General features: G+C 71.6%; 118 protein-coding genes and 1 tRNA gene (2 of these 119 only partly in view). 81 read left to right on the top strand and 38 right to left on the bottom strand.

Annotated elements, in window-relative coordinates:
* From thrC to ACN9M0_RS25275, 5 genes are all read right to left on the bottom strand, one after another.
* Positions 1–664, bottom strand: the 5' portion of a protein-coding gene (thrC, locus tag ACN9M0_RS25295) for a threonine synthase (protein WP_366036117.1). 407 nt of this gene lie to the left of the window's left edge; the window shows 664 of its 1,071 coding nt (coding positions 1–664); the start codon lies at positions 662–664; the stop codon falls past the left edge of the window.
* 6 nt (positions 665–670) lie between these two features.
* The gene (locus tag ACN9M0_RS25290; RefSeq protein ID WP_030688876.1) at positions 671–1,963 is read right to left on the bottom strand and encodes a homoserine dehydrogenase; all 1,293 of its coding nucleotides are present in this window, start codon (positions 1,961–1,963) and stop codon (positions 671–673) included.
* 126 nt (positions 1,964–2,089) lie between these two features.
* The gene (gene lysA, locus ACN9M0_RS25285; protein ID WP_399696071.1) at positions 2,090–3,481 is read right to left on the bottom strand and encodes a diaminopimelate decarboxylase; all 1,392 of its coding nucleotides are present in this window, start codon (positions 3,479–3,481) and stop codon (positions 2,090–2,092) included.
* 11 nt (positions 3,482–3,492) lie between these two features.
* Positions 3,493–4,455, bottom strand: a complete 963-nt coding sequence (nrtL, locus tag ACN9M0_RS25280; RefSeq protein WP_399696072.1) for an ArgS-related anticodon-binding protein NrtL — start codon at positions 4,453–4,455, stop codon at positions 3,493–3,495.
* A 103-nt stretch (positions 4,456–4,558) separates the two neighbouring features.
* A complete protein-coding gene (locus ACN9M0_RS25275; protein ID WP_426405324.1) occupies positions 4,559–5,149 on the bottom strand; it encodes a response regulator in 591 nt (196 codons plus the stop codon).
* Positions 5,150–5,354: 205 nt separating this feature from the next.
* On the opposite strand from ACN9M0_RS25275, the gene ACN9M0_RS25270 reads away from it, so the two are divergent.
* Positions 5,355–5,426: transfer RNA gene (locus ACN9M0_RS25270), tRNA-Arg, on the top strand.
* A gap of 896 nt (positions 5,427–6,322) precedes the next feature.
* Here the strand turns inward: ACN9M0_RS25270 and ACN9M0_RS25265 are convergent.
* Both ACN9M0_RS25265 and ACN9M0_RS25260 read right to left on the bottom strand, forming a co-directional pair.
* Complete coding sequence (locus ACN9M0_RS25265) at positions 6,323–7,933, bottom strand: M4 family metallopeptidase (protein ID WP_426404271.1); 1,611 nt, start codon at positions 7,931–7,933, stop codon at positions 6,323–6,325.
* Between the two features lie 173 nt (positions 7,934–8,106).
* Complete coding sequence (locus ACN9M0_RS25260; protein ID WP_426404270.1) at positions 8,107–8,580, bottom strand: luciferase family protein; 474 nt, start codon at positions 8,578–8,580, stop codon at positions 8,107–8,109.
* Between the two features lie 254 nt (positions 8,581–8,834).
* Here ACN9M0_RS25260 and ACN9M0_RS25255 point away from each other — a divergent pair, with 254 nt between their 5' ends.
* Entirely contained in the window at positions 8,835–9,245 is a 411-nt protein-coding gene (locus ACN9M0_RS25255) for a winged helix-turn-helix transcriptional regulator (RefSeq protein ID WP_399696076.1), read from the top strand.
* 18 nt (positions 9,246–9,263) lie between these two features.
* Here ACN9M0_RS25255 and ACN9M0_RS25250 read toward each other — a convergent pair whose 3' ends face one another.
* The gene (locus ACN9M0_RS25250) at positions 9,264–10,244 is read right to left on the bottom strand and encodes a Ku protein (protein ID WP_366036123.1); all 981 of its coding nucleotides are present in this window, start codon (positions 10,242–10,244) and stop codon (positions 9,264–9,266) included.
* Between the two features lie 50 nt (positions 10,245–10,294).
* Here ACN9M0_RS25250 and ligD point away from each other — a divergent pair, with 50 nt between their 5' ends.
* The 7 genes from ligD (at position 10,295) to ACN9M0_RS25215 (ending at position 19,990) form a co-directional block, all read left to right on the top strand.
* Entirely contained in the window at positions 10,295–11,191 is an 897-nt protein-coding gene (gene ligD / locus ACN9M0_RS25245) for a non-homologous end-joining DNA ligase (protein ID WP_366036124.1), read from the top strand.
* 107 nt (positions 11,192–11,298) lie between these two features.
* Positions 11,299–12,228 carry a DNA ligase gene (locus tag ACN9M0_RS25240; protein WP_426404269.1) on the top strand — a complete coding sequence of 310 codons (930 nt, stop codon included), beginning with the start codon at positions 11,299–11,301 and terminating at the stop codon, positions 12,226–12,228.
* A 189-nt stretch (positions 12,229–12,417) separates the two neighbouring features.
* Positions 12,418–14,676 carry a PBS lyase gene (locus ACN9M0_RS25235; RefSeq protein WP_366036126.1) on the top strand — a complete coding sequence of 753 codons (2,259 nt, stop codon included), beginning with the start codon at positions 12,418–12,420 and terminating at the stop codon, positions 14,674–14,676.
* A 324-nt stretch (positions 14,677–15,000) separates the two neighbouring features.
* The gene (locus tag ACN9M0_RS25230) at positions 15,001–15,780 is read left to right on the top strand and encodes a hypothetical protein (RefSeq protein WP_426404268.1); all 780 of its coding nucleotides are present in this window, start codon (positions 15,001–15,003) and stop codon (positions 15,778–15,780) included.
* On the top strand, positions 15,777–17,051 hold the full coding sequence (locus ACN9M0_RS25225) for a HAMP domain-containing sensor histidine kinase (RefSeq protein ID WP_366036128.1): 1,275 nt from the start codon (positions 15,777–15,779) through the stop codon (positions 17,049–17,051). The genes ACN9M0_RS25230 and ACN9M0_RS25225 overlap by 4 nt, the downstream gene beginning before the upstream one ends.
* 55 nt (positions 17,052–17,106) lie before the next feature.
* Positions 17,107–18,471, top strand: a complete 1,365-nt coding sequence (locus ACN9M0_RS25220) for an FtsW/RodA/SpoVE family cell cycle protein (protein ID WP_366036129.1) — start codon at positions 17,107–17,109, stop codon at positions 18,469–18,471.
* Positions 18,472–18,511: 40 nt separating this feature from the next.
* The gene (locus ACN9M0_RS25215; RefSeq protein ID WP_366036130.1) at positions 18,512–19,990 is read left to right on the top strand and encodes a penicillin-binding transpeptidase domain-containing protein; all 1,479 of its coding nucleotides are present in this window, start codon (positions 18,512–18,514) and stop codon (positions 19,988–19,990) included.
* A gap of 44 nt (positions 19,991–20,034) precedes the next feature.
* Here the strand turns inward: ACN9M0_RS25215 and ACN9M0_RS25210 are convergent, their stop codons facing one another.
* Both ACN9M0_RS25210 and ACN9M0_RS25205 read right to left on the bottom strand, forming a co-directional pair.
* Positions 20,035–20,850 carry a hypothetical protein gene (locus ACN9M0_RS25210; RefSeq protein ID WP_426404267.1) on the bottom strand — a complete coding sequence of 272 codons (816 nt, stop codon included), beginning with the start codon at positions 20,848–20,850 and terminating at the stop codon, positions 20,035–20,037.
* A 49-nt stretch (positions 20,851–20,899) separates the two neighbouring features.
* A complete protein-coding gene (locus ACN9M0_RS25205) occupies positions 20,900–22,027 on the bottom strand; it encodes a ferritin-like domain-containing protein (RefSeq protein WP_399696082.1) in 1,128 nt (375 codons plus the stop codon).
* A gap of 606 nt (positions 22,028–22,633) precedes the next feature.
* Between ACN9M0_RS25205 and ACN9M0_RS25200 the strand changes: the two genes are divergently transcribed.
* The 4 genes from ACN9M0_RS25200 to ACN9M0_RS25185 all read left to right on the top strand — a co-directional run bounded on the left by ACN9M0_RS25200 (position 22,634) and on the right by ACN9M0_RS25185 (position 26,602).
* Complete coding sequence (locus ACN9M0_RS25200) at positions 22,634–23,356, top strand: TetR/AcrR family transcriptional regulator (RefSeq protein ID WP_366039997.1); 723 nt, start codon at positions 22,634–22,636, stop codon at positions 23,354–23,356.
* A 27-nt stretch (positions 23,357–23,383) separates the two neighbouring features.
* The gene (locus ACN9M0_RS25195) at positions 23,384–23,665 is read left to right on the top strand and encodes a hypothetical protein (protein WP_366039998.1); all 282 of its coding nucleotides are present in this window, start codon (positions 23,384–23,386) and stop codon (positions 23,663–23,665) included.
* Between the two features lie 74 nt (positions 23,666–23,739).
* On the top strand, positions 23,740–25,203 hold the full coding sequence (locus ACN9M0_RS25190; protein ID WP_426404266.1) for an NlpC/P60 family protein: 1,464 nt from the start codon (positions 23,740–23,742) through the stop codon (positions 25,201–25,203).
* Positions 25,204–25,306: 103 nt separating this feature from the next.
* A complete protein-coding gene (locus ACN9M0_RS25185; RefSeq protein ID WP_399696084.1) occupies positions 25,307–26,602 on the top strand; it encodes an MFS transporter in 1,296 nt (431 codons plus the stop codon).
* Here the strand turns inward: ACN9M0_RS25185 and ACN9M0_RS25180 are convergent.
* The 5 genes from ACN9M0_RS25180 to ACN9M0_RS25160 are packed head-to-tail and all read right to left on the bottom strand — an operon-like array spanning position 26,575 to position 32,335.
* Positions 26,575–27,810: a styrene monooxygenase/indole monooxygenase family protein gene (locus ACN9M0_RS25180; RefSeq protein WP_399696085.1), complete on the bottom strand. Its 1,236-nt coding sequence runs from the start codon at positions 27,808–27,810 to the stop codon at positions 26,575–26,577. The genes ACN9M0_RS25185 and ACN9M0_RS25180 overlap by 28 nt on opposite strands.
* Before the next feature lie 38 nt (positions 27,811–27,848).
* Positions 27,849–28,565 (bottom strand): GTP-binding protein, encoded by a 717-nt coding sequence (locus ACN9M0_RS25175; RefSeq protein ID WP_426404265.1) that lies wholly within the window; start codon positions 28,563–28,565, stop codon positions 27,849–27,851.
* The gene (locus ACN9M0_RS25170; RefSeq protein ID WP_366040052.1) at positions 28,546–28,959 is read right to left on the bottom strand and encodes a DUF742 domain-containing protein; all 414 of its coding nucleotides are present in this window, start codon (positions 28,957–28,959) and stop codon (positions 28,546–28,548) included. Before ACN9M0_RS25170 ends, ACN9M0_RS25175 begins: the two co-directional genes overlap by 20 nt.
* 5 nt (positions 28,960–28,964) lie before the next feature.
* Positions 28,965–29,456, bottom strand: coding sequence for a roadblock/LC7 domain-containing protein (locus ACN9M0_RS25165; RefSeq protein WP_366040002.1), 492 nt, complete (start codon positions 29,454–29,456; stop codon positions 28,965–28,967).
* Positions 29,453–32,335 carry a nitrate- and nitrite sensing domain-containing protein gene (locus ACN9M0_RS25160; RefSeq protein WP_426404264.1) on the bottom strand — a complete coding sequence of 961 codons (2,883 nt, stop codon included), beginning with the start codon at positions 32,333–32,335 and terminating at the stop codon, positions 29,453–29,455. Before ACN9M0_RS25160 ends, ACN9M0_RS25165 begins: the two co-directional genes overlap by 4 nt.
* A 371-nt stretch (positions 32,336–32,706) precedes the next feature.
* Between ACN9M0_RS25160 and ACN9M0_RS25155 the strand changes: the two genes are divergently transcribed.
* A complete protein-coding gene (locus tag ACN9M0_RS25155; protein WP_366040004.1) occupies positions 32,707–33,498 on the top strand; it encodes a hypothetical protein in 792 nt (263 codons plus the stop codon).
* 26 nt (positions 33,499–33,524) lie between these two features.
* On the opposite strand, the gene ACN9M0_RS25150 is transcribed toward ACN9M0_RS25155, so the two are convergent.
* Positions 33,525–34,007, bottom strand: a complete 483-nt coding sequence (locus ACN9M0_RS25150) for a MarR family winged helix-turn-helix transcriptional regulator (RefSeq protein ID WP_366040005.1) — start codon at positions 34,005–34,007, stop codon at positions 33,525–33,527.
* Positions 34,008–34,242: 235 nt separating this feature from the next.
* On the opposite strand from ACN9M0_RS25150, the gene ACN9M0_RS25145 reads away from it, so the two are divergent.
* Positions 34,243–35,082, top strand: coding sequence for a lysozyme (locus tag ACN9M0_RS25145; RefSeq protein WP_366040006.1), 840 nt, complete (start codon positions 34,243–34,245; stop codon positions 35,080–35,082).
* A 191-nt stretch (positions 35,083–35,273) separates the two neighbouring features.
* Complete coding sequence (locus tag ACN9M0_RS25140) at positions 35,274–36,188, top strand: lytic polysaccharide monooxygenase auxiliary activity family 9 protein (protein WP_399696089.1); 915 nt, start codon at positions 35,274–35,276, stop codon at positions 36,186–36,188.
* A gap of 76 nt (positions 36,189–36,264) precedes the next feature.
* Here the strand turns inward: ACN9M0_RS25140 and ACN9M0_RS25135 are convergent, their stop codons facing one another.
* Positions 36,265–36,858, bottom strand: coding sequence for a DUF4240 domain-containing protein (locus ACN9M0_RS25135; protein ID WP_366040008.1), 594 nt, complete (start codon positions 36,856–36,858; stop codon positions 36,265–36,267).
* A 99-nt stretch (positions 36,859–36,957) separates the two neighbouring features.
* A complete protein-coding gene (gene lon / locus ACN9M0_RS25130) occupies positions 36,958–39,369 on the bottom strand; it encodes an endopeptidase La (RefSeq protein ID WP_426404263.1) in 2,412 nt (803 codons plus the stop codon).
* A 131-nt stretch (positions 39,370–39,500) separates the two neighbouring features.
* Between lon and ACN9M0_RS25125 the strand changes: the two genes are divergently transcribed.
* From ACN9M0_RS25125 to ACN9M0_RS25100, 6 genes are all read left to right on the top strand, one after another.
* Complete coding sequence (locus tag ACN9M0_RS25125) at positions 39,501–40,148, top strand: GNAT family N-acetyltransferase (RefSeq protein WP_366040010.1); 648 nt, start codon at positions 39,501–39,503, stop codon at positions 40,146–40,148.
* 59 nt (positions 40,149–40,207) lie between these two features.
* Positions 40,208–40,741: a hypothetical protein gene (locus ACN9M0_RS25120; RefSeq protein WP_399696091.1), complete on the top strand. Its 534-nt coding sequence runs from the start codon at positions 40,208–40,210 to the stop codon at positions 40,739–40,741.
* A gap of 129 nt (positions 40,742–40,870) precedes the next feature.
* Positions 40,871–41,542, top strand: a complete 672-nt coding sequence (locus ACN9M0_RS25115) for a spermidine synthase (RefSeq protein WP_366040012.1) — start codon at positions 40,871–40,873, stop codon at positions 41,540–41,542.
* 71 nt (positions 41,543–41,613) lie between these two features.
* On the top strand, positions 41,614–42,351 hold the full coding sequence (locus ACN9M0_RS25110) for a response regulator transcription factor (RefSeq protein WP_366040013.1): 738 nt from the start codon (positions 41,614–41,616) through the stop codon (positions 42,349–42,351).
* Positions 42,348–43,460, top strand: a complete 1,113-nt coding sequence (locus tag ACN9M0_RS25105; protein ID WP_399696092.1) for a HAMP domain-containing sensor histidine kinase — start codon at positions 42,348–42,350, stop codon at positions 43,458–43,460. The genes ACN9M0_RS25110 and ACN9M0_RS25105 overlap by 4 nt, the downstream gene beginning before the upstream one ends.
* Positions 43,461–43,750: 290 nt before the next feature.
* A complete protein-coding gene (locus ACN9M0_RS25100) occupies positions 43,751–47,557 on the top strand; it encodes a multifunctional oxoglutarate decarboxylase/oxoglutarate dehydrogenase thiamine pyrophosphate-binding subunit/dihydrolipoyllysine-residue succinyltransferase subunit (protein WP_399696093.1) in 3,807 nt (1,268 codons plus the stop codon).
* Positions 47,558–47,635: 78 nt separating this feature from the next.
* Here ACN9M0_RS25100 and fxsT read toward each other — a convergent pair whose 3' ends face one another.
* The 7 genes from fxsT to ACN9M0_RS25065 form a co-directional block, all read right to left on the bottom strand.
* Positions 47,636–50,656 carry an FxSxx-COOH system tetratricopeptide repeat protein gene (fxsT, locus tag ACN9M0_RS25095; protein ID WP_399696094.1) on the bottom strand — a complete coding sequence of 1,007 codons (3,021 nt, stop codon included), beginning with the start codon at positions 50,654–50,656 and terminating at the stop codon, positions 47,636–47,638.
* 58 nt (positions 50,657–50,714) lie between these two features.
* Positions 50,715–52,013: an HEXXH motif domain-containing protein gene (locus ACN9M0_RS25090; protein WP_366040017.1), complete on the bottom strand. Its 1,299-nt coding sequence runs from the start codon at positions 52,011–52,013 to the stop codon at positions 50,715–50,717.
* Positions 52,014–52,289: 276 nt separating this feature from the next.
* Positions 52,290–52,439, bottom strand: a complete 150-nt coding sequence (locus ACN9M0_RS25085) for a hypothetical protein (protein WP_366040018.1) — start codon at positions 52,437–52,439, stop codon at positions 52,290–52,292.
* Between the two features lie 162 nt (positions 52,440–52,601).
* Positions 52,602–55,712: an SAV_2336 N-terminal domain-related protein gene (locus ACN9M0_RS25080; RefSeq protein ID WP_426404262.1), complete on the bottom strand. Its 3,111-nt coding sequence runs from the start codon at positions 55,710–55,712 to the stop codon at positions 52,602–52,604.
* A gap of 16 nt (positions 55,713–55,728) precedes the next feature.
* Positions 55,729–56,745, bottom strand: a complete 1,017-nt coding sequence (locus ACN9M0_RS25075; protein WP_366040020.1) for an AAA family ATPase — start codon at positions 56,743–56,745, stop codon at positions 55,729–55,731.
* A gap of 121 nt (positions 56,746–56,866) precedes the next feature.
* Positions 56,867–58,912 (bottom strand): trypsin-like peptidase domain-containing protein, encoded by a 2,046-nt coding sequence (locus ACN9M0_RS25070; protein WP_399696095.1) that lies wholly within the window; start codon positions 58,910–58,912, stop codon positions 56,867–56,869.
* Positions 58,909–59,430 carry a CU044_2847 family protein gene (locus ACN9M0_RS25065; RefSeq protein ID WP_399696096.1) on the bottom strand — a complete coding sequence of 174 codons (522 nt, stop codon included), beginning with the start codon at positions 59,428–59,430 and terminating at the stop codon, positions 58,909–58,911. Before ACN9M0_RS25065 ends, ACN9M0_RS25070 begins: the two co-directional genes overlap by 4 nt.
* 100 nt (positions 59,431–59,530) lie before the next feature.
* On the opposite strand from ACN9M0_RS25065, the gene ACN9M0_RS25060 reads away from it, so the two are divergent.
* Positions 59,531–59,716: a DUF6104 family protein gene (locus ACN9M0_RS25060; protein WP_024761804.1), complete on the top strand. Its 186-nt coding sequence runs from the start codon at positions 59,531–59,533 to the stop codon at positions 59,714–59,716.
* 21 nt (positions 59,717–59,737) lie between these two features.
* On the opposite strand, the gene ACN9M0_RS25055 is transcribed toward ACN9M0_RS25060, so the two are convergent.
* Positions 59,738–60,553, bottom strand: a complete 816-nt coding sequence (locus ACN9M0_RS25055; RefSeq protein WP_366040023.1) for a hypothetical protein — start codon at positions 60,551–60,553, stop codon at positions 59,738–59,740.
* A gap of 150 nt (positions 60,554–60,703) precedes the next feature.
* Between ACN9M0_RS25055 and ACN9M0_RS25050 the strand changes: the two genes are divergently transcribed.
* Both ACN9M0_RS25050 and ACN9M0_RS25045 read left to right on the top strand, forming a co-directional pair.
* Positions 60,704–61,579, top strand: coding sequence for a DUF4097 family beta strand repeat-containing protein (locus ACN9M0_RS25050; protein ID WP_366040024.1), 876 nt, complete (start codon positions 60,704–60,706; stop codon positions 61,577–61,579).
* A gap of 1 nt (position 61,580) precedes the next feature.
* Entirely contained in the window at positions 61,581–62,480 is a 900-nt protein-coding gene (locus ACN9M0_RS25045; protein ID WP_366040025.1) for a PadR family transcriptional regulator, read from the top strand.
* 127 nt (positions 62,481–62,607) lie between these two features.
* Here ACN9M0_RS25045 and ACN9M0_RS25040 read toward each other — a convergent pair whose 3' ends face one another.
* From ACN9M0_RS25040 to ACN9M0_RS25030, 3 genes are all read right to left on the bottom strand, one after another.
* A complete protein-coding gene (locus ACN9M0_RS25040) occupies positions 62,608–63,975 on the bottom strand; it encodes a cellulase family glycosylhydrolase (RefSeq protein WP_426404261.1) in 1,368 nt (455 codons plus the stop codon).
* Between the two features lie 90 nt (positions 63,976–64,065).
* On the bottom strand, positions 64,066–65,031 hold the full coding sequence (locus ACN9M0_RS25035) for a zinc-binding dehydrogenase (RefSeq protein ID WP_399696099.1): 966 nt from the start codon (positions 65,029–65,031) through the stop codon (positions 64,066–64,068).
* A 329-nt stretch (positions 65,032–65,360) separates the two neighbouring features.
* Positions 65,361–66,572, bottom strand: coding sequence for an NAD(P)-dependent malic enzyme (locus ACN9M0_RS25030; RefSeq protein WP_366040028.1), 1,212 nt, complete (start codon positions 66,570–66,572; stop codon positions 65,361–65,363).
* 536 nt (positions 66,573–67,108) lie between these two features.
* Between ACN9M0_RS25030 and ACN9M0_RS25025 the strand changes: the two genes are divergently transcribed.
* Genes ACN9M0_RS25025 through ACN9M0_RS25015 form a run of 3 tightly spaced genes read left to right on the top strand, consistent with a single transcriptional unit; the run spans position 67,109 to position 69,817 of the window.
* The gene (locus tag ACN9M0_RS25025) at positions 67,109–68,071 is read left to right on the top strand and encodes an ABC transporter substrate-binding protein (protein ID WP_366040029.1); all 963 of its coding nucleotides are present in this window, start codon (positions 67,109–67,111) and stop codon (positions 68,069–68,071) included.
* Positions 68,072–68,102: 31 nt separating this feature from the next.
* Positions 68,103–69,053, top strand: coding sequence for an amino acid ABC transporter permease (locus ACN9M0_RS25020; RefSeq protein ID WP_366040030.1), 951 nt, complete (start codon positions 68,103–68,105; stop codon positions 69,051–69,053).
* Positions 69,050–69,817: an amino acid ABC transporter ATP-binding protein gene (locus tag ACN9M0_RS25015; RefSeq protein WP_366040031.1), complete on the top strand. Its 768-nt coding sequence runs from the start codon at positions 69,050–69,052 to the stop codon at positions 69,815–69,817. Before ACN9M0_RS25020 ends, ACN9M0_RS25015 begins: the two co-directional genes overlap by 4 nt.
* A gap of 95 nt (positions 69,818–69,912) precedes the next feature.
* On the opposite strand, the gene ACN9M0_RS25010 is transcribed toward ACN9M0_RS25015, so the two are convergent.
* Complete coding sequence (locus ACN9M0_RS25010) at positions 69,913–70,662, bottom strand: class I SAM-dependent methyltransferase (RefSeq protein WP_366040032.1); 750 nt, start codon at positions 70,660–70,662, stop codon at positions 69,913–69,915.
* 94 nt (positions 70,663–70,756) lie between these two features.
* Here ACN9M0_RS25010 and ACN9M0_RS25005 point away from each other — a divergent pair, with 94 nt between their 5' ends.
* Complete coding sequence (locus ACN9M0_RS25005) at positions 70,757–71,386, top strand: CGNR zinc finger domain-containing protein (protein WP_366040033.1); 630 nt, start codon at positions 70,757–70,759, stop codon at positions 71,384–71,386.
* On the opposite strand, the gene sodX is transcribed toward ACN9M0_RS25005, so the two are convergent.
* A complete protein-coding gene (gene sodX / locus ACN9M0_RS25000) occupies positions 71,290–71,724 on the bottom strand; it encodes a nickel-type superoxide dismutase maturation protease (protein WP_366040034.1) in 435 nt (144 codons plus the stop codon). The genes ACN9M0_RS25005 and sodX overlap by 97 nt on opposite strands.
* Before the next feature lie 162 nt (positions 71,725–71,886).
* On the opposite strand from sodX, the gene sodN reads away from it, so the two are divergent.
* Complete coding sequence (gene sodN, locus ACN9M0_RS24995) at positions 71,887–72,282, top strand: superoxide dismutase, Ni (protein WP_041131199.1); 396 nt, start codon at positions 71,887–71,889, stop codon at positions 72,280–72,282.
* Positions 72,283–72,416: 134 nt separating this feature from the next.
* Here sodN and ACN9M0_RS24990 read toward each other — a convergent pair whose 3' ends face one another.
* From ACN9M0_RS24990 to ACN9M0_RS24980, 3 genes are all read right to left on the bottom strand, one after another.
* Entirely contained in the window at positions 72,417–73,781 is a 1,365-nt protein-coding gene (locus ACN9M0_RS24990; protein ID WP_426404260.1) for a LysM peptidoglycan-binding domain-containing protein, read from the bottom strand.
* Positions 73,782–73,852: 71 nt separating this feature from the next.
* Positions 73,853–74,053 carry a hypothetical protein gene (locus tag ACN9M0_RS24985; protein WP_426404259.1) on the bottom strand — a complete coding sequence of 67 codons (201 nt, stop codon included), beginning with the start codon at positions 74,051–74,053 and terminating at the stop codon, positions 73,853–73,855.
* Between the two features lie 132 nt (positions 74,054–74,185).
* On the bottom strand, positions 74,186–74,629 hold the full coding sequence (locus ACN9M0_RS24980; protein WP_426404258.1) for a hypothetical protein: 444 nt from the start codon (positions 74,627–74,629) through the stop codon (positions 74,186–74,188).
* Between the two features lie 174 nt (positions 74,630–74,803).
* Between ACN9M0_RS24980 and ACN9M0_RS24975 the strand changes: the two genes are divergently transcribed.
* The 20 genes from ACN9M0_RS24975 (at position 74,804) to ACN9M0_RS24880 (ending at position 85,541) form a co-directional block, all read left to right on the top strand.
* On the top strand, positions 74,804–75,055 hold the full coding sequence (locus ACN9M0_RS24975) for a helix-turn-helix domain-containing protein (RefSeq protein WP_426404257.1): 252 nt from the start codon (positions 74,804–74,806) through the stop codon (positions 75,053–75,055).
* Between the two features lie 4 nt (positions 75,056–75,059).
* Positions 75,060–75,287 (top strand): hypothetical protein, encoded by a 228-nt coding sequence (locus tag ACN9M0_RS24970; RefSeq protein WP_426404256.1) that lies wholly within the window; start codon positions 75,060–75,062, stop codon positions 75,285–75,287.
* Between the two features lie 84 nt (positions 75,288–75,371).
* Positions 75,372–75,728 carry a hypothetical protein gene (locus ACN9M0_RS24965; RefSeq protein WP_426404255.1) on the top strand — a complete coding sequence of 119 codons (357 nt, stop codon included), beginning with the start codon at positions 75,372–75,374 and terminating at the stop codon, positions 75,726–75,728.
* A complete protein-coding gene (locus tag ACN9M0_RS24960; protein ID WP_426404254.1) occupies positions 75,725–76,546 on the top strand; it encodes a hypothetical protein in 822 nt (273 codons plus the stop codon). Before ACN9M0_RS24965 ends, ACN9M0_RS24960 begins: the two co-directional genes overlap by 4 nt.
* A 74-nt stretch (positions 76,547–76,620) precedes the next feature.
* A complete protein-coding gene (locus tag ACN9M0_RS24955) occupies positions 76,621–76,797 on the top strand; it encodes a hypothetical protein (RefSeq protein WP_426404253.1) in 177 nt (58 codons plus the stop codon).
* A complete protein-coding gene (locus tag ACN9M0_RS24950) occupies positions 76,794–77,657 on the top strand; it encodes a PD-(D/E)XK nuclease-like domain-containing protein (RefSeq protein WP_426404252.1) in 864 nt (287 codons plus the stop codon). The genes ACN9M0_RS24955 and ACN9M0_RS24950 overlap by 4 nt, the downstream gene beginning before the upstream one ends.
* Positions 77,654–78,406, top strand: a complete 753-nt coding sequence (locus ACN9M0_RS24945; protein ID WP_426404251.1) for a hypothetical protein — start codon at positions 77,654–77,656, stop codon at positions 78,404–78,406. The genes ACN9M0_RS24950 and ACN9M0_RS24945 overlap by 4 nt, the downstream gene beginning before the upstream one ends.
* Positions 78,406–78,801: a hypothetical protein gene (locus ACN9M0_RS24940; protein ID WP_426404250.1), complete on the top strand. Its 396-nt coding sequence runs from the start codon at positions 78,406–78,408 to the stop codon at positions 78,799–78,801. Before ACN9M0_RS24945 ends, ACN9M0_RS24940 begins: the two co-directional genes overlap by 1 nt.
* Positions 78,798–79,067: a hypothetical protein gene (locus ACN9M0_RS24935; RefSeq protein ID WP_426404249.1), complete on the top strand. Its 270-nt coding sequence runs from the start codon at positions 78,798–78,800 to the stop codon at positions 79,065–79,067. Before ACN9M0_RS24940 ends, ACN9M0_RS24935 begins: the two co-directional genes overlap by 4 nt.
* Positions 79,064–79,948, top strand: a complete 885-nt coding sequence (locus ACN9M0_RS24930) for a hypothetical protein (RefSeq protein WP_426404248.1) — start codon at positions 79,064–79,066, stop codon at positions 79,946–79,948. Before ACN9M0_RS24935 ends, ACN9M0_RS24930 begins: the two co-directional genes overlap by 4 nt.
* The gene (locus ACN9M0_RS24925) at positions 79,945–80,190 is read left to right on the top strand and encodes a WhiB family transcriptional regulator (protein ID WP_426404247.1); all 246 of its coding nucleotides are present in this window, start codon (positions 79,945–79,947) and stop codon (positions 80,188–80,190) included. Before ACN9M0_RS24930 ends, ACN9M0_RS24925 begins: the two co-directional genes overlap by 4 nt.
* A gap of 71 nt (positions 80,191–80,261) precedes the next feature.
* Positions 80,262–81,128: a hypothetical protein gene (locus tag ACN9M0_RS24920; RefSeq protein ID WP_426404246.1), complete on the top strand. Its 867-nt coding sequence runs from the start codon at positions 80,262–80,264 to the stop codon at positions 81,126–81,128.
* A complete protein-coding gene (locus ACN9M0_RS24915; protein WP_426404245.1) occupies positions 81,125–81,772 on the top strand; it encodes a hypothetical protein in 648 nt (215 codons plus the stop codon). Before ACN9M0_RS24920 ends, ACN9M0_RS24915 begins: the two co-directional genes overlap by 4 nt.
* A complete protein-coding gene (locus tag ACN9M0_RS24910; protein ID WP_426404244.1) occupies positions 81,769–81,993 on the top strand; it encodes a hypothetical protein in 225 nt (74 codons plus the stop codon). The genes ACN9M0_RS24915 and ACN9M0_RS24910 overlap by 4 nt, the downstream gene beginning before the upstream one ends.
* Positions 81,993–82,943, top strand: a complete 951-nt coding sequence (locus ACN9M0_RS24905) for a DNA cytosine methyltransferase (RefSeq protein ID WP_426404243.1) — start codon at positions 81,993–81,995, stop codon at positions 82,941–82,943. Before ACN9M0_RS24910 ends, ACN9M0_RS24905 begins: the two co-directional genes overlap by 1 nt.
* Before the next feature lie 76 nt (positions 82,944–83,019).
* Complete coding sequence (locus ACN9M0_RS24900) at positions 83,020–83,295, top strand: hypothetical protein (RefSeq protein ID WP_426404242.1); 276 nt, start codon at positions 83,020–83,022, stop codon at positions 83,293–83,295.
* Between the two features lie 59 nt (positions 83,296–83,354).
* A complete protein-coding gene (locus ACN9M0_RS24895; RefSeq protein ID WP_426404241.1) occupies positions 83,355–84,062 on the top strand; it encodes a hypothetical protein in 708 nt (235 codons plus the stop codon).
* The gene (locus ACN9M0_RS24890) at positions 84,059–84,301 is read left to right on the top strand and encodes a hypothetical protein (RefSeq protein ID WP_426404240.1); all 243 of its coding nucleotides are present in this window, start codon (positions 84,059–84,061) and stop codon (positions 84,299–84,301) included. The genes ACN9M0_RS24895 and ACN9M0_RS24890 overlap by 4 nt, the downstream gene beginning before the upstream one ends.
* A 103-nt stretch (positions 84,302–84,404) precedes the next feature.
* A complete protein-coding gene (locus ACN9M0_RS24885) occupies positions 84,405–84,785 on the top strand; it encodes a hypothetical protein (protein ID WP_426404239.1) in 381 nt (126 codons plus the stop codon).
* Positions 84,786–84,842: 57 nt separating this feature from the next.
* Positions 84,843–85,541: a hypothetical protein gene (locus ACN9M0_RS24880; RefSeq protein WP_426404238.1), complete on the top strand. Its 699-nt coding sequence runs from the start codon at positions 84,843–84,845 to the stop codon at positions 85,539–85,541.
* 77 nt (positions 85,542–85,618) lie between these two features.
* Here ACN9M0_RS24880 and ACN9M0_RS24875 read toward each other — a convergent pair whose 3' ends face one another.
* Positions 85,619–85,882 carry a hypothetical protein gene (locus tag ACN9M0_RS24875; RefSeq protein ID WP_426404237.1) on the bottom strand — a complete coding sequence of 88 codons (264 nt, stop codon included), beginning with the start codon at positions 85,880–85,882 and terminating at the stop codon, positions 85,619–85,621.
* A gap of 224 nt (positions 85,883–86,106) precedes the next feature.
* Between ACN9M0_RS24875 and ACN9M0_RS24870 the strand changes: the two genes are divergently transcribed.
* From ACN9M0_RS24870 to ACN9M0_RS24720, 31 genes are all read left to right on the top strand, one after another.
* Positions 86,107–86,424: a hypothetical protein gene (locus tag ACN9M0_RS24870; RefSeq protein WP_426404236.1), complete on the top strand. Its 318-nt coding sequence runs from the start codon at positions 86,107–86,109 to the stop codon at positions 86,422–86,424.
* Positions 86,424–86,579 carry a hypothetical protein gene (locus ACN9M0_RS24865; protein ID WP_426404235.1) on the top strand — a complete coding sequence of 52 codons (156 nt, stop codon included), beginning with the start codon at positions 86,424–86,426 and terminating at the stop codon, positions 86,577–86,579. Before ACN9M0_RS24870 ends, ACN9M0_RS24865 begins: the two co-directional genes overlap by 1 nt.
* Positions 86,579–87,430, top strand: a complete 852-nt coding sequence (locus tag ACN9M0_RS24860; RefSeq protein ID WP_426404234.1) for a protein transporter Sec31 — start codon at positions 86,579–86,581, stop codon at positions 87,428–87,430. The genes ACN9M0_RS24865 and ACN9M0_RS24860 overlap by 1 nt, the downstream gene beginning before the upstream one ends.
* Positions 87,427–87,891, top strand: a complete 465-nt coding sequence (locus ACN9M0_RS24855) for a hypothetical protein (protein ID WP_426404233.1) — start codon at positions 87,427–87,429, stop codon at positions 87,889–87,891. Before ACN9M0_RS24860 ends, ACN9M0_RS24855 begins: the two co-directional genes overlap by 4 nt.
* Positions 87,888–88,334, top strand: a complete 447-nt coding sequence (locus ACN9M0_RS24850) for a hypothetical protein (protein WP_426404232.1) — start codon at positions 87,888–87,890, stop codon at positions 88,332–88,334. Before ACN9M0_RS24855 ends, ACN9M0_RS24850 begins: the two co-directional genes overlap by 4 nt.
* A gap of 1 nt (position 88,335) precedes the next feature.
* A complete protein-coding gene (locus ACN9M0_RS24845; RefSeq protein WP_426404231.1) occupies positions 88,336–88,956 on the top strand; it encodes a hypothetical protein in 621 nt (206 codons plus the stop codon).
* A 481-nt stretch (positions 88,957–89,437) separates the two neighbouring features.
* Complete coding sequence (locus ACN9M0_RS24840) at positions 89,438–89,731, top strand: hypothetical protein (protein ID WP_426404230.1); 294 nt, start codon at positions 89,438–89,440, stop codon at positions 89,729–89,731.
* A gap of 14 nt (positions 89,732–89,745) precedes the next feature.
* Entirely contained in the window at positions 89,746–90,021 is a 276-nt protein-coding gene (locus ACN9M0_RS24835) for an HNH endonuclease signature motif containing protein (RefSeq protein ID WP_426404229.1), read from the top strand.
* 105 nt (positions 90,022–90,126) lie between these two features.
* Positions 90,127–90,564: an AAA family ATPase gene (locus ACN9M0_RS24830; RefSeq protein ID WP_426404228.1), complete on the top strand. Its 438-nt coding sequence runs from the start codon at positions 90,127–90,129 to the stop codon at positions 90,562–90,564.
* A 290-nt stretch (positions 90,565–90,854) separates the two neighbouring features.
* Entirely contained in the window at positions 90,855–91,088 is a 234-nt protein-coding gene (locus ACN9M0_RS24825; protein WP_426404227.1) for a hypothetical protein, read from the top strand.
* The gene (locus ACN9M0_RS24820) at positions 91,030–92,559 is read left to right on the top strand and encodes a terminase (RefSeq protein WP_426404226.1); all 1,530 of its coding nucleotides are present in this window, start codon (positions 91,030–91,032) and stop codon (positions 92,557–92,559) included. Before ACN9M0_RS24825 ends, ACN9M0_RS24820 begins: the two co-directional genes overlap by 59 nt.
* Before the next feature lie 13 nt (positions 92,560–92,572).
* On the top strand, positions 92,573–93,880 hold the full coding sequence (locus ACN9M0_RS24815; RefSeq protein WP_426404225.1) for a phage portal protein: 1,308 nt from the start codon (positions 92,573–92,575) through the stop codon (positions 93,878–93,880).
* Positions 93,877–94,557, top strand: coding sequence for an HK97 family phage prohead protease (locus tag ACN9M0_RS24810; RefSeq protein WP_426404224.1), 681 nt, complete (start codon positions 93,877–93,879; stop codon positions 94,555–94,557). The genes ACN9M0_RS24815 and ACN9M0_RS24810 overlap by 4 nt, the downstream gene beginning before the upstream one ends.
* Positions 94,558–94,645: 88 nt before the next feature.
* Positions 94,646–95,884: a phage major capsid protein gene (locus ACN9M0_RS24805; RefSeq protein WP_426404223.1), complete on the top strand. Its 1,239-nt coding sequence runs from the start codon at positions 94,646–94,648 to the stop codon at positions 95,882–95,884.
* Between the two features lie 64 nt (positions 95,885–95,948).
* Positions 95,949–96,185, top strand: a complete 237-nt coding sequence (locus ACN9M0_RS24800) for a hypothetical protein (protein ID WP_426404222.1) — start codon at positions 95,949–95,951, stop codon at positions 96,183–96,185.
* Between the two features lie 6 nt (positions 96,186–96,191).
* Positions 96,192–96,743, top strand: coding sequence for a hypothetical protein (locus ACN9M0_RS24795; RefSeq protein ID WP_426404221.1), 552 nt, complete (start codon positions 96,192–96,194; stop codon positions 96,741–96,743).
* Positions 96,743–97,210: a hypothetical protein gene (locus ACN9M0_RS24790; RefSeq protein ID WP_426404220.1), complete on the top strand. Its 468-nt coding sequence runs from the start codon at positions 96,743–96,745 to the stop codon at positions 97,208–97,210. Before ACN9M0_RS24795 ends, ACN9M0_RS24790 begins: the two co-directional genes overlap by 1 nt.
* A gap of 26 nt (positions 97,211–97,236) precedes the next feature.
* The gene (locus tag ACN9M0_RS24785) at positions 97,237–97,428 is read left to right on the top strand and encodes a hypothetical protein (protein ID WP_426404219.1); all 192 of its coding nucleotides are present in this window, start codon (positions 97,237–97,239) and stop codon (positions 97,426–97,428) included.
* A gap of 2 nt (positions 97,429–97,430) precedes the next feature.
* Positions 97,431–98,417 (top strand): phage tail tube protein, encoded by a 987-nt coding sequence (locus ACN9M0_RS24780; protein WP_426404218.1) that lies wholly within the window; start codon positions 97,431–97,433, stop codon positions 98,415–98,417.
* Between the two features lie 12 nt (positions 98,418–98,429).
* Positions 98,430–98,954: a hypothetical protein gene (locus ACN9M0_RS24775; RefSeq protein WP_426404217.1), complete on the top strand. Its 525-nt coding sequence runs from the start codon at positions 98,430–98,432 to the stop codon at positions 98,952–98,954.
* A gap of 9 nt (positions 98,955–98,963) precedes the next feature.
* Complete coding sequence (locus tag ACN9M0_RS24770) at positions 98,964–99,494, top strand: hypothetical protein (protein ID WP_426404216.1); 531 nt, start codon at positions 98,964–98,966, stop codon at positions 99,492–99,494.
* Positions 99,495–99,576: 82 nt separating this feature from the next.
* The gene (locus ACN9M0_RS24765) at positions 99,577–103,320 is read left to right on the top strand and encodes a hypothetical protein (protein ID WP_426404215.1); all 3,744 of its coding nucleotides are present in this window, start codon (positions 99,577–99,579) and stop codon (positions 103,318–103,320) included.
* Positions 103,317–105,662 (top strand): hypothetical protein, encoded by a 2,346-nt coding sequence (locus tag ACN9M0_RS24760; protein WP_426404214.1) that lies wholly within the window; start codon positions 103,317–103,319, stop codon positions 105,660–105,662. The genes ACN9M0_RS24765 and ACN9M0_RS24760 overlap by 4 nt, the downstream gene beginning before the upstream one ends.
* Before the next feature lie 10 nt (positions 105,663–105,672).
* Positions 105,673–106,068, top strand: a complete 396-nt coding sequence (locus ACN9M0_RS24755; RefSeq protein ID WP_426404213.1) for a hypothetical protein — start codon at positions 105,673–105,675, stop codon at positions 106,066–106,068.
* 3 nt (positions 106,069–106,071) lie between these two features.
* A complete protein-coding gene (locus tag ACN9M0_RS24750; protein WP_426404212.1) occupies positions 106,072–106,572 on the top strand; it encodes a hypothetical protein in 501 nt (166 codons plus the stop codon).
* Positions 106,573–106,635: 63 nt separating this feature from the next.
* Positions 106,636–107,418, top strand: a complete 783-nt coding sequence (locus ACN9M0_RS24745; protein ID WP_426404211.1) for a peptidoglycan recognition protein family protein — start codon at positions 106,636–106,638, stop codon at positions 107,416–107,418.
* Between the two features lie 12 nt (positions 107,419–107,430).
* On the top strand, positions 107,431–107,658 hold the full coding sequence (locus ACN9M0_RS24740; protein ID WP_426404210.1) for a holin: 228 nt from the start codon (positions 107,431–107,433) through the stop codon (positions 107,656–107,658).
* Positions 107,659–107,672: 14 nt separating this feature from the next.
* Positions 107,673–107,969 carry a hypothetical protein gene (locus ACN9M0_RS24735; RefSeq protein ID WP_426404209.1) on the top strand — a complete coding sequence of 99 codons (297 nt, stop codon included), beginning with the start codon at positions 107,673–107,675 and terminating at the stop codon, positions 107,967–107,969.
* A gap of 769 nt (positions 107,970–108,738) precedes the next feature.
* Complete coding sequence (locus ACN9M0_RS24730; protein ID WP_426404208.1) at positions 108,739–109,953, top strand: helix-turn-helix domain-containing protein; 1,215 nt, start codon at positions 108,739–108,741, stop codon at positions 109,951–109,953.
* A 315-nt stretch (positions 109,954–110,268) separates the two neighbouring features.
* The gene (locus ACN9M0_RS24725) at positions 110,269–110,430 is read left to right on the top strand and encodes a hypothetical protein (RefSeq protein ID WP_426404207.1); all 162 of its coding nucleotides are present in this window, start codon (positions 110,269–110,271) and stop codon (positions 110,428–110,430) included.
* Complete coding sequence (locus tag ACN9M0_RS24720) at positions 110,427–110,606, top strand: hypothetical protein (RefSeq protein ID WP_426404206.1); 180 nt, start codon at positions 110,427–110,429, stop codon at positions 110,604–110,606. Before ACN9M0_RS24725 ends, ACN9M0_RS24720 begins: the two co-directional genes overlap by 4 nt.
* 88 nt (positions 110,607–110,694) lie before the next feature.
* Here ACN9M0_RS24720 and ACN9M0_RS24715 read toward each other — a convergent pair whose 3' ends face one another.
* The 3 genes from ACN9M0_RS24715 to ACN9M0_RS24705 all read right to left on the bottom strand — a co-directional run.
* Positions 110,695–110,955 (bottom strand): helix-turn-helix domain-containing protein, encoded by a 261-nt coding sequence (locus ACN9M0_RS24715; RefSeq protein ID WP_426405323.1) that lies wholly within the window; start codon positions 110,953–110,955, stop codon positions 110,695–110,697.
* A 581-nt stretch (positions 110,956–111,536) separates the two neighbouring features.
* Positions 111,537–111,776, bottom strand: coding sequence for a DUF7660 family protein (locus ACN9M0_RS24710; RefSeq protein WP_426404205.1), 240 nt, complete (start codon positions 111,774–111,776; stop codon positions 111,537–111,539).
* Between the two features lie 111 nt (positions 111,777–111,887).
* A protein-coding gene (locus tag ACN9M0_RS24705; RefSeq protein ID WP_426404204.1) for a hypothetical protein crosses the window boundary here: on the bottom strand, positions 111,888–111,961 show its end. It continues 379 nt past the right edge of the window; the window shows 74 of its 453 coding nt (coding positions 380–453); its start codon lies off the right edge, out of view — the gene reads right to left on this strand; it ends in the stop codon at positions 111,888–111,890.

The raw sequence follows: 111,961 nt of genomic DNA, 5'->3' as shown, positions 1-111,961 counted from the left end.
AGCCCCACATGCGCGGGCGGTGGGTGGCGAGACCGTCGGCGGCGTACTCGCGGTACCCCTTCCAGTACGCCGTGATGTTGCCGGCGTTGCCCACGGGCAGGACGTGGATGTCGGGGGCGTCGCCCAGCATGTCCACGATCTCGAACGCGGCGGTCTTCTGGCCCTCGATGCGGACCGGGTTGACCGAATTGACCAGCGCCACCGGGTAGTTCTCGGAGAGGCTGCGGGCCAGGGTCAGGCAGTCGTCGAAGTTTCCGTCGACCTGGAGGATCTTCGCGCCGTGCACGAGCGCCTGGCCCATCTTGCCGAGCGCGATCTTGCCCTGCGGCACGAGGACGGCCGAGACCATGCCGGCGCGGACCGCGTAGGCCGCCGCCGAGGCGGAGGTGTTGCCGGTGGACGCGCAGATGACGGCCTGCGCGCCCTCCTCCTTGGCCCTGGTGATGGCCATGGTCATGCCCCGGTCCTTGAAGGAGCCGGTGGGGTTGGCGCCCTCGACCTTGAGGTGCACCTCGCAGCCCGTGCGCTCGGAGAGGACCTGAGCGGGGACGAGCGGCGTGCCGCCCTCACGAAGCGTGACGACCGGCGTCGTGTCCGTGACCGGAAGGCGGTCCCGGTACTCCTCGATGATGCCGCGCCACTGGTGGGTGCCCTTGTGGGTCATGGGTCCTTACTCCCCTTCAACACGCATGATGCTGGCGACACCGCGCACGGTGTCGAGCTTGCGCAGCGCCTCGACGGTCCCGGAGAGGGCGGCGTCGGGCGCGCGGTGGGTGACGACGACGAGGGAGGCCTCGCCGTCCTTGCCCTGCTGGCGCACCGTATCGATGGATACGCCGTGCTCGGCGAAGACCGTCGCGACCTGGGCGAGGACGCCCGGCTTGTCGGCCACGTCGAGACTGATGTGGTACCGCGTCACGACCTCGCCCATGGAGCTCACGGGCAGCTGGGTGTACGCGGACTCGCCGGGGCCCGTCGCCTCGTTGAGACGGTTGCGGCAGACGGCGACGACGTCGCCGAGCACGGCGGAGGCGGTCGGCGAGCCGCCCGCCCCGGGGCCGTAGAACATGAGCTGCCCGGCGGCCTCCGCCTCGACGAAGACCGCGTTGTACGCCTCGCGGACGGAGGCGAGCGGGTGGCTGAGCGGGATCATCGCGGGGTGCACGCGCGCGGTGACGGACCCGCCGTCGGCGGCCCGCTCGCAGATCGCGAGCAGCTTGATGGTGCAGCCCATCTGCTTGGCGGAGGCGAAGTCCGCGGCGGTGACCTCGGTCATGCCCTCGCGGTAGACGTCGTCGAGGCGCACGCGCGTGTGGAAGGCGATCCCGGCGAGGATGGCGGCCTTGGCGGCGGCGTCGAAGCCCTCGACGTCGGCGGTGGGGTCGGCCTCGGCGTATCCCAGCGCGGTGGCCTCGTCGAGCGCCTCGGAGTATCCGGCACCCGACGTGTCCATCTTGTCGAGGATGAAGTTCGTCGTGCCGTTGACGATGCCCATGACGCGGTTGATCTTGTCGCCGGCGAGCGACTCGCGCAGCGGCCGGACGAGCGGGATGGCACCCGCGACGGCGGCCTCGTAGTAGAGGTCCTGCCCGTGCTGCTCGGCGGCGGCGTAGAGGCTGGCGCCGTCCTGGGCCAGCAGCGCCTTGTTCGCCGAGACGACGGAGGCACCGTGCTCGAAGGCGGTGGTGATGAGGGTGCGGGCCGGCTCGATGCCGCCGATGACCTCGACGACGACGTCGATGTCCCCGCGTTTGACGAGGGCGGTCGCGTCGGTGGTGATCAGCTCGGCGGGGACTCCCCCGCGCACCTTGTCGGGCCGGCGGACGGCCACGCCGGCGAGCTCGACCGGCGCGCCGATGCGCGCGGCGAGGTCGTCGGCGTGCGTCGTCATGATGCGCGCCACCTCTGAGCCGACCACTCCACAGCCCAGCAGCGCCACCTTCAGCGGACGCGTACGCATCATCCGACCTCGTTTCTCGTACTACTTCGTCGTCGTATTTCTACGGTGGGACCAGTCTCACTCACCGGACGGGGGTTTCAGCCCCCGGTCCGGATCCTGAGACATCTATTTCATCACTCGACTATTTCATCAGCCGACGTCGAGACGCAGGAGATCTTCCTCCGTCTCGCGCCGGACGATCACACGCGCCTCGCCGTCGCGGACGGCGACGACCGGCGGCCGGAGCGCGTGGTTGTAGTTGCTGGCCATGGAGCGGCAGTACGCGCCGGTGGCCGGGACGGCGATGAGGTCGCCGGGTGCCAGGTCCGAGGGCAGGAAGGCGTCCCGTACGACGATGTCGCCGCTCTCGCAGTGCTTGCCGACGACACGGGACAGCATCGGCTCGGCGTCGCTGGTCCGCGAGACGAGGCTGACGCTGTACTCGGCGTCGTACAGGGCGGTGCGGATGTTGTCCGACATGCCGCCGTCGACGCTCACGTACGTCCGCAGCCCTTCGAGGGGCTTGACGGTGCCGACGCGGTAGAGGGTGAAGGCGGTGGGCCCGACGATGGCGCGCCCGGGCTCGACGGAGATCCGCGGCGTCCGCAGCCCGGCCGCCTCGCACTCCCGCGTGACGATCTCGCTCAGCGCCTTGGCGATCTCGTGCGGCTCGCGGGGATCGTCCTCGGACGTGTACGCGATACCCAGCCCACCCCCGAGGTCGATCTCGGGCAGCTCGACGCCGTGCTCGTCGCGCACCTCGGCGAGGAGCTGGACGACGCGCCGCGCGGACACCTCGAACCCGGCCATGTCGAAGATCTGCGAGCCGATGTGCGAGTGGATGCCGATGAGCTCGAGCCCGTCGAGCTTGAGCGCCCGCCGCACGGCCTCGGCGGCCTGCCCGCCGGCGAGGGCGATGCCGAACTTCTGGTCCTCGTGGGCGGTGGCGATGAACTCGTGGGTGTGGGCCTCGACGCCGACGGTCACCCGGATCTGTACGCGCTGCCGCTTGCCGAGGGAATGCGCGACGTGCGCGACCCGCACGATCTCCTGGAAGGAGTCGAGCACGATCCGCCCGACCCCGGCCTCGACGGCCCGGCGGATCTCGTCCTCGCTCTTGTTGTTCCCGTGGAAGGCGATCCGCTCGGCGGGCATCCCGGCGGAGAGAGCGGTGCTCAGCTCACCCCCGGAGCACACGTCGAGATTGAGCCCCTCCTCCTTGAGCCACCGCACGATGGCGCGGGAGAGGAAGGCCTTCCCGGCGTAGAAGACGTCGGCGTCCTTGCCGAAGGCCTCGGCCCAGGCGCGGCAGCGGGCGCGGAAGTCGGTCTCGTCGAGGAAGTAGGCGGGCGTGCCGAACTCCTCGGCGAGGGCGTCGACCGCGATCCCGCCGACGGTGGCGACCCCGCGCTCGTCCCTCGTGACGGTCCGGGCCCAGACCTTGGGGTCGAGGCGGTTGAGGTCGGCGGGCGGCGCCGAGTAGTGCCCCTCGGGGAGGACATCGGCGTGACGGGGCCCGGCGGGGTGGGCGGAACGACTCATGGCTGGCTCTTTCAGATCCGATCGGGTGCGCTGATGCCGAGCACGGAGAGGCCACCGGCGAGCACCGTCCCGGCGGCTTCGGCGAGCGCGAGCCGGGAACGGTGGGCGGCCGAGGGTTTCTCGTCGCCGAGCGGCAGAACGCTGTGCTGGAACGCGAGCAGCGCGTCGGCGGTGGCTTCCAGGTGCCGGGCGACCCGGTCGGGGGCGCGGTGGCGGGCGGCGGTGAGGAGGACGACGGGGTGGTCGCCGAGGACGCCGAGAAGCTCGGGTGCGGGGATGTCGGTCTCGTACGCGGGGGTGAAACCGAGCTGCAGCCCGTTGGCGAGCAGCCGGCGCACGCGCGCGTGGGCGTACCGGACACGGAAGAGGGAGTTGCGCTCGTGCTGGACGAGGAGGGGCGGCCCGTCGAGGGGCCGGTCGCCCGGCGCGGCCCGCAGCAGGGCCCACCGGGCGGCGTCGACGCCGAGGGTCCCGGGCTCGTACGCCCCACCCCGCACATGGATCCGCTCGTCCCCGCCGAGGGCGGCATCGGCCCCCTGGGAACGGAGCAGCCGCACGACGACGTCGGTCACGATCGAGGCCCGCGACTCCGTCACGTCGGCGAACCGCACGGCGGTCCCGGCGAGGGCGGTGCCGTGCCCGTACGCGGTTCCGGCCTCCCGGATCGCCCGCACGAGGTCACTGCCGGCATCGGCACGGAGGGTGAAGTTCAGGAACCCGGGCCCGGTGATGTCGACGGCGAGGATCCCGGGGGCTCCCTGGAGCCGCTCCTTGAGAACCCCGGCGACATCCATCGCACTGCGCCCGGCGGCCCGGGCGAGCCCGAGGGCGACGCTGCTGGCGTACTCCCCGGTACCACCGGGCCGGGCCCGCTCGACCTTGACGCGCGGGGGGACGTCGACCCGCAGCGCACCGTCGTCGACCGCACGGCGCACGGCGTGCTGCACGGTGAGGGAGAGGTCCGCGGGGGTCACGGGACAAGCCTAGGGGAGGAGGGGGGTCGAAACGCGAACCGGTTTCGCCATGCGGGCACCGACGCCGCCGAGGCCCGGACTCGCGGACCTCAGATCACCCGCGTCACCCGCGCGAACTCCCGGCCGACCGACTGCCGTGCCGACTGTCACGCTCCTGGAGCCCACGGCTGCCCTGCCGGTTGTCGCGCTCCTGCATCCCACGGATGTCCTGCCGACCGTCGTGCCGGCTGTCGTGCTCTTGAAGCCCGCGGACGTCCTGCCGGTTGTCATGGCGGCTGTCGTGCCGACTGTCGTGTTCCTGGAGTCCGTCGACTGCGGCCGGTTCCTCTCCCCCGTCGGGCCCGGCCCCCTCGGGCCGCTCCCGCCGCTCGCGGTGCATCAACTGGCGCACCACGCGCACGAGCTCGGAGGGCTCGAAGGGCTTGGCGAGGAAGGCATCGACACCGGAGGTGACCCCGCCGGCCTCGTGCTCGCCGCAGGCACTGATGATCGCGACCGGGAGATGACTGGTCCGGGGGTCGGCCCGCAACCGCTCGGCGGTCTTGATCCCGTCCAAGCGGGGCATGACGACGTCCAGGGTGACGACATCAGGACAGACCTGATGTACGACATCCAGACACTCGGCACCATCGGCCGCGGTCACGACCTCGAACCCCTCGAGTTCGAGATTGACCCTGATCAACTGGCGGATCACCTTGTTGTCATCGACAACGAGCACCCGACCGGACACGCCTGACACACGAACGAGAGTAGGCGGCCCCGAACGGCTGCGTCCGGGTTTTACCCACTTCTGACCCGTGCGGGGGGCGCGGCCCCCGGTGACGCCCCGGAAATACCTGTTCACAGGCACGCCCGCAGAGCTGGTAGGGTTCTACCCGTCGCCGCCGAACGCGGCGGACGCCCCCGTAGCTCAGGGGATAGAGCAACGGCCTCCGGAGCCGTGTGCGCAGGTTCGAATCCTGCCGGGGGCACTTCGCAGGAAGTGCCACACAGACCCCGTGATCAGCGGAAACGCTGAGAACGGGGTCTTGTTGTATGCGCAGACGTGTGCCGGGGTGAGCGGCCGTATGACAGGGGCCGCGGCCTATTCGCGGCCTGGGCCGTGAGGCATCGACGAAGGTCCGGTACGTGCGTCCGGCCGGCGAACGAGGGGCTGCCGGATGACTGCTGGAGCCCAGGAGACCGCGGCGGAGCCTGCTCGGCCGGTGCTGGTGGGCCGCGACTGGGCCTGGACACCTCCGTTCTAGACATCGCCCGTGCGGCATCGCAGCGGCTGAACGCCAACGGCCCCCGGACAGGTCCAGGGGCCATGGATCAGGGGTGTCAGGCGACGCTTACTCGTACTCGCGCAGCAGGTTCTCGATACGCCGGTTCGCCACCTCCTGGCGGCCGTCGAGGACGATGGCCGTCAGGAGCGGCCAGCTCCCGGCCCCTGCCAGTCCCGGTAGACGGGGGTGTGGGGGCTGCGCGGCCGGCGCTGGCAGGGCGTCTCCTGGCCATCGACGAAGCCCGACCGTCGGTTGGGTCCCGGACGAGTCTCCGGGCCGCCCCCAGACAGGCCAGGGATGCAACCATTCCCTTCAGAGCTGGAACCCCCGGAAGCCGGCCGCGCGACGTAAACCATAGGGGCGGGCACTGACATCGGCCCTGTCATGAAGTGGCCGTTGAACGGCGCGGGTTCGACTGCGTGACAACGCCGACGAACATCGGCGGACGCCTGCAGGCCATCGGGGCAGGTGACAGCCACACCAGCCCTCACATCTGCTCGTCGCACGCCGATGCCGTCCACACCGCTTGGGGCAGCGTGGACGGCATCGGGTCGCTCAGGTTCGCGGGAAGGGACTCCCTCCCGCCTCCCCGGAGGGTGTTACTTCACGTTGATCGCGGTCCAGGCGGAGGCGACAGCGTTGTACTGGGTGCTGCCCGAGCCGTAGAGGTCCGCGGCGGCCGAGAGGGTGGCCGTGCGGGCGCCCGAGTAGCCGGTGGAGGAGGTCATGTAGGTGGAGAGGGCCTTGTACCAGATCTTGTACGCGGCCTGGCGGCCGATGCCCGTGACCGTGGAGCCGTCGTAGGTCGGCGAGTTGTAGGTGACGCCGTTGATCGTCTTCGAGCCGCTGCCCTCGGACAGCAGGTAGAAGAAGTGGTTGGCCGGGCCCGAGGAGTAGTGGACGTTCAGGCGGCCGACCGACTTCGACCAGTAGTCGGCGGACTTGCCGTCCTTGCTGGGCTTGTCCATGTAACGGAGCGGCGTGCCGTTGCCGTTGATGTCGATCTTCTCGCCGATGAGGTAGTCACCCGCGTCGGAGGAGTTGTTGGCGAACCACTCGACCGAGGTGCCGAGGATGTCGGAGGTCGCCTCGTTCAGGCCGCCGGACTCGCCGCTGTAGCGGAGGTTCGCGGTGGAGGAGGTCAGGCCGTGGGACATCTCGTGGCCGGCCACGTCCAGGGACGTGAGCGGGTGGGTGTTGTTGATGCCGTCGCCGTACGTCATGCAGAAGCACGAGTCGTCCCAGAACGCGTTCACGTACGCGCTGCCGTAGTGGACGCGGGAGTAGGCGGCGACGCCGTCGCCGCGGATGCCCAGGCGGCCCAGCTCGTTCTTGTAGAAGTCCCAGGTGACGGCCGCACCGTAGTGCGCGTCCGCCGCCGCGGTCTCACGGTTGGAGGCGAGGCCGTTGCCCCACGTGTCCGTGGAGTTGGTGAAGAGCGTGCCCTGGCCGGACGTGCCGCCGTTCAGGTCGTACGTCTTGTGGCCGCCGCGCGTGGCGTCGGTCAGGGTGTACGAGCCCGAGGTGCCGAGGGTGACCTGGCCGGCGTACATGGTGTTGCCCACGCCGGTCTCGATCGTCTCGATCGAGGACAGCTCCTTGCCGGTGGTGGCGTCGGTGACGACCAGGCGGCGGCTCGGCGTGCCGTCCTTCTGGACGCCGGTGACGGTCGTCTCCCAGGCGAGGACCGGCTTGCCGGAGGCCGCCCAGATCACCTTGCGGGCGTTGGCGACGGCCTCGTCCGCGTTGGCGGCGGAGGCGAGGGCCGCCTTGCCGGCGGCGGCGCGCTCGACGGCGGGCGTCGTGCTGGCCACGGATATGCGGGCCTGGGTCGCCTTGGTGGTGGAGCGGGCGCCCGACTTCTTCTGGTGGACGACCAGGTCGCCGCCGAGGACCGGGAGGCCCTCGTAGGTGCGCTCGTAGCGCGTGTGGACGGTGCCGTCCGCGTCCTTGACGACGTCGCGGACGACCAGCTTCTCCTGGGCGGACAGGCCGATGGCCTGGGCGGTGGCGGCGGCCTCGCCCTGCGCCTCGTGGATGGCGGTGGCGCGCTGGGTGCCGGTCAGCTGGACGGCCGTGGCACCGGCCTCGCGCTGGGCGTCGGCGTTGGCGGATCCGGTCTGGACTCCGACGACGACCATGGCGGCCGAGGCGAGCAGCGCGGCAGCGCGGGCGGTGGTACGGCGGGACGAAGACTGCTGGCGGGTCACGCGGGCTCCTTCGCTGAAAAGCGTGGGGATCGTGGGGGTGGGTGGTGCGGCTGTGAGCGTGCCAGCGAAGATCCCGGTTTGACAGGTATGCAACAAGGATTTGACCATCTGTTGTCCGAAGGGCGGCCAATCACGTCCGCTATGCGGTGAGTTGGCCAATCTTCAACCTCTGTTCATTTATCGGACACCAGCGCCTGGGCGTGCGAGGAGCGCAGCACCGCCGTCGCCACCTCCAGCTCCCCCTTGTCGCGCGGCGCGTAGAACATCACGATCGTGTCGGGGAACTCCGGGCGGCGGGTGATCGGGTGCTGCTCCACCCAGCCCAGGTCGACGAGGGTCTGCAGCACCCCGGGCTCCACCGTGAGATGCAGGAAACCGGAGCGGTGGATATGGCCGAACTCGTCCACCGACGGGTGGAGAAAGGCCGTGAAGAGACGGTTCCGGTCGGGGATTCCCGGCAGGCGCAGCGCCAGCGACCCCGGCTCGGACACCAGACTCCGGCCGGTGACCACACCGGGCAGCAGCCGCGCGCGGGCGACCAGCTCCTCCCGTATCGCGGACGGCGAGAAGTCCTCCAGCTGGTCGTGCGGGATCTCCGCACCGGTGGTGCGGGGGCGGGGTCCCTTGCGCGGGGGCAGATCGGTCACGTCGAGCCCCCCGGGGTGTGTGGGAGGGCTTCGTGCGCGACGGCTTCGCGTCGGAGGGCGTCTCGTGGGAGGGCTTCGCGCCGGAGGGCGTCTCGTGGGACGGCTTCGCGTCGCAGGACGTCTCGCCCGTAGGCGTCTTGTCGGCGGGCATGGTTCTCCTCTGGCAGCGGCAGGCGGGTGGGCCAAGAGGTGGTTACCAGGAGTGCCCTGGGTACTTCTTGTGCCCCGCCCGCAGTCTGCGCGATGCTGCCCGCGTGACAGAAGAACGCACTTCAACAGGACCTGCGCACACCGGTGTTACCGACCAGGTCTGCGAACTGCGCGAGGTGCTCGACCGGGTGGGCGACAAGTGGAGCGTCCTAGTCATGGCGCTCCTCGGCGACGGTTCGCGCCGCTACTCCGCGCTCCGCCGTTCGATCGAGGGCATCTCCCCGCGCATGCTGACCATCACCCTGCGCAGCCTGGAGCGCGACGGCCTCGTCCTGCGCACCGTGACCCCCAGCTCCCCGCCCCGCGTCGACTACGCGCTCACGCCGGTCGGCCGCACCCTGTCCACGGAGGTCGGCGGGCTCATCCGGTGGGCGGAGGAGCACCGTACGTACATCAGCAGCTCCCGGCGCGCCTACGACGGTGCGGGGGGCGACGGCGCGGGGGACGGCGACTGACCGCGCCGCCGTGGCGCTTCAGGCCGTGCGCTTGCGCGGCGTGGTCTTCTTCGCCGTCGTCTTCTTCGCGCCGGACTTCTTCGCCGCGGTGCTCTTCGTGGCAGCGGTCTTCTTCGCAGCCGTCGTCTTCTTCGGGGTCGTCGTCTTCTTCGCCGCGGCCGTCTTCTTCGCCGGGGCCTTCCTCGGCTTGAGTTCGGTCACCACCGCGTCCTCGCCGCGCGCCTCCCGCGCCGCCCGGACGCTGTTCTCCAGGGCTGCCATCAGGTCGATGACCCGGCCACCGCCCGCCTCCTCCCCCGGCTCCGGGGGTGCGACGCCCTCGCCGCCCGCCGCCTTCGCCGCGATCATCTCCTCGACCGCCGTGCGGTAGTCGTCGTGCAGCGTGCTGATGTCGACCTCGCCGAGGGTGGCCATCAGGGCGTCCGCCAGGTCCAGTTCGGCGTCGCGGACCGTCACCGGGGTCTCGGGGGCGACGCCTTCGGGAGCGCGGATCTCGTCCGGCCAGAGCAGGCCGTGCATCGCGATCACGTCGTCCACGACCCGGAGCATGCCGAGGCGCTCCCGCCCCCGCAGGGCGTACTTGGCGAGCGCCACCCTGTCGCTGCGCTTGAGGGCCTCGCGGAGCAGGGTGTACGGCTTGGCCGCGGGCACGCCGTTCGCCGAGAGGTAGTACGCGGCGTCCATCTGGAGCGGGTCAATCTCGCCGGCCGGCACGAAGGCGACGATCTCGATCGTCTTCGCGGTCGGGAGCGGCAGCGCCGCCAGATCCTCGTCGGTGATCGGGATCATGGTCCCGTCGGCGTCCTCGTACGCCTTGCCGATCTCCGCCTGGGGGACCTCCTCCCCGTCGAGCTCGCACACCTTCTTGTAGCGGACCCGGCCGCCGTCCTCGGTGTGGATCTGACGGAAGGAGACGGACCGGCTCTCCGTAGCGTTCACCAGCTTGATCGGGATGCTGACCAGCCCGAAGGATATGGCGCCGTTCCAGATGGATCGCACGTTCCCTGCCTTTCGAGCCGGTATGTCCTGAAACGTGGGATTCTCATCGTATGACGCCCATCACAGAGGTGGAGGGACGGCGCCTGGCGCTCAGCAACCTGGACAAGGTGCTCCACCCGGTCACCGGCACCACCAAGGGCGAGCTGCTCCACTACTACGCGACCGTCGGGGCCGTGATCCTGCCCCATCTGCGCGACCGCCCGGTGTCGTTCCTGCGCTACCCGGACGGTCCCGACGGGCAGCTCTTCTTCACCAAGAATCCCCCGCCCGGCACACCCTCCTGGGTGAGGACCACCCCCGTACCCCGCTCCGAGGACCCCCGCGCCCGGCAGGTGGTGATCGAGGACCTGGCCTCGCTCATGTGGGCCGCGAACCTCGTCGTGGAGTTCCACACGCCCCAGTGGCGGGCCTCCTCCCCCGCCGTCGCCGACCGGCTCGTCTTCGACCTCGACCCCGGGCCGCCCGCCGGCGTCGCCGCCTGCTGCCGGGTCGCCCTCCACCTGCGCGAGCGGCTCGCGGCGGACGGCCTGCAGGCCTTCGCCAAGACCTCCGGTTCCAAGGGCCTCCACCTGCTCGTCCCGGTGGAGCCGACGCCGTCCGCGCAGGTCTCGGCGTACGCGAAGCAGCTCGCCGTCGAGGCGGAGGCGGAGCTGCCGGACCTCGTCACGCACCGGATGACCAAGGCCCTGCGGTCCGGGAAGGTCTTCGTCGACCACAGCCAGAACGCCGCCGCCAAGACCACCGCCACCCCCTACACCCTGCGGGCGCGCGCCCTGCCCACCGTCTCGGCGCCCGTCACCTGGGAGGAGGTGGAGGGCTGCGCCGCCCCCGCCGGCGATCCCGAGGAGCTCGTCCTTCTCATGGGCGACATCGCGCCACGTCTGGAGCAGTACGGGGACCTCCTGGCCCCGCTCTTCGCCCCCGAACGGGCGGGAGCCGTGCCGTGAACCGGGCCGTCAACCGGGCCCCGGGTGGAGCCGGGGATGGCAGGGGCGGAGGTGCCGGGGGCGCGGACCCCGGGGCCGCGGACTCCGGGGCCGTGGACTCCGGGGCCATGGACTCCGGGACCCCGGCCTCCCGTTCCGCCGCCGCCGGCGGCCGGGTCGCGCTCCCGCCGCCCGTCGACGTCATGCGACCCCGGGCCGCCGACGAGATCCCCGCACAGGCGGAGCCGCCCCGGGAACTCCAGTACTCCCTCAAGCTGGACGGGTTCCGCGCCCTGGCCTTCGTTCTCGACCGCGGCAAGGTCGTCCTCCAGTCCCGCTCCCGCCGAGACCTCGCCCCCGAGTTCCCCGACATCGCCGCGCACCTGCGCGACCAGCTGCCGCCGGGCATCGTCCTCGACGGCGAGCTGTGCGCCTACCGGGACGGCCGGCTCAGCTTCACGGACCTGCTCCGTTCGCACGCCGACCGGGTACGGGCCGGGGTGCCCGTCTCGTACGTCGCCTTCGACCTGCTCGCCGTCCCGGGGCGCGACGTGCGGGCGCTGCCCCTCCGCGACCGGTGGGAGCTGCTCGGGGCGGCCCTGCGGGAGGCCGAGCCGCCGCTCCAGCGGGTCCTGGCCACGTCGGACGAGGGAACCGCGCGGGGCTGGTTCCGGGACCTGCGGGCCGCGGGCGTCGAGGGGGTCGTCGCGAAGCGGCTGGACTCGCCCTACCGGGCGGGCTCCACCTGGGCCTGGCGCAAGATCCGGCACGCCGACACGAGCGACGCCCTCCTCCTCGGTCTCGTCGGCCCGCCGGAGCGGCCCCGGGCGCTGGTCGTACGGCTCCCCGACGGCCGCACCCTGACCACCTCGCCCCGGCTCACCCCGGCGCAGTCGCGCCAGGTCGGCGACCTGGCGGCCGACCGGGCGGGCCCTCTCGCCGAGGATCCGGAGCACGGGCCGGTGCGCTGGGTGGAGCCGCCCCTCCCCGTCGAGCTTCGGCAGGTCGCGGGGCGGCACGAGACCGCGGCGTTCGTCCGCGTCCGTTCGGAGGGGTGAGTACGCCTGGAGCCGGCGTGGCGCCGGCTCGGATACCGATAGCAACTGCCCTGCTCCGCACCGTACATGGCGCAAAGAGGCCGCAACACGCGCTCCGGGCGCGGCAGGTGTCGTCGGTTCGGCCTTGTTGTCCCTCCTGTGGTGCACACTTGCTGCCTGGCACAGCGCTCACGGGGAAGGCGGCCGGCAATGCTGACGGGGATCGAGGAGGTCGACTGGGCCTCGTTGGGGCATGCGTACGGCCCCGCGGACGACGTGCCGGAGCTGCTCCGCGGACTCGCCTCCGCCGACCCCGCGGAGCGGGAGACCGCCCTCGACGGCATGTACGGCGCGGTGCACCACCAGGGCGACGTCTACGACTCGACCCTCGCCTGCATCCCCTTCCTCCTCGAACTCGTCGCCGACCCCGCCGTCCAGGACCGGGGCTGCATCGTCGAACTGCTCACCAGCATCGGCGGGATCGAGCTCGACGACGACGATGAGGAACTGGACGAACTCGGCTCCGACGACGAGGAGTTCATCCCCGCCGCCAACTACGCGATGGCCGCCGCCGCCATCGCCGCCGGGGCCGACGTCTTCCTCGGGCTCGTCTCGGACCCCGACCCCGAGGTGCGGCTCGCCGCGCCGTGCGCGCTCGCCTCGCTGCACCCCGAGCCCGCCCGGGTGCTGACCCTGCTGCGGGAGCGGCTCACCGTCGAGCGGGACACCGAGGTGCGGCTCGCCCTGGTGGCCGCCGTCGGGCGGATCGCCCTGCGGCACGCCTCGCTGCGCACCGAGACCGTCGACTGGCTCGACTGGCTCGCCCGCGCCGCCCACGACCCCGGGCTGCGGCTCGCGGCCCTCGCGCAGCGGGCCCGCTGCGCGCCCGGTGACATCCCGGACGACGTGGTGCCGTGGGTGACGGGGCTCCTGGAGGAGATCAGGACGGCGGCGAACCGGCCGGCCGCCCCCGGCACGGCGCGGGCCGCGACACCCACCCTCATCGGGCAGGTCCGCGAGCTCCTGGAGGAGCACGCGGCCGGCCGTCCCGCCCCGTGGACCGAGGAGCTGCTGCGGACCCTGCACGCCGCGCTCGACGACCGGGTCGACGACCGGATCGCGCTGATCCTCGCGCAGCTGCGCAGCCCGGACTGGGGGCAGCGTGCGGACGCGATCTGGTTGTGCGGCAGTTTGATACGGGTCTGGCGCGGGCGGTACGAGGAGGTCGTCCGGCTCGTCGGCGCGCAGCTCCAGGACCCCGAGCCCCGGCTCCGGGAGGCGGCCACGTCGTTCCTGGAGCGGCTCTTCGAGCTGGGCGCCCCCGCCGCCGACGCCCTGGCCGCCCGCCTCGCGGCGGGGCCGGGCCCCGCGGCCTCGGGCACCGGCCCGGGCCCCGCCTCGGGCGCCACGTCGGGCCCCTTCTCAGGCGCCAGCCCTGACACCACCTCGGGCGCCACTCCCGACACGACGTCGGGCCCCACCTCGGGCCCCACCTCAGGCTCCACCTCGGGCCCCACCCCAGGCCCCGCCTCAAGCGCCGGGCCGGCCTTCGTCGGGCGGTCCGGGCGGGACGGGGCGCTGCTCGCGCTGGCCCGCGCCGGGGACACCCGCGCGGTCCCGCTGCTCGCCCGCGCCCTGGAGGAGCCCGAGGTGCGGCGCGAGCTGCTGTACGCCATGGACGGGCTCGGGCCCTCGGCGGCGATGCTCGCCCCGCTGCTCCGGCGCCGGCTCGCCGAGGTCGAGCTCGACGAGCGGCTGTACGACCGGGCGGCGCCGCTGCTGTACGCCCTGGCGGCCGTGCGGGGCGGCCAGGCCCTGCCGGAGGTGCTGCGGGTCCTGCGCGGGGGGCCCGCGAACCGGCGCGACTGGGTGCGGGAGGCCGCCCTGCGGACCCTGGCGGCCTTCGGGCCCGCCGCCCGGCCGGCCGTACCGGACATCCGAAGACTCCTGGCCGCCGAGTCCGCCGCGGTCGCCACGACGGCGGCGCGGGCCCTGTGGGCCGCCGAGGGGGACCGGGGGGACGTGCTGCCGGCCCTGGAGCGGTGGCTGCGGCCGGGCACGGCGGCCGCGGACTGGTGCGCCGCCGCGCAGGCACTCGGCGAGATCGGCCCGGCGGCGGCCGCGGCGGCCCCGGCCCTCCGGCCCGGTCTGGCCTCGCGGGACCTGTGGGTGCGGGTCCGCAGCGCCGCGGCGCTGTGGCGGGTGTCCGGCGAGGCGTCGGCGTCCCTTCCGGTGCTGCTCGCGGCCTGGGAGGAGAACCGGCACGCGCGCGTGGACGTCGCGGAGTGCCTGGCGGAGATGGGTCCGGCGGCCTCGGAGGCGCAGCTGGTCGTCCTCACCGAGCTGACCCGGAGGCGCCGCCACAACGCCCGCGAGGGCGCCTCCGGCAGCCATGACCTTCACCTCGACGAGAAGCTGCTGACCCTGTGCCGGGCGGCGCTGGCCCGGATGGAGCGGGGGGCGTTCTAGGTTCGACGGGGCGTTCCAGGTTCGCGAGCGAGGGGCGTTCCAGGTTCGCGATCCAGTGGTCTTCCCGCGGTCCTGGCGGAACGGCGACAGGGTCCTTCTTGCGGTCCCGGCGGAACGGCGACAAGGGCCTTCCCGCAGTCCCGGCGGAACGGCGACAAGGGCCTTCCCGTCGTCCCGACGGATCGGCGACAGGGGCCTTCCCGTCGTCCCGCCGGGCGGCGACCATCCGACGATGAGACAAAAAGGACTTCACTCCGCATAAGGTCTACAGGGGCGGGCCCGATCCCCACCCACCCACCGACCGACCGAGGAGCGAGGAGCAGCGTGAGACCGCGCGGAGTGCAGAGCGCCGCCGCCGGCGTCCTGTGCGCCCTCGGCCTCGCCCTCGCGCTCACCGGCTGCGACGGCAGCGAGGGCGGGCTCAAGAGCGCCGGGGCGACACCCACCGCCGTGGGACCCGTCCGGCTCTGGCCCGACCTGCCGCCCGCCACGAATCCGCCGCTCGACTACGGCGAGTCCGACACCCAGCGCGTCCCCGGCGTCGAGGTCGCCGACAACGACGTCCACTCCGTCGACGCGGTGGCGGTCGTCCGCGCCGAGGTGCGCGCGCACCCCGATACGTACACCGGCGCGGACGGGCTGTACGAGCAGACCGCCCGGGCGATCGAGGCCTGCGACACGGCGCCCGCGGCCTGTCCGATCCTGCGGCCCTACTACCGCGACCTCACCGGCAACGGCCGGGACGAGCTGATCGTCGGCATCCGGATGCCGGACCAGCAGGTCGGGGTGCGGGTCTACCTCGCCGAGAACGGCGGTCTGACCCGGATCATGTCCACCGTCGACCAGGTCATCAGCGTGGAGCTGGCGGGCCGGGACCTGATCCTGCGGGTCGGTTCGGCCGGCATCCCCGGGTACGAGTACCGGACCGCATGGACCTGGGACGAGCAGCAGGGCAGCATGCTGCCCACCCGGGACGAGATCGTCCGGGTGAAGCCCTCCGGCTCCGGGCCCTCGACGGTGCCCGCGCCCCGCCTGGTGAGCCCCACGCCGGCCCCCGGCCAGACCCCCGCGCCCGTGCCCCTCCCCCCGGAGGCGACGCCGTGAGGGCGCCCCGGCTGCCCGCCTGGACCGCGACCCTCACCTGGAAGGCCGCGGTCTTCATCGCGGTGATGTGCTGCGCCCTCGCCGCGCTGCTCGGCGTCCTCGTCCACGTCTCGGTGACCGGCCAGACCGTGAGCGACTCCCGGGAGAAGGCCCTGACGCGGCTCACCGAGGTCAGCGGGCTCTACGAGGCGGGCGAGCCGCTCCCCCGGTTCGCGGGCGTGGATCCGCCCGGGCTGCCGGCCTCGCTGCGGGCGCTCGCCGCGCACGGGGAGCGGGGCACGATGGTCGCGGAGTACGAGGGCCGGCCGACGATGTGGGCGGCGGGCCCGGCGGACGGCCGCGCCCTCGCCGTACGCCTCGACTACACCCAGAGCGCCGAGACGATCGACGCGCTGGACCGCTCGATCCTCGGCTCCTCCGTCCTGGCGATCGGGGCGACGCTGCTCGTCGGCGCCTTCGCCGTCACCCGGGTCACCCGCCGGCTGCACCTCACCGCGCAGGTGGCCCGCCGGATCAGCGCCGGCGACCTCGACGCGCGCGTGGACGATCCCCGGACGAAGGACCCCTCGCGCCCGCAGGACGAGGTGGCCACGGTCTCCGGGGCGCTCGACACGATGGCCTCCTCGCTCCAGCGCAAGCTGCAGAGCGAGCAGCGGTTCACCGCCGACGTGGCGCACGAGCTGCGGACCCCGCTGACCGGTCTCTCGGCCGCGGCCGAGCTGCTGCCGGAGGGGCGGCCCTCGGAGCTCGTACGGGACCGGGTGCGGGCGATGCGCGGGCTCACCGAGGACCTCCTGGAGATCTCTCGGCTCGACGCCCGAACCGAGACCGTGGACCTGGCGGTGCACGAGCTCGGGCCGCTCGCCGAGCGGGTGGTGCGCGCCTCGGGGACGGACACGGAGGTGCGGATCGTCCGGGACGCCACGGTGGAGACGGACCGGCGGCGCGTGGAGCGGGTGCTCGGCAATCTGGTGGCCAACGCGCACAAGCACGGGGCGCCGCCGGTGGTGGTGACGGTGGACGGCCCGGTGGTGTCCGTGCGGGACCACGGGCCGGGGTATCCCGGGTACCTCCTGGAGTCGGGGCCGCAGCGGTTCCGTACCGAGAGCGGGGGCAAGGGGCACGGCCTCGGGCTGACCATCGCGGTGGGGCAGGCGGAGGTGGTCGGCGCCGAGCTGGTCTTCGCGGTCGCCCCGGACGGGGGCGCCGAGGCCCGGCTGCGGCTGCCGGAGTACGTGCGCTTCGCCGAGCCCGCGCCGGATGTGGAGTGACGGCACACCGTCACACAAAAGGGACATAGGGCATACCGCTTGCTACGTTGCGGCCATGACCGCACCCCCGCCCGGCATCCGCGTCCCGAAGCGGCGCGGCGTGGAGCTGTCGCTCCTGATCGGCGCGGTCCTGATCTCCGTCCTGGGCTACGCCGAGGTGGGCCTCGCCCGCAGCGGCGCCGTGCCGCCCGACGCCGCCCGTTACGGGGCCGGGCTCGGGCTGCTCGCGCTCGTCGCCCACCTCGCGGTCCGCTTCCGCGCCCCGTACGCCGACCCCCTGCTGCTGCCGATCGCGGTGCTGCTCAACGGCCTCGGCCTGGTGCTGATCTACCGCCTCGACCTGGAGACGCCGAAGGACCAGGCGGCGACGACGCAGCTGGTCTGGTCGACGCTCGGGGTGGCGCTGTTCATCGTGGTCGTGCTGCTGCTGCGCGACCATCGCACCCTCCAGGGGTACGCGTACGTGTCGGTGGCCGCCGCGCTCGCGCTGATGATCCTGCCGATCTTCTTCCCCGCGGTGAACGGCGCCAAGATCTGGATCAGGCTCGGCGGGCTCTCCTTCCAGCCGGGCGAGTTCGCCAAGATCCTGCTCGCGGTCTTCTTCGCCGCGTACCTCGCCGCCAACCGCAACGCGCTCGCGTACACCGGCCGCCGGATCTGGAGGTTCCAGTTCCCGACGGGCCGGGTCCTCGGGCCGATCGTGGCGATCTGGCTGCTGAGCGTCGGCGTCCTCGTCCTGGAGCGGGACCTGGGCACCTCGCTGCTCTTCTTCGGCCTCTTCGTGATCATGCTGTACGTGGCGACCGGCCGGATCGGCTGGATCGCGGTCGGTCTCGTGCTGGCCTCCGCAGGCGCCTTCCTCGTCGGCTCGCTCGAACCCCACGTCCACAGCAGGGTGCAGGACTGGCTCGACCCCTTCGCCTCCATCCGGGCGGGCGACGGACCGGGGCAGCTGGCCCAGTCGCTGTTCGCCTTCGCCGCCGGAGGGATGCTCGGCACCGGGCTCGGTCTCGGCCATTCCGTCCTCATCGGCTTCGCCACCAAGTCCGACTTCATCCTGGCGACGGCCGGCGAGGAGCTGGGGCTCGTCGGTCTCACCGCGCTCTTCCTGCTGTACGCGCTGCTCGTCGCCCGCGGCTACCGCGCCGGCCTCTCGCTGCGGGACCCCTTCGGGCGGCTGCTCGCGATCGGCCTCGCCTCGATCGTGGCGCTCCAGGTCTTCGTGATCGCGGGCGGGGTGATGGGGCTGATCCCGCTGACCGGCATGGCGATGCCGTTCCTCGCCCAGGGAGGTTCGTCCGTGGTGACCAACTGGGTGATCGTCGCGCTCCTCATCCGGGTCAGCGACTCGGCCCGCGCGCCCCAGCCGGACGCCACCGACACCGGGGAACTCACCAAGATCGGGGAGGGCGCGCGATGACAAGCCCGAGGGTCGACCTGAGGTCCGAGGGAGGCGTCCGGTGATCCGGTACATCCGGCGGGCCGCCGCCCTCTGCCTCGTCCTCCTGGTGGCGCTGCTCGTCAACGCCGCCCGCGTGATGGTCTTCGAGGCCGAGTCCCTCGACGACAACCCCGCCAACCGGCGGATCGCGATCGACCGGTACGCGCGACCGCGCGGCGAGATCGTCGTCGACGGGAAGCCGGTGACCGGCTCCCGCGACAGCGGACAGCAGCTGCGCTGGGAACGCACCTACAAACAGGGACCGTTGTACGCGCCGCTGACCGGCTACGCCTCCCAGACGTACGGCACGACGCTCGTCGAGAACGCCGAGGACGACATCCTCGCCGGCACCGACCCGATGCTGGCGCCGCTGCCCCTCTGGAACGACCTCACCCGCGGCCGGCAGCCCGGCGGCGACGTGGTGACGACGATCCGCGCCCCGATGCAGGAGGCGGCCTACCGTGGGCTCGACGGGAAGCGGGGCGCGGTCGTGGCGGTCGAGCCGTCCAGCGGCCGGATCCTGGCGCTCGTCAGCTCACCGTCGTACGACCCGGGGGTCCTCTCCGGGACGGGGCAGGGCGTCAAGGACGCGTGGCGGCGGCTGAACACCTCGCCGAACCAGCCGATGCTGAACCGCGCGCTGCGGCAGACGTACCCGCCGGGCTCCACCTTCAAGATCGTGACGGCGGCGGCCGCCCTGGACGCGGGGGTGGTGCGGGACGTGGACGCGCCGACGGACACCCCGGACCCGTTCGTGCTGCCCGGTACCCGGCAGGTGCTGCCGAACGAGGCGACGGGCTGCGGCGACGCGTCCCTCGCGTCCGCGATCCAGTGGTCCTGCAACACGGTGATGGCCGGACTCGGCGTGAAGGTGGGGCTGACGGGGATGGTCGACGCGGCGGAACGGTTCGGCTTCAACGACACGGGGCTCCGGGTGCCGTCCTGGGTGGCGAAGTCCAACTTCGACCGGCAGATGAGCCCGGACCAGCTGGCGCTGTCGTCGATCGGGCAGTTCGACACGACGGCGACCCCGCTCCAGATGGCGCTGGTGGCGGCCGCCGTCGCCAACAACGGGGAGATCGCCCACCCGTACCTCGTCGACCGCACCACCACCTCCGGCGGCACGACCGTGGACCGCACGGGCCGCAGCAGCTACCGGCGGGCGATGAACCCCGCGACGGCGATGCAGCTCCAGCGGCTGATGGTGAAGGCCGTGGAGGAGGGGACGGGGACGAACGCGGCGATCCCCGGGGCCCGGGTCGGCGGCAAGACGGGCACCGCCCAGCACGGCTTCGGCAACACGGGCACCCCGTACGCCTGGTTCATCGCCTGGGCCCAGGCGGACGACGCGGCACAGCCGGCGGTGGCGGTGGCGGTCGTCGTCGAGGACGCGGAGGCGTCCCGTACGGACATCAGCGGGGGCGGCAGCGCGGCGCCGATCGCGAAGGCCGTGATGGAGGAGGCGCTGCGACTGGAGGCGGAGGCGCGGAATCCGTAGCGCGGTTGTCCGGTCTCCCCCGCCCCCGTCGCCCTCGTCGGACGTCAGCCGATCGGTTTGCGGATCTCCGCGCGGATCTTGACCGTGGTCTCGGCGAGTGCGGCCAGGTCGATGTCCTTCGGGTCGGTGGTGGCCGTGTCGGGGGTGACGAGGGCCACGGCGGCCGCGGTGTTGTCGTCGCCCCAGGCGCACATGGGGAGCGTGGTCGTGCCGAAGGTGTCCTTCGACGTGGTGACCTGGCAGCTGACGGTCACGCCGTACCCGGCGGGGGTGAACTCCCTGGGCCGGACGACGAGCGTGGAGCCCTTCTCCGTGGCCGCGCCCCTGAGGATGGACGTACGGGTGGACTCGCCGTTCTTGATGCGTCCGTGCATCCCCGAGACGACGAGCGTGGACTCGTCCTTGCCGCTGTACTGCCCGACCGCCGCCTTGGCGTCCTTCACGGTGAAATCGGGGGCGTCCTCGATCTCCTTGCCCTGGGTGTCGGAGAGGTCGGAGACCAGCGTGTACCGGCCGGCGAGGAGCGCCTTGGGGACGACCAGCTTGTGGGTCGCCTCGGGGAAGGGGCCGGTGACGCCTATGCCGTCGAGCCCGGCCTTGGCCGCGTAGCCGAGACCACCGACCAGGACCAGGGATCCGAGGACGATGGCGACGATCGCTCCGGCCGACAGCTTCTTCTTGGGCGGCGGCCCCATGGGCGGGTGCCCCCAGGCCCCGGCGCCCGGCCCCGCGTACTGCGGCGGAACACCCTGCGGAAGGTGTCCCTGCGGACCCCCGAACGGGCCGGGCTGCTGAGGGGGCGGTACGGGCCCGCCGTACGGCTGGTGGGGCGGTGGAGTCGGCGATGGCGGCATGGTCATGACCGGCACGCTACGTCACCCGAAGGACACCCCCCTCCCACTCCTCCTCCTACTCCTCCTGGTCCCCCGGCTTCTCGGCGGCCCCCGCCGCGATCGCATCCGCCACCTCCGTGACCCGCTCCGCCTCCTCCGTCGCGAACCGTTCGCGGTCCAACGCCTCCGCGATCTCCTCGTCCTGGGTCATCAGCAGGTCGAGGTTGGAGTCGCCGAGGTCGAAGACGCCCATGTCCAGGTAGGCCTTCTGGAGGCGCTCGCCCCAGAGGCCGATGTCCTTGACGCAGGGGACGATCCGGCTGAAGAGGAGCTTGCGGAACAGGTGCAGGAACTCGCTCTGCTCGCTGAGCTCCTCCGCCTCCTTCTTCGGGATGCCGAAGTTCTCCAGGACCTCGACCCCGCGCAGCCGGTCGCGCATGAGGTAGCAGCCCTCGATGACGAACTCCTCGCGCTCGCGGAGCTCGGCGTCCGAGAGCTGCTTGTAGTAGTCGCGCAGCGCCATCCGGCCGAAGGCGACGTGCCGGGCCTCGTCCTGCATCACGTACGCGAGGATCTGCTTCGGCAGCGGCTTGTCGGTGGTGTCGCGGATCATGCCGAAGGCGGCGAGCGCGAGGCCTTCGATGAGGACCTGCATGCCGAGGTAGGGCATGTCCCAGCGGGAGTCGCGCAGGGTGTCGTCGAGCAGGCCCTTGAGGTTGTCGTTGATCGGGTAGAGCATCCCGATCTTCTCGTGGAGGAAACGGCCGTAGATCTCGGCGTGCCGGGCCTCGTCCATGGTCTGGGTGGCCGAGTAGAACTTGGCGTCCAGGTCGGGGACGGACTCGACGATCCGGGCCGCGCAGATCATGGCGCCCTGCTCACCGTGCAGGAACTGGCTGAACTGCCAGGAGGCGTAGTGCCGGCGCAGGTCGCCCTTGTCCTTCTCGGTCATCTTCGCCCAGTGGCGGGTGCCGTGGAGGGTGAGGACCTCGTCGGGGGTGCCGAGCGGGTCGTACGGGTCGACCTCGATGCCCCAGTCGATGCGGGTGGCGCCGTCCCACTGCTTGTCCTTGCCCTTCTGGTAGAGGGCGAGGAGGCGCTCGCGTCCGTCGTCGTAGTCCCAGGAGAAGCGGGCGGCACCGGTGGCGGGCACGTGCCAGCCGGGCTCGACGGGGGCGTTCACGTAGAGGTCGTGCGTCGACACTGACGACTCCTTCCGTCCGTTTCCAGCAGGCTCACATGGTGGTAGACGGATCGTCAACAAGTCGCGCACGGGGGATTGCAGGGGGGATCTGATGGGGGTCAGGCGGGGGCCCTTGCCCCGCACCGGATGCGGGAGGCAGGCCGCACGGGCGACCCCCGTGCCCGTGCCCGCGTCGCGCGGTCGCCGTCTCGCGCCGTGGGCGCAGGCCCACGTCTGGCCCGCCGCGCGGGCACGCGCCCGCACCCTTCGCCACCTCCGCGTGGGCACACGCCTGCACCCTTCGCCACCGCCCGTGTGGGCAATCGTCCGCTGGGGCGGGACGGGTGGGCACACGGGACGGCGCCCTTGCGGGCGCCTTCACCCCCTGTACCTGCCCGCACCACACGTGCGCCGCGCAAAGGGGTGCGGGTCAGGGCGCGGGAGCCTCTGGCGCCGACAAGGGCGCCGTTCCGTTGTGCCCACCCGTTCCGCCCCTCGCGGAACGCCTGCCCACAACGGGGGCGCGGCGCGGTGACCGCCCGCACCAGGGGTGCCTGGCCTGGTCGTGGCGGGGTCCGGGCGGGCGGGCGGTGTCCGGGGTGGGGCCGCGCGGTTACGCTGCCGTGCATGACGAGCCCCGCCACCCCCGCCTACCGCAGGCTCAGCGTCGAGCAGCGGCGCGGGCAGCTCCTCGCCTCCGCCCTGGAGCTCTTCGCCCACCAGGCGCCCGAGGACGTGTCGCTCGACGACGTCGCCGAGGCGGCCGGCGTCTCGCGGCCCCTCGTCTACCGCTACTTCCCCGGCGGCAAGCAGCAGCTGTACGAGGCCGCCCTGCGTTCCTCCGCCGACGCCCTCAACCGCTGCTTCAGCGAGCCGCCGGCCGGGCCGCCCACGGAGCGGCTCGGGCGCGTGCTCGACCGCTACCTGGCCTTCGTCGACGAGCACGACGCCGGGTTCAGCGCCCTGCTGCGCGGCGGCAGCGTCGCCGAGACCTCCGGGACCTCCGCGATCGTCGACGAGGTGCGGCGGGCCGCCGCCGAGCAGATCCTCGTCCATCTCGGGGCGGAGCGACCGGGCCCCCGGCTCTCCATGCTCGTCCGGACGTGGATCGCCGCCGTCGAGGCCGCCTCGCTCATCTGGCTCGACGAGGAGAAGCAGCCGCCCGCCCGGGAGCTGCGGGAGTGGCTCGTCGACCACCTCGTCGCGCTGCTCGCGGCGACCACGGCGAGCGACGAGGAGACGGCGGGGGTCGTGAAGCGGCTCCTCGCCCAGGAGACCGCCGAGGGGCCGGTGGCGGCGCTGGCCCGCCGGGTGATCCCGGTGGTGGGCGAGGCGGCCCACCTGCTGTGAGGCCGTGAACCGGGAGAGACTGTGGGGGTGAAGAGCGAGAACACCCCCTTCCGCGGCGGCCCCCTCGACGGCCGGGTCCTGCCGATCCTGCTCGGCCCGACCGGCCACCCGCCGAAGTGGTACGAGGTCCCGGTCCCTGCGCACGACGGCCGCCCGCCGACCCTGTACGCCTACCGGCGCGAACCTTCCGGCTACACGAAGCGCCTCGGGCTCCAGCGCGGCTGGGTCTACGTGTACGCCCCCGAGGGGCGGGAGCGGCGCGAGCTGAAGTGGCCGTGGTCGAAGCCGTCACCGAGGCCGAACGGGTGACGTGACGGCGTGCGCCCCGATTCATACGGTAATCGGATGAAGTGAGCCGTCATCATCCCCGTGGAGGTGGTGACGTGTCACGAAGGCTGCTGCGCACGGTCTGTACGGGGGCGCTCGCCGCGGCGACGGCGCTCACGGGGGTGCTCCCGGCGGCGGGAGCCGCCCCGGACCCGCCCGTGGACCCTCCGGCGGAGGCCCCGATCGCCTGGCCGGACCCGACGGCGGAACCCGTCGGACCGGTCGATCCGGAGGCGAAGCAGGCAGGGGACCAGGCGGGACCGGTCTCCCCGACGGCGGACCCGGCGGCCGACCCGGCCGGACCAGTCCCTCCGACGGCGGACCCGGCGGGGAACCATGCCGGACCGGTCCCCCCGGCGGCGGACCCGGCCGGACCAGTCACCCCGGACTCCCCTGCCGCCGCCACGGACACCGGTACGAGCACGGACCCCAGCGCAGGCCCCCGTACGGATCCCGTCGACGACGACGCCGCCGCCCTCCCTCCCCCCGGCGGGGACTCCGTCAGCGGGCTGCTCACCCGGTTGCGGACGCTCTACCAGCAGGCCGAGGAGGCGACCGAGCGGTACAACGCCGCCGAGGAGGCGCTGAAGCTCCAGGCCGCCGACACCAAGAAGGTGACCGCCCGGCTCACCGCCGCCCGGACCGCCCTGGCGCAGGGCCGTGCCGCGGCCGGCCGGATCGCCCGGGACCAGTACCAGGGCAGGTCCGCATTCTCCTCCTTCCCCTCGTACCTGCCGCTGCTCTTCGCCGCGGACCCCCAGTCGGCCCTGGACGAGGGGCATCTGATGGCCCGCGCGGCCCGCGACCGGGCCCGCGCCGTCTCCCGCCTGACCGGGGCCGAACGGCAGGCCGGCAGCCTCGCGAGCGCCTCCCGCAAGGCCCTGGACCGCCAGCAGGGGCTCGCCGCCGCGCAGCGCACCCGGCGTGACGAGGTGCGGGCCAAGCTGCTCGCGGTCGAGAAGCTGCTCGCCGCCCTGTCGCCGGACCAGCTGGCCCGGCTGACCGCGCTCGAACGCGTCCAGACCGCCGGCGCGCAGCGCGAGCTGCTCGACTCCGGCGTCCTGGACGGCCTCCGCACGCCGTCCCGGGCGGGCGCGGAGGCCCTGCGCTTCGCGGTGGGCCAGATCGGCAAGCCGTACGAGTGGGGGGCGGAGGGCCCGGAGGCGTACGACTGCTCGGGGCTGACCCAGCAGGCGTGGGCGGCGGCGGGCCGGGAGGTGCCGAGGACCAGTCAGGAGCAGTGGGCGACCCTGCCCCGGGTGTCGCTGGCCGAGCTCCGCCCGGGCGATCTGGTGGTCTACTTCCCGGGCGCGACCCATGTGGCCCTCTACCTCGGCGAGGGTCTGGTGGTGCAGGCCCCGCGTCCGGGCGGGAAGGTGAAGGTCTCGCCGCTCGCGGCGAACCCGGTGCTCGGGGCCGTACGGCCCGATCCGGAGGGAACGGCCCTGGCGGCGTACACCCCTCCCCCACTCCCGGCGGGCGCCCGGGACGGCGGGGACGAGGGCTACGACCGGGGGTGAACTCCCTTTCCCGGCCCACCCCTTGCTCTCGCGCGTAATAAGCGCGAAGCTGACGGGGTCCTTACCGACGGCCGACTGTCAGGCCCGGACACGGAGCCCCGTCATGCCCAGACTTCTGCCGGACACCCGCCCCCAGCGCGCGCTCGCCGCCTCGAACTTCGTCAACGCCGTCGGCAGCGGGCTCTTCCTGACCGCCGGAGTCCTGTACTTCACCCAGGCCGTGCGCCTCCCCGCCGCCACCGTGGGACTCGGACTCGGCATCGCCGGGTTCCTCTCGCTGGCCGTGGGCATCGCCGTCGGTCATCTCGCGGACCTGCGCGGGGCGCGCGGGGTCTACGTGGCCACCCTGGCGGTGCAGGCGCTCGCCACGGCCGCCTTCGTGCTCGCCGACAGCTTCTGGCCGTTCGTCCTCGCCGTCTCCGCGGCCACCGGCGCGAAGGCGGCCGGTCTCGCCGCCCGGGCGCCGCTCGTCCGGCATCACGGAGGGGAGCGGCCGCAGGAGTTCCGCGCCTATCTGCGGGCCGTGACCAACGTCGGCATCTCCCTCGGCGCGCTCCTCGCGGGGTGGGCGGTCCAGGTCGGCACCCTCGGCGCCTACCAGGTCCTCGTCGCCGGGAACGCCTGCGCGTTCGCCGCCTCCGCCGCCGTCCTGTTCCTGCTGCCGCCCGTCGCCCCCGCGCCCGTCGCCCGCGGCCCCCGGTGGATCGCGCTGCGGGACCGGCCGTATCTGGCGCTCACCGCGCTCGACGGCGTCATGGCCATCCAGTTCAAGGTGCTCACCGTCGCGATCCCGCTCTGGCTCGTGGGGTCCACCACCGCCCCGCACTGGCTCGTCTCCGGCACCATGCTCGCCAACACCGTCCTCGTCGTCGGCCTCCAGGTGCGGGCGAGCCGCGGCATCGACTCGCCGCGGGCCGGCGGCCGCGCCTACCGGCGGGCCGGGGCGGCCTTCCTGGTGTCCTGCGCCCTCGTCTCGCTCTCCGCGGGGACGCCCGTCGCGGTGGCGGTCGTCCTGCTCCTGACCGCGGTGGTCGTCCACACGCTCGGCGAACTGTGGCACGCGGCGGGCGGCTTCGAGGTGTCGTACGCGCTGGCGCCGCCACACGCCACCGGCCAGTACCTGGGCGTCTTCGGGCTGGGCGCCGGCCTCTCCGAGGCCCTCGGCCCCGGCCTCCTCATCGCACTGTGCGTGGGCTGGGGCCGTCCGGGCTGGTACGTGGTGGGCGCGCTCTTCGCCCTGACCGGTCTGCTGACCCCGCTCGCCGTCCGCCGCGCGGAGGAGGGCCGTCAGTCGCTGAAGAGCGCGAAGGTCCCGAACGCCCGGACCAGGACGGCCGACCCCGGCGCGCGGGTGCCGGCCGTCGACCCCGGTCAGCCGGCCGCGACCTCGGCCAGGTAGGCGTTCGTCTTCTCCGGGTCGAAGAAGAAGTTCTCGAAGTCGGCCGGGTCGTTGAAGCCGTTGGCGAAGCGGTCGGCCACGGGCTGGAGCTGGCCGGCGGCGCCGAGCAGGTTCAGGACGTGCTCCGGCGGGGGCGCCAGCATCGCGTTCGTCCACTTGGTGACGTGCTGGGCCGTCTTCCAGTAGCGGTCGAAGGCGCCCTGCATCCACTCCTCGTCGAAGGGCTTGTCGCCCTGCTCGACGATGGCGGCGAGGTACGCGGCGGCGCACTTGGACGCCGAGTTGGAGCCCTGGCCGGTGATCGGGTCGTTCGCGACGACGACGTCGGCGACGCCGAGGGCCAGGCCTCCGCCGGGGAGCCGGCCGATGGGGTTGCGGACGGTCGGCGCGTACCGGCCGGCGAGGGTGCCGCCCGCGTCGGTCAGCTCGACCTTCGTGGCCCGCGCGTACTCCCAGGGCGTGAACTTCTCCATGAGCTCCAGCGTCAGCGCCAGGTGCTCGGAGGGGTCCTTGACGCCCTGGAAGACGTCGAGCGGGCCGCCGGGGACGCCCTCCCAGAAGAGGATGTCGGCGCGGCCGCCGGTGGTGAGGGTCGGCATGACGAACAGCTCGCCGACGCCCGGGACGACGTTGCAGCGGACCGCGTCGAAGTCCGGGTGCTCGGGGCGCGGGCCGAGGCCGTGGACGTACGCGACGGCGAGGGCCCGCTGCGGTGCGTCGTACGGCGAACGGGACGCGTCCCGGCCGAACATGGAGACCAGCTCGCCCTTTCCGGCCGCGACGAGCACCAGGTCGTAGTTGCGGGAGAAGTAGTCCAGGTCGCCGACGGCCGCGCCGTGTATCACCAACTGGCCGCCGCGCTGGGCGAAGGTGTCCATCCAGCCGGCCATCTTCACGCGCTGGTCCACGGACTGGGCGTAGCCGCCGAGCCTGCCGACCCAGTCGATCAGGCGGGCGGAGTCGGGGCCGGCGACGGAGACGCCGAGGCCCTCGATCCGGGGGGCCTGGGACTCCCAGAAGTTGAGCCCGAGGTCCCGCTCGTGCTGGAGGGCGGTGTCGAACATGCACTGGGTGGACATGACCCGGCCGGTACGGATCTCGTCCGCGGTCCGGTTCGACATGAGGGTGACCTCGTACCCCTGCGACTGGAGTCCGAGGGCGAGCTGCAGGCCGGACTGGCCGGCGCCGACTATGAGTATCTTCCGCATGGGCGGGGCTCCTGGCGTGACGGGGCGAACTGGTCGAACTATTCGGGGGTGGCTTCGAGGGCGTGCGCGACCATCGCGAGCAGGCTCTCGACGACGCTGTACCGCTTGCGCGCGTCCATGATCACCACGGGCACGTGGGCGGGCACGGTCAGGGCCTCGCGGACGTCGTCCGCCTCGAACAGCTCCGTGCCCTCGAAGTGGTTGACGGCCACGATGTACGGCAGCCCGCAGCTCTCGAAGTAGTCGAGCGCCGGGAAGCAGTCGGTCAGCCGGCGGGTGTCGGCGAGCACGATCGCCCCGATCGCCCCGCGCACCAGGTCGTCCCACATGAACCAGAAGCGCTGCTGTCCCGGCGTACCGAAGACGTACAGCACCAGGTCGTTGTCGAGCGTGATCCGGCCGAAGTCCATCGCCACCGTGGTGGTGAGCTTGTCCGGGGTGGCGGTGAGGTCGTCGGTGTCCTCGCTCGCCCGGGTCATCAGCGCCTCGGTCTGGAGCGGGGTGATCTCCGAGACGGCGCGGACGAAGGTCGTCTTGCCGACGCCGAAGCCGCCCGCGACGACGATCTTCGTCGCGATCGGGGCGCGGGAGTGGTCGAGCTGCCAGTCCTGGGCGCCGTCCTCGGTGTCGGCCTCGGTGGCCTCTCCGGGTTCCGGTTCGCGCGGTTCGGTGCCCTGCTGGGCGGGAATGCCGACGGCCACCGGTGTGTCGGAGACGGCGGAGACGGCGGTGGCGTCAGAGACGACGGAGTCCACTCAGCACCCTTTCGAGGAGCGCGCGGTCGGGCTGGCCGGTGCCGTGACCGGTCCCGTACACACGGATCTTTCCCTGGTCGGCCAGGTCGCTGAGCAGCACCCGGACGACCCCCAACGGCATCTTCAGAAGCGCCGAGATCTCCGCGACCGTCCGCATCCGGCGGCAGATCTCGACGATGGCCCGCATCTCGGGCATCAGCCCGCGGGCGGCGGGCCCGCCGTCCGTCAGGACCTTGCGGACGGCGGGCGCTTCGAGCGCCGCCACGAAGGTCTCGACGAGCAGGATGTGACCGAAGCGGGTTCGGCCGCCGGTCAGCGAGTACGGGCGCACGCGCGCGGGGCGCCGTCCTTCTCCCCGTACCGGCAGCTTGAAGGCGTGATGAGCCGAGGACATCGCGGTCACTGGGTGCTCTCCATCGATCTGCGCAGTTCGCTGCGGACTTCGGGGGTGAGTACGTGACCGGCGCGGCCCACGAAGAGCGCCATGTGGTACGCCACGACGCTCATGTCGCAGTCGGGCTCGGCGTGCACGCCGAGCAGCGAGCCGTCGCTGATCGACATGACGAAGACGCTGCCCTCCTCCATCGCCACCATCGTCTGCTTGACCCCGCCGCCGTCCATCAGGCGGGCGGCGCCGATGGTGAGGCTGCCGATGCCGGAGACGATCGTGGCCAGGTCGGCGCTGGAGCCGCGCGGCCCGTCGGGTCGGCCGGCGTCGGCGGCGACCGTCGTGGCCGGCTGTGTGGCCGGGTCCGACGAGAGCAGCATCAGGCCGTCGGAGGAGACGACGGCCACCGAGCGGACACCCGGGACCTCCTCCACCAGATTCCCCAGCAGCCATTGCAGGTTGCGGGCTTCCGTGCTCAGTCCGAACGTTCCCGTCGCGGTCAACTGCGTGCCTCCTCGACTGTGTCCCCCGTCATCTCCTCTGTACGTGCAGTCCTCGTGGCTTCTATGCGCGCCGTGTCCAGCTCCGCCTCCACGTCCCGGCGCCCGGCCTTGGCGCCCTGGTGGAAGCCGCCGAGCCGGCGGCGCAGGGCCTCCGCGTCCACGCCGCCCTGGCGGGGCGTGGCGGCGGCGGGCTGGCGGACCACCTGCGGGGTCCGCTTGGGCAGGCCCTTGTCGGTGACCCGCTCCCACTGCGCGGGGCGCGGGCCGGGAACCTCGGCGGCGGCGGCCGCCTCGACAGGGGCCGCGTCCTCGCCGTCGGCGGCGCGCTCGTGGGTGTCCGGCTCCGGCGGCGGGTCGGGCAGCCGGACCTGGAGCGTGGTCTCGGAGACGGACTCCCCGAGGGGGGCGGGCTCGTCCTGGACTTCCGGCCGGGACGCGTACGCCTCCGGCTCGGGGGCGTACGGCGCCTCCGGCTCCTGCGCGGACTCCGGGGCGTACGAGGTTTCCGGCTCGGGGACGTACGGCGCCTCCGGCTCCGGGGCGTACGAAGGTTCCGGCGTGGGGGCGTACGGCGCCTCCGGCTCCCGCGCCTGCTCCGTCTCCGCCGCCAGGAACGCGGCCTCCGCCGCCTCCACGAGCGGGTCGCGGGTCCTGGACGGCAGGGTGTTGGAGTTGGCCTCCGCGACCGAGCCGGGCAGCTGGATGGCCGGCGCCGTGCCCGCGACGCGTACGGGCTCCGTCACGGCCGTCGGCGGGGTGGTGGGCAGCAGGGGCAGCGGCAGCACCACGACGGCCGCCGTGCCGCCCGGCTTCTGCTCGCGCAGCTCGACGCGCACCCCGTGGCGGGCGGCGAGCAGGGCGATGACCCGCATGCCGAGCCCCTCGCCCTCGAAGGCCTCCGGGTCGGCCTCGGCGAGGCGCGCGTTGAGCTCGGCGGACCGGGTGGCGGTCATGCCGATGCCCGCGTCCTGCACGGAGAGCATCACCTCGCCGCTCTCCAGGAGCCAGCCGGAGAGCTGGACCTCGGCGTCGGGCGGCGAGAAGGAGGTGGCGTTCTCCAGGAGTTCCGCGACCAGGTGGCTCAGGTCGTCCGCGGCGAAGCCGGCGACCTGGGCGTGCGGCGGCAGGGCCTGGATGGTGACCCGCTCGTACCGCTCGATCTCGCTGACGGCGGCGCGCAGCACGTCGACGAGCGGGACGGGCCCGGCGTGGCCGTGGACGTGCTCGTGGCCGGCGAGGACGAGGAGGTTCTCGCTGTGGCGGCGCATGACGGTCGCCATGTGGTCGAGCTTGAAGAGGGTCGCGAGGCGGTCCGGGTCCTGCTCGCGCTCCTCCAGCTTCTCGATGACGCCGAGCTGCCGCTCGACGAGCCCGAGGCTGCGCAGCGAGAGGTTGACGAAGGTGTGGTGGACCGAGTTCCTCAGCCGTTCGAGGTCGGCGGTGAGGAGGGCGACCCGGCCCTGGAGCTCGGCGCGCTGGGCGGCGAGTTCTGCACCGACGGCGTCCTTGGCGTCGGCCAGCTCGGCGCGCTCGTCGGTGAGGCGCTCGGTGTGCGCGGCGAGGCCGGAGAGCTTGCCGTGCAGGGCGTTGAGGGAGCGGACGACCTGTGCGAACTCGTCGTTGCGGCCGGTGAAGCGGACCGCTTCCTCGGTGTGCGGCTCGGGGGCGGCGGCGAGCCGGGCGGCGCCGATGCGGAGCACGGCGAGCGGCCGGGTGAGGGTGCGGGCGACGTAGGTGGAGATGCCGATCGCGACGAGGAGGCAGCCGCCGAGGAAGGCGATGCGCAGTTCGAGGGCGGTGACGTCGTCGTCGCGGAGCGCGCCGAGGCGTTCGACCCGCTCGGTGGCGAGGGCGGACTCGACGCCGCGCATCTGCTCGATACGGGCGGAGAGGGCGGACTCCAGGCCGGCCGGGTCCGTGCCGCGCTCGGCCTCGGTCAGCTTGGGCTGGTCGGTGAGGGCGGCGAGCGCGAGCTCGGCGCTCTTGACGTCGGGGCCGGTGACGGTGGCCGCGAGGGAGTCGCGGGCGGTGGCTCCGGCGGCCTGGTCGAAGTCGCCGAGGGCGGCGAGTTCACGGACGCGGGCCTGCTGGGCGGCGGCGGTGACGCTGTCGCGGGCCCGTTCGGCCTCGGCGGCGCCCTCGGGCACGTCGGCGACGTAGGTGCCGGTCTGGGGGTCGTAGTGGACGTCCCCGCTGGGTTCGGGCTGCGGCACGGAGAGCGCGGCGAGGAGCAGGCCGCGGGTGGCGGAGGCCTGGTCGACGGCGCGGCCGAGGGCGGCGGGGGCGCGGGTGGCCTCCGTCAGGGCGGCGTCGGAGGCGCGGGCCGGGGTCTTGTCGGCGAGTTCGTCGGCGAGGGCCTGAAGCTTGGCGATGACGTCCGAGTACGCCTTGTGGGCCTCCAGGGCCGTGCCCTTGCCGGTGAGGGCGGTGCGGCGGACGGAGGGGACCCCGGCGAGTTCGCGGCGGAGTTCGGTGGGGGCGGCGGGCCGGATCTCGTCGATCTGGCGATCGACCCGGGTGGACCGCGCGTCGGTGATCTGCCGCTTGTGCTTGGCGTCGCCGGTCTGGCTGTCGCGTCCCGCGGCGATGTACGCGACGACCTCGTCGCGCTCGTCGGCGAGGGAGTGGGCGAGGGTGACGGCCTGCCGGTCGAGTTCGGCGAGGGTGACCAGGCGCTGGGACTCGGTGAGCTCGGCGGAGGCGGCGAGGATCGCGGGGGCTCCGGCGGCGAGGACGGTGACGCCGACGAGGGCGACGCCGGCGACCAGCCGGTTGCGGACGCGCTTGGGCCGGCCGGCGGGGGCCTGCGGCTCACCGGGGGTCTGGCTCTGCGTGCCGTTCTTGCTCCGAGGCCGCTTCTTCTGCACCGGTGCTCGCATTCTTGATTCGTCCGCCGATGAAGCAGAGGTGACGATCGGTCACATGGAGCGCCCCCACCCCTGGTACGGCTTCCGACCATTCCAGCGCTTACGGCAGGGGGACGGGCATCGGCCGCTCCGCCACCCGAACGAGTGAACAACACTCAGTAGTTGGCTAACAACTTCCGGAGACGGGCGCCGAGGGCCCGTACGGGGCGCCGGTTGGATCTTCCGGGCGGGCTTTGGCAGGATGCCCGCCCGCAGCTCCCCGGAGGTGGCCCTTCCGCCTCTCGCGCCGCATCCGCCGGGTTGGTACAGGCCTTTTCCGGTCATTTGCAGGTCCCGTGAAGGAGTTCGCCGGGGAATACGCGGGGGCGGGCACACTGGATGGCATGCGCAGCGAAGTCGCCTCTCTTCCCGGCAGCCCCGAACGCCCCGACGAGGACTGGGTGGCCGCCGCTCTGCCCGCGTCGGGGAGCGGGGGGACGGTCGTTCTGCTCGACGGCGTCACACCCCCCGCCGGTGATGACGGTTGTGTGCACACGGTCCCGTGGTTCACTGCGCGACTGGGCGGGGCTTTGACCGAACTGTCCGGTTCCCGCCGGGACATGCCCCTGTCCGAGATCCTGTCGTCGGCAATCCGGCGCACCGCGGACGCCCACCGTGACACCTGTGACCTTTCTCACGTGCGAACGCCTCAGGCGACCGTGGTGCTCGCCCGCTGGGACGAGGAGTCGGTCGAGCACCTCGTCCTCTCCGACTCCGTCCTCCTCCTGGAGGGCCCGGACGGGACGGTGCGGGCCGTGCTCGACGACCGGCTGGACCGGGTGCCGGACGAGGTGCTGCGCTCCCTGGAGGCGACGGACCGGCTGCGGAACCGGGAGGGCGGCTTCTTCACCGCGGCGGCGGACCCGGCGGTCGCGGAGCGGGCGGTGACGGGGACGAGCCCGCGTGCGGAGGTGCGGGCCCTGGCGGCGCTCACGGACGGGGCGAGCCGCTGGGTGGAGCTGTTCGGCGCGGGCGACTGGACGGACTGCTTCGGCGTGCTGCGCGAGGAGGGCCCGGCCGGCCTGCTCCGCCGCGTGCGGGCCCTCGAGACGGCGGACGCGCACGCGGGCGGTTTGCGCCGCTGGAAGCTCCACGACGACGCGACGGCGGTCTACGCCGAGCTGCGGGACCGCTGAGCGGCGCGCCTCGCGCAAGACAGGCCCTAGCCCTCCGAGCGGACGTTGAAGTGGTTCAGGAGGCGGGCGAGTTCGGCGACCTCGGCGCGGTCCCAGTCGGCGAGTTTGCGGACGTAGCGTTCGCGCCGGGCGTCGCGGACGCTGCGGAAGCGGTCGCGGCCCTCCTCGGTGAGGCGGACGAGCGAGGCGCGGCCGTCGGCGGGGTCGGGGTCGCGGGCGACGAGCCCGAGGTCCTCCAGGGCGCGGAGCTGGCGGCTCATGGTGGCCTTGCCGACGCCGAAGTATCCGGCGAGCTCGGTGGCTCGCTGGGGTCCGGCGTCGTCGAGGCGTACGAAGAGGCCGTAGGCGGCGGGCTCCAGTTCGGGGTGGACCTCGCGCGCCATCTCCCCTGACTGGGCTCGGGCGCGGCGCAGGAAGACCGCCAGTTCCCGTTCGAGGGCGAGGAATTCCTGGTCCACACCACCTCCGGCGGTGACCCGGCCTTCATTTCCCGTACTGCTTCCGTGCACGTCAGCACCTCCCGCGCGCTTTCCGATCGCTGAAAGTTTCTTCCGGCGGCGTCCATCGCCGCAGCTCCTTCAGTATTTCGCAGGCGTAGACCAACGGCGGCAACCAGGCCCCCTTCCGCCGGGCGGGTCTACGTGCGTAGCGTCTTCCCCGGCAGCCCTGAATGACATGTCCATTCCAGGCCTTGTCATGCCGTCTGCCGCCACCGCTCCCCACCGAGCCTTTCGGAGGCACGCAATGCGTGTGCACAGATCCGGAACGACCCTCGCCGGCGCCGCCCTCGCGACCCTGGCCCTCCTCCTCCCCCTCGGCCTCTCCGGCACCGCCACCGCCGCCGAGGACGCCGGCGCCCTGAAGGCGACCCCCGCGCGCGGCTCCGCCTACATGGGCATGGGCGTGATCGCGCACGACGGCCAGGGCGCCAGGCCCGGAGGCGTCTCGACCCTGGCCGTCCAGACGGAAGGCGTCGACGTCTCCAGCCACAACGGCAACGTGGCCTGGTCCACGCTGTGGAACAGCGGGGTCAAGTGGGCCTACGTCAAGGCGACGGAAGGCACGTACTACAAGAACACGTACTTCACCCAGCAGTACACCGGCTCCTACAACGTCGGCATGATCCGCGGCACGTACCACTTCGCCACCCCGGACACGACGACCGGAGCGGCCCAGGCCGACTACTTCGTCAACAACGGCGGCGGCTGGTCGAGGGACGGCAAGACCCTGCCGGGCGTGCTCGACATCGAGTGGAACCCGTACGGCGCGACCTGCTACGGCAAGACGGCGTCCGGGATGGTCGCGTGGATCCAGGACTTCGTGAACCGGTACCGCTACCGGACGGGCCGCGACCCGGTGATCTACACGGCCACGAGCTGGTGGAAGCAGTGCACCGGCAACTCCGCGGCCTTCGCCTCCACCAACCCCCTGTGGATCGCGCGGTACGCCACCGAGGTCGGCGAACTCCCGGCCGGCTGGTCGTACTACACGATCTGGCAGTACACCTCCTCCGGCCCGACGGTCGGCGACCACAACCACTTCAACGGGGACTACTCGCGAGTGCAGGCACTCGCGAACGGCTGACCCCGCCGCGTTCCACGGCGGCCCTCCGGGTGTGCGGCGGCACCCCGGCGGGCCGCTTTTTCGTTCCCGCCCCTTGCCCATTGGTATGGACCAATGCGACGCTCTACGCCGGTCGCCCGGCATCCAACTCCCGTGCGTCCGCAGCGCGTTGCTCACCCCGTACTCCCCCACGCACGAGAGAGAGCCCCCGCATGCCGTCCTCCCGCCGTACCGCCACCGGCGTCGCAGCCCTGTCCGCCGCCGCGGCCCTGGTCACCCTCACCCCCGCCACCGCGAGCGCCCACGGGGCCGTCTTCAACCCCGTGAGCCGGATCGCTGCCTGCTACGCCGAAGGCCCCGAGACGCCCAAGTCGCAGGTGTGCAAGGACCTCGTCGCCGACTCCGGCACCCAGCCGCTCTACGACTGGAACGAGGTCAACATCGCCAACGCCGCCGGGCAGCACCAGGCCCTCATCCCGGACGGCAAGCTCTGCTCGGCGAACCGCGAGAAGTACCGGGCCCTGGACTGGGCGCGCACCGACTGGCCGGCGACGGCCGTGGCCGCCGGCTCCTTCGACTTCAAGTTCCGGGTGACGGCCCCGCACTCGGGCACGATGACCGTCTACATCACCAAGGCCGGCTTCGACCCGACCCAGCCCCTGAAGTGGTCGGACCTGGACCCGACCCCCGTCGCCGTCCACGACACCGCCCGCACCGCGACCGACGGCTACTACAACTTCACGGGCACCTTCCCGGCCCGCACCGGCCGCCACATCGTCTACAAGGTGTGGCAGCGCAACGACAGCCCCGAGGCCTTCTACAGCTGCTCGGACGTCACCTTCGGCGGCACGGCGACCGCGACGGCGACGGCGACGGCGACGGCGACGGGGACCGGGACGCAGGCCCAGGCGCCGAGCGAGGCGAAGATCGCGGCGGGCGCCGAGCTGTCCACCGTGAGCCACGCGGGCCACGGCGGCGACGAGCAGCCCCCGGCCCTCTCCGCCGAGACCGCCGAGGCCCCTTCCTCGCCGCTGCCGACGGCCCTCGCGGGCGCGGGCGCCCTCGCCGTCTTCGCGGCGGGCAGCCTGCTCCTGGGCCGCCGCCGCCGCAACTCGTCCGCCTCCTAGGAAGCTCCCAGGAAGCCCTCAGGAACCTCCCGGAAGCCCCTGGGAGGCCCCGGGGAGGTTCCTGGGAAGGGGCCCTCTAGGGGCCGGACGTCCCGAGCGGGAAGAGGGCGGTGAGCCGGGGCAGTGCCAACCCCTCCGGCCGAGACCCCCGCGGCTCCTCGTCCTCTTCCCACTCCCCCGCCGCCTCCGCGGCGTCCTCCGCCTCCTCGACGGCGTCGAGGAACTCCTCGCCGTCGTCGTCCTCCTGGCCCGTCAGCTCGTCGTACGCGTCCTGCGCGACGTAGTCGAGCTCCTCCCATTCGGGCCACTCGTCGTCGTGCCACTCGTCGTGGTGCCGGCCCACGAGCGCGCGCAGCCCGGGCACGTCGGCGAGGGCGTCCGGGTCGGCCACGACCGACTCGTACACCTTCCGCCCCTGGCCGACCAGCCAGAGCGTGAAGTAGTGGAAGCCGTCGTCCGTGCAGTCGCCGCCCTCGATCCGGTTCGCCGCCGTCCACACCGCGCGGGTGTCGGCTCTCTCGCACGCCCGCTCGAGACGCACCTGGAACTCCACACTCTCGGCCGCCGGGCGCCGCACCAGCTCCGCCCGCAGCCACTCGAGGCGCTCGTCCCGGTCACCGGGCCGGCGGCTCAACTCGTCGATGAGAGCCCAGAAGGCGTCGTCGTTCATGCGTACGAGCATGCCAGCCCGGACCGACATCCGAGAACCGAGATCCGGGTACGCCGGAGCGGGGTGCCCCGAGGGGACACCCCGCTCCGGCGTGGGAGGTTACGCGGCCACGTCCACCGGCACCACCGCCGGGGCGAGGGCGATCTCCAGGACCTGGCGGACGTCCGTCACCGGGTGGACCTCCAGCTTCTCCAGGATCTCGGCCGGGACGTCGTCCAGGTCGGCCTCGTTCCGCTTGGGGATCACGACCGTCGTGATGCCCGCCCGGTGCGCGGCGAGCAGCTTCTGCTTCACGCCGCCGATCGGCAGCACCCGCCCGGTGAGGGAGACCTCGCCGGTCATGGCCACGTCCGTACGGACCAGCCGGCCGCTCAGCAGGGAGGCGAGGGCGGTCGTCATCGTGACGCCCGCGCTCGGCCCGTCCTTCGGGACCGCGCCGGCCGGGAAGTGGATGTGCACGCCCCGGTCCTTGAGGCCGGTGACGGGCAGCTCCAGCTCCGCGCCGTGCGAGCGGAGGAAGGAGAGCGCGATCTGCGCGGACTCCTTCATCACGTCACCCAGCTGGCCGGTGAGGGTCAGTCCGGCGGCGCCCGTCTCCGGGTCGGCGAGGGAGGCCTCCACGAAGAGGACGTCGCCGCCCGCTCCGGTCACCGCGAGCCCGGTGGCCACGCCCGGCACGGCCGTCCGCCGCTCCGCCGGATCCTGGGCCGACTCCGGCACGTGGTGCGGCCGCCCGATGAGCTCCCGCAGGCCGTCGGACCCGATGCTGAACGGCAGCTCGCGGTCTCCCAGTTCGTGCTGGGCCGCGACCTTCCGGAGCAGCCGGGCGATCGACCGCTCCAGGGTGCGGACGCCGGCCTCGCGGGTGTACTCGCCGGCCAGCTTCCGCAGCGCGGACTCCTCCAGGACGACCTCGCCCGGCTCCAGACCGGCCCGCTCCAGCTGGCGCGGGAGCAGGTGGTCGCGGGCGATGACGACCTTCTCGTCCTCCGTGTAGCCGTCGAGGCGCACCAGCTCCATGCGGTCGAGGAGCGCCTCGGGGATGGCTTCGAGGACGTTGGCCGTGGCGAGGAAGACGACGTCGGAGAGGTCGAGTTCGACCTCCAGGTAGTGGTCGCGGAAGGTGTGGTTCTGCGCGGGGTCGAGGACTTCGAGGAGCGCCGCCGCGGGGTCGCCGCGGAAGTCGGAGCCCACCTTGTCGATCTCGTCGAGCAGGACCACCGGGTTCATGGACCCGGCCTCCTTGACGGCGCGGACGATCCGGCCGGGCAGGGCGCCGACGTACGTGCGCCGGTGGCCGCGGATCTCCGCCTCGTCGCGCACGCCGCCGAGGGCGACCCGGACGAACTTCCGGCCCATGGCGTGGGCCACCGATTCCGCGATCGACGTCTTGCCGACGCCGGGCGGGCCGACGAGGGCGAGGACGGCTCCGCCGCGGCGGCCGCCGACGACGCCGAGGCCGCGCTCGGAGCGGCGCTTGCGCACCGCGAGGTACTCGGTGATGCGTTCCTTCACGTCGTCGAGGCCGGCGTGCTCGGCGTCGAGGACGGCGCGGGCGCCCCGGATGTCGTACCGGTCCTCGGTCCGCTCGTTCCAGGGCAGTTCGAGGACGGTGTCCAGCCAGGTGCGGATCCAGGAGCCCTCGGGGGACTGGTCGCTGGACCGCTCCAGCTTCTCGACCTCCTTGAGGGCGGCCTCCCGGACCTTCTCGGGCAGGTCGGCGGCCTCCACGCGGGCGCGGTAGTCGTCGGACTCGTCGCCCTCGGTCTCGCCGTTGAGGTCGCGGAGTTCCTTGCGGACGGCTTCGAGCTGGCGGCGGAGCAGGAACTCGCGCTGCTGCTTGTCGACGCCCTCCTGGACGTCCTTGGCGATGGTCTCGGCGACGTCCTGCTCGGCGAGGTGCTCGCGGAGCTGGGCGGTGGCGAGCTTGAGGCGGGCGACCGGGTCGGCGGTCTCCAGGAGTTCGACCTTCTGGTCGACGCTGAGGAAGGGCGAGTATCCGGAGTTGTCGGCGAGGGCGCCGACGCCGTCGATCTGCTGGACGCGGTCGACGACCTGCCAGGCGCCGCGCTTCTTGAGCCAGCTGGTGGCCAGCGCCTTGTACTCCTTGACCAGTTCGGTCACGGAGCCGGGCAGCGGGTCGGGCAGGGCCTCCTCGACGGTGCTGCCCTCGACCCACAGGGCGGCGCCGGGGCCGGTGGTGCCGGCGCCGATGCGGACGCGGCCGAGGCCGCGGATGAGCGCGCCGGGGTCGCCGTCGGACAGGCGCCCGACCTGCTCGACGATGCCCAGGACGCCGGTGCCGGCGTAGGTTCCGTCGACCCGCGGCACGAGGAGCACGCGGGGCTTGCCCGCTGCGGTGCGGGCGGCGGCCTGGGCGGCCTCGACGGCGGCCCGTACGTCGTTGTCGGACAGGTCGAGCGGCACCACCATTCCGGGCAGCACGACCTCGTCGTCGAGCGGCAGCACAGGCAGAGTGAGCGGCACAGACGCCATGGACTCAGAAGCCATGATCTCCCCTTCGGCAGTCAAGTTGAGCTGTACGGACTCAATGCTTGTGAGCGGTGGAATGTTCCCAGGCGCTCGTTCGCTCTGAGCGATCACCCTCGCGCGCCCCCACGACCGACCGATGTAATACCTCCATGGATATTGCAGCCATTACATCAGCCTGGGTGGCGGGCTGGACCGTCTCCCGGGGCACCCCCGCCGCCGTCGCCGAGCCCTGGGGCCACCGGATCGAGGTCGGCCTGCCCCGGCACGTCGTACGGCACGTCCTGCCCGCCCCCGACGCGGACTCCGTCGGCGCGCTCTGCGCCCGGCTGACCGCCCCGTACAGCTGGCTCAAGGTGATGGCGGGCCCGGAGGAGGTGGCGCCCTGGATCACCGAGGGGTGGACGGTCCCCGACGACCCGGGCTTCATGATGGTCAAGCCGCTGGACCCGGGCGCCCGCCCCGCGCCGCCCGAGGGCTACGCCCGGACCACCGAGGTCGAGGACGGCGTCATCCGGGTCCGGATACTCGCCCCCGACGGCACCCTCGCCGCGCGCGGCCAGATCGCCCCGACCGGCTCCACCGCCGTCGCCGACCAGATCGAGACCGACCCCGCGCACCGGCGCCGGGGCCTCGGCGCCAACGTCATGCGCACCCTGGAGGCCGCCGCCGCCCAGGCGGGCGCGGAGACCGGCGTGCTGGCCGCGACCACGGACGGCCTCGCCCTGTACGACTCGCTGGACTGGCGCTACCGGGGACCGGTCACCGGAATCGTCCGCACGGGACCCGAGGGTCACTGAACGGGGGAAACCCGGCCGTCCGGCTGCGCGCGGGCCCCCGGACGGGGCATGCTCGACCCATGGTGCGAGGCGTACGGGTGACGAGGACGTGGTGCGGGACCCTACTGCTCGCGGGGGCCCTGGTCGCCGGGGTGAGCGGCTGCGGCCCGGGCGTGCCGTCCGCGCCCGGCGGGCCGCGGTCGAGCACGAGCGCGCCGGCCGTACCGAGCCCCACGACGGACCCCGGCACCCCGGCGGCGGACCCCCAGCCGGGCGAGGTCCTCGTCGAGGTGGTCGTCAACGGCGGGCTCGCCGGAGTCCGCAACCAGCTCGTCGTCCACTACGACGGCAGCTGGACCAGCCGCTCCGGCACCAAGCCGCCCCGGACCGGCAAGCAGACCCCCGCCGAGGCCGCGGAACTGCGGGCCGCCCTGGAGGACCCCGCCTTCGCCCTGGTCCCGGAGCGCCCCACGGGCAGCCCGGTCCCGGACGGATTCCAGTACTACGTGACGTACCGCCACCGCCTGGTCGTCGCGGGCGACGGCGAGCGCCCGCCCGCCCTCCAGCGCGTCTTCGCCGCCCTCCCGGAAGGCGGTCCGCCGACCGCCCCGTGAGCGGGACCGCTGCCGTCCGCTCCCCTGAAGCCCCGTGTCCGTGAGGCTCGTTAAGTGTTTGTCCCGGCCGTCCCGGCCCCGTAAGGATGGCCGGGACGGACCGTACGCACACGAGACAACGGAGTGTTCATGAACAGCCCCGTCACCCTCGACCGCCGCGAAGGACCGTACGGCGAAGTGGTGCTCCGCCGCCGTGCCGAGCACTACGAGATCATCGCCAACGGCACCTTCCTGATGGACACCTCCGACGGGCGCTCCGAGCGGCTGCTGATCGACGCGGCCCTGGCCGCCCTCCCCGAGGAGTCCCGTCCCGGCGCCGCCGTCCTCGTCGGCGGCCTCGGTGTCGGTTTCTCCCTCGCCCACGCCGCCGCCGACCCCCGCTGGGGCCGGATCACGGTCGCCGAGCGCGAGGAGGCGATCATCGACTGGCACCGGAAGGGGCCGCTCGCGGCGATCTCCGGGGCCGCGCTCGCCGATCCGAGGACCGTGATCCTGCACACGGACCTCGTGGACTACCTCCGCACCACCACCGACACCTACGACGCCCTCTGTCTCGACATCGACAACGGCCCCGACTGGACGGTCACCGAGGACAACGAATCCCTTTACTCGGCCGAGGGATTGGCGTCCTGCGCGGCCCGCCTGAACCCGGGCGGAATCCTCGCCGTGTGGTCCGCGCGGCCGTCCGCCGATTTCGAAGGGTCCTTGCGGAATGCCGGATTCAGCGGGGTACGGACGGAAGAGATCCCCGTTGCCCGGGGCGTCCCCGACGTGGTCCACCTCGCCGCCCGTCCCAGGTAGCTCCTGGATAGCCTGGACGCCGCCGGTACCTCTAGGCTGCTGAGCCGACATCGGCGACGCGAGGCGGGGCAATGGAGCAGACACACACCACTCACCACGGTGCGGCGGCCACTCCGGGGGCCCAGCGGCGCGTCCTGGTGGTCGAGGACGACGCCACGATCGTGGAGGCGATCTCCGCGCGGCTGCGCGCCGAGGGCTTCCTCGTCCAGACCGCGACGGACGGTCCGGCGGCCGTCGACGCCGCCGAGGCCTGGCAGCCCGACCTGATGGTCCTGGACGTGATGCTGCCCGGTTTCGACGGCCTGGAGGTGTGCCGCAGGGTCCAGGCCCAGCGTCCCGTCCCGGTCCTCATGCTGACCGCCCGCGACGACGAGACCGACATGCTGGTCGGCCTCGGCGTCGGCGCGGACGACTACATGACCAAGCCGTTCTCGATGCGCGAGCTGGCCGCCCGGGTGCACGTGCTGCTGCGCCGGGTCGAGCGGGCCGCGCTCGCGGCCGTCACCCCGCGCAGCGGGATCCTGCGCCTGGGCGAGCTGGAGATCGACCACGCGCAGCGCCGGGTCCGGGTCCGCGCGGAGGACGTGCACCTGACCCCCACCGAGTTCGACCTGCTGGTCTGCCTGGCGAGCACCCCCCGCGCGGTCCTCTCCCGCGAGCAGCTGCTCGCCGAGGTGTGGGACTGGGCGGACGCCTCGGGCACCCGCACCGTGGACAGCCACATCAAGGCGCTGCGCCGGAAGATCGGGGCCGAGCGGATCCGTACGGTCCACGGCGTCGGCTACGCGCTGGAGACCCCGGCGTCGTGAACCGGCCGGGGCCAGGGAGGCCGCACGTGGGACCGGGGCCGCACCGGCCCCGCCGGATCGTGATCTCGATCAAGACCAAGCTGGGCGCCCTGGTCGTCGGGGCGGTCCTGCTGACCTCCTGCCTGGCCCTGGTCGCGATCCGCACGTCCACCGAGTTCCGGTACATCACGATCTTCGCGATGATCGCGACCCTGCTGATCACGCAGTTCGTGGCGCAGTCCCTGACGGCTCCGCTGGACGAGATGAACACGGTGGCCGGGTCGATCTCGCGCGGGGACTTCAGCCGCCGGGTGCGGGGCGCGGACCGGCGGGACGAGCTGGGCGACCTCGCCTCGACGATCAACCGCATGGCGGACGACCTGGAGGCCGTCGACCGGCACCGCAAGGAGCTGGTGGCCAATGTCTCGCACGAGCTGCGCACGCCGATCGCCGCGCTCCGGGCCGTCCTGGAGAACGTGGTGGACGGGGTGTCCGAGGCCGATCCGGAGACCATGCGCTCCGCGCTGAAGCAGACGGAGCGGCTCGGCCGGCTCGTCGAGACGCTGTTGGACCTGTCACGTCTTGACAACGGTGTCGTCGCGCTCAGGGCGAGCCGTTTCGAGGTCTGGCCGTATCTGTCGGGGGTGCTCCGGGAGGCGAATCTCGCCGCGTCCCAGCGCGGCCTCTCGTCCACCTCGGGGCTGCACCGCCGTACGGACGTGCATCTGCATCTGGACGTGTCGCCGCCCGAGCTGGTCGCGCACGCGGACGCGGAGCGGCTGCACCAGGTGATGGCGAACCTGATCGACAACGCGGTGAAGCACTCCCCGCCGCACGGCCGGGTCACGGTCCGGGCCCGGCGCGGCCCGTATCCGGACTCGCTGGAGCTGGAGGTCGAGGACGAGGGTCCCGGCATCCCGGAGTCGGAGCGGCACAAGGTCTTCGAGCGGTTCAACCGGGGCTCGGCCCCGGACCGGCAGGGCCCGGGCAGCGACGGCGGCACGGGCCTGGGTCTTGCGATCGCCCGGTGGGCGGTGGATCTGCACGGCGGCGGGATCGGAGTGGCCGAATCGTCACGTGGCTGCCGCATCAGAGTCACTCTTCCGGGCAGCCTTCCGCCGAGAGATTGACGTAGGGTTCGAACCGGAAGCGCACGTTCTGCGTGTACGTGATCAGGACCTGCGTGCACGTGAGCGGGGCGCGGTCAGGGATGCGGCCGAAGCGGGCCGTGCCCGCACTTTTCCGTACCCTCACACCTGCGGAACCACGGTTGTTTCCCGCCATTCACGGCGTCGAAACACCGCGTCAAGTGTGACTTGCGCGACGTTGGAGTGCCTGGCCTGCACCTCTCGGCCGGACAGGCGTAGCCTTTATTTCCGCTGTCCATCACCTTGTGAAGCGGAAGAGGGCGGTTGCCGCCGTGTCGTCTCAGTCCCCCAGTACCCCGAGCTCCCCGACCGACCAGGACGGGCAGGGCAAGAACCCTGCAACCGCCTTCGGTGCCAATGAGTGGCTCGTCGACGAGATCTACCAGCAGTACCTCCAGGACCCGAATTCGGTCGATCGTGCCTGGTGGGACTTCTTCGCCGACTACAAGCCCGGCGCGTCGGAGACCCCGGCCGCCGCGGCCCCCACCACCACACCGAGCGCTCAGGGCGTGCCCGCCTCGACGCAGGCGGGCCCCGCACAGGCCGCGCCTGCCGCTCCGGCGGCCGTTCCGGCCCCCGCGCCCGCCCCGGTCGCGGCCCCGGCCCCCGTGAAGCCGGCCGCGGCCCCCGCGCCGGTCGCCGCGAAGCCCGCCGCCGCCGCTCCGGCGCCGGTCAAGGCCGCCCCGGCCGCTCCGGCCGCCGCGGCCCCCGCCGGCCCCGAGCTGATCACGCTGCGCGGCCCCGCCGCCGCGGTCGCGAAGAACATGAACGCCTCCCTGGAGGTGCCGACGGCCACGTCCGTCCGCGCCGTCCCGGTGAAGCTGCTCTTCGACAACCGGATCGTGATCAACAACCACCTGAAGCGCGCCCGGGGCGGGAAGATCTCCTTCACGCACCTCATCGGCTACGCGATGGTGCAGGCGATCAAGGCCATGCCGTCGATGAACTACTCCTTCGCGGAGAAGGACGGCAAGCCGACCCTGGTCAAGCCGGAGCACGTGAACTTCGGCCTCGCGATCGACCTGGTCAAGCCCAACGGCGACCGCCAGCTCGTCGTCGCGGGCATCAAGAAGGCCGAGACGCTCAACTTCTTCGAGTTCTGGCAGGCCTACGAGGACATCGTCAAGCGCGCCCGCGTGGGCAAGCTGTCGATGGACGACTTCACCGGCGTCACGGTCTCCCTGACCAACCCCGGCGGCCTCGGCACCGTCCACTCCGTGCCGCGTCTGATGCCCGGACAGTCGGTCATCATGGGCGTCGGCTCGATGGACTACCCGGCCGAGTTCCAGGGCACCTCCCAGGACACCCTGAACAAGCTGGGCATCTCCAAGGTCATGACCCTGACCTCGACGTACGACCACCGCGTCATCCAGGGCGCCGCCTCCGGCGAGTTCCTGCGGATCGTGGCGAACTTCCTCCTCGGCGAGGAGGGCTTCTACGACGAGATCTTCAAGGCCCTGCGCATCCCCTACGAGCCGGTCCGCTGGCTCAAGGACATCGACGCCTCGCACGACGACGACGTCACCAAGGCCGCGCGCGTCTTCGAGCTCATCCACTCCTACCGGGTCCGCGGCCACGTCATGGCCGACACCGACCCGCTGGAGTACAAGCAGCGCAAGCACCCCGACCTGGACATCACCGAGCACGGCCTCACCCTGTGGGACCTGGAGCGGGAGTTCGCGGTCGGCGGCTTCGCCGGCAAGTCGATGATGAAGCTCCGCGACATCCTCGGCGTTCTCCGCGACTCGTACTGCCGCACCACCGGCGTCGAGTTCATGCACATCCAGGACCCGAAGCAGCGCAAGTGGATCCAGGACCGCGTCGAGCGCCCGCACTCCCGCGTGGAGCGCGAGGAGCAGCTGCGGATCCTGCGCCGGCTGAACGCGGCGGAGGCCTTCGAGACCTTCCTGCAGACGAAGTACGTCGGCCAGAAGCGCTTCTCCCTGGAGGGCGGCGAGTCCGTCATCCCGCTGCTCGACGCGGTCATCGACTCGGCCGCCGAGTCGCGCCTCGACGAGGTCGTCATCGGCATGGCCCACCGCGGCCGGCTGAACGTCCTGGCGAACATCGTCGGCAAGTCGTACGCGCAGATCTTCCGCGAGTTCGAGGGCAACCTCGACCCGAAGTCGATGCACGGCTCCGGCGACGTGAAGTACCACCTGGGCGCCGAGGGCACCTTCACCGGCCTCGACGGCGAGCAGATCAAGGTCTCCCTCGCCGCGAACCCCTCGCACCTGGAGGCGGTCGACCCGGTCCTGGAAGGCATCGTCCGCGCCAAGCAGGACGTCATCAACAAGGGCGGCACGGACTTCACCGTCCTGCCCGTCGCCCTGCACGGTGACGCGGCCTTCGCCGGCCAGGGTGTCGTCGCCGAGACGCTGAACATGTCGCAGCTGCGGGGCTACCGCACCGGCGGCACGGTCCACATCGTCATCAACAACCAGGTCGGCTTCACCGCCGCCCCGGAGTCCTCGCGTTCCTCGATGTACGCGACCGACGTGGCCCGCATGATCGAGGCGCCGATCTTCCACGTGAACGGCGACGACCCGGAGGCCGTGGTCCGCGTCGCGCGGCTCGCCTTCGAGTTCCGCCAGACGTTCAACAAGGACGTCGTGATCGACCTCATCTGCTACCGCCGCCGCGGTCACAACGAGGGCGACAACCCGCAGTTCACCAACCCGCAGATGTACAACCTGATCGACAAGAAGCGTTCGGTGCGCAAGCTGTACACCGAGTCGCTCATCGGTCGCGGCGACATCACCCTCGAAGAGGCGGAGCAGGCGCTCCAGGACTTCCAGGGCCAGCTGGAGAAGGTGTTCGCGGAGGTCCGCGAGGCCACCGCCGCCCCGGCGACGACGACCGTCCCGGACGCCAAGGCCACCTTCCCGGTCGGCGTCACCACCGCGGTCTCCCAGGAGGTCGTGAAGCGGATCGCCGAGTCGCAGGTCAGCGTCCCGGAGCGGATCACGGTCCACCCGCGTCTGCTGCCGCAGATGCAGCGCCGTGCCGCCTCCATCGACGACGGCACCATCGACTGGGGCTTCGGCGAGACCCTCGCCATCGGCTCCCTGCTGATGGAGGGCACCCCGGTCCGGCTGTCCGGCCAGGACTCCCGCCGCGGCACCTTCGGCCAGCGTCACGCGGTCCTGGTCGACCAGGAGACCGGCGAGGACTACACCCCGCTGCTCTACCTGACCGACGAGCAGGCCCACTACAACGTCTACGACTCGCTGCTCAGCGAGTACGCGGCGATGGGCTTCGAGTACGGGTACTCGCTGGAGCGCCCGGACGCCCTGGTCATCTGGGAGGCCCAGTTCGGTGACTTCGTCAACGGCGCGCAGACCGTCGTCGACGAGTTCATCTCCTCGGCCGAGCAGAAGTGGGGCCAGACCTCCGGCGTCACGCTGCTCCTGCCGCACGGCTACGAGGGCCAGGGCCCGGACCACTCGTCCGCGCGCCCGGAGCGCTTCCTCCAGATGTGCGCCCAGGACAACATGACGGTCGCCATGCCGACGCTGCCGTCGAACTACTTCCACCTGCTGCGCTGGCAGGTCCACAACCCGCACCACAAGCCGCTCATCGTCTTCACCCCGAAGTCGATGCTGCGTCTGAAGGCCGCGGCGTCCAAGGTGGAGGAGTTCACCACCGGCGGCTTCCGCCCGGTGATCGGCGACGCGACGGCGAACCCCGCCGACGTCCGCAAGGTCGTCTTCTGCGCCGGCAAGGTCTACTACGACCTGGAGGCCGAGCGTCAGAAGCGCGGTGACACGGAGACCGCGATCATCCGTCTGGAGCGCCTGTACCCGCTGCCGGGTGCCGAGCTGCAGGCCGAGATCGCCAAGTACCCGAACGCCGCGAAGTACATCTGGGCGCAGGAGGAGCCGGCGAACCAGGGTGCCTGGCCGTTCATCGCGCTCAACCTGATCGACCACCTGGACCTGGCGGTCGGCGCGGACATCCCGGCGGGCGAGCGCCTGCGCCGGATCTCGCGTCCGCACTCCTCCTCCCCGGCGGTCGGCTCGGCCAAGCGCCACCAGGCGGAGCAGCAGCAGCTGGTCAACGAGGTCTTCGACGCCTGATCCGCTGTCCCGTACGCGTACGGAAGGAGGCCCGGCACCCCACTCGGGGTGCCGGGCCTCCGGCGTTCTCCCGGTCGGTCAGAGGTTGGCCTCGAAGTCCCAGTACGGGCGGTTCCGCTGGCGTGCCGACAGGGTGTGCGGGTGCTGGGCGCCGAGGGTCCGGGTGAGGGTGAGGAGGGCGTCCTCCTCCAGCTTCCCGGCCTCCTCGACCTCGCGCAGGCCGCGCAGGTCGGTGGCGAGCGAGACCTGGCAGGAGAGGGTCAGGGGGTGCTCGGGGCCCATGACGTGCCGGGCCCGGCGCAGGGTGTCCCGGCTGAGTTCGGCGGCGTCGGACACGCGCCCGTTGAAGTTGCGGGCGGCGGTGGCGTTGAGGGCGCAGCCGAGGACCCAGGGGTGGTCGGGGCCGAGGGCGGCGGTGAGTCCGGCGAGCGCCGCCTCCAGCATGGTCATGGCCTCGGTGCGTTCGCCGGCCGCCTGCATGACGAGGGCGGTGTTGGCGAGGACGCCGGTGGACACGGGGTGGGCGGGGCCGAGCAGGGAGCGGTAGCCGGCCTCGGCCTCGTTGATGAGTTCGCGGGCTCGGTCGAGGTCGCCGTGCTCGCGCAGGTAGTTGGCGTAGTTGGTGACGGCCGAGAGCGTGACGTAGTGGCCGCGTCCCTGGGCCTGTTCGAGGTGGTCGAGGACCCCGGCCATGACGGCGCCGATGTCCTCCTTGAAGCCGCCTTCGCGGCGTCGGCAGAGGGCGAGCTGGCTGCGCGCGTAGAGGGTCTGGAGGTGCTGGGCGCCGAGGATCTTCACGTGGAGGCGGACGTTGGCCTCCTGGCGGCCGAGGGCCTCGCGGTAGCGGCCGAGCAGCCGGAGGTCCTGGGCGACGGCGTTGTTGGAGTTGAGGGTGGAGGGGTGGTGGGGGCGCAGGATGTTCTCGCAGCGGGCGAGGGTGTCGGCGTCCTGCTCGTACGCCTCCTGGTAGCGGCCGAGCATCCGCAGGACGACGCCGACGTTGTGGCGGGCGGCGAGGGTGAGCTGCTGGGTCTCGCCGAGGAGGCTCTGCGCCTCGGCGAGGACCTCGCGCTGGAGCCGTTCGGATTCCTTGTACTGGCCGAGGAAGCGCAGGTCGCGGGCGATGCAGATCTTGGACTGGAGGTCGCCGAGCTCGTCGGGGTGATCGGCCGCGGCGAGCAGGGTGCGGCGGGCGAGGTCGAGTTCGTACGCCTCGCGGAAGCCGCCGCTGCGGCGCAGGATGTCGCCTTCCAGGGTGGTGAGTTCCTGCATGGGCGCGGAGAGGGGGTCCATGAAGCCGGTCCAGCTGCCGCGGATGCGTTCGGCGAGGCGGGTGCCCGCCTTGTACTCGCCGCTGCGGTCGCAGTAGCGCAGGCAGTTGAGGACGGCGGTCTGGATGCGCGGGTCGGTGCTGCGGAGCGCCCCGGAGGGCTCCAGGTGGGGCAGGAGCTCGGAGTAGCGGGGCCAGTTCCTGCTGTCGGTCGGGTTCCCGGGGTCGGCCTCGGCGAGGAGGGTGCGGACGGCCTTGCGGTGGGCGTCGCGGTGCTCGCCGTCGGTGAGCCGGGAGACGATGTCGTGGACCAGCCGGTGCATGTGGACCGACTCCTGCTGGGGTGCGGCCTCCTCGCTGGTGACGGGGCCGCGGGTCTCCCGGGTGAGCACCGAGTAGTTGACGAGGGTGTCGAGGGCCCGGGACCAGGCGGGCAGGTCGGTGGCCATCCACCGCAGGTCCTCGGGGAGGGGGGCCTGCGGGTGGGCCCGGACGATGCCGAGGGGGATGCGGCCGGGGGCGAAGGAGGCGCAGAGGCTCAGGATGTCGATGGCCTGGGGCTGGGCGCGCCGGAGCCGGTTGATCAGTATCGACCAGGAGGTGAGGGAGGTGTTGGGCATTCCCTCGCCGGTGCTCGGCTCGTCGACGGTGGAGAGCCGGCCTTCGCGGACCATGCGCAGGTACTCGGCGGCCTCCATGCCGGACTCGCCGAGCCAGGCGGCGGCCTGGACGAGGGGCAGGGGTACGTCTCCGAACTCGGCGGCGACCTCGTCGGCCTCGGCGGCGGTGATGTGCGGGGCCCGGCGCATGAGGTAGGCGGTGGATTCCGCGCGGTCGAAGTTGCGGACCGGGAGCACGTCGGTGTGTTCGCGCCAGCCGTGGTTGCGGGAGGTGATGAGGACGTGGCCGGTGCCGTGCGGGAGCATGACGTTGACGCCCTCGATGTCGTCCCAGCCGTCGAAGACGACGAGCCAGCGGCCGTGCGGTTCGCCGCGGCGGAGGGCTTCGCGCACGGCGCGGATGCGTTCGCCGGGCTCGCTGCCGGTGGACAGGCCGAGGGCGACGGCGAGTTCGCCGAGGCGGTCGCGCTGGACGTTCCGGTCGTCGGAGCTGACCCACCAGATGACGTCGTAGTCGGAGCTGAAGCGGTGGGCGTACTCGGCGGCGATCTGGGTCTTTCCGATGCCGGACATGCCGAGGAGGGTGTACGCGGCGTTGCCGCGCTCGGCGTCCATGAGCCGTTGCTGCAGCTCGGTGAGGAGCTCGTCGCGGCCGGTGAAGCGCGGGTTGCGGCGCGGGATCTCGCCCCAGATGTCCGGCGGGGTGTCGGGGTAGCGGACGAGGGCCGCCTGCGAGATCCGCCGGGCGGGGGAACGGCGGGGTTCGATGCCGAGCCTGCCGAGGAGCCGGGCCTCGGCCTCCTCCTCGCCGACGCCCCAGAGGCTGACGGGTTCGAGGACGGCGGTGGCCGGGAGCAGGGTGCGGTTGGTGAGGTTGACGGCGGCGAAGCGGTCGGCGTGGAGCGCGACGAAGCTGCGCAGGACGTCGTTCCACTCGCCGGCGGGCCGGGGGCCCAGTTCGAAGAACCAGTCGTCGAGGACGAGGAGGACCTGGCCGCGGGCGAGGAGGAGGTCGCCGAGGGAGTCCTCCAGGGGGACCTCGCGGGGCGGGTCCCAGCGTTGCAGGGTGGCACGGACGCCGTGGGTGTCGAGGCGCTGGTTGATCCAGGCCGCCCACGGCCGGTGGTAGCCGGGGAAGACGACGAGGACGTGTTCGGGAGCGGCCCTGCCACCGTCCGCCGTGGCGCCGCCCGACCGCTGTTCCGCCATGTGTGCATCTCCCGTCCCGCTCGCGCGCAACGCAGTGTCATGTGCCGTGGGCACAGTGTTACCCAAGGACTCGCCGGCCGGAGCCGAGGCTCGCATGGTGCTGCCTCATTTGCCGGACGAACTCCCTTCCCTCATTGGTCAGTTCATCGGATTCAAGCAGGACCGCAAGGGCTTCGGCCACCTGATCGTGGACATGGTCGAACTGTCGTGCGGACTGGATGCGCCACGGTCCGGGCACGCCGGAGGCGCGGGGGGCCCTGACGGCCCGGTGCCACAGGTCGGCGAGCGCCAGGTGGGCGTAGGCGCCCTGGAGGACGCCGGCGACCGGGCGGAGGTCCCTGCGCCAGCCGACCCGGTACGTGGGGGCCGCCCGGTCCGGCGGGTGGGGCCGGTGGAGCGGGACCAGCTCGTGGAGCGTGGCGAGCTTGCTGTGGTGCAGCTCGTGGACGAGGGTCTCGGCCATGTCGGGGGCACCGGTGGCGGGCGTCATGAGGATGGCCCCGGGGGCGGCGCTCAGCGTGGCCCCGATGGAGCGCGTTCCGAGCGGGACGAGCGGCACGACGGCGTCCACCGTGCGGCACACCTCGACGGCCCGGGCCCGGTCGGTCGCGCGCAGCAGGCCGCGGGCGGCGGTCCAGCTGCCGGCCCAGCCCGTGTGGACGGTGTCGGCGCGGTCGGCCGCGGCCCGGGCCGGCATGCCCATGCCCGGCGGCAGCCGGTACGGGTCGAGGTCCTCCAGACGGGTCACGCCGCCGGGCAGTGCGCACAGCCCGCGCCAGCCGGGACCGCTGCCCGTCAGCGTCACCCCGGAGCCGTGCGCGCGGCGGCGGAGCACGGCGCGGGAGCCCGTACCGTCCCCGCGCCCGATCCGTACCGAGCGCGAGCGGGCGTCGATCCGGACCCGCCCCGCGCCGCCCGCCTCGACCCGGCCGAGCCCGGGGAAGGGGAGCACCCCGCCGGGGGCCTCGACCACCAGGTCCACGGACAGTCCGGCGCGCAGGGCGGCGGTGACGGCGAGCAGTTCGAGATGGGCGAGGTGGCGGTCGAGGCCGGCTCCGGGCGGCTCGGTGAGCGCGGCGGCGAGCCAGGTCCCGGTGGTCGGGTAGTCGAGGACGGCGCGCACGACGTCCGGGCGGGCGCCCTCGGCCCGTTCGAGCAGGAGCCAGCCCGCCTCGAAGCGGCGCAGCGCCTCGGGCGCCACGGTCTCGCGGTGGCGCTGGACCCGCACCAGGAGGGTCTTGAGCAGGAGCAGCCGGCGGGCGTGCAGCCCGGACCGCAGAAAGGACGCCCCGGCCGGTCCGGGGCGCGTGGTGGCGAGAGCGGCGAGGACCGCCGGGTCGGGCGGGGCGGCGATCACTCCCGGCTCCGGAGACGCGACCGGCCGCCGGGCGGGGCGAAGCGCGGGGCGACGGGCAGGAGGACTAGTAGCGGTGCGCCGGACAGGACGACTGGCGGGGCGACGAGCGGGTCGCCGGACGGGACGACTGGCGGGGCGACGAACGGTACGCCGGACGGGACGACTGGCGGGGCGACGAACGGTGCGCCCGGCAGCCCGGGGGTCGAGGGACGGCCGGGCGTCGATACGGCCGAAAACGATCGCCCCGCTCCGGCCTTCCGCGTGTGCGCCCGGCCTTCAGCCGACGAACTCGTCCTCGACCCAGGACTCGACGAGATCCGAGGAGCGGAGCAGCACTCTCTCCACCGCCGCCCCGAGGGCGGCGTCGTCCATGACCCGCAAGGTCCGCAGGTCGACGGCCGCGAAATCGGGCAGCTGCGAAGACATGACGGCAACCCGGCCGACACCGGTCGCCCACCCCGTGCGCTCGCACACTCTCGGCTCCTCCTCACCGACGTTGTCCCCCACGGTCGTAGCAGTGCGGCGGTTCTTCCCGACCCCACGAGACCGGAAACCCATTCGATTCAACTGCCCCCATGTGCGCCCCCGTTATCCAGCCGTCCAGGACCACCACGGAGGCGTGACGCGGCGGCGCTCGTCGGACGTGAGCGGCTCGCCGTTCCTCCCCCCGGCGCTCTCCACCCCCGCGAGCAGCGCCCGGGTCCGTTCCACGTCTCCCCAGTCGACCTCCACCAGCTCCCCCGTGAGCCGACGCCACCGCTCGGTCGCGGCGAGCAGCACCGACCGCGCCCGCTCCGGACGGCCCATCAGCAGCAGCACCGCCCCCTGGGCGTGCAGCGCGCGGGCGCCGGTGACCGTGCCCGGGGCCTCGCCGTCGGCCGTACGGGAGTCCTCCGCGGCGTTCCAGTAGGCGGTGAGCGCGTCGCCGAGCACGCCGTCCCGAGCGGATTCGGCCAACTCCAGGCGCACCCGTCCCAGTTGCAGCCAGATCCCGGCGCGGTCCCCCGGGTCGTCGGTGCCCCTGAGCGCCTGCTCCAGCAGGTGGCGGCTCTCGAAGAGGTCGGGCAGGAAGCCGGCGCGGTGGAAGCGGAGGGCGAGGACGCTGCCGATCAGGGTCCGCGCCCTGGCCCGCTCGGGCGCGCCGGCGGGCAGCCGGGTGAGGGCCTCGCGCAGTACGCCTTCGGCCCGGTCGACGGGTTCGGTGCCGGTGCCGGCCGCGGCGCGTCGGAGCAGCGATCCGCCCCAGGCCAGCAGGGTCCGGCCGCGCTGCTCGCTGTCGGCGGGGGCGAGCAGGGTGGCCTCCTCGTAGGCCGCGTCGGCGGCGGCCCCGTCCCCGGCCGTGTCGTACAGGCGGGCGCGGGCGGTGGTGAAGCGCAGCCGCAGGGCGCGGCCGTCGCCGAGGAGGGGTTCCGCGCGGTCGAGCACGGGCTCGATGCGGTCGGGTCCGGCCTCGGCGAGGTGGAGGGCGTCGGCGAGGTCGAGGAGGGCGGCGGCGCTCTCCCGGAGGGTGAGGGCGGCGGTGAGCTCCCCGGCGGCCGCGGCGCCGTCGCCGCGGGCCAGGAGCAGTCGGCCCCGGCGCAGGTGGAGGGTGTGGCGGGCGGTCTCGGGCCAGCGGTCGGCGTCCCCGGCGAGGGCGTCGAGGGCGGCTTCGAGGTGGCCGGGCTCGTCGGTGTCGCGCCACAGCGCGTGGTGGACGACGGCGAGTTCGAGCCGCGCCTCGGCCCATGCCTCGTCGCCGGGCCGGGCCAGTTCCCCGGCGTGCGCGAGGGTGTCGGCGGCCCGCGTGAGGAGTTCCCGGCGCCGCTCGGAGCGGCGGGCGGCGGCGGTGCCCGCCTCGGCGTGGAGGGCGCGGGCGAGGACGATCCGGGCCTCGACGGGTTCGGCGGGGAGCGCCGCCTCGGCGCGCTCGCGGGCGCCGGCGAGGAGGGCGGGGTCGGACTGGCCGCGGCCCTGTTCCAGCAGGCGGCGGGCCTCGGTGAGCGGGTCGGGGGTGATGAGGTCGGGGTGGTAGAAGCGGAGCACGCGCGCGGGGATGCGCGCGAACAGCTCGGTCTCGGCGCCCTCGGGCCCGAGGGGTTCGTCGGTGTCTTCGGGCGGGCCCGCTGCCCTCCCCGTACCCCGTCCGCCGGAGTCGGGGCCCGCGCCCGCGCCGCTTCCCGTACCGGTCTGGGTGCCGGCCAGACGGGCGGCGGCGAGCGCCGGGAAGTTCCGCATGCCCTGGCCGAAATTGCGCTCCACGTAGGCGGAGCAGTGTTTGAGGACGAGGGCGGCGGCGCTCGGGTCGAGCGAGCCCAGGAAGTGCTGCTGGATGCCGGGCGGATAGCTGAAGCAGGGGTACGGGGTGGGGCCGGGCAGTCGCCGCAGGAGCCCGCTGAGCAGGACCTCGGCCAGCTCCATGGGGCCGGTGTCGGGCAGCATGGCGCGCTGGACGAGCTGCATGACGGGCAGGGTCAGCGGGGCCGCCGCGAGGTGGACGGCGAGCCGGAGCGCCCCCGGGGAGGCGCCCGCCCGGAAGGCGCGCAGGAGTTCCTCCTCGCTCCGCGGGGCCCGGGGGGTCCTGGGCGTGCGCGGCCCGGCCGGTTCGGGGTCGAGCCAGGCGGCCCAGCCGCGGACGGCGTTGCCGCCGTGGCCGGTGTGGAGCCGGGTCCAGGAGGCGAAGGCCTCGGGGGTGGGGGTGAGCACGGGGACGGCCCGGCGGCCGGGGGCGAGGGGCCCCCAGGGCTCGTCGTCGGAGCGGAAGGCGGTGTGGCCGCCGGGGGCCGCGGAGCGCTGGAAGGTGCCGGGTTCGGCGGGGAGCGCGGTGCGCGGCCAGAGGCGCGGCGGCAGCGGCTGGACGAGGGCGAGCGGGGAGTGGCGGGGCCACTGGCGCAGGAAGCGCTGGGCGGCGCCGCGCTGCCAGAGGGGGCCGACGCAGTCGCTGACGACGAGGGTGAGGCGGCGGCCTGAGGGGTCGTGGAGCTGGTCGACGGGCCGGAGCCGGGGCCGGCCGTCGGAGGCGGAGGTGGTGGTGACGAGCGGGGGGCCTTCGCCCGTGTCGTACAGGCGGTGCACCTGGACGTCGCGGAAGGCGCCGGACTGCTGGCAGGCCTGGCGCAGCTCCTCGACCATGCGGTCCCAGACGACCATGGCGGGGCCGGTGTCCATGAGGAGCTGGATGTCGGCGCGGAGGCCGGTGGCGGGGCGCAGGACCGGGGTGAGGATGCCGGCGGCGGCGCTGCGCTCGGCGGTGGCCTCCTCGTCGAGGGTGCCCTCGCCGGGCCGGTGCGGGGCGAGGGCGTAGTCGCGGAGCGGGCGGAGGGCCTTCTGCAGGCCGAGGAGCCCGGGCAGGGCGTTGGCGCCGGGGGCGCGGACGGGCAGGGTGGCGCCTCGCTCCATGAGGGCCGCTCCGCCGCCCGCGCCGCCGGCTCCGGCCCTCATGTGGAGCGAGACGGACTCGCGGGCCGCACCCTCGGGCCCGGCCGGCCGGGTCCCCTCCGCCCGTGCGGCCTCGTCCGCGCGGCGGACCGGGTCCCCGCTCTCGGCTGGGCACGCCTCGGCGCCGGGGGCCTCTTCCGCCGTGTCCTGCGGCGGGTCGGTCCCCGGCCCTTCCGGGGAGGGGCCGGGGAGCCACCGGGAGAGCCACAGGGCGTCCGCGATGTCCTCGGCGGTCGGGTCCTGTCCGCCGGCCCGCAGTCTGCGGGTGAGCTCTTCCAGATGCATCCGGTGCATCCGATCGTCACCTCGGCTGATCGAGCGGTTGCATGAGCATGTCGGCGATGCGTTCCCTGGTCACCCGTTCGGCGCGGGAGGCGTGCTGGGTCAGGTAGAGGGCGTTGAGGAGCTGGTCGGTGGCGATCACCTCGCCGGGCTCGCGGTTCAGGAAGCGCTGGACGAGGCCCTGTTCTCCGTCGCCCGCGGCGGCGTCGGAGCCCAGGTGGGCCTCGATCATGGCGCCGAGCTGCTCCTCGCCGGGCGGTTCGAGCTCCAGGCGGATGCAGCGGCGCAACAGGGCGGCGGGGAAGTCCCGTTCGCCGTTGGAGGTGAGCACGATGAAGGGGAAGGTGGTGCAGCGGACCCGGCCGCCGTACACCGGGACCTTGCGGCCGTCGTCACTGAGGACCTCGACGACGGGCTCCCGGTCGGCGAGCCGCTCCAGCTCGGGGATGGCGAACTCGCCCTCCTCCAGGGCGTTCAGGAGGTCGTTGGGCAGGTCGAGGTCGCTCTTGTCGAGCTCGTCGATGAGCAGCACGCGGGGCTGCTCGGAGGGGAGCAGCGCGGTGCCGAGCGGCCCGAGCCGGATGTACGAGCCGATGCCGGCCGGGGCCGCGGCGGCGGAGCCGGGCGAGCCGGCCTGGGCGCGTTCCAGCTGGACGTCCTGGAGGCGGCCGATGGCGTCGTACCGGTAGAGGCCGTCCTGGAGGGCGGAGCGGCTGACGATCGGCCAGCGCAGCACCCGGCCGAGCCGGAGCTCGTGGGCGACGGCGTGGGCGAGGGTGGACTTGCCGGTGCCGGGGTTGCCGGTGACGAGGAGCGGACGCCGCAGGTACAGGGCGGCGTTGACGGCGTCGGTCTCGGCGGGCCGGGGATGGTGGTTCTGGACGAGCCTGCGCTTGACGCCGAGCCGCCGGTCGGAGCCGGCCAGGGTGTCGTCGGCGCCGCCCGCCGAGAAGTCGCGCCAGGGCGGCGGGGCGGGCAGGCGCTGTATCTCGTCGTGCGGAAGACCGGCACCACGGTAGATCCGCCAATCGTTCACGATGGACTCCTCCTGGCTGTGGTGTCGGTGCCGGGTCCGTCGACCGTACCGCCCGGGGGCGGGGCCTGCCGATGCCGTAATCGGACGGATCGCAGCCGCTCCGTCCCGGTGGTCGCTCCGGTCACTGCTCCCCCTCCCCGAGCAGTGGCGGGGCCTCCAGACGCCCGCCGTGCGGAGGGCGGTCGGGCGGATCCAGGAGGACGGCGATCGACTCGGCCCACGCGTAGGCGGCGCGCGCCTCGGGGCCGGCCGCCCGGTCCTGGGCGCGGGTGCGCAGGGAGCGGACGGGGCCGCGTACGTCCCAGGCGGTGTCGGTGCCCGCGAGCAGCCGCTCGGCGCGCTCGTGGAACTCCGCGCAGTCGGTGTGGTCGTGGGCGCCGGTCCGCCAGAGGGCCATGGGGTGGCCGGCGGCGAGCGCCGCGTTCATCGCCATGAGTCCGTCGCCGGTGCCCACCGGGCCGCAGTAGACGGGGACGGTGCCGCCCTCGGCCTCGCGGAGCCGGTCGTACGTCTCCGCCCAGGTCTCCCGGCGCACGCGCGGGGTGTGGGCGTCCGGGCCCGCGCCGGGGACCTCGGCGCGCAGGGCGGCCGCGCGCAGCGGGCCGCCCTCCGCCGCCTCCCAGCGCTCGCGCCATTCGGGGGCCGGTTCCCGGTCGTGGCGCCGGGCGTCGCGGATGACGACGATCCTGCGCTGGCCGAGGGTGGTCGCCCAGGCGTCGTCAGGTCCGTGGGGCGGTTCGAGCCGCCAGGTGTCGAGGGGCTCGTCGAAGAGTTCGCGCGGCAGCACCGCCTCCACGGCGGCCAGGTGGGGTCCGCTGTCGCCGCGCCGCAGGGCGTCCGCGAGCGGTTCGCGGAGGGTCTCCTTGAGCCGGGAGCGCTCGACGCCCCGGTCGTCGCAGTGGAGCGGGCTGACCGTGTGCCCGTCGAGGAGGAGTTTGACCCGCCACGGGTAACTCCGGCCCCAGCGGGGGGTGTCGATCTCCAGGAGGACGTCGGCACGCGCGCGGGATTCGCGTACGGAGAGGGGCGCGGGCCGGCCGGGGGTGACGAGCCGGTCTATCTCGCGGCGGAGGTGCCGGTCGGCGTCGCCCGACTCGTCGACGATCCAGCGGGTGAGGCCCGCGGTGTCGGCCCGCTCGCCGTACCGCCCGGAGACGTGCCGGACGACGTGCGCCGCGTACAGCAGGACGGCGTCCAGGTCGAGGTCGCGGACGCCGTCCCTGCGGGGTGCGCGCAGTCCGCGCAGCAGCCCGGCGCCCTCGCTCCAGGTGCGCGGGTCGTCCTCCAGGGCGTCCGGCAGGTCGTCGTCCCTGATCCAGGCCTTGACCTGGTCGATCAGGTCCATGATCTCGCCGGGCGCGGTGGGCACGGGCAGTTCGGCGAAGTGCCCGTACAGCTGGGTGCGCAGCCCGGGGCTCACGCCGCTCGCGGCGGGCAGCAGCCGTTGGGCGCGGGTCCAGTCGGGTCGGTCGTCGAGCGAGCGGTAGCGGGCGAGGTGGTACCGGTCGTGGGCGCGCAGCGCCTCGCCCATCGCCTCGCCGCCCGGGAGGTCGTGCAGTCGTCGCAGGGCGGTGACGGGGACGACCGCGCCGCCGTCCCGCCCGCGTCCCTTGTTGAGGCCGACGACGGCGCCCTGGGCGTGGTCGACGACGGGGCCGCCGGAGCAGCCCTCGACGGGCATGACCCAGTCGGTGACGAGGGCCTGCCCGTCGCTGCCGATCAGCGTGCCGTGGACGTGCCGGATGCCCAGCTCGCCGGTCTCGCGGGACCAGCCGTGCAGTCCGACGGAGGTCGGCGGCACGGGCGGGCGCTCGCTGAGGCGCACGCAGGAGGCCTTGCGCGCGGCGGGCACGCTGACGAGCGCGAGGTCGGGGAAGGCCCACCGGTCGGGCGGGTCCTCGGGCCGGTCGGGGCGGGGCAGCGCGAGCACGACGGTGCCGGTGGTCTCGCGGGTGGTCTTGCCGTCCTCCCACGTGATGCCGACGACCGGCTCGCTCCTCCACACCGCGCTTCCCCCCTCGGCCACCACATGGGCGCAGGTCAGCACCCAGCCGGGGGCGATGAAGAAGCCGGTGCCCCAGTACCGGTCGCCGTGCGGGTCATACCCGCCGCCGGGGGCTGCGATGCGTACGAGTGCGGGGCGCACGAGAGCGTCGAAGGCGCTCATGCGGTCTCATCGGCCGCCGGGCGCGCGCGTGGCACCGGGGGTGCGGCAGCATCCGTCGTGCCGACTTCGGTCGTGGGGCGCGCGCGTGGCACCGGGGGCGCGGCAGCACCCGTCGTGCCGACTTCGGCCGCCGGGCGCGCGCGTGGCACCGGGGGTGCGGCAGCACCCGTCGTGCCGACTTCGGCCGTCGGGCCCGGTTCGGTCCAGGTGAGGGAGACGTTCACGGAGGCCTTGCCCGCGCCGTCCGCGAGGACGCCGATCACCTTGCCGGACTGCGCCGACAGTTCGATGCCGAAGCTGACGGCGACCTCCACGGGTCCCTGCGGGTCGAGTCCGGCGCGCAGCGAGCCGACGACCCCGCGCACCACGTCGGTGAGTCCGCCGGCCATCGAGACCACCCGGTCCCTGACGCCGGTGTCCTGGAAGCCGCCGCCCCCGCCGAGCTCCTCCGCGTCGCTGACCCGCGCCCAGACGGGCGTGCCGTCGTCGAGTCGAATCCGAGCGATCCCCTGTGCCACAGCGGCCCCCCGCTCCCCGAAGCGATGTTGGATCCAGAAGGCTAATCGGTGGGACTGACGGGCGACAGGGGACGTGAGGGGTACGGCCTATCCTGATCGCATGTACTTCACCGACCGTGGCATCGAGGAACTGGAGAAGCGGCGCGGCGAGGAGGAGGTCACCTTCGAGTGGCTCGCCGAGCAGCTGCGGACGTTCGTCGACCTCAACCCCGACTTCGAGGTGCCGGTCGAGCGCCTCGCGACCTGGCTGGCCCGTCTGGACGACGACGAGGACGACGACGAGTAGGAAGCGCGCCCGGCTGCGGGGTCACCGCTCCCGCAGCCGGTCGTAGGCGAGCCCGAGCGCGCCGTGCGCGACGAGCAGCGCCCCGGCCGCCGTCCAGCCGCCGCTGCGCCGGCCGGCGCCCCAGAGCAGCAGCGGCACCCCCACGAGGAGCTGCGCCCCGCCCAGTACGCGCGCCTTGGGGCCGCGCAGGTACGGGCCGAGGGGTCCGCCCTCCACCACGTCGAGCTCCGCGCGCACCGCGTCCCTCCACCCTCCCCATTCGAGCTGCTCGGCGCCCTGCGCGAGGGCGACGGAGCGGAGCCGGTCGGCGCTCTCGCCGGGGACGAGTCCGGTGGGCAGGGCGAGTCCGGCGCGGGCGAGGACCGCGACGACGCCGAGGAGCCGGGTGCTGGCGTCGGCGTCCTGGTCGGGCTCGGTGAGAGGTTCGAGGGCCTGCACGTCCAGGACGGGGTCGAGGGCGAGCCGTGCGGCGAAGGTGCGCATGGCCTCGTCCTCGCCGACGGGGGTGCCGTCCGCGAGCCAGGTGTAGCCGACGGTACGGCGGAAGCCGGCGGCGAGCGTGAGGCCGGCCCGGTCGCGGTCCCACCAGAGCGCGACGACGGGCCATCCGGCGGCCGAGACGGCGAGGGCGGTGGCCCAGCCGGTGACGACCTGCTCGACGGGCTCTCCGCCGTGCAGCCAGGGCTTCCCCTCCGGTACGAGCACGGTCCACTCGGCGCCCGCGGGGGCGAGGAGCAGCTGTTCCCGTAGGAGTTGGGCGGGCGGCCGGACCGTCGGGGGGTCGGCGCGGCAGAGCAGCAGGGCTCCGACGGGGTGCGGTCCGGATGTCGCGTTCATGGGCCCTACGCTAGGCCAATTTGTCCGTGTACGACGGTGATTGTCCCCCGCATATCAGGGATGAGTCGGGGTTGACTTCGCGAGACCGCGATATATCGTGTCTATCGAGAAACGCGATATGTTGCGTTGCCGATACGGGAGGTCAGCACCATGACAGAGTGGTCCGTCACCGAGCCGACGAAGCTGGCTCCGGCCGACCCCGTGACGCTCCTGCAGGTCCGCATCGTCAACGGCACGGTGAACGTGGTGGGGACGGACGAGAGTTCCGCCCGCGTGGAGGTCTCCGAGATCGAGGGTCCGCCGCTGATCGTGACGCAGGACGGCTCCACGCTGACCGTGACCTACGAGGACCTGCACTGGAAGAGCATCCTCAAGTGGTTCGAGCGCAAGGAGTACCGCCGCCGGGCCGTCGTCTCCGTCGCCGTCCCCGCGGGCGTCGACGTCGAGGTGGGGGTGGTCGGCGCCGAGGCGGTCGTCACCGGGATCAGAGGGCGTACGGAGGTGCGCGGCGTCACGGGCGACACCACCCTCCTCGGACTCTCCGGCCCGGTCCGCGCCGAGAGCGTCTCGGGCAATCTGGAGGCCCAGTCGGTCACCGGCGCGCTGCGCGTCAACTCCGTGACCGGCGACGTGACGGTGATCGAGGGCGCGGGCTCCTCCGTGAAGGCCGACACGGTCAGCGGCGACATGGTCATCGACCTCGACCCGTCCCGGCTCGACGGACCGCCCGCCGACATCCGGCTCACCAGCGTCTCCGGAGAGGTCGCCATCCGGCTCCCGCACCCGGCCGACGCCCGCGTCGAGGCGAGCACCACGAGCGGCGCCGTGTCGAACGCCTTCGAGGACCTCCGGGTGGGCGGCCAGTGGGGCGCCAAGTCCATCACCGGCACCCTCGGTTCGGGGCGGGGCACTCTCAAGGCGACCACCGTCTCCGGCTCCATCGCCCTGCTCCGCCGTCCGGAGCCCGAAGAGGACGGCGGCACCGCGCCCTCGACCGCCCCCTCCGCGACCGGAAAGGTGCTCTGACATGCCGCCCGTCTTCGCCCACGGACGCCTCCGCCTCTACCTCCTCAAGCTGCTGGACGAGGCTCCGCGCCACGGGTACGAGGTGATCCGGCTCCTGGAGGAGCGCTTCCAGGGGCTGTACGCACCCTCGGCCGGCACGGTCTATCCGCGCCTCGCCAAGCTGGAGGCCGAGGGCCTCGTCACCCACGCCAGCGAGGGGGGCCGCAAGGTCTACTCGATCACGGACGCCGGCCGCGCCGAGCTGGCCGGGCGCGGCGCCGAACTGGACGACCTGGAGCGGGAGATCCGCGAGTCCGTCTCGGAGCTGGCGGCGGAGATCCGCGACGACGTGCGGGGCGCGGCCGGCCGGGTGCGCAGCGAGATGCGTGCCGCCGCCGGACAGAACCGCACGGTGGATCCCCCCTCCTTCGCCGAGGCGAAGGAGGAGATGCGCCGGGTCAGGCAGGAGTGGAAGCAGCAGGCCCGCGAGGCCCGTGAGGAGGCCCGGTCGGCGCGGCGCCAGGCGAAGGAGTTCCAGCGGGTCGCCCAGCGGGTGCAGGAGGAGGTCCAGGACCGGTTCTCGCGGGGTGACTGGCCCAAGGGCGTCTGGGAGGGGATCTCGGGCATCACGGCCCAGCTCGGCGACCTGGTGGCGGGCACGACCCACCCGAAGGCCGCCGCGCAGGGGCCGGAGTTCACGAAGGCCCCGGCCGACGAGGCGCCGGAGTGGGCGCGGGACACGGCGGGCTCGGGCGACCCGGCCCGTGACCTCGACCGGCTCCTCGACCGCTTCCGCGACGAGATCCGCGACGCGGCCCGCGACCACGGGGTGACCGATGACCAACTCGCCGAGACCCGCCACCACTTGTCGACGGCGGCGACCAGAATCACGGGCCTCCTCCGCCCGAAGCCGAAGGCCTGACGGACCACCCGGGGCCACCGGGGGCCGCCCGGGGCCGCCCGGCCTGGCACGCACCAGGGTCGCCCGGCAGGCGCGCACCAGGGTCGCCCGGCAGGCGCGCACCGGGGCCCGGGCCTCGCGAGGCCCCTCAGCCCCGGGTGACCGTGACCGTCACGCGGGCGTCGGGGGCCGCGAGGATCCAGGCCCTGCCTCGGTCCTTGCGGAGGACCAGCGCGCCGCCCCGGGCGGTCACCCGCCAGTCGCCGGGCGGCAGGGAGAGCTCGGTGACGCGGGGACCGCGCCGGCCGGCCGCGTCGTACGACAGGCGGTAGACCCCGGTCGACGAGTCGTACGCGGCGGAGCGGACCCGGCCCGCGACCGCCTCCGCGTACGGCTCGGCGGTCAGCTCCTTGTTCGTGCGGAAGGCCCCGGTGCCGTCGACCGCGCAGTAGCCGCCGCCGTAGCACCACTCCCAGCCGGTCCAGCCGGAGCTGTAGCGGCCGAGGGAGGCCATGGCCTCCCGGTAGAAGCGGTTCATGTGGGGCAGGGAGTTGTTGAGCGGCCCCCACTCCCCCACGACCACCGGCACCTTGTACTCCTTCGGGTACAGGGTGACCGCCGCCTCGTAGTTCTCGACCCAGCCGGCCGCCGGGTCGTAGTCGCCGCCCGCTTCCATCGTGCTGTTGTAGAAGTGCGGGGCGTAGACCACCTTCGGGTCGTCGATCCGCCCCAGACCGGTGGGCACGCCCTCGCCCACGATCGGGGTCGGCTCGACGAAGAGCCACCCGTCCTTGTCGACGGAACGGACCGCGTCCGCAAGGCGGTTGTACATCGGGGTGATCTGGTCGCGTTCGATGCGCCGGGCGGCCGTCGCGAGGTCCTCGCCCTCGCGCATCTCGCCCATCGGCTCGTTGATCAGGTCGTAGCCGAGGACGGCCGGGTGGTCCTCGAAACGGTCGGCGAGCACCCGCCACATGCGGGCCTGGGCGCGCCGCAGGTCCTCGTCCTCGTACAGGTGGGTGAAGGCGCGCTGGACGGCGGGCTCGAAGTACTCGGAGAACCAGTCGTCGGGGTGATGGGTGAAAGGCAGCCCGTCGGTCCTGGTCGCCCACGCCGGGACGCCCCGGCTGTCGAACGCGGGGCCGAACACGTCCTGGTGGGCGTCGAGGACGACCTTCACGTCGTACTTCCGGGCCCAGTCCAGGATCCGTTCGATCTTGCGGAGGTAGTCCTGGCTGTACTGGCCGGGCCTGGGCTCCAGGTCGTCCCAGAAGAAGAGCAGCCGGGCGGTGTTGAAGCCCTTGGCGCGCATGTCGCGGATGGACTTCTCGGTGATCCCGGAGAGGGCCTGCTCGCCCCGGTGGGACTTGTCCGCGAGGTTCCAGCCGCGCAGCTGGAGGGTGCGCCCCTTGGCGTCGGTGAGGGCGGGTATCGCATCCCCCGTGTCGGCGCGGGCGGCGGTCGGGGCGAGAAGCGCGGCGACAACGGCGGTCGCTGCAAGGGTGGTTCGCAACAAGGAGAGCCTCCGGCACGACGAGGTGAGAGATGTTCACGTTTCGCGTGCCGGAGATCCCATCAGGTCAACCGACCTGGTTCAAGAGGTCGGTCAGGAGGTCTTCAGGACGATCTTCCCGAAGAGCTCCCCGGAGGCCATCTTCTCGAAGCCCTCCCGCGCCCGGTCCAGCGGAAGGACCTCGTCGATCACCGGCCGGAGACCCGTCACCGAGCAGAACGACAGCAGGTCCTCCAGCTCGTCCTTGGAGCCCATCGTCGAGCCGACGACCTTCAGCTCCAGGAAGAAGATCCGGGTCAGTTCGGCGTGCGAGGGCCGGTCTCCGCTCGTGGCTCCCGAGATGACGAGCGTGCCGCCGGGCCGCAGCGACTTCACCGAGTGCGACCAGGTGGCGGCGCCGACGGTCTCGATGACCGCGTCCACCCGCTGCGGGAGCCGCACCCCCGGCTCGTACGCCTCGACGGCGCCGAGCTCGACGGCCCGCTTGCGCTTGGTCTCGTCGCGGCTGGTGGCGAAGACCCGCAGGCCGGCCGCCTTGCCGAGGGCGATCGCGGCGGTGGCGACGCCGCCGCCCGCGCCCTGCACGAGCACGGAGTCCCCGGGCCGCACACCGGCGTTGGTGAAGAGCATGCGGTACGCGGTCAGCCAGGCGGTGGGCAGGCAGGCGGCCTCCTCGAAGGACAGCTCCTTCGGCTTGCGCAGCACGTTCCAGGAGGGGACGGTCACCCGCTCGGCGAAGGTGCCCTGGTAACGCTCGGTGAGGATGGACCGGGGCTCGTCCGGGCCGACCCCGTGACCCGTCTGGCCGATGACGGAGTGCAGGACGACCTCGTTGCCGTCCTCGTCGATGCCGGCGGCGTCGCAGCCGAGGATCATCGGCAGCTTCTCCTCGGGCAGTCCGACCCCGCGCAGCGACCACAGGTCGTGGTGGTTGAGCGAGGCGGCCTTGACGGTGACGGTGGTCCAGCCGGGACGCGCCTCGGGCTCGGGGCGTTCGCCCAGTTCGAGGCCGTTCAGGGGCTGGTCGCGGTCGATTCGGGCGGCGTAGGCAGCGAACATGGCCCCGACCCTAGGGCGCCGCGGGCGACCGGGGGAACCACGCCCCGGTGTGACCCGTGTCGCCTGGACAGGACGCGACGGCACCCCCGCCCGACCCCCCTGAACTCCCGTACGCGAAACGGCCCCGCGTCCCGTACGCCCGAACGGCCCCACCCCGTACGCCGAGCACGCCGAGTACGCCGAACGGCCCCGCCCCTCCACCTCCGTACGCCGAACGGCCCCGCCCCACCCCCCCCCGTACGCCGAACGGCCCCGCCCCACCCCCCCCGTACGCCGAAGGGCCCCGTCCCGGGAAGCGGAACGGGGCCCTACGGTGTGCCTGGTGCGCGTCAGCGGCGCGCGACGCCCTCGGCGCGGGCGGCGGCGGCGACCGCGGCCGCGACGGCCGGGGCGACCCGCTCGTCGAACGGCGACGGGATCACGCAGTCGGCGGCGAGCTGGTCGCCGACCACGTCCGCGATGGCGTTGGCCGCGGCGATCTTCATGCCCTCGGTGATCCGGGAGGCCCGGACCTGGAGCGCGCCGGCGAAGATGCCGGGGAACGCGAGGACGTTGTTGATCTGGTTCGGGTAGTCCGAACGGCCGGTCGCCACGACGGCCGCGTACTTGTGCGCGACGTCGGGGTGGACCTCGGGGTTCGGGTTGGCCATGGCGAACACGAAGGCGTTCGGGGCCATGGAGGCGACGGCCGCCTCGGGGACCGTGCCGCCGGAGACGCCGATGAACACGTCCGCGCCGGCCAGGGCGCTCTCCAGGGAGCCGCTGAGGCCCGCCTTGTTGGTGAGCTCGGCGATCTCGCGCTTGACGTCCGTGAGGTCCTCGCGGTCGCGGCTGACGATCCCCTTGCGGTCGGCGACGGCGACGTCGCCGAGGCCGGCCTCCAGGAGGAACTTGGCGATCGCGACACCGGCCGCGCCGGCGCCGGAGATGACACCGCGCAGGTCGGCGAGGGTCCGGCCGGTCAGCTTCGCCGCGTTGCGGAGGGCGGCGAGGGTGACGATGGCGGTGCCGTGCTGGTCGTCGTGGAAGACGGGGATGTCGAGGCGCTCCTGGAGCTTGCGCTCGATCTCGAAGCACCGCGGGGCCGAGATGTCCTCCAGGTTCACGCCACCGAAGGACGGGGCGAGCCGGACGACGGTCTCGACGATCTCGTCGGTGTCGGTGGTGGCGAGGGCGATCGGGACCGCGTCCACGCCACCGAACTGCTTGAAGAGGATGGCCTTCCCCTCCATGACCGGGAGGGAGGCCTCCGGGCCGATGTCGCCGAGGCCGAGCACCGCGGTGCCGTCGGTCACGACGGCCACGACCTGGGACTTCCAGGTGTAGTCGTTGACCAGCTCGGGCTGCTCGGCGATCGCGGTGCACACCTTGGCGACGCCGGGCGTGTACGCGAGGGACAGGTCGTCCTTGTCCCGGAGGGGGACGGTGGCCTGCACGGCCATCTTGCCGCCCCGGTGGAGGGCGAAGACAGGATCGAAGGGCTCCTCCGGAGCTCCTTCCGTACCACTGTCATTGCGAGGATTGACGATCTCCGCTGCCATTGGGTTGACCCCTTAAGTCTGCTTCGTTTGAGGGTTGGCCGCTCCTGCGTGTGGAGCGGTGGGCGGGTCCCGCGGCCGCCGTGTCTGGCAGCCGCGCGGGCGCGCCGCACAACGCGCCCTGAGCCCCGGATGAGGGGTGTAAGGATCCTTCTTACCGGACGGACGGCACCGCAGACGAGTCCATATCCGCTCGGTGACGCGACTCATACCGAGCGCATCCGGACACGGACGGAGAACGACACGTCACCCGATGTCCCGATAGATGGTCCCCCCACCCGATTGGTGGTTTTCCAATCGTCCGAATGGCGAGATGAACCGGAGATTTTCCGGTGACAGGGAAGGGATTCCGCAGAAGATCCGGCCTTGATGTACCGGCCTGTCGCGATTCGGGGGTCACCCGTTATCCGATTTTGACATCCGAGGCCGTCGGTTTGTGGCAGTCCGAATGGCAAGATGCCGTAATCACACGAGGTCGCGACACTCGAAGATGTGTACGCGATACCTGGCAGCACCTCACACGCCGGAGGAACCCGACCATGACCGCACGCTCCACGCGCTGTACGACCGCCAAGACCCGCACGTCCCGTCTTGCCGCGGTCGCCGCCATCGCGGTCGCCGGCTCGATGCTGCTGACCGCCTGTGGCGACCAGACCGAGAGCGGGGGCACCACGAAGGAGACCGGCTCGGCCTCCGCGAGCAAGGCCCCGCTCTTCTCGAAGCTCCCCGCCGACATCCAGAAGTCGGGTGTCATCAAGGTCGGCACGGACGCCTCGTACGCCCCGATGGAGTTCACCGAGGGCGGCAAGATCGTCGGTGTCGACCCCGACCTCGGAGAGGCCCTCAGCAAGCAGCTCGGCGTCAAGCTCGAGTTCGTCTCGGGCACCTTCGACGGCCTGATCACCTCGATCTACACCGGCCGCCAGCAGCTGATCATGTCCTCGATGACGGACAACAAGAAGCGCCAGGAGGGCCTGGACGACAACGGGAAGAAGATCGGCAAGGGCATCGACTTCGTCGACTACTTCAGCTCCGGCGTCTCCCTGCTGGTCAAGAAGGGCAACCCGCAGGGCGTCAACTCCCTCGACGACCTCTGCGGCAAGACCGTGGCCGTCCAGCGCGGCACGATCTACGAGGACACCTTCAAGGCCCAGGCCACCAAGTGCGGTGACAAGAAGCTGACCATCCAGGCCTTCGACACCGACGCCGAGGCCCAGACCCGCGTGAAGGCCGGCGGCGCGGTCGCCGACCTGAACGACTACCCGGTCGCCGCGTACATCGCGAAGACCTCGGGCGGCGGCAACGACTTCGAGGTCGTCGGCAGCCAGAGCGACGTCGGCCTCTTCGGCATCGGCGTCTCGAAGGAGAACACCCAGCTGCGCGACGCCGTCAAGGAAGCCCTCGACGCGATCATCAAGGACGGCTCCTACGCCGAGGTCCTGAAGAAGTGGGACGTCGAGGGCAGTGCGGTCAAGTCGGCCACGATCAACGCCGGCAAGTGACCTCTCCTCGTACCACTGAAGGGCAGTCGTCATGACTGACAAGATCAGCAAGGAACCGGCCGCCGCTCCGGCCGGTCCCTCCCCCTCGGGCGTCCCGTACGAGGCGATCAAGGCCATCCCCGTGCGGCACTACGGCCGCTGGGTCAGCGCCGTCGTGGTCGTCGTCCTCCTCGGATGGCTCGTCTACGCCTTCTCGCAGGGCGACGTCGTCTGGGACACCGTGTGGGACAAGGTGTTCGACCCGTCCGTCATCGACGGTCTGTGGAACACCATCATCATCAGCGTCGCGTCCATGGCGCTGGGCCTCGTCCTCGGCATCGTCTTCGCCGTGATGCGGCTCTCCAAGAACCCGGTGACCGGTGCGGTCGCCTGGCTCTACATCTGGTTCTTCCGCGGCACCCCGGTGTACGTGCAGCTGCTGGTGTGGTTCAACCTGTCGCTGATCTTCCACTACATCAACCTCGGGCCGATCTACAAGAACGAGACCGTGGACGTCATGACGCCGTTCATGGTGGCCCTGCTCGGCCTCGGCCTGAACGAGGGCGCCTACATGGCGGAGATCGTCCGCGCCGGCATCCAGTCGGTCGACGAGGGCCAGACCGAGGCGGCGCACGCGCTGGGCATGTCCCAGACGAAGACCATGGGCCGCATCGTGCTCCCGCAGGCCATGCGGGTGATCGTGCCCCCGACGGGCAACGAGTTCATCAACATGCTGAAGACCTCGTCGCTGGTCTCGGCCGTGCAGTACACCGAACTCCTGCGTGCCTCGTCGAACATCGGCAACACGGCCGGCGCCGTGATGGAGATGCTGTTCGTCGCCTCCATCTGGTATCTGGCGCTGACCAGCGTGTTCAGCGTGGGCCAGTACTACCTGGAGCGGCGCTTCGCCCGCGGTTCGACGCGTAACCTGCCGCCCACGCCGTTCCAGCGCGTCAAGAAGAACCTCACCACCTTCAAGCGTTCCCCGGAGGCAGCGGCATGACCGGTCAGCCCATGGTCAAGGCCGAAGGCGTCCACAAGTCCTACGGCGCGGCCCACATCCTCCGCGGCATCGACCTGGAGGTGCAGAACGGCGAGGTCTTCTGCCTCGTCGGCCCCTCCGGCTCCGGCAAGTCGACCTTCCTGCGCTGCATCAACCACCTGGAGCGCATCGACGGCGGCCGGCTGTCCGTCGACGGCCAGCTGGTCGGCTACAAGCAGAAGGCCGACAAGCTCTACGAGCTGAAGGACAGCGAGGTCGCGGTCCAGCGCCGTGACATCGGCATGGTCTTCCAGCGCTTCAACCTCTTCCCCCACATGACGGCCCTGGCCAACGTCATGGAGGCGCCCATCCAGGTGAAGGGCGAGTCCAAGGCGGTGGCGCGCGAGCGGGCCGAGCGCCTGCTCGACCGGGTCGGCCTGCGGGACAAGATGGGGAACTACCCGTCGCAGCTCTCCGGCGGCCAGCAGCAGCGTGTGGCCATCGCCCGCGCGCTGGCGATGGAGCCGAAGCTGATGCTCTTCGACGAGCCCACCTCGGCGCTCGACCCGGAGCTCGTGGGTGACGTCCTCGACGTCATGCGGGACCTGGCCGAGTCGGGCATGACGATGATCGTCGTCACGCACGAGATGGGCTTCGCCCGCGAGGTCGGCGACTCGCTGGTCTTCATGGACGGCGGCGTGGTGGTCGAGTCGGGCAACCCGCGGGACGTCCTGGGGAACCCGCAGCACGACCGGACGAAGGCGTTCCTCTCGAAGGTGCTGTAAGGCGTACGGAAAGGGGCGGTACGGGCGAGAGCCGGTACCGCCCCTTCTTCCTCCCCCGGTCCCTCCCCCGGTTCCTCCCCCGGTCCCTCCCCCGGCTACTTCACGGCGAGCAGGAGGGTGTCGGAGGGCGAGGCCCAGACGGGCCGGGCCTCGCCGAAGCCGGCGGCGCGGAGGGTGTCGGCGTGCCAGCCGGCGGAGGGCATGTCGCCGTCGGCGTGCTCGCCGTAGATCTCGAAGCGGCGGGCGGTGGGCCCGGCGAGGACCGGGTCCTTGGCGGCGACGGCCCACCAGTCGGCCCAGTCGAGGACCCCGGCGGCCTTCTCCTGGTCCATGCGGGCGTGCCGCTGGGCGCGCTCGGCGGCGTTGATGCGGGGCGTGGACTCGTCGATCATGTGGTCGGCGTTCATGAAGACGCCGCCTTCGCGGACGAGACCGGCGAGCTGTCCGTAGAGGGCCGCCAGGGGCTCGCTGTGGAGCCAGTGGAGGGCGGTGGCGGTGAGGACGGCGTCGTACGTGTCGTACGGCAGGCTCTCGGCCCACGCGGGGTCCTTGAGGTCGGCGGTCACGAAGGTGACGCGGCCGTCGCCCGCGAAGGAGCCCTCGGCGATGGCGAGGAGGGCCGGGTCGAGGTCGACGCCGATACTGGTCGCGCCGGGGAACCGCTGGAGCAGCCGGCTCGTAATACTCCCCGTACCGCACGCGAGGTCGAGGACGCGGGGCTCGGGTCCCACCAGCCCCTCGACCATGTCCAGCATCACGCGGAACCGCTCCTCGCGGTCCGGCATGTACCACTCCTGCTGACGGTCCCAGCTCTGCTGCCAGCCCGCCCAGTCGGTTCCGGTCATGGCCGTTCCTCCCCGTGTTCGTAATACCCTCGAAGGGGAAACAGGCGTTACCCCTTCCGACCGAGACACTAGCCCGCCGAAGTAAGGACTACAAGTGGAACTGGCCCATTACTCGGACTTCGCCGTACGTCTGGTCAACACCGAGGAGCCGGCCCGCAACAAGGACACCCTGACCTCCGTCGAGGTGCTCCGGGACCTCTTCGGCCCCGCCACCCAGATGGCCCGGCGGGTCACGGAGGCGGACCTGCCGCGCTTCCGCACGGTGCGCGCCCGGCTGCGGGCGGTGTTCGCGGCGGCGGACGAGGGCGACCACACAGGGGCGGTCGACCTCCTCAACTCCCTGCTCCTGGAATTCCCCGTCAGCCCGCAGATCTCCGGCCACGACCACCTCGACGAGGAGGGCCGGCCCCGCTGGCACATGCACCTCGCCGACCACTCCTCGAACGCGACCACGGGCTACGCCGCCATCTCGGCGATGGGCCTCGCCTTCCACCTGACGGAGTTCGGCGCGGACCGGCTCGGCCTCTGCCAGGCGCCGCCCTGCCGCAACGCCTACCTGGACACCTCCACCAACCGCTCCCGCCGCTACTGCTCGGACCGCTGCGCGACCCGGGCCAACGTGGCCGCCTACCGCGCCCGCAAGCGCCTGGAGGCCGAGCGGTCGGACCGTACGGGCCTGACGGAGGACACCAGCCAGGAGAGCACCACCGCCGCCGAACGCTGACGCCCCGGCGTCACCGGCCGGTACCGCGCCCGCACCCGCCCGAGAACCAGCTCGGGCGGTACGGCCCCGAAGACCCGGCTGTCCCCCTCGGCGTCCGGGTTGTCACCGAGCACCCACCAGCCGCCGTCACGTCGCTCGATCAGCCGCTTCACGATGAGCAGATCCTGCTGGAGCGGATGCCGCAGCACGGCCACGCACCCCGCCCGCAGCCGGGCCCCGTACTGCACGAGCAGCTGGTCGCCGTGGAGCAGCGTGGGCACCATCGACACCCCCGTCACCTCGGCGATCCCGAACGGAGCACCGGCCTCCCCCACCTGCTCCCGCCCCGACCGCGCCATCCGGCACCTCCCGATCCGCTCCTGCGTGGACTCGTCCACTCGTACACGAGTCCCATGGTGACCCTGGACTTTTGACCTAAGCCCCAGGGGGCGCCCGCGAAAACGCCCTTCTCACCGAGTAATGTCCCACCTGAGAAGACGATCACGAGGAAGGACGGCTCAATGCTCTCCCGCCTGTTTGCCCCCAAGGTGAAGGTCAGCGCCCACTGCGACCTCCCGTGCGGCGTGTACGACCCGGCCCAGGCCCGCATCGAGGCCGAGTCCGTCAAGGCTGTCCAGGAGAAGTACCTGGCCAACGAGGACCCGCACTTCCGCGCGCGCGCCACGGTCATCAAGGAGCAGCGCGCGGAGCTCGCCAAGCACCACGTCTCGGTGCTCTGGAGCGACTACTTCAAGGCCCCGCACTTCGAGAAGTACCCCGAGCTCAACCAGCTGGTCAACGACACCCTGAAGGCCCTCTCGGCCGCCAAGGCGTCGACGGACCCGAAGACGGGCGAGAAGGCGCTGGAGCTCATCGCCGAGATCGACCGCATCTTCTGGGAGACGAAGAAGGCCTGATCCAGGCTCTCCCTGCCCCCTGCTCCGATACAGGTCAGAGGGCAAATGGAACGGCCCGCCCGGTCGCCCCGGTGCGGGCCGTTGCCGTTTTCAAGATCCTTTGGGAGAGGGATGGGAGACAAGGTGGGAGAGCGTCAACCGGACCGACGGTGCGCCCAGTCCTCACCGACCTTCTCCTCGGCACCTTGAGATGTCTCCCATAGCTTCTGCAGCCCCTGAGCGATGGCGAGCTCCATCTCGCCCGAGGTGTGTGAGTAGGTGCCCTCCACACCCTTCAGCTTGTGCCCCATCCGCTCCTCGACCGCCACCCGCGGATGACCCTGGCCGTCGAGCCACACTTTGTGCCCATGCCGGGTTCCGTGCGGGACCATGTCCTCGACTCCCTTGACAGCTGGCAGCGCCTTCTGGGCCGGGCGGCCGCGGCGCTTCGGCTCCGCGTCCTGCCCGTTGAGGACCGGGTGCCAGAAGCGACCGTAGAACTGGTCGTCGACCCGCAGTGGCTTTCCACGCTGCGAGGGGAAGACGAGCGTGTCGTGCGCCTTCTTGGCGAGCTGTTCGGCCAGGAGGTCGGCGAGGAACGGCGGAAGGATCAGCGTCCGGTAGGAGCTGTACTTCGGCGGAACCAGCGTGAACCCTTTCGGCAGCAGCAGCTTGCGCTTGACGCGGATGCGGGCGTCGACGTCGATCTCGTTCAGCTCGGCAATCTCTCCCGCGCGGGTCGGATCGGCGAGACGGAGCTCGGCGATCGATTCGCAGGTCTCGCCCTTCACGACGTCATGCTTGGCGTGGGTCGACAGCCACTGCCCTTGCCACTGGACGCGGAGGTGCCGGCCGTATTCCAGGCCGAGCAGGCGGAGCTGGTCCCGGCGGAGGCCGGCGATCTCGCCCATGCGCATGCCCGTGTAGGCCATGGTCAGGATCATGGCGTACCACTGGTCGCCGCGAAGCGCGCGGGCGTTCTCGGCAACAAGCAGGGCCTGCCGGGGGGTGGGCCAGACGTAGGTGTCCTCGGTGTCGACGGGGGCGTGCCGGCCGCGGCGGCGCTTGGACTTGCTGGGCATGGGGTTGAAGGGGATGAGGCGTTCTTCGACGGCGTCATCGAGGAGCATGCGCATCATGCCTTCGATGCCGTCGACGTAGTTCTTGCTGAACTCGTCGGCGAGCTTGTTTCGCCAGGCCTTGTAGGCGGTGGCGGTGATGTCGCCGAGGGGGGTGTCTTTCCACTTGGGGAGGATCACCGCGTTGAGTCGACTGTGGTAGGTGCGGTCGCTGGTCTCAGCAACGTCCATCACCTTGATCCACTCATCGGCCCAGGAGCCGAGAGTCTGACGGCCGTCCTTCGGGTTGACGAAGACCTTCCGCTTGACGTCGGTCTCCTGCGCCCTGCCGTGGTCGAGGGCATCCTGCTTCGTCTCGAAGCCGCTCTCAGAGTCGTACTTGCCGTCGGGGAGTTGGAATCGCACCCGCCAGCTCTTGCCGCGCTTCTCTGCGTACGCCACAGTCCCGCCCTCCTGGTGCGGACGGTGGCCGACAGGCACCCCTGACTGCCGATCACCTACTCATGGACTGCTTACGCGGCTTGGCGGAGCGGGCAGCTCTGCTCGCACGCGTCGCAGTCTCCTCCTTGACGCCGGATCAGTTCCCGTGCCTGCCGTCTGATGGTCGGATCGGTACGGACTTTGGGCGTCGCTACGCACACGATTTTCTCGCCGACCTTGCCCGCCATGCCGATGAACCCGGGCCCAGGGTCGAACGCGATGAACTCGTGCATGGGCCTCCCTTCGGTGCGATGGAACCCCAGAGCTGCGAGCATCACACGTTGAACGTTCGACCGAAAGGCATATGTCACAAGACATATTCGAACCCACTGTAACGATGCAGTTACAGCAAAAAGGTTGTAGTCCTAGGGGGTTGATTCTTCACTCTTGGGTGGAATCACGCCGCGTTGACGGAGCATCTCCACGATGCCCTTCTCCAGCTCCGCCATCTTCCCGGCCGGCATCTCTGGGGTGACGGCGATGACCACGTCCTGCACCGCCTTGCGTGCTTCCTCGTCAATGTTGAGGGCAGGCGCGAACCTTGCTCCGCCTGATACGTCGCCAGCGAGGGGGGCCTCTTCGAGTCCGTCGAGGACGGCGTGGCAGGCGCCAGGCGCCCAGCTAAAGGCCTTCTCGATGGCTACGTAGGTGACATCACGTACGGGCTGCGCGTTCTCGACGCGCATGTACGTGGTGTGCGTGAGGCTGGCCGCCTTGGCGGCGTCCACCTTGTGCCAGCCGAGCTCTCGGCGGCGGTGGATCACGAGCTTGGCGAGTCTCAGCCTGTCGGCGTGGCTGGGGGTGGTCATGCCCCCATATTCCCAGGAACTCCTAGGTACCGCCAGGAACAGCTTTCAGCCTCTACGGGTCCGTAACAGTTCCTTGAGCTTCCCTTAAGGCAGCCCTGCCAGCTCCTCGCATCTTCTGCTAGTTACCGCCAAGTACTGCTAGAAGCTGCTAGCAACTTCTGTTAGGTTCTCTGCATGCAGGCACCCCGACCCACTTTCGAGGTGGACGGGGCGGCTATCCGGAAGATCCGCATGTCACGTGGCCTCCCGATCGCCGACCTCGCCCGTCGCACAGGCATCAGTCGCAGCTACCTCACGCGGCTGGAAATCGGCGTCCGACGCAACATGCGGCCGCACACGTACGCGGCTCTCCGCGCAGCACTCGAACTTCCTGACACCAGCACCCAGCTCCTTGCCGAGAGCGAGGACTCACACCACCCGAGGTGACCCAATGGCGACGCTGACCGCCGTACCCACCATCGAAGACTTCACCGACGTCATGGAGACGGCCCGCCGTCTCGGCATCGGTGCCCGCCGGCTCCGCGACGGCGTGAACCACATGGGCTTCCCGGCCCACCGCATGGGCCGCCGGCTGATGTTCAGCCCGCAGGACCGGGCGGAGATCGCGGCGATGCACCGCATCCCGGCGCAGCCGAAGCGCCGCCGCCGCGCGGCCTGACCAACGAAACGGGGCCGCCCGGACCGGGCCTGGTCCGCATGCGACCCCTCGGAATCCCACACACCCAAGAAGGAGTGGAACACCGTGAACAACGACCTTACCCCCCATGTGAGTGACCAGCTGGAAGCGCTGGAGCTTTTCTCCTGGCTGGCGTTGGAACACCCGACACTGCCCGCCCCGTACCTGACGGTGCATACGTTCCACTGGACGACGGTGGGCGTGCAGGTGCCGCACTCGGCATTCGAGGCGTGGCGTGAGGCGCTGGGCCTGGTCATCGAGGACGTGAAGCTGTGGTCGTCGGAGGCCGACTCGTTCCTGCTGGCGGAGGGCGAGCTCCGGCAGTTGGTCGGCGGCGTACCGATGGTCGTGCGGGTGCAGCTGTCGGGTGTGGGCCTGCCGCCGCTGTCGGAGCGCCCGGCCGCTGAGGCGGTGGCCGCATGAGCGCCCGCGACGAGCTCCGTGACTGCTTCCTGAGCGACAGTCGCGACCGATTCGAGGCCGCCGCCGACGCCCATCGTGCCGAGGTCATCGCCGAGCGGGACGCGCAGATCGTCGCGTGGCTGGCGAAGAAGGCCGGGGAGTACGGGACTTCGAACCGGGAGAACCGGACGGCATCGGACGCGGTGGCGCTGATGGCCGACAAGCTGTCCCGTGGTGCGGTCCGCGACGACGAGACCGGGGTGTCGGAGTTGTACCGGCTGAGGTCGGAGAACAACCGTCTGCGGTCCGAGGCCCGGCAGTTGCAGAACGACATCACCGGCGCGTGTCTGGCTCGGCACGAGGAAGAGCAGGAGAACGCCCGTCTGCGGGCGGAGCGGCACTCGACGAACCAGGCCCTGTCCGACGCGGCCGAGCAGCTGCGGGTACAGCGGGACCGGATCGCCGAGCTGGAGGCCGAGCGGAAGAAGTACGTCGGCGTCGAGCCGACGATCGCCGAGGAGATGGCCTACATCAGCCGCTGCCTCGACGCGGTGTACGCGGTGTGTGACGCGGCTGAGAAGCAGGCGACGCGGTGGGAGCAGCCGCTGCCCGTCCCGGAGTGGGTGGCGCTGATCCGCAACGCCGCTGACGGGGTGATGGTCAACGCTCCCGCGCTGCCTCCGGTCCCGCAGCAGCGGCAGGAGGAGGACCCGCACACGAGTCCGCTGCACCACGACTACGTCGTGCCCCGCGACCTGCCGACCATCCCCCGGCAGACCACCGGCCGCTGCCCCAAGGGCCACACGTTCGAGGACTGCACCTGCGGGAGTGCCGTCTGATGGGCCGCCGTTGGATGAGGCGATCGTTCGCCAACCACGCCCTACGGGCGGACGACTGCCGGCGTCACCCTGGCATGTGGATCGAGGTCGGCATCTACAACTCGCGCCAGTCCGCCGAGTCCACCGCGCGACACATTCGCACCGCCGACCGCATCCGCCACTACACCCCTGTTGGGGCGTACGAAACGCGGACTGCACTCGTCGACGACGGCACCGCCCTGTACGCCCGCTACACCGGAGCCGCTTCGTGAGCATCACCGCGGAGACGCTCGCGCCGGAGATGCGTGACGGGCTGCCGGCCGAGGTATACCACGCGGACCGTACTTCGATCTCGTCGTCTGGTCTCCGCGCGCTCCTCGCGCCGGGCTGCCCGGCCCAGTTCAGGTACGAGCAGGACCAGCCGCCGGCTCCGAAGAAGACGTTCGACGTGGGGCACGCCGCGCACAAGCTCGTGCTCGGCGAGGGCCCGGACCTGGAAGTCGTCGAGGGTGCCCGCTGGGACACCAAGGTCGCGAAGGCCCAGGTCGCGGAGATCCGGGAGCGGGGTGGAATCCCGCTCAAGCAGGCCGAGATGGACCAGGTCGAGGCCATGGCCGCCGCGCTGCGCGCTCACCCGCTGGCCGGTCCGCTGCTGGTGCCCGGCACGGGGCTGGCGGAGCAGTCGCTGTACTGGACCGATCCGGCCACCGGGGTCCGCTGCCGGGTCCGGCCGGACTGGCTGAAGCAGCTGCCGGGACTGACGCTGTGCGTCGACTACAAGTCCTGCGCCGACGCCGCGCCCACGGCCGTACAGCGGTGCATCCGGGACTACTCGTACCACCAGCAGGACGCCTTCTACATCGACGGCATCACCGCCGTCCTTGCCCCAGAGGAGACGCGGTTCGTCTTCGTCTTCCAGTCGAAGACCGCCCCGTACCTGATCACCGTACGGGAACTGCACCAGGAGGACCGGGACATCGGCCGCGCCCGCAACGAACGCGCCCTGCGCATCTACGCCGAGTGCGAGTCCACCGGCATCTGGCCCGACTGGACCGGGCCCACCACCGACATTCCCCAGATCGGCATGCCCTCCTGGGACACCATCCGCCAGGCCGAGGAGTACCTCCAGTGACCGAGATCGCCACCCGCGACACCAACATGCCTGTGCCCGCAAACCAGCCGATCGGCTCGTCGCTGGAGACCTGGGCCCGCGAGGCCGCGGCCATCTCCGGCATCGCCCAGGCCATCGCTGGAACCACCCTCGCCGGCGCCTACCGCGGGAAGCGGGACGAGATCGTCGCCGTGGTCCTCGCGGGCCACGAGCTGGGACTCCAGCCGATGACATCGCTGAAGAGCATCGACGTCATCCAGGGACAGCCCGCCCTCCGGGCCCACGCCATGCGCGGCATCGTCCAGGCGCAGGGCCACGAAGTCGAGGTCGTCGAGTCCACCCCCACGTACTGCAAGATGCGCGGCCGCCGGAAAGGCTCCGAAGCCTGGCAGGAGGTCGAGTGGGACCTCGACCGGGCCCGGCTGCTGGGGCTGCTGGGCAAGGACCAGTGGAAGAAGCAGCCGAAGACGATGCTGATCGCCCGCGCGACGGGGGAGGTCTGCCGGCTGATCGCTTCGGACGCGCTGCACGGCATGCCGTACGTCGCGGAGGAGCTGGAGGGCACGGTCCACGCCGAGGTCGTTCCGGAGCGGGCACCGCTGAACATCACCGCCCTCACCGCGCCGCCCGCCCCGGCACCGGCCGAGGCTGAGGCTGAGGCTGAGTACACGGTGACCCGCGACGACGCCGAGACCGAGTGGGAAGAGGTCGACGGCTCGACCGACTGGCCGGAGACCACGCAGCCCGGCAACGGCGGGGCGGTGGCGTGATGCGACTCCCCTTCATCTCCCGGCGCCGCGCGCAGGCCGCTGTCGACCTGGCTGTGGCTGGTGTGTGGCACCTCGTCGACGAGGCCGAGAAGGCGACGGTTGAGGCGCGGGCCGACCAACGCACGGCCGAAGGTAACGCCGCTGCAGACCGCGAGAAGTACCGCCGTGCGGTGGCGTACGTCGAACAGGCCGAGGACGGCCGCTACGAGAACGGGGTGCGCCTCACCCGCGCCCTCCGCGCCGTCGCCCGGTACCGCGCCGAGGCCGCCGTCCAGCGCCGGACCATCGCCCACCTCACGGACCAGCTCCTCGACGCGACCGGTTACCAGGGCGAACCGCTCCTGCCCGCGGCCCGTACCGCCCTCGGCATCGACCCCCGCAAGGAGGACCAGTGACCACGCTCCGATTCGAGAAGGCTGCCCCTCTCATCCCCTTCAGTGACGAGGCACGGTCCGAGGTTGCGGAGGCACTGAAGCTGGTGCCCGGTCGTTGGGCCCTCCTTGGCCGGCGCAAGGTTGCCGGTTCGGCCCGTCAGGACGCCTACTCGGTACGCAACGGCAAGCCCGGATGGGCCATGTTCGGCACGGGCTTCGAGGCCGAGATGCGCACGCTGTTCGGCGAGCACCGGATCTACGTCCGGTACGTGGGGGCCGCCCAGTGACCACCGAGACTCCCGTGGTGGGGCTGACCACCCGCCCCACCACGGGCACCAACCGCCCGATCCCCCCGCACGGCACCCCGGCCCGCTACCAGGGCAACCGCACCGGCACCCGCCCGCCATGCAAGTGCCGCCCTTGCCTCGACGCCCACCGCCGAGCCTGCAACGAACGCGAGCTCGCTCACCTCAGCGGCAACCCGCCCCGCGTTCCTGTCGGACCGGTACGCGACCACGTGCACGCCCTGCTCGCGGTCGGGATGAGCCACACCCAGATCGCTATCGCGGCCGGAGTCTCCCGGGGCGCCGTCCTCAACGTCGCTCGGGCGAAGAACCCGACCTGCAACCGCGGGACTGCCAGCAAGGTTCTGGCCGTCCGGCCCCGGATCGTCCGCGACACCGACCGCCTCCCGGCTGTCGGTACTCGGCGCCGGCTTCAGGCCCTGTACGCCATGGGCCACGGCTCCCTTGTCCTCAGTCCGATCGTCGGCCTGACCAACACGTCCATCCAGAACCTGCTGTACGAGCGGACCGAGGACGTCACCGCGGCCACGTACAAGGCCGTCCGTGCCGCCTACCGGCAGCTCGCTGCCACTCCCGGAAACAGCAGCCGTGCCCGAGCCAGTGCCCGTGCTGGGGGCTGGGCTCCGCCGGCCGCGTGGGACGACGACATCGACAACCCGTCGGCGTCGCCTGTCGTGGTGGATCGGGAGCTGAACCGCAACGAGCTGGGTGCTCTGCGCCGTGAGGAGATCGAACACCTCGCCTCGTACGGCTTCGAGTCGGAGACCATCGCCGAGCGGCTCGACCTTCACATCAGCACCGTCCGCGCCATCCTCCACGAACTCCGCACCGGCCAGCGCCGGGACAGGGGGGCTGCCGCATGATCCTCCCCCAGTCGACACCGGCATGGTTCGACGACGGCCTGTGCGCCCAGACCGACCCCGAGGTGTTCTTCCCCGAGAAGGGCGGCTCGACGAAGGACGCCAAGCAGGTGTGCATGGCGTGCCCGATCCGGGTCCGCTGCGCCGAGTACGCGCTGGACCACGACGAGCGGTTCGGCGTGTGGGGCGGCCTGTCCGAGCGCGAGCGCCGCCGCCTCCGCCGCCAGGCCGCCAACGCCGCCTAGCCCCCCCGGCCCGGGGCCGTGCGCCCCGGGCCCCCGAACCACCCTCCCCGCACTGACCGAGAGAAGACCTCATGGGCTACCAGCTTCGTCGCGATCTCCGCGAAGCACTGGGACGGGACATCACCGGCCTCCAGCGCGCGGTCGCCCTGGAGATCGCCGACGACGCCAACGACAACACCCGCGAATCCCTTGTGCCCCTGGAGGTCCTCGCTCGGTGGACCGGCGCCAAGGATGCCGTCGTCGTGCGGAATGCCTTGAAGCGTCTTGCGGCGGCTGGCTGGGAGTTCCGGGTACCGATCGGCAAGGGGAAGGACGGCCGTGTCCTGTACGCGGTGCCGGGGATGCGGACGACGTTCAGAGTTCCCGACTTCACGATCGAAGGGGTAGCCACTGCTACCCCTAAGGGGGAGCCCACGCTCCCCCATGAGGGAGCCACGGCTACCCCTTCGGGGGTGGAAGGGGTAGCCACGGCTCCTTCGGAAGGAGCCACGGCTCACTCTGAAGGAGCCACGGCTACCCCCTTCCCCTCACTCCCCTCACCCCCTCACGAAGACAAAGACTCTCTCGGGGCTGAGGCAGACCTCGAAGCCTTCGGCGCCTTCTGGCTCACGTACCCGAAGAAGAAGGCCCGCGAGGAAGCGAAGAAGGCCTGGATCGCCGCCATCAAACGAGGCGTCGACCCCGAGCACATCGTGACCGCCGCCCAGGCTTACGCCCGCGAGCGCTTCCAGAAGGACCCCAAGTTCACGAAGTACCCCGCCACGTGGCTGAACAAGGGCTGCTACGACGACGAACCCGAGCAGCCCGCCGGCCAGTTCCCCCAGCTCCACTCCGTCGACAGCCAGCCCTGGAACTCCAGCCCCCAGCAGCAGTCCGACGACCTGTTCGACCGCGCGATGGCCCGCGCCCGCGCCCGCATGCAGCAGGAGTCCTCATGACCCCCGACGAAACCGTCATCCTCGCCCGCTACGTTCGCGCCCTCTGCCCCCAGCAGAAGTTCGACGAGTACACCCCCGACGCCTGGCACGACGTCCTCCGCGACTACACCCTCGACGAAGCCCGAACCGCGGCCGCCGAGGTTGCCCAACGCCAGGCGTTCGTTGCCCCCGGCGAGATCGCCACCGAGGTCCGCAAGCAGCGCCGCGCCCTTGTCTCCGTCGACGCCGAGACCGAACCGCCGGCCGCCGACCCGAACAACGTCCCCCTCTACCTGCGAACGCTCCGCACCCACCGCCGCAACGTCGCCACCGGCCAGACCCCGGCCATCCCCGCGCTCACCGCGGCCGTCACCGAGGCCGACGTTGCTGCGATGCGGCAGCAGCAGGACCTCGCCGCGTTCATCAAGCAGACCGGCCGCGAGGCCGCCGCCCGCTGCGCCGCCCGCGTCCAGATCATCGGCCGGTACCCCGACCTCGTCGAGCAGGTTGCCGAGCAGCTCGGCCGCACCAACTGGAATGGCTACATCCAGCCCGAGCACGACGCCAACGGCCGCACCAACACGTCCCCGAACCGGGCCGCGATCCTCGCGATCCTCGCCGAGGCCGAGCAGCGGACCGCTGAGGGCACCCGGACTGCGGCATGACGCCGGCCGGGCGCCTGGCCGCCACCCGCGCCCTCCTCGACCAGCCCACCCCCACGCCCGTCCCCGGTCAGACCGCCATCCCCCTCGCCGCCCTCGCCGTCATCGAAGCCGCCGAGCAGGACGCCACGGTCCTCCACGAGGACGACCACGCCCGCGCCACCCGCATCGGCCGCGAACTCGGACGCAGCGGATGGACCATCACACCCACCCAGGAGACCTGATGCCCGACCTGTTCGCCGGCCCCGGCGGCATCGACCTCGCCGCCCGCCAGCTCGGCATCCACCTCACCGGCATCGAACGGGACGCCAACGCCGTCGCCACCCGCCGCGCCGCTGGACTCCCCACCATCCACGGCAACGTCCGCCTCCACGACTCCCGCCAGACCTCCATCGAGGACGTCATCACCGCCGGCCCCCCGTGCCAGACGTTCAGCATCGGCGGCACCGGCAAGGGACGCGCCGTCCTCGATCTCCTCGTCGCCACGGTGAAGACCGCGGGCGCCGACAGCCACGTCACCATCCCCGAGAGCCTCGACGACCGCACCGCCCTCGTCCTGGAGCCGCTGCGCTGGATTCTCGAAGCCGCCCAGGACCGGCGCCCGTACCGCGCCGTCGTCCTGGAGCAGGTCCCCGCCGTCCTCCCGATCTGGCAGGCCTACGCCGAAGTCCTGGAGACGCTCGGCTACAACGCCGCCTGCGGGGTCCTCCACTCGGAGGAGTACGGCGTGCCCCAGACCCGGCGCCGCGCGGTCCTGGTGGCCCGCCTGGACGGCCCCGTGGCCCTCCCTGCGCCGACGCACCGCCGGTACGAGAGGGGCGTTCCGCAGTCGGCCGGAGACCCGAGCCTTCTGTCCTGGGTGTCCATGGCCGACGCCCTGCCCGAGCGCGGCCCGTTCACCGTCGTCTCCAACTACGGCACCGGAGGCGACCCGAAGAACCGCGGCCGCCGCGCGAGCACCGTCCCCGCCTTCACCGTCACCGGCAAGATCAGCCGCTTCCGGCTCCTCGACCCCGACGGCCACGAACTCCCCCGCTTCACCCACGCCGAGGCCGGCGTCCTCCAGGGCTTCCCCGCGGACTACCCCTGGTCCGGCCGCGACATCAGCCAGCAGATCGGCAACGCCGCACCCGTCCAGCTCGCCACGGCGCTCCTCCGCGCCGCCACCGCCTGACATGCCGCAGGCCGCCCTGCTCGTCGCAACCAAGCAGGGCGACCCGACCCGACACTACCCACGACAGGAGCACACAGTGGCCACCTACAGCATCGAGTTCGGCGCCCTCGGCGACACCCGCCCCGTTCCGCCGCTCACCGTCGAGACCGACGACATCAACGAGTTCCACCGCGCGGTCGCCGAGCACGCCATCCCGTACCTCACCCCGGTCCTCACCGAGATGGGCCGCCCCGAGGCCGCGGACTGTTTCTTCCGGACCAACGAGGACCGGTCGATGGGCGAGTTCATGTGGCTCGACCTCGCGGGTGGCCGTGGCGCCCGCTTCTGCCCGGCCCGCATCACCACCGCCTGACCCCCGCCGTCTGCCGGGTCGTCCCCGTGGCGGCCCGGCCCCAAAACCAGGAGCAGCACATGCGGCACCACCCGAGCATCGGCGACGCAGTCGGCTACGCCATGGCCCACAACGCCCGACTTGCCGCCGACCATCCGAACGCCGACCGCCAGGAGCAGCACATGACCGACCAGGCCGCCCCGTGCCGCAGTACCCGGCACTGCGCCACCCACGACTTCTGCCACCGCTGCACCCCCGACCTCACCGTCGCGTCCAAGTACCTCGTCAAGGCCATCAGCGCGGCCAGGATCGACGACGAGCGCAAGGGCGCCGTCTACGCCCAGCTCGCCGCCGGGATCCGGGACGCCGCCCGTCAGGCCAGCGGACAACAGCCGGACAGCGCCACCGCACACCCCGGACGGTGCCCCGTGATGTTCCAGGGCGTCGGCCGATGCGAGAAGGACGCGGACCACCGTGCAGGCAGGTGGCCGGACGACCCCCACACGCCCGAGCCTGCCCCCGCCGCCGGGTTGTCCGACACCCAGCCGGCCAACGACCGCGCCGCCGAGGAGGCCCGGCCGCCCGTCCACAGGTGGGCCGTCGAGCTGCACGACCCCCTGGCTGGCGAGTGGGCGCCCGGCACTCGCTATCTCGACCGCGACCAAGCCCTGGACCACCTCGCCAACGCCCGAGCGATCGGGCCGAGGTGGAAGGACGGCACGCCGGTTGACCGCCGCCTGGTGCGGGAGACGACCACGTGGACCGTCGAGGAGGACGAGACCCGATGACCAACTTCAGTGAGTTCAGCGACCCCGACTTCGAAGAAGGATGGGGCACCCCCGGCGAGACCCCTGCCGCCCGGGACCGGCGGCGCGCCGAGACCCGAGCCGCCGCATGGAACCAGGCCGCCGACCGGGTCGCCCTCGACCTCACCCCCACCGGCGACGCGCCCCTCGGCTACCGGCACGCCATCGCCGACGTCGTCCGCCTGCTCCGCCGCATGGCCGACGAGGAGACCAACCGATGACCTGGTGGGCGTGCCTCGCCTGCTACCTCGCCGCCTCCCTGCTCACCACCACCGCCGCCTGCCGTACCGCCCACATCCTCAAGCACCCCCGCCGGAGACCCCGATGACCCAGCCGACGACGGACCCCCTCCGCAACCTCGTCGACCGCGCCGAACACCACGGCGGGCTGACCGGAGACGAAGCCACCCGGCTCCGCGACGGCATCGGACAGCTGTACGCCGACCTCGACTTCTGGAAGCGCTTCGCCCAGGACGCACGAGCAGCCGAGGCCAAGCGGACTGCCGAACGCGACAAGCAGCAGCAGCGCGCCGAGCGGGCCGAGGCCGCCCTCAACGCCGTCACCTCACCCGAAGCCATCCTCGCCGCCGCACTCGCCATCAGCGACTACGCCCTCACTCACCTCGGCCGCGACCTCGGCACCATCCACATCGAACCGCTCGCCGAAGCCGGACTCCGTGCCGCCCTCGACGCCCACACCGCCTGACCCCAGACCCGCCGGGGCGCGCCCTCACCAGCGCGCCCCACCCCCGCAAGGAGCACCGTGAACACTGCCCAGCAGCTCCAGACCGTGGCCACCCTGTGGGCCGACCTCACCGACGCCCTCGGCGACCGCACCCAACACGCCTGGCCCCCGCCGCAACTCCGCGACTACCTCGCCGGGCTCGACCGGTACGACCTTGCCGAAGCTGCCGCCCTCCGCGCCCTCGAACGCTCCCCCGACCAGCTCGGTACCCGGCCCGTCCCGATCAGCCTCCGTGTGCTGGACACGATGCGCACCGTCGAGGCCGTTCTCCACGACACCGCCGACCAGATCGCCGCCGAATCCCAGCGCGACCCCATGCAGCCCGCCCCCGCCACCTGGCCCACGAAGGACCGCATCCGCCGCAACCGCCTCGCCAACGCCGACGCCAACCACCCCCACCGCTGGAAGTACAAGGGACGCCGCCCCGGAGCCATCCACACCGCCCTCTGGCTCTCCGCCAGGGCTGCCGGGACCCCGTGGCCCGGACGGCCTCTCACGGACGCTCAGACGACCACCCTGGCCACCGTCGCCACCGGAGCCCTCGCCCGCATCGAACGCGCCCTCGACCTCGCCGACGGGCGCCGCGAGCTGACAGCCGCGCACCCGTGCCAGTGCGGCGGCGCCATCGAGATCCGCGGCGGCGCCGGCGCCCAGCCCACCGCACGATGCAAGCAGTGCGGGGCGCTCTGGTCCGAACGGGGAGTGGTCGCCGCCTGACCCGCGCGCTTCGGAGCACCCCGAAGCGTTCGGACACGACGAAGCCCCCGACCGTGACGGTCGGGGGCTCGGCAGTGTCACTCGGCGGGGTCAGCCTTCGGTCGCTTCGTGCCGCGCTTCCCCTGCGCAATCTGCTGCGCCCGCGTCGGATGCACGCCACCGAGCGCCTCGTCGGCGATCTGCTGCCATGTCTTCCCCTGCGCCTTCAACGCCAGCACGCGCCGCTGCCGCAGCTCCCGCAGCCGAGCGTGATGGGCCGGCCAGTCGTCGAGGACCTGCGTGGCCGCGCGTGCCGCCTCCGCGTCGTCCTCGATGGCCTCTAGGGCTTCGATCGCCTCCAAGAGCCTCTGCACCTCCTCAGGTTGGTCTGCCATCCCGCTCCTCCCTTGCTGTGGAAGTGCGGCCAGACACCACGATAGACCCTAGGGTCTTGCACGGCATAGACCCTAGGGTCTAGCTTGGTGGTGCGAGGCCGCCCCCGGTCTCGTACGCAAGACGGCCCCGGTCGGTGTGTGAGAGCCCGGCCGGGGCCAGCCGTCCACCTGCCAACCAGGAGGAACAGCTCATGGAACACCGTACCGACCTTTCCCAGCCCGACGAAGCCCTCCGCCAGGCTCAGGCCAGCACCCGCGAGCTCCGCACCCGCGCCGGCCTCCAGTGGATCGCCCAGCGTCTCGCCACCTTCCGGCCCACCGACCCCATGACGGACAACGCCCGCGAGGCCGCGATCACCCGCTACGTCCTCGACCACCACGGCGACGACCACACCGCCAACAGCGTGACGTGGGACCTCCGCGACGCCCTCCCCGCGGCCCTCCCCACCGACACCCGCGCCGAGTACGCCGCCCGCATTCAGCTCCTCATCCAGGGAGTGACGGCCTGATGGACACCCCCACGTACGAGACCGCGCCCGAGCCGGACTACACCCCGCGGCCGAGCCCGATCGTCGACACCCCCGCGACGCCGGCCGCATGCGCCGAGGACTACGCCGCAGCCGCCCACATCCGCGCCGAGCTCGACAAGCAGCGGAGGCCCTGATGCGCACCCGCACCGAGCCCCGCACGCGGCTCGTCCCCCACACCATCGACGGCGAGACCAAGATGGTCCCCGAGACATACACCGTCGAGGTGCCCGTCCCCCCGAAGGACTGGGACCACATCGTCCTCACCGGCGCCCTTGCCGTCGTTGCCGCCGGCCTCGGCATCGTTATCGTCTGGTCGACCTCCTCAATCGGCGACCTCCTCGCCCGCGCCGTCTCCGAACCGGCCATCGCCTACGCTGCCGCCACCGGCTTCAGCCTCGGCTGGATCGTCTGCATGGCCCTGGAATGGGTCGACCGCTACGACCCCGTCCGCATCCGTCGACCCCGAACCGCCGGCCACGTCTTCCTCGCCGCCGACATGGCCGCCGTCTGCGGTCACGGCTGGATCGCCGACTCCTTCATCGTGGGCGTCATCGGCGCAGTCCTGTCCGGTGGCGCGAAGTGGCTGTGGACCCTCGTCCTTGACCGCCAGGCCGCGCCCCTCGACTCCCGTACGCAGCAGTGGGTCAACATCAAGCGCGGAGAGATCGGCGGCCGTCTCGCCCTGGGCGCGAGCATGCGCCAGCTCAACCGCGCGGAAGCCCGCGCCGCCGCCCAGGAGGTCGCTCTCCGGAGCGCTCCGGAGCCGTCTCCGGAAACTCCGGAGGACCAGGAGGAGGCTCCGGAGGACACTCCGGAACTCCCCGCCTCCGGGCCCGTGACCATGGCGGAAGCCGTCCGGACCGCCATCTCCTGCGGCATCACCGACCCGGACGCCGTCCTCCGCTACGTCCGCAAAGTCGTCGACGCCAACGCCAAGGAGGAGTCTGTCGCCCGGACCCTCCGGAGCCTCCGGAGGACCGCGTGACCGCCCCCGACTGGTGGGACAACCTTTACGGCCCCGACGACCAGCCCCACGCCGTGCCAGCAGAGACACCGCGCCGCTGGTACACGCGCAACACCAACCCCGCGCCGGAGCCTCCCGGCCTCCAGGTCACCATCCGACCCACCACCCCCGCCACGCCCGTCAGCCCCCGCAAGGCCCGCATTCGCTGGTGGGTCCTCCGCCGCAGCACCGCGGCCGGCATCGGCTGGGGCCTCGGCCTCGGCCCCGCAGTGTCGTCCCAGCTCGACGAAGCCGGGCCCGGCGCCATCGGCTTCGCCCTCCTGCTCTGGCTCATCGCCTGGCGGGCCGCCACCTGGCTCCTGCGCCTCGTCCCCCGCGACGCCATCCAGGAAGTCCACGACGGCGCCGACTGGGCCGCCCACATCCCCTCCGCCACCATCCTCCTCGCGCTCGCCCTTCACACCCCCGGAGCCATCCAGTGACCACCCTCGCCGCGAGCGGCAGCATCTTCGGCCACCTCGGCACCGGCGGCCTGGCCCTCGCCATCGCCCTGCTCCTCTTCTTCGGCGTACGAGGAAAGGGCCGCGTCAAGCTCACCGCCAGCCCCGCCGCCTACGTCGCGTTCCTCGCCGCCACCGCGGCCTCCGCCGCCGGCCGCACATGGGCCAAGCCCGAGCAGGTCGTCGGCCAAGGCCTCAGCGGCCTCGGCGTCGGACAGGGAGCCGACGGCCCGTTCGGCGACGTCGGCCTCGGCGCCGTCGCGCTGATCCTCCTCATCATCTTCCTGACCGCGTCCGTCACCCCCGTGTTCGGCGCCGTCCTCGGCGCAATCGCCGGGTTCGTGTTCCCCGCGACCGGCACCGGCGCTGTCTGGGCGATCCCATCCGACGTCGCCGCCTCCCTCCTCGCCTCGTTCGGGGGTTGAGATGCGCGTCTGGATCGCCGTCTGGGACGGCTCGACGCTGATCTGCCGGACGATCGCCGCGTGGATCGCCGGGGGAGTGGCGGCCCGGCTCGTGGCCCTGCTGCTCCTCGCCGGGTTCCTCAAGGGGCTCCCCTGGACGACTCAGATCGCCTTCTCGGCTGCCGTCGCCTGGCTTGCGACCGCAGTCATCCAGGGGCTGCGCCACCCCTCCCTGCCGGCCGCCGAGGAGCAGCCGGACCCCCCAGCCGGGGAGGAGGCCACCGACGTCCTCCCCGGCCGTGAGGACCTCGCCACCGCCCTGCACAGCATCGGCGCCCCGCACGCTCATCTCGCCGTCCTCGCGGAGCACCTCGGCCTGTCCCCCGCGCACACGCGGGAAGCCCTCACGGAGGCCGGCATCCCGATCGACGCCTGCCGGATGAAGGGCCGCGGCTCCTCCACGGGCGTGAAGGCCGAGGACTTCCCGCCCCTCCCCTCCCCCGCTTCAACCCCTTCTGAGGCTGTTGTTGCCCCAGGTCAGAGCGACAACAACAACGGCAAGAGGGTGCGGCGCTGGCCGTGGGGCCACACCGTTACCGACCCGACTGAGCGCCTCCATCACGCCGTCGCCAAGACCCCCTGAGGAGCCCCCGTGGGTGAGTTCAAGACCACCATGTCCATCAGCGAGCTGCGGCAGCGCAACGAGGCCAGCCAGGCCGCCGCACAGGCCGCGAAGACCCCGCCCCCGCCGCCCCCGAAGAAGCCGTAGCCCCAACTGTCAGTGGCCGCCGCTACCGTGGACACCAGTCCTATCCGCTGCGGCTGGCTGCCCGCGACTCGGACCCCGAAGCCCCGCCCCCGGAACAGCGACCGGACCGGCGGGGCTTTCCCGTACCTCGTTGCAGAGACGAGACGGTTCGTCTACATTGAAGAGCGCTTCCGGCATGCCCGGAACGAGGGCGCGGACGATCGCCTGTCACTGGGAAACCGTGACACCCGCGGGCGCGGCTCAAGTCGATCGACGCACGGCACGGCCCCGACCAACCCCCCGGTCGGGGCCGTCCGCATGTCACGACACGGACACACCACCCCCACACCGTGGGCACACACGGCACCCTGGCCCGATGCGCACACGACCCGCCCTCGCCACCGCCGGCCTACTCCTCGCACTCACCGCATGCACCAGCGGCAGCAGCGACCCCAAGCCCGCGCCCTCCGCCACAACGACGCCCGCGAAGGCCTACACCTTCCAAGACTGCGTAGCCCTCCTCGACTACGACTTCAGCCAAGGCACACCCAAGGACGACTCGAAGGACCCCGAGTGCGCCCACCTCAGCCCCGACGAGTACCAGCGGGCCGTCGGCGAAGTCCTCACCAACCACAAGGACGAGATCCTCAACCCCACCAGCACCCCGTAGACGAGGAGGCGCCCGTGCTCAGCAACCCGCGCAACGGGCGCCCCTACCGCCGCCTCGTTGCCGCACAGAAGGCCCTCGGCCTGCCCTGTGCACGCTGCGGCGGCTACATCAACCCCCAGCTCGACCCGCGGTCGCCGTGGTCGTTCACCCTCGACCACATCGTCCCCTTGTCACGCGGCGGCAGCCTCCTCGACCCCGCCAACGCCCGCTCCATGCACCGGCGCTGCAACAGCGCACGCGGCAACAGGACAGGCACCACAGCCCCACTGCGTGCCTCACGGAGGTGGTGACGATGTCACGCGCTTCGACTGTGCTCTTCTGGCTTGCGGGCGGCTCCCTGATCTACCTGGCCACCCTCGGCCTTCAGGCCCTCGGCTGGTACGGCAGGTGACGTCGTGCTGTACGTCGTCACCGGCCCGCCGGCCGCAGGCAAGTCGTCCTGGATTCGAGCCCACGCCACCGCGCGGGACATCGTCATCGACCTCGACCTCATCGCCACCGCCCTCACAGGCCCCGGCGCACCACAGTGGAACCAGGACCCGACCATCCTGCGCGTCGCCCACAAGGCCCGGTACGCGGCCATCGAGGAGGCGTACCAGCTCCTCGACAAGGTTGACGTCTACCTCATCCACACCATGCCCAGCGCGAAGGCCATGGCGAAGTACAAGAGGTACGACGCCGAGATCGTGGCCGTCGACCCCGGGCGCGAGATCGTCATGGCGCGCATCGAAGCCATGCGGTCCCCCGAGATGAAGCGCGTCGCCTCCCGCTGGTACAGCCAGCGCAAGCACCTGCCACGCACCGTCATGCCCCAGGCCTCACGGCAGTGGTGACCCACCGCCACGGCCCCGCGTCACAGCATGTGACAGACGGTCCGAGACGGGTCGACGAGTGATCGACAACGGGTCGATTCCAGCTCGCACCCCGGGGGCGGGCCCGTTCTTTAGTGGCAGGACCGGGCGACCCAAAAGCCCTTCTCGCCCGATTTTTTGCGCGGCGAAAAAAGATCTTGACCCCGTTTCCGATTCGACCTCAAATTGACTACGCAGCGTGACGTTACTCTGGGTAATGGGGGTGGGTCGTGGTCGAAGATCAAGTCCACGATGAGCTTGACAACCTCGGTGTGAGCAGTACGTCTCCCGGCCTTGCGGCTGTCGCACTCAAGCTCGCCCGCGCTCTCGACCAGATCCCCGACGGTGACTCTCCGACAGCGCAGGCCCATGTCGCCGACAAGCTCCACGCCCTGATGGTTCGTCTCCGCGCGCTCGCGCCCGTCCAGGAGCAGGGGGACAGCGTCGATGAGTTCACTCGCGAGCGAGAGAGGCGCCGCGCCGACGTCCAGCAGCAGCTCGGCTGACAAGCCGGTCTACGGCGCCCAGCGCCCCCGCATCGAGACCGTCCCGCCCGGCACCGTCTCCACCGCCGGCCAGGAGGCCATCGGCCTTGCTGCGCGGGCCGGCCTGAAGCTCGACCCGTGGCAGCAGTACATCCTCAACGTCTCCATGGGGGAGAACGCCCGCGGCGACTGGGTCGCCCCCGAGGTGTGCGTCAACCTCCCGAGGCAGAACGGGAAGGGCGGGCTGATCGAAGCCCGCGAGTTGTGGGGCCTGTTCATCGGCGGCGAGAGGCTGATTCTCCACAGCGCCCACGAGTTCAAGACGGCAAAGAACGCGTTCAAGCGGATCGAACGCCTGATCCGCGCATGCCCTGACCTGCACAAACGCGTCAAGGCGTACCGGCAGACCGTCGGCGAGGAAGGCATCGAGCTCTACACCGGGCAGACGCTCCGCTTCATTGCCCGCTCCGGTGGTTCCGGCCGCGGCTTCACGGCGGACTGCGTGATCCTCGACGAGTGCATGATCCTCGGTGACGACGCCATGGGTGCGCTCGCGCCGACGCAGGCCGCCGTCGACAACGACCAGCTGTGGTACCTGGGCAGCGCTGGCATCGGTGCCCCGTCAGTGCAGCTTGGGCGGCTTCGGCAGCGCGCCCTGGACTCCCTGGAGACGGGGACGCCGGATCCGGCCCTCGCCTACTTCGAGTGGTCGATCGACCCGCACGTCGACGAGTGCCCCTCAGACTGTGACAAGCACGATGCCGTGGCGTCGCCCGAGGCCGCGGTCAAGTCGAACCCTGCGATCGGCTACCGGCTGCGGGTCGAGAAGTGCATGAACGAGCGGCTGAAGATGGGCGACGCCCTGTACGCCCGTGAGCGGCTAGGCGTGGGCGACTACCCGGCAGAGTCCGGCGCCACCTGGCAAGTCATCGGAGAGGACGCCTGGCGGGCCCTGGCGGACGCCAAGGCGAAGCCGACCGGCCCTTACTCGTTCTCGGTGGACGCGACTCCCGAGCGGGACTCCGCATCGATCGTGGTGGCCTGCCCGTGGCGGGGCGGCACGCACATCGAGGTCATCGAGCATCGGCCCGGCATGGGCTGGGTCGTTGAGCGGGCCAAGCAGCTCCAGGAGAAGTGGAAGCCGCGGTGCTGGGTGGTCGACGGCGGCGGCCCGGCCGGCTCCCTCATTGCGGACCTGGAGGAGGAGCTTGGCGTCACCGTGGTGCAGCCGAAGGCGCGGGAGATCGCGCAGGCGACCGGCCAGTTTTACGACGCGGTCGCGGACCAGTCCATCAGCCACCTCGATCCGCCGCCCCTTGCGGTGGCTCTGGCAGGCGCGCAGAAGCGCCCGTTGGGTGAGGCGTGGGCGTGGGCCCGACGGAACGTCGGCGTGGACATCAGCCCGTTGGTAGCCGCGACGCTGGCGAAGTGGGGCCTGTCGGCTGAGGTCGAGATCGAACCCAACCGGGACATTCTGAGCAACGTGTGGTGAGAGGGGTATCGGCATGAGCTGGTGGTGGCCCTTCCGCCGCAGGCAGCAGGAGCAGCGGGCGATCTCGTTCCAGGACGTGTGGGGAGCGGGCGGTGACGCTGCTGCGCTCCGGGGAGGTACGGCCGAGAGCGCCCTGCGCCTGGCCCCGGTGTACGCGGCTACGCGGCTGCTGGCGGACTCGGTGGCATCGTTGCCGATGAAGTCCTACCTGGCCGTCGGTGAGGAGCGTCTACCGTCGCCTCTGCCCCCGCTGTTCCGGCAGCCGGCCGCCGTCGGCACCCGGTACGACTGGCTGCATCGGGCGATGACGTCGCTGACGCTGCGGGGCAACGCGTACGGGCTGATCGTCGCCACAGGCGCCGATGGGTGGCCGTCACAGATTGAGTGGCTGCACCCGGACGACGTGACGATCGCGGACAACTTGGCGCCCGTGCCGGTCTGGCACTACAAGGGCCGGCGCCTTGACGACGGGCAGATGTTCCACATCCCGGCATACACGCTGCCTGGACAGACGCTCGGCCTGTCGCCGATCGCGTACTTCGCGTCGATGACAGAGACGGGGCTGCTGGCCCAGCAGTTCGGCCGGGACTGGTTCGCAAACGGCTCGACTCCGTCGGCGGTTCTGGAGACCGACATGGAGGTCACCAGGGACGCGGCGGACATCCTGAAGGCTCGGTTCAAGGACGCGGCGGCAGGACGCGACGTGGTGGCCCTCGGCGGCGGCGTGAAGTACCGGCCGATCTCGGTACCTGCCAACGAGTCCCAGTTCCTGGAGACCATCAAGGCGACGGCGAACCAGGTGGCCGCGATCTACGGTGTGCCACCGGAGAAGATCGGCGGCGAGACGGGCGGGTCCCTGACCTACAACACCGTCGAACAGGACAGCATCGACTTCCTGACGTGGACGCTCAGGCCGTGGCTGGTTCGTCTGGAGATGGCGTTCTCAATGCTCCGGCCGCCCGTTGAGGAGGCTCGGTTCAACGCGGACGCGATGATCCGTACCGACCTGAAGACCCGGTATGAGGCACACGGCATGTCGCTGGACCAGGGCTGGCGGAACCGTGATGAGGTCCGCGCGATCGAGAACGAGGCGCCGCTGCCGAACGGCCTGGGGCAGACGTACCTGCCGCTGTCGTCGGCGATGTCCGTGAGCCTCGACCCGGAGCAGGCCAATGCCCGCAACATCGTCGAGATGGTCCAGAAGGTCGGCGCAGGCGTCAACGTGATGCTCTCCGCCGACGAGGCGCGGGCGATCCTCAATCAGGCCGGAGCCAAGCTCACCGGCCACTACCAGGCCCCCGCGGCCCCGGAGGACTCATGACCGAGCAAGAGCGTCGGTTCACCCGCGGCCTCGTGGAGGTCCGGGCGGCCGGCGAGCAGTCCCGTCAGATCGGTGGGTACGCCGCGAAGTTCAACCGGCTGTCGCAGAACCTGGGAGGGTTCGTCGAGCGGATCGACCCGGGGTTCTTCGCGAAGGCGGAGGGCGACGGCTGGCCGGACGTGATGGCCCGCTACAACCACGACGACAACCGGCTCCTCGGCACCTCCGAGGCGGGAACGCTGCGGCTGGCCACGGACGGCACCGGCCTGGACTACAGCGTCGACGTCCCCGACTCGCGCGAGGACGTTCTCGAACTGGTCCGCCGCGGCGACGTCCGCCGGTCCAGCTTCGCGTTCCGAACGTTCGCCGACGACTGGGGCATGACGGAGGACGGATTCCCCCTGCGCACCCTGCTGTCTGGCGCGCTCGTCGACGTCGCACCCGTCAACACCCCGGCGTACATGGACACCTCGACGGGGCTGCGGTCGCTGGCCGAGCAGGCCGGCGCCGACCTCACCGAGGTACGGGCCGCGGCCGAGAGCGGCGAGCTGGCCCGATTCCTGGGGCGTCCCGCCCCGACCACCATCGACCTCGCGCCGAGCGGGCAGGGCGACACCCACCCGCTCATCGCGATCCGGCGGCGGCGCGCCGAGCTGGAACAGCGCCGCACCTTCTGAGGCAGGGCGACACCCACCTCGACACCTCATCCACCAGACACCCTGGGCAACAGGCCTGCGGGTGTCGTCGTCATGCCCAGGAGGGCACGTGAGCGAGTACATCAAGCGGCTGCAGGAGCGCCGTGCCGGCGTGTGGGAGCAGGCCAAGGCCCTGCTCGACACCGCGGAGGCGGAGAAGCGCGAGCTGTCCGCCGAGGAGGAGCAGACCTACCAGCGTCTCAACGGCGACCTCGACGCCATCGACGCGCGCGCCAAGGACATGGCGGCCGCCGAGCAGCGCACGAAGGACGCCGGCGAGGCGTTCCGTGCCCTGCTCGACAAGGAGCCGGCGCCCGAGGCCCGGGGCAGCGCTGTCGAGCAGGAGACCAAGCGGGTCCGCGACTGGCTGACCGGCGTCTCCGGCCGCTCCATCGACATCACGCCGGATCAGCGGATCCCGCTGGACCAGCGCACCCTGTCCAAGCTGTCGGCCGGGGCCGGCGCGAACACCGTGCCGATCTCGTTCTACAACCAGCTCGTCCAGCACATGATCGAGACCAGCGGCGTTCTGGCTGCCGGCCCGACCGTGTTGCGCACCGCGACCGGCGAGCAGCTCCAGATCCCGAAGACCACGGCGCACTCCGCGTCCGCGGGCATCGTGGCCGAGGCCGGCACGCTGACCGCGAACGACCCGACGTTCGGGCAGGTGTCCCTCGACGCGTACAAGTACGGGTTCCTCCTGCAGGTGTCGCACGAGCTCGCCAACGACACCGGCGTGGACCTGCTCGGCTACCTGGCCATGCAGGCCGGTCGTGCGCTCGGCAACGGGTTCGGCGCGCACCTGGTCACCGGTGACGGCTCCTCCAAGCCCAACGGTGTCCTGACCGCGTCGACGCTCGGCAAGACCGGCTCGGCGTCCGTGGCCGGCGCACCGTCCGGCGACGACCTGATCGACCTGTTCTACTCGGTGATCGCCCCGTACCGGCAGTCCAACTCGTGCGGCTGGATGATGCGGGACGCCACGGTGGCCGCGATCCGGAAGCTCAAGGACTCGACGGGCCAGTACCTGTGGCAGCCGGGCCTCCAGGAGGGCGCCCCGGACCGCATCCTCGGCAAGCCGGTCTACACCGACCCGAACGTGCCCGCGGTCGCGCTCGGCGCCAAGTCGATCATGTTCGGCGACTTCTCGACGTACTTCGTCCGCGAGGTCGAAAGCCTGCGGTTCGAGCGGTCGGACGACTTCGCGTTCAACACCGACCTGATCACGTACCGGGCGATCCTGCGCGGTGACGGCGACCAGGTCGACACCACCGGTGCGATCAAGCACTTCATCGGCAACGCCGCGTAGTCGGTCTCTTCGGGGGCGGCCCTCTTGCCGGGGCCGCCCCCGTTCTAGTGAAGGGAGCGCGCGGATGCGTGTGCAGATGAGGGTGAAGGTGTCCGGGACCCGGGACGGGGTCGAGTGGCCGGACAGGGGCGGCGTGGTGGACCTCCCGGAGGAGGAAGCCGCGCAGCTCGTTCACGCCCGGCTGGCCGAGCCCGCGGGCGACGAGCGTGTGCCTGTCGAGGAGTCGGCTACCCCAGCCGACGACACGGAGAAGGCCGTGGTGGCCCGGCGCCGTGGTCAGGCCAGGAAGCCTGGCGGGTAGGCGGTCATGGCGCTGGTGACACTCGCTGAGGCCAAGGCCCAGCTCGACATCACGACGACGACCAGCGACACGGAACTTCAGGCGTACATCGACGCGCTGACCGCCCCGATCGAGCGGTTCGTGGGGCCGGTGGAGAACCGGTCGGTGTCCGAGGTCATCCAGGGCAAGACGACCACCCTGTGCCTGTCGAGCGTTCCCGTGGTCTCGCTTACGACGATCGTCCCCGCGCTCACTGGCGGGGAAGCCATCAGCACGGGCACCGTGTTCCTCGACGGCGCCAAGGGCGTTGTTCGCCGGCTCGACGGCGGCTCGTTCTGCGGCGGCTTGTGGACGGTGACCTACACAGCCGGCCGTGGCACCGTGCCGCCCACCATCCGGCAGGCCGCCCTGATCCTGCTGCAGCACCTGTGGCGTACGCAGTACGGGGCGGCCCGTGGCGCTGTGGGTGGCGGCGACGACTTCGACGTGAACGAGCCCATCATCGGCTTCGGCTATGCGATCCCGAACCGGGTGCTGCAGTTGCTGGAGCCGTACCGAGTACCCCCGGGGGTGGCGTGATGGTGACTTCCCGGGTCCCGGCCGCGGTCGCGGCCCTCCTCGACATCCTGCGCGCGGCGCCGTCCCTCGCCGACAGCGTGCACATCGAGGACGGCCCGACCGCGGTCAACCTCACCGATCCCGACCGGATCTACGTCGGCTGGCAGCCCAACAGTGAGGCCGCTGTGAACCTGCAGCAGGACTTCAACGCAGCCGGCGCCCGCACCAGGGACGAGGCTTTCGTCATCAACTGCTACGCGGAGAGCCGCAGTGGCGACAAGGACATGGCTGCCCGGCGTGACCGGGTCTTCGAGATCGTTGGCGTCGTCGAGACCGAGCTCCGAGCGTCGAATGCGTTTCCCGAGGCTCCCACCCTGAACGGCTCGGTGCTGTGGGCTCACATCACCACGGGCGACCTGGACCAGAGCAAGTCGGAGGGGACCCGCGCGGGCCTCAACTTCGGCGTGGCCTGCTTCGCCCGCATCTGATCCCCCCTTCCTGAAGGAGTACTGCGATGGCGCGTGTGCGCTTCATCGGCCCGGAGCCGGTCACCGTGCCGGAGCTCGGTGGCCGTGAGATCCAGCCCGATCAGCTCGTCGAGGTACCGGACGAGCGGTTCGAGGGCTACGTCTGCCAGACCACGACGTGGGAGCCGGTTGAGGAACCGGGTGCCGCGAAGAAGACCAGCACGAAGAAGGAGGCCTGACCATGGCGATCGGATCCGGTCTCGGCGCGCAGATCGGTATCGCGTCGGAGGTCACCTACGGAACGTTCGTGGCACCGACGCGGTTCATCGAGTTCACGAAGGAATCGCTGGTCCTCAAGAAGACGACGGCCCAGAGCTCCGGCATTGCGGCGGGGCGGCTGATGGCGCTGTCGTCGCGGCGTGTGGTGACGCAGAAGGAGGTGTCCGGCTCGCTGGAGCTGGAGGTCACCAACAAGGGCATGGGTGTCCTCCTCCAGGCGCTCATGGGCACCACGGTGACCCCGGTGCAGCAGGCCGTCACCACGGCCTACCTGCAGACGCACACCCTGGCCGACACCTGGGGCAAGTCGCTGACGATCCAGAAGGGTGTGCCGCTGACGACCGGCACGGTCACCGACAAGACCATGCTCGGCTGCAAGGTCACCTCGGCTGAGTTCAGCTGCGAGGTCGGCGGCATGCTGACCTCCAGTTTCGAGTTCGACGGGAAGGACTGCGACGAGACGCAGACCCTGGCAGCCGCGAGCTACAGCAACATGAGCCCCTTCCACTTCGGGCAGCTGGCGGTCAAGTCCGGCACCTTCGGCACGGAGACGGCCCTCGATGGCGTCCGCAAGGTCAGCGTGAAGATCGAGCGCCCGCAGGACGTCGGCAGGTTCTACGCGAACCAGTCCGCCCTGAAGGCTCAGCCGATCTCCAACGACCTCGTCAAGGTGACTGGGTCGCTGGAGATGGACTACGTCGCGACCACGGTCGACGACCTGCACACGTCGGACGGTGCGACCAGCCTCGTCGTCGAGTTCGTCGGCCCGCTCATCGCGTCGACCTACTTCGAGACGTTCCGGATCAAGCTGCCCGCCGTGAAGGTCGACGATGCGCCGCCGACCGTGGACGGCTACGGAGTGGTCAAGCCCACCTTCAACTTCACCGCGCTATTCGACGGCACCAACCAGGTCGCCATCGAGTACATGAGCACCGACACGACCGTGTGACGGAGGTGGTCCGTGGCCGTCGGCAACGTACAGATCACCGGCACCGGCCAGCTCATCGAGTTGTCGCGGCGTCTGAAGATGGCCGGCGGCCCCCGCCTGAAGGCCAACTTCACTCGCCGGATCCGGCGGGCTGCTGAGCCGCTGCACAACGACATGCGGCAGACCATTCGGACGCTGCCGATCGACGCTGAGCCGCGCAGGGCCGGGTCGCGAGGGGGAAAGTCCCCTACGACTCGGCCACTGCGGGCGACGATCGCTGAGGCTGTCCGGCTGTCCGTCCGCACCGGAGCCAACCCGGGCGCCCGCGTCTGGGTCGACCGATCCGCGCTGCCTTCCGACCTGAAGTTCATGCCCGAAGGCATGAACAAGTCCAACGGGCGGATCCGCCACCCCACCTTCGGCAACAAGGGCCGTGGCGGCTGGGTGAACCAGTGGACCACCCCCATGTGGTGGGACAAGACCGTCCAGCGTCACCAACCCCGGATGCGCGCCGAGGTCGAGAAGGTCCTCAGCGACGTACGCCGCACCATCACCTAGGAGAACCCTGTGCTCATCGTCCACACCCCCGCCGGCGGGGAGGTCGAGCAGTTCGACATCCGTACTGTGCGGGTCAACGAGGCGTCGATCATCTCCCGCACCATGGACGCGACCTGGAAGCAGGTCAAGGAGCGGCTGGCCGACGATGACCCCGAGGCCATGCAGGCCGTGGCTTGGGTCATCAAGAAGCGGACGGAGCCGGCGCTGCGGCTGGCCGACTTCAACCCGGTGGCGGACGAGCTGGCTGTGCGCCTCGACAAGACCGAGGTCGAGAGCTGGGTCACCGAAGCGATGGCCGCCCTTGACGACACTGCGACGCCGGAGCAGGCGCTGATCGTGATGCAGCCGATCGTGGATGCCGCGGTCGACGCCGAGTTCGCGCGGGAGTTGATCCTCCGGCTTGCCGCGGCCCCAAAAGACCCGGCGGCCAGCAGCGCCGAAACCGAGGTCCCGAGCGGGCCGACCGAGGAATCGACGCCGACCGCACCGAGTACCTCGGACTCTTCGCCCACCTCCTCCACATCCCTGCCCCAGTCGTAGACGAGCTCCTCGTCGACGACTTCGAGCGGTACGTGGTGTGGCTGGACCAGCACCTAGCGCAGCAGCAGACCGGAGGTGAGTGATGGCGTCGGAGCGGCTGACGTTCACGCTGGAGGGCCGGGATCACCTGTCGCGGGTTCTCGGCCACGCAGGGGACTCCGCGGAGCGTCTCCGGCGCCAGATGGAGGATGCGTCCGACGGGTCCGGGCAGGCCATCCTCACCCTCACCCAGGATGCCGACGGCCGCCTGCATGACCTTGAGGGTCGGTTCGTGTCTGTGGCGGACGCTGCGGCACTCATGGGCCATCAGACCGAGGGTGCGCGGCGGCCGCTTGCGGATTGGTCGCGGGCCGCCGACGAGGCGCGGCGTCTCGGCAAGGAGCTGAAGTGGTCGTGGCTGGCGCTCACGCCGGCCGCGCTGCCCATGGCGGCGGCTCTGGCACCGGTGGCATCGGCCACCGCAGCCGCGGGTGTGGGCATGGCCGCGCTGGCGCTCGCCGCAGGCCGGCAGATCGCGGCAATGGCGGAGGCGTCGCAGGCTGAGACGAAGTACACCGACGCGGTTGAGAAGAACGGCCGGACGTCGGAGGAGGCTGTCAAGGCCCAGGTGGCCTATGCCAAGGTGATGGCGAAGCTGCCGCCCGAGACGCGGCAGGCGGCGGCCGCGCTGTCCGTGTTCAAGGACGAGTACAAGCAGTGGGCTGACAGCCTTGCGAAGGACACCACCGCGCCGCTGATCAAGGGCCTGGGCGTCATACAGGGCATTTTCCCGAAGTTGACGCCGACGGTGAAGACCGCGGCTGCTCAGCTGGACCGCCTGTTCACGGTGGCTGGTGGCCAGGTGGCCAGTCCCGGCTTCGATGCGTTCATGCAGAAGGTGGACCGCTGGTCGTCTGGGGCGCTGAAGCGTGCCACGGACGGGCTGATTCACCTGTTCCGGGAGGCGAGTAACGGTCGGCTGTCGGGCGGTGTTGCCGAGTTCATGGAGTGGGCCCGTGCGCAGGGCCCTGCGGTGTCTGCGACGCTGAAGGACCTCGGCCGCGCTCTGCTGAACCTGCTGCAGGCTGGCAGTGATGTGGGCGTTGGCATGCTGGCGGTGGTGCAGGCGCTGAGTCACCTGGTGGCTGCTGTGCCGCCAGGCGCGATCACGAACCTTCTGCAGATGGCGATTGCAATCAAGGCAGTTCGGATTGCGGCAGCAGGACTTGCGGCAGGACGGGCGTCGGTGGCTGCGTTCGCGGCGCAGATCACGCTTATGCAGGCTTCTGCGTCTGCGGCTCCGGGTCGTCTGGCCGCGCTGTCGGCGTCCTTCAGTGCGATGTCGCGGGCGACGAAGACCGCGCTGATCGGATCGGGTATTGGCCTGCTGGTGATTGCGCTGTCGGAGCTGGCGGCGACGTCGGAGCAGGCGCCGCCGGACGTTGACAAGCTGACGACGTCGCTGGCGCAGCTGGGCAGGAATGGCTTTGCCTCGGGTGAGGCAGCACGCGCCTTCGGCGATGACTTGAGTGGCCTGCATGACAAGGTCCGTTCGCTGACGGACCCGAGCACAGCGGACAACATCCAGCAGTTCGTCGTCACGCTGGGCGGCCTGGGTACCTGGGACTCGACGCCGGTCAAGCAGGCGAAGGAGAACATCGACGCCATCGACAAGTCTCTCGCCAGCCTGGTGTCGAACGGGCAGGCGGACCTGGCGGCGGGCGCGGTACAGCGTCTGGCTGCCGGGTATGCCAAGAGTGGGCGGGACGCGTCCGAGTTCACGAGCAAGCTGGATGACTACCAGTCGGCTCTGGACGATGCCAAGTTCGAGCAGGATCTCGCTGCTCAGAGCATGGGCCTGTTTGGTCAGCAGGCGTTGGCGACGAAGCAGAAGTTGGACGCGCAGAAGCTGAGCGCGGACGGCTTGAGGCAGTCACTTCAGGCTCTCAACGATGTGAACCGCGCCGGGCTGGGCGGGATGGTCGCGTTCGAGGCGGCGCTGGATGCGACGACCGAGGCGGCGAAGAAGAACGCCGGTGTCTGGGGTACGAACGCCAACACCTACAACCTGTCGTCCGAGAAGGGACGGGCCGCCGCAACTGCACTGAGTGATCTCGCGGCGAAGACCGACGAGGCCACGGCAGCCGCGCGCGAGTCCGGGGCGTCGTGGTCCACGGTCAACGGGATCTATGACCGGGGCCGGACCGCGCTCATTGCGTCTGCCCAGCAGATGGGACTCAGCGAGACAGCTGCCAAGCGGCTTGCCGATCAGATCCTGCGGACGCCCGACAAGACTGCCCAGATCCGGGGCAACATGGAGGACCTGCAGGCCAAGCTCAACAGCGCGAAGGCGCAGCTGGGGAAGGTGCCGGACTCCAGGAAAGCGCAGGTCCGGGCAAACATCGCCCAGCTGCAGGCGCAGCTGGCCAAGGCGCGTGGCGAACTGAACGCGATCGACGGCACAGTGGCAACCGCGTCGGTGATGGTCACCTATCGGACCCAGCACAGCGGCGCGTCCGACTTCACCAAGTCGATCGGTGGCTTCGCGGGCGGTGGTGACCCTCGTCCGGGCGAGGTTGCTTGGGTCGGCGAGAACGGCCCTGAGCTCGTCCGCTTCGGGCGGGGTGGCGCTCACGTCTACGACCATCAGACGTCGATGGGCATGGTGCGGCAGGTCGGCGCCGGGCAGGACGTGGGCGCCGGCCTGATGGCTGGGATGCTCCAGTCCCGGTCCGGCGTCGAGCAGGCGGCGCGCGGCATGGCTGCTGGCGTGGAGGCCGGTGTCCGGGCCGAACTCCAGATCGCCAGCCCCAGCAAGAAGATGATCGCCCTGGCCAAGGACACCGGCCGAGGAATGATCGTCGGCCTGACGGGGACGAAGGCGCAGATCAAGGCTGTCGCCATGGATCTGGTCAAGGACATCTGGAAGGCGTGGGAAGGCCAGAAGACCAACGTCGACAGCGGCCTGGTCAAGATGGTCAACCGCGAGCACGCCAAGCTCCAGGCCCTGGCCAGCAAGCGGGACGCGCTGCGGACCCGGCTCGGGAGCGCGCAGGCTCTCCTGAAGTCCAGGATCGAGGAGCGGGACCGGTACGCGGCCGACATCCGGTCCTCGGCACGGTCGGCGTCGGGCCTGTCCAGCCTGGGCCTGGAGCCGAAGCAGGTCACCGCCAGCTCGATCAAGCAGGGCCTGGGGCAGAAGCTCAGCAGGCTTCGGCAGTTCACCCGCTGGATCGGCGTGCTGACGAAGCGCGGCATCAACAAGAACCTCCTGCGGGAGGTCCTCGCGATGGGACCGGAGGAGGGCTACGCCTACGCGTCTGCGTTGGTCGGCATGTCCAACGCTGACCTCAAGGCCGTGAACAGTCTCCAGTCCCAGATCGACAAGGAGTCCGACACCCTCGGCAAGCGGGCTGCGGGAACCATGTACGACGCCGGCGTCAACTCCGCTCGGGGCCTCGTGAAGGGGCTCCAGTCCCAGGAGAAGGCCGTCGTCGACCAGATGTACAAGCTGGCGAAGGCGATGGAGAAGGCCATCAAGAAGGCCCTCGGCATCAAGAGCCCGAGCCGGGTGGCCCACGCCATCGGCGTCAACTTCGGCCAGGGCCTGAGCGGCGGCACCCTCGCGTCGCTGCCGGCCGTCGGCCGCGCAGTCGACGCTGTGGCCGGGCGCATGGCTGGGATCCGGCCCATGCCCGGCCGCGCCGCCGGGGCGTCTGCCGGTGGTGGGTCCCCCATCTACATCACGGTCCAGGGCGCGATCGATCCGGTGTCGACGGCTAAGCAGCTGCAGCGGGTCCTGGTGAAGCTGGACCGCACCAACGGCGGAGGAGGGCTCGGGCTTTGACCAGAGTCACTGTGCAGTGCGGCTTCGGGTACTCCCCGATCGCGTCGGGTATCGCGTGGACGGACATCACGCGGTACGTGGCGCTGGGTGATGGCGACGAGATCGCCATCACCCGCGGGGCGGAGGACGAGTTGGCCGACACCCAGACTGGAACGCTGTCGCTGGACCTGGACAACAGCGACGGCCGGTTCACCGCGGGAAACTCGGCGTCGCCGTACTACCCGAACGTGCGCCGCAACGCTCCGATCAGGGTGATCACGACCGTGTTGGGCGGGATCAACTATCTCGCCCAGCCCGGGTTCGAAGTCGCCGACAACGGGTGGGACGCGGCACCGGGGCTGGCTCCGGACTCGGCCACGATCGACACCACGCATGTCCGGTCCGGAACCTACGGCTTCAAGATCGGATGGACGAACAGCGGGACCGGCGGCGTGATGCAGTGCCCCCTGTACGGGCTCACGATCGGCGTCCAGTACACGGCGTCGGTGTACGTGTGGGTACCGGCCGGTGACCCGGCAGTGCGGCTCGACATCGACGGCACCACCATCGGCACGGCGTCCAACGTGACCGGCGCCTTCCAGCGGATCAGCGTGACGTGGACAACGACCGCCGCCTCGCACATCCTGCGGATCACAACGAACACCACCTCCCCGGTCGTCGGCGACTTCGTGTGGATGGACGAGGCACAGGTCGAGCAGGGCTCTTCGCCCACGACGTGGTCGTCGACGGCCGCGACCCATCACGCCCGGTACTTCGGCATGGTGACGTCCTGGCCCATGGGCTGGTCCGGACTCCAGTCCACGGTACGGATCACCGCGTCGGACATGCTGAAGTGGCCGAGCCGGAGACCCGCGCTGGGGCCGATGCTGGTCGAGGAGATCCAGGGCGACGAGGCCAGGCTCTACTACCCGCTGTCCGAGCCCGAATCGTCGTCGACAGCGGGCGATCAGTCCGGGTACGGCCGGCCGTCGATGACGATCCAGCAGACGGGGGTCGGCGGCACGCTCACCTTCGGGGCCGGCACGGGCGCCCCCTCGGACGACCTGCCAGCGCCCATCTTCACCCCGGCATCGGCGACGGCCGGGAAGTTCCTGCAGTGCTCTATCTCGCCGATGCTCACCTCCAGTGGCGCGACGGGGCCCGCAATCCCCGGCGACCAGGTGTTCGAGACGTGGTTCTCCACGTCCACGTCGGGCCGGGCCCTGATGGCCTGGACGTCGGGCGCTCCCGCAGCGTTCGACGCGGGCATCCGGTTCCAGCTGGAGAGCGGCACCGGAAAGTTGCAGGTCATCGAGTACTCCTCGCTGGGCACGACGACGCACACGATCGCCACCCCGAACCTCGCGGACGGCGGCGCGCACCATCTCGTATGGGACGAGGCCGGCCACGATGTGTGGGTCGACGGCATCCAGTACGCCGCCGGAACCACCACGTGGCAAGACCGGGTCGTCCTCAACGTCGGGGCCAACGAGCTTGGCAGCAACCTGTGGGTCGGCTCCATCAGCCACGTCGCCGCTTACGTCCGCAACGGCGGCTTCCCCGCGATCAGTGAGATCGTCGAGCACTACACCGCTGGCCTGAACGGCTTCGCTGGCGAGCAGGCGTGGATCCGGATGTACCGTCTTGCCGGGTACGCCAGGATCCCGGGGGTGACCCCGCAGGGCACCTTCTCCAACGTCGCCTCGCAGGGCACGTTGGGGTCGTCGCCGCTGGCTCACATGCGGGACATCGAGCGCACCGAGTCCGGCAAGCTCTTCGCCGACCGCGGGTCAGCGTGGCTCGTCTTCCAGGGTCGGACCGTCCGCTACAACCCTGTGTCGGCTGTGACGCTGTCCTACGCCGACCTGGAGACAGGCGGCGTTGAGTTCTCCGACGATGACCAGAAGCTCGTGAACTTGGTGACAGCGTCCCGGCCCGGCGGCGCGACGCAGCGGATCCAAGACGCCGAGTCGATCGGCCTGTACGGCATCTACGAGGATCAGCTCGATGTCCTCAAGACGTCCGACTCGGAAGTCATCGACGCGGCCACGTGGATGGTCATCCGGTACGCCGACCCGCAGCCGGAGATGCGGCAGCTGCCGGTCGAGGCCTCGACCCTCAGCACCGCCACGTACCGGGCCCTGCTGACTGCGGACATCTCCACGGTCCTCACGGTCATCGGCCTGCCCGCAGAGGCTATGTCCCCGACTGTCACCGTGACGGTCGAGGGCTACACCGAGCGGATCTCCCAGGGGCAGCACTTCCTGGACTTCCACACCTCCCGCTCGGACACCGACAGCGTGTGGGTCCTCGACGACCCCACGTACAGCGTGCTCGGCACCACCACCCGCCTCGGCTACTGAAAGGCACCTGATGGGCCTGATCACCCGCGCGGAGGACTACTACCTCCCCCCGCCCTACCTCGCCCCCGACGCCTGGGCCGACAAGGCGCCGGCACTGCGCTGCGTCCTCTGGTACGAGTACCGCCAGCAGCGACGGATCCACACCGGGGACGCGTTCGTCATCGGCCAGCAGCTGTACGCACGCATCAACCACGGCCGGTGGCTGGCCGACTGCACCTGCGGGTCGGCGCAGATCGTGACGCCGACAGACCCGCGCATGTGGTGCGTCGAGTGCGGCACCGGCTGGTGGCAGCTCACCTTCCCCGCCGACGTCACTGCGGTCGAGGAGTCCCTCGCAGCTCTTCCTGTCGCTGAGCGGAACTGGTGGGCCGAGCCCGACCCCGCACGCCCCACCCTGGAGGTCTGACCCGTGGCTATCGCAGTCCCCCGTACCTGGGTCGTCGGTGAGGTTGTCACCGCGGCCGAGCTCAACGCTGAGATCCGCGACCAGTGGAACGACGTCCTCGCCGCCTGGGTCACGTACACCCCGACCTGGACCGCAGCCACCACCAACCCGGTCCTCGGCAACGGCACCATCGTCGGCCGCTCGAAGAAGATCGGCCGGCTGGTCAACTTTCAGATCGACCTCACCATGGGCAGCACGACCACCTACGGCTCCGGCGCCTGGTCCCTGACGCTGCCATTCGCGGCCGCGGCCTCGTCTGGCAGCCGCATCGGTGTGGCGCAGGCCCTCGGCGGCTCGCGGTTCCCGGGGCAGGTCGTCATCAGCCCTGCCGCCACGGGCACCTCGCCGTTCTTCCCCGCGTCATCGGCCGTCTCCAACCTCTCCAGCGTGGCCGCCACCACCCCGTTCGCCTGGGCGTCCGGCAACGAGCTCAGGATCACCGGCACATACGAATCGGCCACCTGACCCCTGCTTCACACTGTCCGCCCCGCGCCGTCGGCCGGGGCTTTCGTCATGTCTGGAGGCCCCATGGCCTGGTATCCCGGGGCGACCCGGTACGAGCTGCAGCCGGAGTCGGACGCCCAGCCGGCGATCCGTCCGACGCAGGTCATCTTCCACAGCATCGCGGCGCCGTGGACGGCGAAGCGGGTGTACGAGTACTGGCGTGACTCGACGAACCTCGAGTCCCACTTCGGCCTCGGGTACGAGGGTGACCTCGGTCAGTTCATCGGTACGGAGACCCGGGCGGACGCCAACTATCAGGCGAACCGACGGGCCGACGGTACGGGCGCGATCTCTCTCGAGAGCGCGTCGAACCTCGAGCACACCGACCCGTGGACGGCGGCGCAGGTCGAGGAGCTGATCAAGCTCGGGGTCTGGGCTCACAAGACCCACGGCATCCCCCTGCGGATCTGTCGTTCCTGGGATGACCCGGGCTTCGGATACCACGCGCTGTACCCCGAGTGGGCCGTCTCGGGCACGGCTTGCCCGGGCGCCGCGCGCATCAAGCAGTTCCGCGAGGTCGTGTTTCCGGGCATCGTCGCCCGCGCGGCCGGCACCACCACCCCACCCCCCGAGCAGGAGGACGACATGGACCCGGTCGACGTCTGGGCCTACAAGGGCAAGGACGAAACTCGCGACGCGTACTGGTACCAGCGCGACACCAACACGCTGGCCCGCCAGGCGCGTGACGACGTTCGCGCCCTGGCCGCCCGCGTGGATGCCCTGGAGACCACTGGCCTCACCCCCGAGCAGGCCGACCACCTGGCCGAGCTCGTCGCCGACAAGCTCGCCGCCCGACTCGCTGACTGAACGGAGCACCCCATGAACCGTCTCCTCCTCGACACCGTCGAGCGGACCCTCGGCACGTACGCCGTCACCTTCCTCGGCCTGCTCCTCGCTGACGGCTTCGACCTGACCAGCGTCGGAGCGGTGAAGGCCGCCGCGATCGCGTCGGTGCCGGCCGCCCTGTCCGTGGTGAAGGCCGCAGTCGGCACCCTGATCGGCGACAAGACCACGGTCGGCTGGATCGCCAAGAACAACCTGCGCTGATCGGAGCACCACACATGGTCGACGAGCCGACTCCTGGGGAGATGGTCCGACGCTTGGAGGATCGGCTCGCTGACGTCCGCGACGACATCCAGCAACTCGGTCGGCGCATGGACGAGAAGGTCGACCAGAAGGTGTACGACCTCCGGCACGAGGCGCTCGCCACACGTGTCGCGGCGCTGGAGACAGTGCGGGAGAAGGACGCCGAGAAGGTTGCTGCAACCCGCCGTTGGCTCATCGGCGCCGTCATCATTCCACTCGTCGCGGTTCTCTTGCCCGTGATCATTCTGCTCATCCAGGGGGCGAGCACATGACCCGTATCCAGCTGCGTGCCGAGGAACGGCGGTGGCGGCGGGGGGACATGCTCGCGGTTGTGGCTGCTGTGGCGATCGGGCTTGTGCTGGCGGGGATCCTCGTCGCGGTCCGGTCGCTGCAGCTGGAGCTGCGGACAGCGAACGCCGCGCGGGATCAGCTCGCGGCGCAGGTGGAGGACCTTGGCGGCAAGCCGATCGCCGGCCCTCCCGGGTCGCGCGGTCAGCCTGGTCAGACGGTTGAGGGTCCGCCGGGGCCGACCGGTCCGGCGGGCGATCCTGGCCCGTCGGGCCCTGCGGGGACGCCGGGGTCGACGGGTCCGCCTGGTCCGTCGGGGAGTCCGGGGGTGGCTGGTACGGACGGCGTGGGGGCGTCCGGACCACCAGGGCCCACCGGGCCCCCGGGGCCCACTGGACCGGCAGGCCCGACTGGACCGCAGGGTGAACAGGGGGTGCCCGGCCGCGATGGCGCCGCCGGCCAGGACGGCACGGATGGGCAGACCTGCCCCGACGGGTACACGCTGCAGCCGCTGGCTGGGGATCCGAACATCCTCGTCTGCCAGAGGACCGTGCCCTCGGCGCCGCTGAAGGGCCGGGACAAGCAGGACCAGTAAGCGACGCCCCCTCTGCCTTCGGGCGGAGGGGGCGGCTTTCTGCGTTCTGGATCACATAACAGTGGCCTTGCCCCATACCCTGGCAGGTGTCGAGTCTGTTCAGAGATAGGGGCAAGGCCGTGTCACCTGATGCTACCCCGGACCCGTACGCCAACCCGATGACATTTGGAACGCGACTGCAGATCCTGCGCCAGCACCGCGGGATGACCCGCGAGGTCCTTGCCGGCCTCATCGGCATGTCCGTCGAGTGGGTCAAGCGGGTCGAGAGCGGGCGGATTGAGGAGCCGGGCCTCAGTACCGTACTGCGGGCCGCGGAAGCGCTCCGGGTCCGCGACCTCTCCGAACTCACAGGACGCAGCGACATGCACGCCCCTCTCTTCCAAGGCCCCGGCCACCCCCGTCTTGCCGCCGTCCGCGCAGCGGTCGATGCCCTGCCGATCGGTACGCCTGCGGCGGCCCCGCCGCGCGCCGAGCACCTTGCGGCGCGGCTCGCGGTGGCTTGGCAGTCTCGGCACTCTGCACCAAACCACCGGGAGATCGTGGGCGGCCTGCTGCCGGGCCTCATCCGGGATGCCCACCTGGCCGTGCAGCACGCTGAGACCCAGGCCGACTGGCGCGCCGCGCAGGCGGTGCTGAGCGAGACCTACTCGCTGTCGCAGTTCTTCCTGGCCTACCAGCCTGACCCGTCGCTGCTGTGGCGGGTCGCCGAGCGCAGCATGGTGGCCGCCGCCCAGTCCGCGGATCCGCACGCCATCGGCGTCTCGGCATGGCTCATGGCCCAAGCACACCGCGACTCCGGCCCGGGTCACTACGACGCCGCGGACGCTGTCACCATGCAAGCGCTGGAGTACCTGGCACCGCTGCTGCCGGACGCCGACGATCGCGTCCTGGCGATCGCTGGCGCCCTGGAGTTCGAAGCTGGGTACACCGCGGCCCGCCGGGGCAGCAAGGGCACGGCGTGGGGGCACTGGAGTAAGGCTCGGAAGATGGCGAAGGCGCTGCCCGCCGACTACTTCCACCCTGTGACGTCGTTCTCGCAGGCCATCATGGGCGCCCATGCCGTGACGGTGGCGGTAGAGCTGCACGCCGGCGGTGAGTCTGTACGGCAGGCAGTCCGGGCGGACGCCACGACGATTCCGTCTCGGCCGCGGCGGGCCCGGCACCGGATTGAGGAGGCCCGCGGCTACCAGCTCGACAATCAGCCTGATGTCGCGATCGCCACACTGGAGAAGGCGCACGAGTCGGCGCCGGAGACCATCCGGTACAACGGCTACGCCAAGGCGCTGATCCTGGAGGAGTGCTCAGCACGTGCCGCCGGCCGCCGCGAGCGGGCCTCCCGACTGGCCGTGAAGGTCGGCCTGTTGGCCGCCTGAGACAAGGGGGTACTTTCGTACCCCTCGCGTTCCTGGGGCGCTCTTACCTTGAGGTCAGCAGATGACCTTGAGGGAGGAGCGCCTCGTGACGTTACCAATGGCGGGCCCGGCCCGGCAGCCACGCAGCCGCCGCCACTGCACGTACTGCCCTGAGCCCGACGCTGACGCTTGCGTCCGCGCCCGCAGCGACGAGGAGGGCGGCGACCATGTCTACGCCCACCAGGCATGCGCCGCCGATCGCAAGGTGCCGACGCTGTACGTGTTCACTGACGAGCAGCCGGCTGGGGCACCGCGGTGACGAAGGAAGCCAGGGTCATGCTGCCCGAGTGCCAGCTCGCCCTGCACGTGTCGTGCAAGACCGGCGGGGTCCACGTCCTCGGTGAGAACCGGGTCGCGGCCGGCACTCCTGGCGCGGTGCTCGTGATCCCCGCGAAGCGCTGCGACTGCCCCTGCCACGGGAAGGAGGTGGCCCGGTGAAGCACTGCGCGTACTGCGGGCACCTCATCGTCGGCGAGGCCGAGGAGATCGCCCCCGAATCGGCAAGCGGCGCCCGCCCCACGGCGTACTGGCACAAAACCGCCACGGACTGCATAGTCGCCGAGACGCGGGAGACCGGTCACTCTCCCCTCCAACGGCGCCTGAGCCACCTCTGAGCTCCTGCTCGTCCGTGTTCTCGGCGGACCACGGGCGAGCAGGCACAGACGGCCCCGGCCGGTATCCATCCCCCATGGCCGGCCGGGGCTACCGCACCAACTCTGCGAGGGGAACGTCGAGGGCGCGGGCGATCCGCAGCAGGTCGCCGTATCTGGGGTCGCTCTCGCCGGCCTCGATTCGCTGGAACGTCCTGCGGTCGATATCGGTCATCTCCACGACATCTTCCTGGGTGTGACCTCGGTGTATCCGCAGGTCACGGATGCGCCGACCTAAGACTCGGCGTTGGTCATGGACCCATTGCGGTTGTTCGTGAGGCACTCGACAACGCTGTGACCTGCATGATCCCATGTCAGCGTCAGCTGTGACGCTTTTCGTGATCTTGATACGGGACCCCGAAAACGGCCGCCCGTTCGCCGAGCACCCCCGGCGGGCGGGCGGTCTTCGTTGTGCCTGCCACTCGGGCTGGGAGGTGTGGGAGATTCCATGGGAGATGATCATGAGGAGTGGATGCGCAAGACTGCAAACTCCTGCTAGATACTGCTAGATACGCGCACCGCTAAGACGCAGGTCAGCGCCATATCAGCAGGTCAGCATCCTGGCGGCGAAGCCACCCGACTGATCGACCGCATCTTCTGGGAGACGAAGAAGGCCTGATCTCCCTCTAGGCGGCCCGACCTGCGCTTTCGCAGGCCGTACCGCCCAGCTGTCCGCACCCGGTCCGCAGGCCGCCGAACACGGCGTCCATGACGGCCCGGGTGCGGTCGTCTTTCCCGGCCACAGCGATGGCCGGCGCGCTCACGGCCGACGCCGCAAGAGAGCGGCGAGCGCGTTCGGCACCCCGAGGCCCACGGCCTGCGTCCCCGTGGACACGTGCGATTCCGGCCAGTCAGTGATCTTGTGACGCGCGGATGTGGGCGCTGAGCGCCGCTCTACTCGTAACTGGTGGCTGCATGGAGGGCTCGGGCCATGAAGGTCCAGTCCCCGTCCGGCGGGATGTCTTCTCCTGCGTGGCGGTACGCGCCCGGGGAGTCGTGCACCCATGCGGCGAGCGCCTCGAGGAAGTCGTCCAGGGTGTTGTTCTCCCATTCGCGGCCGCGGGCACGGAACTCCTGGTGCAGGTCCTGCAGGAAGGTGACCAGCTCTTCACGGCTGCGCGGTTCGAACGACATCACGCCAACGTACCCAGTGTGATCGCGCAGGATCCAGGGCCATCAGAAGATCAACGCCAGAGCCGGCTGCGCCTGCCTGAGCGAGAACCGCCGCCCTCAGGCAACGTCCCCTCAGTGGAACCAGACGACGAGCCGCACCTGGTCCGCGCCGTGGAGCTCGCCGAGCGTTCGCATCACGGTCCAGA

This window comes from Streptomyces sp. R-07, assembly GCF_049913175.1.
GTDB lineage: Bacteria > Actinomycetota > Actinomycetes > Streptomycetales > Streptomycetaceae > Streptomyces.
The sequence above is the reverse complement of the archived record's forward strand: the minus strand, read 5'-3'. Positions and strand labels throughout refer to the sequence as shown.

Bases quoted from the DNA above. Each gene is read 5' to 3' on its own strand.
- ACN9M0_RS25240 (WP_426404269.1), top strand. From the start codon at position 11,299: ATGGACTCCGGGACCCCGGCCTCCCGTTCCGCCGCCGCCGGCGGCCGG.
- ACN9M0_RS24810 (WP_426404224.1), top strand. From the start codon at position 93,877: ATGACCGAGCAAGAGCGTCGGTTCACCCGCGGCCTCGTGGAGGTCCGG.
- ACN9M0_RS25045 (WP_366040025.1), top strand. From the start codon at position 61,581: ATGCCGCCCGTCTTCGCCCACGGACGCCTCCGCCTCTACCTCCTCAAG.
- ACN9M0_RS25015 (WP_366040031.1), top strand. From the start codon at position 69,050: ATGACCGGTCAGCCCATGGTCAAGGCCGAAGGCGTCCACAAGTCCTAC.
- ACN9M0_RS24960 (WP_426404254.1), top strand. From the start codon at position 75,725: ATGAGCGCCCGCGACGAGCTCCGTGACTGCTTCCTGAGCGACAGTCGC.
- ACN9M0_RS24785 (WP_426404219.1), top strand. From the start codon at position 97,237: ATGGCGCGTGTGCGCTTCATCGGCCCGGAGCCGGTCACCGTGCCGGAG.
- ACN9M0_RS25140 (WP_399696089.1), top strand. From the start codon at position 35,274: ATGCCGTCCTCCCGCCGTACCGCCACCGGCGTCGCAGCCCTGTCCGCC.
- ACN9M0_RS25060 (WP_024761804.1), top strand. From the start codon at position 59,531: ATGTACTTCACCGACCGTGGCATCGAGGAACTGGAGAAGCGGCGCGGC.
- ligD (WP_366036124.1), top strand. From the start codon at position 10,295: ATGACGCCCATCACAGAGGTGGAGGGACGGCGCCTGGCGCTCAGCAAC.
- ACN9M0_RS24845 (WP_426404231.1), top strand. From the start codon at position 88,336: ATGCGCGTCTGGATCGCCGTCTGGGACGGCTCGACGCTGATCTGCCGG.
- sodX (WP_366040034.1), bottom strand. From the start codon at position 71,724: ATGGCGCGGTCGGGGCGGGAGCAGGTGGGGGAGGCCGGTGCTCCGTTC.
- ACN9M0_RS24725 (WP_426404207.1), top strand. From the start codon at position 110,269: ATGCTGCCCGAGTGCCAGCTCGCCCTGCACGTGTCGTGCAAGACCGGC.
- ACN9M0_RS25235 (WP_366036126.1), top strand. From the start codon at position 12,418: ATGCTGACGGGGATCGAGGAGGTCGACTGGGCCTCGTTGGGGCATGCG.
- ACN9M0_RS25185 (WP_399696084.1), top strand. From the start codon at position 25,307: ATGCCCAGACTTCTGCCGGACACCCGCCCCCAGCGCGCGCTCGCCGCC.
- lysA (WP_399696071.1), bottom strand. From the start codon at position 3,481: ATGAGTCGTTCCGCCCACCCCGCCGGGCCCCGTCACGCCGATGTCCTC.
- ACN9M0_RS24765 (WP_426404215.1), top strand. From the start codon at position 99,577: ATGGCGTCGGAGCGGCTGACGTTCACGCTGGAGGGCCGGGATCACCTG.
- ACN9M0_RS25200 (WP_366039997.1), top strand. From the start codon at position 22,634: ATGACGAGCCCCGCCACCCCCGCCTACCGCAGGCTCAGCGTCGAGCAG.
- ACN9M0_RS25030 (WP_366040028.1), bottom strand. From the start codon at position 66,572: ATGGCAGCGGAGATCGTCAATCCTCGCAATGACAGTGGTACGGAAGGA.
- ACN9M0_RS25160 (WP_426404264.1), bottom strand. From the start codon at position 32,335: ATGCGAGCACCGGTGCAGAAGAAGCGGCCTCGGAGCAAGAACGGCACG.
- ACN9M0_RS24915 (WP_426404245.1), top strand. From the start codon at position 81,125: ATGACCCCCGACGAAACCGTCATCCTCGCCCGCTACGTTCGCGCCCTC.
- ACN9M0_RS24820 (WP_426404226.1), top strand. From the start codon at position 91,030: ATGAGTTCACTCGCGAGCGAGAGAGGCGCCGCGCCGACGTCCAGCAGC.
- ACN9M0_RS25210 (WP_426404267.1), bottom strand. From the start codon at position 20,850: ATGACCATGCCGCCATCGCCGACTCCACCGCCCCACCAGCCGTACGGC.
- ACN9M0_RS24795 (WP_426404221.1), top strand. From the start codon at position 96,192: ATGGCGCTGGTGACACTCGCTGAGGCCAAGGCCCAGCTCGACATCACG.
- ACN9M0_RS25110 (WP_366040013.1), top strand. From the start codon at position 41,614: ATGGAGCAGACACACACCACTCACCACGGTGCGGCGGCCACTCCGGGG.
- lon (WP_426404263.1), bottom strand. From the start codon at position 39,369: ATGGCTTCTGAGTCCATGGCGTCTGTGCCGCTCACTCTGCCTGTGCTG.
- ACN9M0_RS25125 (WP_366040010.1), top strand. From the start codon at position 39,501: ATGGATATTGCAGCCATTACATCAGCCTGGGTGGCGGGCTGGACCGTC.
- ACN9M0_RS24970 (WP_426404256.1), top strand. From the start codon at position 75,060: ATGGCGACGCTGACCGCCGTACCCACCATCGAAGACTTCACCGACGTC.
- ACN9M0_RS25290 (WP_030688876.1), bottom strand. From the start codon at position 1,963: ATGATGCGTACGCGTCCGCTGAAGGTGGCGCTGCTGGGCTGTGGAGTG.
- ACN9M0_RS25180 (WP_399696085.1), bottom strand. From the start codon at position 27,810: ATGCGGAAGATACTCATAGTCGGCGCCGGCCAGTCCGGCCTGCAGCTC.
- ACN9M0_RS25080 (WP_426404262.1), bottom strand. From the start codon at position 55,712: ATGCATCTGGAAGAGCTCACCCGCAGACTGCGGGCCGGCGGACAGGAC.
- ACN9M0_RS25115 (WP_366040012.1), top strand. From the start codon at position 40,871: ATGAACAGCCCCGTCACCCTCGACCGCCGCGAAGGACCGTACGGCGAA.
- ACN9M0_RS24870 (WP_426404236.1), top strand. From the start codon at position 86,107: ATGGAACACCGTACCGACCTTTCCCAGCCCGACGAAGCCCTCCGCCAG.
- ACN9M0_RS25025 (WP_366040029.1), top strand. From the start codon at position 67,109: ATGACCGCACGCTCCACGCGCTGTACGACCGCCAAGACCCGCACGTCC.
- ACN9M0_RS24715 (WP_426405323.1), bottom strand. From the start codon at position 110,955: ATGGGATCATGCAGGTCACAGCGTTGTCGAGTGCCTCACGAACAACCG.
- ACN9M0_RS25120 (WP_399696091.1), top strand. From the start codon at position 40,208: ATGGTGCGAGGCGTACGGGTGACGAGGACGTGGTGCGGGACCCTACTG.
- ACN9M0_RS24940 (WP_426404250.1), top strand. From the start codon at position 78,406: ATGCGACTCCCCTTCATCTCCCGGCGCCGCGCGCAGGCCGCTGTCGAC.
- ACN9M0_RS24790 (WP_426404220.1), top strand. From the start codon at position 96,743: ATGGTGACTTCCCGGGTCCCGGCCGCGGTCGCGGCCCTCCTCGACATC.
- ACN9M0_RS24860 (WP_426404234.1), top strand. From the start codon at position 86,579: ATGCGCACCCGCACCGAGCCCCGCACGCGGCTCGTCCCCCACACCATC.
- ACN9M0_RS25170 (WP_366040052.1), bottom strand. From the start codon at position 28,959: ATGTCCTCGGCTCATCACGCCTTCAAGCTGCCGGTACGGGGAGAAGGA.
- ACN9M0_RS25050 (WP_366040024.1), top strand. From the start codon at position 60,704: ATGACAGAGTGGTCCGTCACCGAGCCGACGAAGCTGGCTCCGGCCGAC.
- ACN9M0_RS25155 (WP_366040004.1), top strand. From the start codon at position 32,707: ATGCGCAGCGAAGTCGCCTCTCTTCCCGGCAGCCCCGAACGCCCCGAC.
- ACN9M0_RS25085 (WP_366040018.1), bottom strand. From the start codon at position 52,439: ATGTCTTCGCAGCTGCCCGATTTCGCGGCCGTCGACCTGCGGACCTTG.
- ACN9M0_RS24865 (WP_426404235.1), top strand. From the start codon at position 86,424: ATGGACACCCCCACGTACGAGACCGCGCCCGAGCCGGACTACACCCCG.
- ACN9M0_RS24755 (WP_426404213.1), top strand. From the start codon at position 105,673: ATGGGCCTGATCACCCGCGCGGAGGACTACTACCTCCCCCCGCCCTAC.
- ACN9M0_RS25020 (WP_366040030.1), top strand. From the start codon at position 68,103: ATGACTGACAAGATCAGCAAGGAACCGGCCGCCGCTCCGGCCGGTCCC.
- ACN9M0_RS24975 (WP_426404257.1), top strand. From the start codon at position 74,804: ATGCAGGCACCCCGACCCACTTTCGAGGTGGACGGGGCGGCTATCCGG.
- ACN9M0_RS25145 (WP_366040006.1), top strand. From the start codon at position 34,243: ATGCGTGTGCACAGATCCGGAACGACCCTCGCCGGCGCCGCCCTCGCG.
- ACN9M0_RS24740 (WP_426404210.1), top strand. From the start codon at position 107,431: ATGAACCGTCTCCTCCTCGACACCGTCGAGCGGACCCTCGGCACGTAC.
- ACN9M0_RS24800 (WP_426404222.1), top strand. From the start codon at position 95,949: ATGCGTGTGCAGATGAGGGTGAAGGTGTCCGGGACCCGGGACGGGGTC.
- ACN9M0_RS24730 (WP_426404208.1), top strand. From the start codon at position 108,739: ATGACATTTGGAACGCGACTGCAGATCCTGCGCCAGCACCGCGGGATG.
- ACN9M0_RS24780 (WP_426404218.1), top strand. From the start codon at position 97,431: ATGGCGATCGGATCCGGTCTCGGCGCGCAGATCGGTATCGCGTCGGAG.
- ACN9M0_RS24745 (WP_426404211.1), top strand. From the start codon at position 106,636: ATGGCCTGGTATCCCGGGGCGACCCGGTACGAGCTGCAGCCGGAGTCG.
- ACN9M0_RS24980 (WP_426404258.1), bottom strand. From the start codon at position 74,629: ATGACCACCCCCAGCCACGCCGACAGGCTGAGACTCGCCAAGCTCGTG.
- ACN9M0_RS24885 (WP_426404239.1), top strand. From the start codon at position 84,405: ATGACCCAGCCGACGACGGACCCCCTCCGCAACCTCGTCGACCGCGCC.
- ACN9M0_RS25220 (WP_366036129.1), top strand. From the start codon at position 17,107: ATGACCGCACCCCCGCCCGGCATCCGCGTCCCGAAGCGGCGCGGCGTG.
- ACN9M0_RS24905 (WP_426404243.1), top strand. From the start codon at position 81,993: ATGCCCGACCTGTTCGCCGGCCCCGGCGGCATCGACCTCGCCGCCCGC.
- ACN9M0_RS24955 (WP_426404253.1), top strand. From the start codon at position 76,621: ATGTGGATCGAGGTCGGCATCTACAACTCGCGCCAGTCCGCCGAGTCC.
- ACN9M0_RS24890 (WP_426404240.1), top strand. From the start codon at position 84,059: ATGACCAACTTCAGTGAGTTCAGCGACCCCGACTTCGAAGAAGGATGG.
- ACN9M0_RS24710 (WP_426404205.1), bottom strand. From the start codon at position 111,776: ATGTCGTTCGAACCGCGCAGCCGTGAAGAGCTGGTCACCTTCCTGCAG.
- ACN9M0_RS25135 (WP_366040008.1), bottom strand. From the start codon at position 36,858: ATGAACGACGACGCCTTCTGGGCTCTCATCGACGAGTTGAGCCGCCGG.
- ACN9M0_RS25035 (WP_399696099.1), bottom strand. From the start codon at position 65,031: ATGTTCGCTGCCTACGCCGCCCGAATCGACCGCGACCAGCCCCTGAAC.
- ACN9M0_RS24815 (WP_426404225.1), top strand. From the start codon at position 92,573: ATGAGCTGGTGGTGGCCCTTCCGCCGCAGGCAGCAGGAGCAGCGGGCG.
- ACN9M0_RS25055 (WP_366040023.1), bottom strand. From the start codon at position 60,553: ATGAACGCGACATCCGGACCGCACCCCGTCGGAGCCCTGCTGCTCTGC.
- ACN9M0_RS25010 (WP_366040032.1), bottom strand. From the start codon at position 70,662: ATGACCGGAACCGACTGGGCGGGCTGGCAGCAGAGCTGGGACCGTCAG.
- ACN9M0_RS24910 (WP_426404244.1), top strand. From the start codon at position 81,769: ATGACGCCGGCCGGGCGCCTGGCCGCCACCCGCGCCCTCCTCGACCAG.
- sodN (WP_041131199.1), top strand. From the start codon at position 71,887: ATGCTCTCCCGCCTGTTTGCCCCCAAGGTGAAGGTCAGCGCCCACTGC.
- ACN9M0_RS24920 (WP_426404246.1), top strand. From the start codon at position 80,262: ATGGGCTACCAGCTTCGTCGCGATCTCCGCGAAGCACTGGGACGGGAC.
- ACN9M0_RS24735 (WP_426404209.1), top strand. From the start codon at position 107,673: ATGGTCGACGAGCCGACTCCTGGGGAGATGGTCCGACGCTTGGAGGAT.
- ACN9M0_RS25070 (WP_399696095.1), bottom strand. From the start codon at position 58,912: ATGAGCGCCTTCGACGCTCTCGTGCGCCCCGCACTCGTACGCATCGCA.
- ACN9M0_RS24985 (WP_426404259.1), bottom strand. From the start codon at position 74,053: ATGCACGAGTTCATCGCGTTCGACCCTGGGCCCGGGTTCATCGGCATG.
- fxsT (WP_399696094.1), bottom strand. From the start codon at position 50,656: ATGGCGGAACAGCGGTCGGGCGGCGCCACGGCGGACGGTGGCAGGGCC.
- ACN9M0_RS24840 (WP_426404230.1), top strand. From the start codon at position 89,438: ATGCGCACACGACCCGCCCTCGCCACCGCCGGCCTACTCCTCGCACTC.
- ACN9M0_RS24895 (WP_426404241.1), top strand. From the start codon at position 83,355: ATGCGGCACCACCCGAGCATCGGCGACGCAGTCGGCTACGCCATGGCC.
- ACN9M0_RS24925 (WP_426404247.1), top strand. From the start codon at position 79,945: ATGATCCTCCCCCAGTCGACACCGGCATGGTTCGACGACGGCCTGTGC.